Genomic DNA, 84250 nt, shown 5'->3' on the forward strand with positions numbered 1-84250 from the left:
CATGTGCTGTAAAAACTTGGGATGGTTCTAATTGGAATCCAGCTGGTAATCCTACCGCTACTGATCATGTTGTCATTTCAGACGACTATGATACTGCTACCGACGGCGGAAGTATCACTGCCTGTGAAGTCACCGTTGATGCCTCGACAACGTTAACCATCAGTGCTGATGATTTTTTAAGCGTGGCAAACAATATAACCGTAGATGGAACACTGAATGTTGCGCATACCGCAAATGTGGTACAAATTGATGATGCAGCAACTGTAACCAATAACGGAACAATTAATGTTTATGTAGATACTCCTGCTTTAGATGGAAGAGATTTTATGTTAATGGGGAGTCCTATGACTACCGAAACAAGAGCTGGTGTTTTTGATGGAGCAATGCGAATTCGCAATCATCTTACTGAAAACTTTAGTCCAAACACCGAAGTAATGGAAGCATCAAATGGTGCAGGGGTTTGGGTAGATGAAGAAGGAGACGATTGGCTAGTGTATGAAGCAGGTATTAATCCAGGAGAAGGATATATGGTGATGCGCGATATTGTAGGTCCTGCAACGGCATTAAATCTTAATTTTACGCAAGGAACATTAAATAATGGAGTAATTACGTATGCTGCTGAATATAATGGCACTCAAAACGCGAGTCCAAATATTATTGCTAATCCGTACGCGTCGGCAATCTCGGCAACCGACTTTATCAACGCAAATGATAATGTTGATGCAGTTTATTTCTGGGAACATATAACAGCTCCTAACAGTGGAACTCCTGGCCCTTACGGATTGGATTATACAATGGAAGATATTTCAATATTCAATTTAACTGGAGGCACCAGTGCTGCTGGATCGGATGCTGGGACTTTACCAAATGGAATTATTTCTACCGGACAAGGATTTGGAGTTAAAGCATCGAATGCAGAACCTATTACCTTCAACAATTCAATGCGACTAACATCTGGAAACACAACTCTTCGCAAAAGAGATATTGACCGTATTTGGCTAAATGTTCAAAGTAATGGATACGAATTAAACAGTACTGCTTTAATCGGTTTTATTCAAGAAGCAACAGATGGAATTGACATAGGTTATGACGCAAAGCGTTTGGCTACAAATGTCGCATTGTATTCACACCTAGATGACGGATCGAATCAATTAGGAATTCAGTCTAGAGGAGTGTTCAGCGAAAACATGAAAATTCCAATGGGATTTGCAACTCTTATTGATGAACAAATAAATTATACAATTTCTATTGAAAATATAGAAGGGCTAAATTTAGAATCTGCTACTGTTTATTTAATAGACAATCAAGAAGAAACTATTACCAATTTAAGTAATGAAGACTATACTTTTGGAAGTGAAAAGGGAATCTTTGACAACAGATTTACAATTCAATTTGTACCTGAAGTTATTCTTGGAACAGATGCTAGTGTTTTAGAAAATATTGCCATCTACCCTAACCCTACTCAAAGCATACTTTCAATAGTATCGCCAAAATTTATGGTTACAAATGTTACTGTTTATGATATAATAGGTAGAGTAGTCATGAGCCAGAATTTCGAGAATAGCAAAAAGGTAGCAATAGACCTTTCAGAATTAAATAGTGCAATTTACTTTGCTGAAATTAATACGGAAGCTGGTAAAATGACTAAGCGTATTATAAAGGAATAACTAACTAACCAAATTTTATGAAGCCGTTTTCAGTTTATAACTGAAAACGGCTTTTTTTTGAAGAATAATTTGTGAAACAATTAGACATTTTTCTTTTTACTACAGTTCGTATTTGTCGGATCACTTTCCGAAGAAAACACATCGAACGCGAAAAAAACTATGTCTATTTAAAACAAAGAAGCGTCTGTACTAATAGTAAAAACAGCGAAACTAAGCTTTTAATGATTCCCAATTAAAGACAATATTCTTTTCAATATCGGGATGTAAACTATGATGTACTGGACAGGTATTTGCCGTATTTTCAAGAATCTGCTTTGTCTTTGCATCAAACCCTGAAGGCAACTCCATAATAACGTCTATTTTTGAAATTCGGCGTGGATTGGCAGCCATTGTCTTAGTAACCAACGCGGTGCTACCATCCAAACTCACTTTCATATCACGCGCTTTTATTCCCATCATTGTTAGCATACAATTGGCTAAGCCTGTTGCCACCGTATCGGTAGGAGAAAACGCTGCACCTTGCCCATTGTTATCGACGGGAGCGTCTGTGACGTATGAATTTCCTGAAGCTAAATGCTCACAATTTGTTCGTAAATCACCAAGGTAAGTTACTTTTGATGTACTCATTCTACTACTTCAAATTCTAGGTTATTCATATACTTAATAATATAAGTAGCTCTATTTTGATAACCACTAGTACTATTTTTAGCATACAAGAACTTGTTTTCCACATATTCGGTTTCAAATTCTTCTTGTGTAGCATCGTATAAACTTTCGTTAGAACTCAATCGCAGTAACACATCGTATGCAACATCAAATCCGCGAACTGCATAGCGATTAGGGTACACACCGTATTTGTTTTTGTAGCTAATTAAAAATGGATCTTTGTCTTTATAACTATAACTTTTATTTACTGAAGGAAAAGTAAAATTAAGTTTTGCCAAATGCATGTTTGAAATGTCGTGGTAATCGTATGCATCATTTTTATCTAATGTAAACAAACGCACTTTATAAGTTTCTGGCATTCCGTTTAACAAGCCTAATACATTACTAATAATTCCAGGATCGTCTGATTCTAAGATCACCCAGTTTTCTTTATTCTGAACCATTTTAGCGTTCAAATCGGTCACGTACAAAAATCCTTTTTCGCGAGGCGATAATGTTTTTGCTGAAGGCAACTCACTCAATATTGCTGCTTTTTCAGTTTTTTTATTAGCGTCGGAAATTAAAAGAATATTTTTATTGGCACTATTTGCTTTTAAGAAAGACAACATAGATCTACGCAACATCGCGTCGGTAGGAAGTGTCTGAAAAAAGTTTGAATGCGAATTCATGGTTCGGTTACTCAACGGAGAAAATACAGGGATTTTTGAACGTTGCAATAATACTGCTGCTTTCTCTACATTTTTTTGACGTAACGGCCCTATAACCGCATCTACATTATCAAAATTTTCTTGTGCGATAATTGTACTTGTTTTAGTTTCACTTCCTTCGGTATCGTACACATCTATATTTACCGAAATCCCCAAGTCTTTCGCAAACTCGGCAGCCATTAATACTCCGCTATAAAAATCGAGCGTAAGGCGCAATAACCCTCCTTTTTTAAGAACTTCGCTATTTGAAGCGGAAGAGCCATCGGTTATTTTATCGAGCCCAAACGGCAACATAACCACAAGGTTCTTCTTTTCTTTGTTATAAACTCTATTTTCAAGTTTTACTGTAACTGCCTTTCCAGAAGATATTAAGTCGATGTTTTCCTTCGGAATTTTAAGAATCATTCCTTCTTTAAGACCTTCCTTCGCAAAAGGATTTAAGGAAACAATCTCTTCTTCTGAAAGTCCTAATTTAACTTTTAATCTAAAAAAGCCTTCTTTAGGTTGTACTTCATAGTAATCATACCCTTCTTCAATAGTAGCAGAAGCCACAGAATCAGTATTGGGAACATTAATAATTGCACCTATCTGAAGCGAATCTCCCATTGTTGGATTTAACGCTTCTAATTCAGGGATCGTTATATCATACTTTCTAGCAATACCATATTTTGTTTCTTTGGCTAAGACTGTATGCTTTTTCGACGTTACTTCTACAACTTCCGAAGTGCTTAAACCACTTCCTATTTTTAACGTAATAGGAATTTGTATTTTCTCTCCTTTTTTAAGCTGTCTAGAATACAATTCCTTATTGTATTTCTTAATGTCATCTACACTTACATTGTACTTTTTAGAAATGCTAAATAACGTCTCTTTGCGCTTTACTTTGTGCTTTTTAAACTCAATATCTGCTGTAGTAACTCCTGTCCCTGCTTCTGGAATAATTAATATGGAATTTTCTCTAACACCACTTTTAACGTCTGGATTTAAACGATAGATGGCTTCAGTAGAAACACCATAATCTTTGGCGATACTATAAATTGTTTCTCCTTTTTTAACATAATGACTTTTATATTGCTGCTGCTGTTGCGCTATAGAGCCACAGCTCACATTCACAATAAAAAGTAAACTTATATACAGTACTAATCTCATCGATTATTATTTTTTATAACATCTAAAATTTAAAAACAGTAGTAAAGTTTATGCTTTACTAAAACTATTCCCATTCGATAGTAGCAGGTGGTTTCGAACTAATATCGTACACTACTCTATTAACGCCTTTTACTCGGTTTATTATATTGTTTGACGTTTCTTGTAAAAACTCATACGGTAAATTCACCCAGTCTGCGGTCATTCCGTCGGTTGACTCCACAGCGCGTAACGCCACTACTTTTTCGTAAGTACGCTCGTCACCCATTACTCCTACACTATTTACTGGTAGTAAAATAGCGCCTGCTTGCCATACTTTATCGTACAATCCCCATTTTCGAAGTCCGTCAATAAAAATAGCATCTACCTCTTGTAAGATACGAACTTTTTCAGCCGTAATATCTCCCAAAATTCGAATCGCCAATCCAGGACCTGGAAAAGGGTGTCTTCCTAACAGCTCAGGATCAATTCCCATTTCTTTTCCTACGCGACGTACTTCATCTTTAAATAACATACGCAATGGCTCTACCACTTTTAACTTCATGAAGTCTGGCAATCCACCCACATTGTGGTGCGATTTAATTGTTACGGAAGGTCCGTTTACCGAAACACTTTCAATAACATCTGGATAAATAGTTCCTTGTGCTAACCAATGTACATCTTCAACCAAGTGTGCTTCATCGTCAAATACTTCAATAAAAGCATTTCCAATCGCCTTACGTTTTTCTTCAGGATCTGTTTTTAATTCTAATGCTTTCAAAAAACGTTCCGAAGCATCCACTCCTTTTACGTTTAAGCCCATGTGCTTGTATTGATCTAAAACACTGTCAAACTCATTTTTCCGAAGCAATCCATTGTTTACAAAAATGCAAAACAGATTTTTACCTATTGCCTTGTGCAATAAGATTGCGGCAACCGTAGAATCTACTCCTCCACTTAATCCTAAAACAACTTTATCGTTGCCTAATTTATCTTTTAATTCTTGAACTGTCGTATCGACAAAAGCAGCTGGCGTCCATTCTTGGGCAACACCTGCAATATGTACCAAGAAGTTTTCTAGCAATTGTTTTCCATCGGTAGTATGATATACTTCTGGATGAAACTGAATCGCATAGGTTTGTTCTCCTTCAATACGATACGCTGCATTTTTCACATCGTCTGTACTTGCCAAACACACTCCATTTTCGGGAAGTTTAGCAATGGTATCACTATGACTCATCCAAACTTGTGTTCCTTCTGTTATAGAAGCAAACAAATCGGTATGATTATGAATGGTAGTTAATTTAGCACGTCCGTATTCGCGAGTGCTCGAAGGCTCAACGCTCCCACCCATGAAATGAGCTAAATACTGCGCGCCATAGCATACTGCCAACAAAGGTTTTTTCCCTTTAATTTTAGTAAGGTCTGGATGCGCGGCATCTTCATTACGAACCGATAATGGGCTCCCTGAAAGGATGACGGCTTTAAAATTATCTAAATTTTCTGGAATTTTGTGGTACGGATGAATCTCGCAGTAAATATTGAGTTCTCTTACACGTCTTGCTATCAGCTGTGTATACTGCGATCCGAAATCTAAAATGAGGACGTTATTTTGCATAGGCAAAAGTAAGGTAAAAATTCATTTTGGCTAAATTGGTTTTAGAAAATTTTATAGTTTTTTTCGCTTTTTTCATTGTTGTAAATCTATCTACAACCCGAAGAAAAACTAAGGACTTCTTGACGGTAATTATGTAAGAGTATCTCTACAAAGAAAGAATTGTAAAATTGGGATCTAACGGGCGAAGTTCTTTTTTCAATTCTTGTAACAATACATCTCCATATTCCAAATAGTATTCAGAGAAATTAACGGTTCGCTCCTGCAAGCTTTGCTTCGGAAACAATTCGTCTTGAATGGCTGTTAATCGATCTAATGCAGCTGCCAAGTTACGCTTTTGTGCTTTCAATAATCTTTTTTCAAGATTTGACAAGCCATTTATTTGCTTTTTCTCTTGAGCCTCAACTGCACCGATAAACGAAGCATCTGTTTTTTTTGCCAATTCGTGCAGGGCTTCAAATTGCTTTTTTAAAAATTCTTTCTGCTCTGAAAAATCAATTTTTATTCCTGAAAGTTGGCGGGTGTATTTTGTTCTTAAATCAGGTTGTTTCAAAAACAAATCGTCAATCGACACTTCTAATTTTTCTAGCTTTTCTGAAAGTAACGTAGGTAACAGCAACACCGAATTCCGAAGTAACAATATCGGAAATGGAACTTCAACCGCTTCAAAATAATCTTTCAACTGAAACCAATACGCCAATTCACCACCACCTCCTGTATAACACAGATTGGGTAAAATTACTTCTTGATACAAGGGACGCAACAATGCGTTGGGCGAAAAGCACTCCGGATTTGCATCTAATTTCGATAAAATTTCAGCTTCCGTAAAAGATAGATCCGTATCGTTTACATAATACATTCCGTCTTTTTTAATAATTCGCTCTCGAATTCCTTCCGCGAGATAAAACAAATTAATCTCTCGAGGATGCACTTGTTCTGGATACCCTAAAGCTGTTAATCGTGTTGTAGTTTCTGTAATTATGCGATGCGACAGCTGCTCCAAAAGTTCTTTTTTCGCAAACGGAACGAATGCTTTTTTAAGTAACGCATCATTCCCATCAACAATCACCAAGCCGTATTCTGAGAATAATTGATTTCCTAAATACCGCGTTGCTTCCGTTAAATTTGTATGTTTTGTGTAGGCTTCTGAAAAAAGAGCCGTCATTTTTTTAGCATTATTACTTGCTCCCAAAGCTGCTTCAAACTGCTTCAAGACTTCCGATAATCCTTCCGTAGAAAGTTCCCCCACTGCACCCCCACTTTCGCGATTCCAAGCGATTTTCTTTCCGAAGAGATTAAAATAATTAATTTCATCAAAATCATGATCTTCCGTAGCCATCCAATACACCGGCACAAAATGCGATTCAGGATGCTTTTCTTTTAGTTCTTCTGAAAGATTTATTACCGAGAAAATCTTGTATAAAAAATACAATGGCCCCGTAAATAAATTAAGTTGATGCCCGGTAGTGACAGTAAATGTATTTGAATTTGAAAGTGATTCTATGTTGGCAAGCGTTGCTTCTGAAGCGTCTGTAGTAGCGTATTGTTTATGTAAGGCTTGCACCAAAACAGCTCTAGATTGAGCCGAAAACGAGTTTTTCTTTTCTGTAATTTGCTTCTGAAAGTTCTCCAACATAGGGAAGTTACCATAAAACGACGCTAACGTATCTTTTTCAGCAAGATAATCACACATTAATTTTGAGAAATATCCAGTATCGGAACACGAAATCGTAGTTTTTGGCATAGCGTTTTTTAGAAATTAAAACAAAAATACGGTTTAATTCAGAAATCAAAATTCTGATTCTCTATTTTGGTAAAACTTTAGGAAATAAAAAGAAACTCAAATTGGAATTTGATGTTTAGAAATTCAATTACCTTTAGCTTTTATAATTAATTACTCGACTACATATGACGCGTTATTTTACTATTGTTCTTCTCTTTTTAATTACAAGCCTTCACGCACAATTACAATCGCCTGCCGAATTTTTAGGCTACGAAATCGGAACTCAGTTCACCAGACATTCAGAGGTGGTTCGCTATTTTGAACACGTTGCAGCCAACAGCGATCTCGTAAACTACACTTCTTACGGAAAAACGAACGAGCGCAGACCCCTAACCTATGCTGTTATATCGAGTCCACAGAACATCAAAAACATTGAAACAATTCGTCACGACAATTTAAAAAGCATCGGAATTGAAAGTGGTGCTGCAAATCCAAAAATTGCCATTACGTGGTTAAGCTACAACGTACACGGAAATGAAGCTTCCAGCACCGAAGCTGCAATGGCAACGCTTTACACATTAATTACCGAAAAACAAGACTGGCTGCAAAATACAGTTATTGTGATGGATCCCTGTGTAAATCCTGACGGTCGCGATCGATATGTAAATTGGTACAATCAGGTAAAATCGACGCCTTACAACTTAGCGCAAGCGGCTACAGAGCACAACGAACCTTGGCCTGGCGGACGACCAAACCACTACTTATTCGATTTAAATAGAGATTGGGCGTGGGCAACGCAAGTAGAAAGTGAACAGCGCCTAAAAGTTTATAACCAATGGATGCCGCATATTCACGTAGATTTTCATGAGCAAGGAATTAATGATCCGTATTATTTTGCACCCGCTGCAAAACCGTTTCATGAAATCATCACTCCTTTTCAGCGCGATTTTCAAACAGAAATAGGAAAAAATCACGCCAAGTATTTCGATAAAGAAGGATGGTTGTTTTTTACACGCGAAAGTTTCGATTTGTTGTATCCAAGTTATGGAGACACCTACCCTATTTTTATGGGAGCCATTGGAATGACGTATGAGCAAGCGGGTCACGGACGCGCAGGATTAGGAATCAACACGGACGAAGGCTACGATTTAACCTTGGTAGACCGTGTGGCGCATCACACCACTACAGGAATCTCTACCATTGAAATGGCTTCAAAAAACGCAGCCCGATTGGCGACAGAGTTTAAATCATTTTTCACGAATCCCAATACAAAATATAAAAACTTTGTGCTTAAAGGGAATCCTGACAAACTGAAAGCAGTTACAAAATTACTCGATAAGCATGAAATCAAGTATGGTTTTGCCACAAACGGAACGGTAAGCGGATATCATTATTCTGATGTAAAATCAGGGTCTATGAATGCCAAAGGAGCTTTGGTTGTGAGCACGCAACAACCCAAAGGGAAAATGGTTTCCGTATTGTTTGAACCTGAAGCAAAACTTGAAGACCCGTTAACATACGACATTACAGCGTGGAGTCTTCCGTATGCATACGGACTGGAAACCATCGCTACAACAGCTACTGTAGCTACAACAAACAACGCTCCATATGAGAACTTCACGAATACACCCTTGCCTTCAGGAGCGGGTTACATTTCGAAATGGGATGATATTAGTGATGCTTCTTTTTTAGCTGAATTGCTTCAGAACGACATTAACGTGCGTTTTTCAGAAAAGGAATTACAATTTTCTGGAAATACCTTCGGAAGAGGGAGTCTTGTGATTACTAAAAGTGACAATAGAACGAACAATCAGTTTGACCAATTAGTTACTTCTATTGCGAACAAACACCAACGGAAATTATACGCAACACCTACAAGTTTTAGCGACAACGGAACCGATTTTGGGTCGCAATACATTAAAAGCATTACGGCACCTAGCATCGCAATGTTACGAGGTGACGCAGTGTCATCATTAAGTTTTGGCGCAACATGGCACTTTTTTGAAACACAATTAAAATATCCTGTTACCAATATTGAAACAGATGATTTATCGGACTTAGATCTTTCAAAGTTTACGATTCTTATTTTTCCAGAAGGTTGGTATAGCTCGCTTCTGAATGAAAGCACGATCTCAAAATTGAAAGAATGGATTTCTAATGGTGGAAAAATTATTGCCACAGGAAATGCCTTAAGTGCTTTTGAAGGTATGGAAGGATTTGACTTGGTTGAAAATACTTCCGAAGAAAAAGAAGATGAAGAAACAGAAAAAACACCCAACCTAACTCCTTACGACCAAAGAGAACGCGAAAGTGTAAAAGATTTTATCACAGGGAGCATATATAAAGTACAAATAGATGCGTCGCACCCGATGGCTTTTGGGTATGGAGACACTTATTTTAGTTTAAAACAAGGAGGTGATTCGTACGCCTTTTTAGAAGATGGTTACAATGTTGGCTATTTAAAAGATGATGCTATCAGCGTTTCTGGATTTTCTGGTGTAGACGCCAAAGCAGGTTTGAAAAACTCAGTTGTTTTTGGAGAAGCAAGAATGGGCAAAGGAAGCATTGTGTATTTAGTAGACGATGTATTATTCCGTTCTTTTTGGGAAAATGGTAAACTGTTTTTCGCCAACGCATTGTTTTTTGTAAACAATAACAAAGCAGGGCTTTAAGAAACAAACAGGCATACAAATTAGGGCAGCTTGATTATCAAAATAGCAAGTTGCCCTTTTGAGTTTTAGTTAGAAAAGCTAATGTCAGGATTTAACTATCTGAGTCGATTGCCCACTCTATTGTTTCTTCTAATCCGCCAGTTAAATTTCGTCCATATCTATCGACTTGAAAACTAAGTTCTTCTAGATCAATCTCATCATCCTCTCCAATTTTTCCGTTCTGTCTTGACCCTGCACTTAAGGCGATGGTTCCTTTTTTCCAAATGTGAATGTGCGGATAGTTAGTAGCCGGAAAATTACCTATAAAATATTCCTTCCCTTTTTTTTCAATTTCACATCCATTTTCTTTCGCTTTGGCTATAAAATCTTCTAGTGAAACTTTTCCCATTTTTTAAAGTATTAAATTAGTTTTCTTACTCGTATGGCTTTTCAGAATATCGCCCCGTTTTTAATGGTTTCTGGACTCCACAAATTTGTGTAGGTTGTTTTTTGACGTGTTGTCGTAAACTAATTGGGGCATACTAACGTGTTGCATCTGGTTCTGGATACAACGCAAAAGGAATGTGGTATTATGAGATTGTCTTTTTAGCTACAAAAGTTATAGCATTGAGGAAGTGCTCACAGACAAATCTACCTGTAATTTGAAGTTACTAAGGTAGTTAAAAAAAATTAATAGTCACATAACAACTTAACTTTTAAGGATTTAAGCTGTAACGTATTGTAGACAATCCTATTAAGATTGCGAGTATTGGTATAAGAAATAAAAGAAGAGAACAACCAATACAATTTGAAAAAGGTTTCCAATAATTGCATTTTTCTTCAACTCCCTTTGATTGTAAAAACTATTGAAACTTTTCTTTCCGAAACTGGCAAAATACCTAAGCAAAGCTCCAAACCATTCCGAAGTATTAAGCTGATTTTCACCTTCACTTGCCCAATCCATATCGGTATCCGATTTTAAATTGAAGTGTTTAAAATGAGCTTCATACACATTGTAAGAGAATTTGTTGCCAATATGTTTTCTCCCCGTATTATCTGTAAGAATGGCGGTGCATTTAAGGTGCGGATCTTCTTGAAACACTTTAATGTGAAATACTGCTTCTTGTATACATTCGGAAGGAAGTTTTTCTTTTTCTAAAGTAGCATCTATTATATTCTTTAACCTTGGTAAGTACGCTAAAACAGCTTCAATCTCTACTTCTTCAGGAAGCACCTTTTTGTTAAGAATATCTATTTTCAATTCATCTATGGCATTTTCAGCAGCGATATTCCATATCCAAGTCGACATAGCCCCCTTCTTATAAAAAAATGAATCACTAAAATAGGTTGTCGTGAGATCATCGGGTAATGCGTCAAGGATTTTTCTATTTTCCACTAGAGGCTACAATTGATAGTAAGATGTAAACTACAAAAAAAAAGATACGGTATTGAAATTTGGTGTCTTCAACCACATACAGCGCTACACTTCTTATTTTTTTTCATTTTTCAAAAGCGCATTCTTCTTTTGTTTTTCTTGCCATCTTTTTACGGCATATTCTTGCATATCGTCTACTTTGTCTTTCTCATCTACAATTTCAAAACCGAGTAGTGTTTCAATAATATCTTCAAGGGTTGTAATTCCAGCCATACCTCCGTATTGATCAACAACTAAGGAAATGTGTATTTTTTTCTGAAGTAATTCTTCCCAAGCATCAAACAAAGTAATATCTCTTGAAAACACAATAATATCGCGCTTCACATCTTTTAGTTTTAAATCAAATTGATCTTCCGCTAATTTTTCAAAGACTAATTCTCTTAAAACATAACCTGTAATGTTGTCTTTGTTGTCTTTATAGATTGGAATTCTTGAAAAATGCAATAATTCTTTATTCTCCAAAAACTCTTTCAGCGTCATTTCTTGATTTGCAGCAACCACTACAATTCGAGGAGTCATTACACTATTAATCTTTAAACTTTTTAGTTTGATTAAGTTCTGAATAATTTTGTTCTCTTTTGATGCAAAAACACCTTCTTGTGTTCCTATACTTGCCAATACCGAAATCTCTTCTCTACTGGTTGTAAACTCAGATTTATCTCTTGAAAGTAATTTAGTAAGCTTAGACGACAACCATACCAACGGATATACAATAAAAATTGATGCTTTGATCATTTTTGAAGTAATACCTATTAATTCTCTGCTGTAGTTTGCACCTAATGTTTTCGGGATAATTTCAGTAACAATTAAAATTAAAATGGTTAATACGGCTGAAACGATTCCAAAATAAGCCTCTCCGAATACTACCGTAGCTTGCGCCCCTACTCCAGCAGCTCCAACTGTATGCGCCACTGTATTCAACGATAAAATTGCCGATAAAGGTTTATCAATATCGTCTTTGAGCGTTATCATAGTCTCTGCATTTTTGTCGCCCATTTTAGATTTTGATCTTAAAAATGAAATTGGGACAGACAACAATACGGCTTCCATTATTGAACATAAAAATGAAATAACAAGAGCTATAAAAAGATATAAAAGTAATAATGCCATAGTCTATTTAATATAAGTTTAGTCGTTACTTTTTAAGTACATCACTGTTAATACCAACGTTTTTTATTCTTTTTTGAAGCCGCAGATTTACGTCCCGACTTATGCTTGCTTCCTCCTTTTTTCTTATGAACTTGAGGCTTCGCTTTAGGATCTAACGGATGCGGATGATCTTCTACCACCTGTATCGATTTCTGAATTAATTTCTGAATATTTTTCACATACGCCTTTTCGTCTGCTGCACAAAAAGAATACGAAGTTCCTGTATTTCCTGCGCGTCCCGTACGTCCAATTCGGTGTACATAGGTTTCTGGAATGTTCGGAAGGTCAAAATTAATCACCACATCTAACTCGTCAATATCAATTCCACGAGATGCGACATCGGTTGCGATTAAAATATTGACTTCGCCATTTTTAAATTTATTGAGAGCGGTTTGTCGCGCACTTTGCGTTTTATCGCCGTGCAAGCTTTCTACCTTAAAATCATTTTTTAATAGCGTATTTTCTAATTTGTCTACGCCGTTTTTTGTTCTTCGGAAAATTAAGATGTTCCCTTGTATTTCATTCCGAAGTAAATGTAAACACAACTCGATTTTACTCGATTTTGGAACATAGTATAACAACTGAAGCACATTTTTCGCACTTGTACCTGAAGGTGATACTTCAACACGTTCTGGATTTTTCAAAATAGAAGCTGCCAAATGAATCACTTTAGCAGGCATCGTAGCCGAGAATAGCAAGGTTTGCTTTTCTTCAGGGCACATGCGTTCAATTTTACGAACATCGTCTATAAATCCCATGTCTAACATTAAATCGGCTTCATCTAACACCAAAACTTCTACTGAGTCTAAATGAAGTGCTTCCTGTTTCCGTAGATCTAACAAACGCCCTGGAGTAGCGATTAATATATCGACTCCTTTTCTCAAAACATCTTTTTGCGAGTCTATCGACGTTCCGCCGAACACACAAGCCGTTCGCAAATTCGTGTATTTACTATAATCTTTAAACTCTGCTTCAATTTGAACAGCTAACTCCCGTGTCGGACTCACCACTAGCGCTCTAATCTTCTTTGCGTTTTTAGAAGCATCCTGCTGATGAAATAATAACTGAAGAATAGGCAATGCAAAAGCGGCTGTTTTTCCAGTTCCCGTTTGCGCAGAAGCAATCAAATCTTTCCGTTCTAAAATTAACGGAATCGCCAACTCCTGAACCTGTGTAGGCTCGTCATAGTTCTTTTCGTAAATGGCTTTTAAAATTGGCTTGTTTAGAGCTAGTTCTGTAAAGTGCATAGGTTTGTTTTGCAAATATTTCTGCAAAGATACTACAAACTAAATCACTAGTCCATTTTTTAAGGATTCGTATTTAGATGTAGCTATACACTATCGAAGCTTTTGTGAGCGTTGTCGCAATCCTTCATAGACTACTGCGGTTACTGCATTTGCTAAATTGATGCTACGAATGTGGGTACTGTGAATCGGAATTTTATAGGTTTCATCCCTGTGAGATTCTAAAAGATTCTCTGACAATCCAACCGATTCCTTTCCGAAGATAAAAAAATGATCTTCTTGAAAATCGACCTCCCAGTATTCTTTTGTTCCATGACTTGAGAAAAAAGCCATTGGTTTTCCCTTATGAGTTTCGAAAAAAGCCTCCTGACTCTCATAAATCTTAAGATCTAAATGTTGCCAATAGTCCAAACCAGCACGTTTTACACGTTTATCATTTAATTCAAAACCAAAAGGTTTCACCAAATGCAAAGTGCTTCCTGTCGCTAAACTAAGTCTTCCAATATTCCCAGTGTTATTCGGGATTTCAGGCTCGATAAGGACGATGTGTTGCGGCATAGTATTTTTTGAAAAGATTAGCATACTCGTCATAAAACCAAAAATGGAATACAACAAGATGTGGTATTGAAACAAAAGTACTTAATTATTTACCGAATGTGCTCTATTTCTTCTTCGGAAAAATCCGAGGAAAGCAACCTACAGTTGATGTATTTATCATCATTTAGCTGAAAAACAACTACCCTTTTTAAATGAATATGAATTCATTAAACTTCTGAAGCATGCGTGAGTAAAATACTATTCCCTGTGGCATCGTTTACATAAAAACCTTCCTCCTTTTCTTCGTATTTCGACACATTAGCTAAAGCTTTATTTAAGTTCTCCTTGGTGTTAAAAACAATTTGGAAATAGTTTAATCCAGCATGTTCACTTGGTGCTAAAGATCTGTTTTTTCCATGCCATGAATTTAAAGCAATACGATGTTGATAGGCCCCTCCCGCACTTAGATCGGCATACATAAATTGTGGCAAATAGTTGAACGGAATAAATCCAATTTTTTCATAGAACGCTTTTGAACTTTCTACCAAGTTGGCGTACAAATGCAAATGACCAATGTAGGTGTTATTAGATATAAAATTACTCGTATTTTCAAGATCTAAGTCTTTCAATACTTCTCCTACATCAAGATAATCTGAAGCACTTCGAATGACACCTTCTGAGTCTTCAATTTTGAGGCCTCCATCGGTATGCATTCTTTTAAATCTTTTGGGGGTTTCTAATGTAAATTCAATATTAATCCCATCTGGATCGTCTAAATAAATAGATTTTGACATGGTATGATCTACAGAAGAAAAAGGATAGTTATGCACCACCAATCGGTTTAACATACTTGCAAAGGCTTTTTTATGGGGTGCATGAATCGCAAAATGATAGAGTCCGCTGTATCCTTTTACAAACCTTTTTTTAGCAGCTTGATGAACAACCACTAAGGTCTGAGTTTCAGTTCCAAATTCTGCGGTAGAACCTGATACTTTTCGAGGGTACAACCCCACTATTTCTGTCCAAAAAAGTGTAGCCTTTTCAAGGTTTGTATTATTTAGATGAATCGCCCCAAAGGAGGCAAATTCATTTAAACTGTTCGTTTTTTGATGTGTATTTGTCATTGTCGAAAAATGTGTTGATTCCGAAATTTACAAATGCACCAAAAATAATTTTTCAAAAATTTTCAGTGCTTTGCATTCATCTATCGGGGAGTTAATAGATTGTTTTTTATTCTAATTGATAGCCGCGTTAACGATTGAAGCGGCATCCTTTTTGGTTTTTCGCCAAAAAGATAGAGCTGAAAGCGTGTTAAAACGCCCAAACAACTCGTGAAATCTATTTGTTTAATGTAATGGATTGCTGTTTTGCCTGTATCGGTGCTTTTTTGCTTCTACCCCATGCGATGAATAGAGCGATAGCCATGATCACCACATTCATTCCTATGACTGAAAACTCCCCTCGTGACGCGTGAAAAATAACTGCAAATACCATTACCATAGCAAGACCCAAGGCTGCCCAAACGGTTAAAAAAGGCTTCCAACGAAGTAACGATGGCAGCAATAAACCGATTCCTCCTGCTAATTCGCTGATACCTATAAATCGTACTAAACTCGCTGGAGTTCCTGTAACCCACGGTAAGGATTCTGCCAATGCTTCAATAGGCTGTGAGGATTTCATTAATCCAGCCATTAAAAACATTATTCCTAGTAAACCCTGTGCAATCCAAAGTGTTATGTGTATTGCCTTGCTGTTTTTTGTGTTAGTATTCTCTGTCATTTCTTTTACTGTTTTAATTAGATTGATGCAAAGTTGCAACTATACGGTCTAATTAAAATTAAGGTATCTTAAGAAATGAAATGAAGTTTACTTTTTTGCTATTTTACGTCTAATATCGCTTAGATATTCAGGAGTAACTCCTATGTACGATGCGATTAATTTTAGCGGAAGTCGCTGTATAAGTGTGGGATAAGTATCTGTAAAAGCAAGGTAACGTTGCTCGGCTGTAGCACTCAACAACCCAATAATACGTTTGTTTGCTGCTATTAAATTGTTTCTATATTTATTTGCTATTTCTACAACGGCTTCTTTTTCCAATTCATTCACAGCTCCAAAATCTGACTTACTAAGAGGTATGTATTCGGAATTTTCTATCGCTTCAATAAAAACCAATGAAGGAACCCTATTTGTAAAACTATCTAAGTCGGAAATCATCCAATTTTCTGGAGCAAATTGTACAATGTGTTCTTTTCCTGCAGCATCTATGGTATAACTTTTAAGGCAGCCTTTTTTCACTAAATATCCATAGTTCGCAATTTCTCCTTGACTCAGAAGCATTTCGCCTTTTGAGATCGTTTTTAACGGAGACAGTTTAACACTTTTCATGGTTTGCTAACTTAAATTGTTGCTGTGGTTTTAAAAAAAACGTCTAGGTAACGAAGGTATAAAATTAATCCTCGAAATTGATTTTCAATATATCGATAATTTACTAATAGAACCGTGCCATACAAACGGAAAACGTTCTCACACAATCGTAAAATAGTAAAAAAAATAAAACCCATTATAAAAATAATGGGTTTTACTTAAATCCCCTAATGTTTCCACAGTAGCATAATGGAATACTAAGGTATAACAACATTACTATTGTTATTTATTATATTAACTTCACAATTCAAATTTAGCACTCTCATTACCAGCAACCTATACGTAAAACTACGTAATTATCTACCTTGTTCTAAAAATGTATATTCTGAATTATAAATACCAAAAGTAAGTTTCAAGCATTGTATTGTCAAGAAATTAATATTTAATTAACTAAAAATCAGTTAATTACACTTTATTTCTCGATTAAATACACGACCATTTTTAGTCGTTTGAAGGCAATTTATAGTCAGGACGTACCTCTGAAGATTCTGAAAAACAAACACCGCTAAATCCTTCTTTATTTTCTTTGCCGTTTTTAGCTTCAATCCATTTACTCATGTATTTGGTACTTCGCATGGACTGGTGTTGAAGTATTTGCCCTATAAAATTAGCATTTCGATGTGCTAAAAGTTCGTTTTCCAATTGCTTAATGGTTGTTATAAATGCTTCGGAAAAAGCCGTTTTTTGAAACCTACTTGCTACCAATGCATCGCCATTTCGTTGTGCCGTGAGCCAGCTTTCTTTTTGTGAATACAACTCGACGGAAGCTGCCACAAATTCTGGAATCGTGTCGCTAATTATTCCTGAAAAAGGGAGCGTTCCAAACATTCCTTCGGCGCCAATGTGGGTGGTGACAGAAGGTGTCCCGTAAAACATTGCGTCTAAGAGTTTTCCTTTTAGTCCCGCACCAAAACGCAACGGAGTTAAGCAGACTTTGGCATTTTGAAAAGCTTCTTTTTTATTTTTTACCCACCCCTGAATTAAAAAACCTTCTTTTTCATTATGCAACTCAGATATTTGTTGCGGTGCATAAGCCCCGTACACATGAAGTTTTGCTTTAGGGAATTGCTTCCGAAGTAAGGGCCAAATTTCTTTTTTTAGTTGCAAAACAGCATCTACATTGGGTGCGTGAAATAAGTTCCCAATCGTCATGAAATCGGTTCTCTCTTCAAACGAAGGACGTCTCTTTAGTTCTTCTTCGGAAGGATTTTCTACCAAGAAAGGCAAATAATACAATAACTCTGAAGGCATCTTGAAAATAGCTTTCACTAATTGCATTTCTACTTCAGAAATAATAAGAGACAAATCACAACGAAGCATACTTGCCAATTCGCGTTTTGCGATATCGGTATATAAATTTGCTTCTTGTACAGGAACATTTTGTTTTACAGCTGTTTCTCGTGCTTTTCGTAAAAAATGAAGGTCTTCTGTGTCTAAAATACGTACCGCATTCGGACATTGATCGGCAACGCGCCACCCAAATTGTTCTTCCGTAATATAACGGTCAAAAACAATAATCGTAGGTTTCAGTTGTGCGATAAACACATCAAAACTGGTATTATTTAGTTCAATATGCTCCGTAGCAATTCCCAAATTTTGAAGCGACTCGGATCGTTCCGAAGTACTGGCTGTACTCGCAAAAGTGAGTTGGTAATTAGCTTCAGAAAAAAGAGCCATTAATTGCATCATCCGAACACCAGCAGCCGTTGTTGTAGGTTCTGGAAAGGTGTGACCAATAATTAATACAGTTGGTTTCAAAGGTTGAATTTAGACCTAGTAAAGGTACTTAAAATTACAAAGTATTTAGAGGCTGAGTTGCTATTTTAACGGTAGAAGCATCGTCCGTAATCGCTGTCCAAACTACAAAGGCAGTATCTTGAATCACTTCCAATTGAGGAAATCCACTAGCACGTTCGGCACTCGTTTTCGAAATAATTTTAGGGGCTCCAACAACTCCATTATGTGTCACTTTCACTAGTTTTATAAGCGTAGTATCGTCTACGGTTTCCATCCAACTTACCAAAGCGGCAGTGTTAGAAATCATAGCCACATCGACACGCCCCAAGGCAAAACCGTTGTTAATCTGAATCGGCATTCCGAAGGATTCACCATTGTTTTCAGAAAATACCACTTGCACTTTTGGCACGTCATTAACTGCGGTAAACCATGCTATTGCTAGATTATTATTCAAAGACGAAACGGAAGGTCCATTCACAGGACAGCCTGAAATTTCCCAAACATCGTTTCCTATGGTTTGCGGCTGTGTCCAAGTCCCATCCACAAATCGAACGATGGAAACATCTCTGATTTCAGTCTCACTTCGATCGCGATACACAACCACCGGACCGTTTTCAGTTTGCGCTGCCGACGTCTGACAACAATCGCAAATTCGAGCGTCTAATTCGGTGCGCTCTGTGATTGTTCCCTTTGCATCCACAATGGCACTACGAAGCGTCATGGCACCACTTCCGTGTTCTGAATGCGCATCGTGACCTCCACCATTCATTGTATTTCGTCCGTCAAGCCAAGTAACAAAAAAGGAAGTATCTCCAGAAGGGAGCATTGACACAAAACCGTGTTCACTTTTGGTCCCGTCGTTATGAAGTAAAAGATTTTTGTTCCACTTTTTTTCTTCGGAAGGATATACGTTCAATTTTATATCGTAGGTATAGGTTCCTTTTGCGGATTTCTGAAGAAAACTCGTTAAGAGGGTTCCGTTATTTTCAGCAATGGCAGGAAAATCGGCCCAGTTTACAAACCAATCAGTTCCTGAAATAATGGCTTCGGAAGGAGTCCACGTTCCATTTTTATAGGTTGAATAGAATAAGGTAGTAGTCGTATCCTTTTTTTCAGTCCAAGAAAGAAATAGGTTGTCATGACTTCTGAAAAGCTTCGGAAGAGAACTATTTCCAGTGACTGGATTTTCTATTACTTCTGAAGCTTCAGTTACATCTGAAGTTTGAATCGTTTCCTTTTTGGTTTCAGACTTACAAGAAACAACAAGCATTGAAACAATATACAGGATGCTAACGAATCTCATTCCGAAGTACTTAAAATTATTTTACAACTTCTGCGTATAAATCGAAATCTTCTGCTGCGGTTACTTTTACATTAAAAAATTCACCGGTACGCAAATACCCTTCGTCATTAATAAGCACTTCGTTATCTACATCAGGACTATCAAATTCGGTACGTCCTACAAAGTATCCACCTTCTTTACGATCGATGACCACTTTAAATTCTTTCCCGATTTTTTGTTGATTCAGTTCCCAAGAAATCTGCGATTGAATTTCCATAATCTGATTCGCGCGATCCATTTTTACGTCTTCAGGAACATCATCCTCTAAGTTATACGCGTGCGTATTTTCCTCGTGAGAATATGTAAAACACCCCAAACGTTCAAAACGCATTTCTTCCACCCAACTTTTAAGCGTTTGGAAATCCTCTTCCGTTTCACCTGGATACCCCACAATTAAAGTGGTACGAATGGTCATATCTGGAACGGCTGCACGAAAGTCTTGCAACAATTTTGTAGTCTTAGCTTTTGTTGTTCCACGACGCATCGATTTTAAGATGGGATCTGCAATGTGTTGTAATGGAATGTCAATATAATTACAAATCTTCGGCTCATTACGCATAATTTCCAAGACATCCATCGGGAATCCTGTAGGGAATGCATAATGTAGACGAATCCATTCGATACCTTCAACCTTTACCAAATTTTGAAGCAATTCGCCAAGGTTTCTCTTTTTGTAAATATCTAATCCGTAATAGGTAAGGTCTTGCGCAATAAGAATTAATTCTTTCACGCCATTTGCTGCTAATTTTTCAGCTTCCGTTACCAAATCTTCGATGGGTGTACTTTTATGTTTTCCACGCATAATTGGAATGGCACAGAACGAACACGGACGGTCACAACCTTCAGCAATTTTAAGATAGGCGTAATTTTTAGGAGTTGTTGTTAAACGTTCTCCTATTAATTCGTGTTTGTAATCGGCTCCTAGTGCTTTCAACAAGCCTGGCAATTCGGTCGTACCAAAATACTGATCGACACTTGGAATTTCTTTTTGAAGATCTGGCTTGTATCTTTCAGAAAGACAACCCGTAACAAATACTTTATCTACAATACCTTCTTCTTTTTTCTGAACGTACTCTAAAATAGTGTTTACACTTTCCTCCTTTGCATTGGCAATAAAACCGCAAGTATTAATCACCACGATATTACCTTCCTCTTCGTGAACCACTTCCTTATTGTTGGCGCGTAGCTGCCCCATCAACACTTCACTATCGTATACATTCTTGGAACAACCAAGTGTAACTACATTAATCTTATTCTTTTTTAGTGTCTTTGTACGCATATTTTTTTAAGTAGTAAGGAGTAAGTATTTAAGAGACAGAGTAACAACTCTGAATTCTCGCTCGTTTATCGATTCATTTAGATAAAAAAGAAAGCGTGCAAAGATACTGCTTATTACTAAGAATACAAGGTGTTTCTACAGCTTCATTTCCGCATGTATTTACATCTAACCAGAAACGTATGAACGCATTGTCTTGGTATTGATTTCTTGTTTTGGCTTTTTAAATAGTTTGGGTTTGTATAACTTTACTTTCTTAAAAAAAACAATGATGAAAACACACATTTTATTATTTCTAACCTTTATATGTGCTCCTTTTATGCAAGCTCAAAATGTTATGACTCCCGAACTTTTATGGCAAGTTAAAAAAGTGAGTCCGCTCGGGATTTCTAACGATGGACAAAGCCTAATTTATAAAGTTTCTACTCCGAACATGGAAACCAATGGTTTTGACTCTACTTTTTACAAAATGCCTGTCGGCGGTGGTGAAGCTACATTATTAGAAAGTGCTGAAGGAATGGTTCCAGACAAAAACCTATCTCCAAATTACGGATACCAACTTCTACACAAACCTGTCGCTGTTTCTAAGATTACAGGAAAAGACATGTACTCTGATCTTCCTGAATCTGACGCCTATGTTTTTACTTCATTAGATTATAGACATTGGGATACCTGGAATAACGGATCATACAATCACGTGTTCTACAAAAACATGAAAACAGGTGAAGACACCGACATCATGCCCAACGAACCTTTTTATTCGCCTCAAGCTCCTTTTGGTGGTGATGAAGATTATATCTGGTCGCCAGATGGCACTGAAATCTACTATGTAAGTAAAAAAGTTGCGGGTACCGAATATGCTGTTAGTACCAATACCGACATTTATAAATACAACTTACAAGACAAAACTACGGTTAACATTACTCCTGACAACAAAGGATACGACACACAACCTGCTTTTTCTAAAGACGGAACATTGGCTTGGTTGCAAATGAAAACACCCGGCTACGAAGCTGATAAAAACGACATTATTGTTTTAAATAATGGCGTTCAAATGAACCTCACTGCACGATGGAATGGAACTGTAAACGGTTTTACATGGGCTAAGAACAGCAAAGACATTTACTTTACCGCACCTGTTGACGGAACGATTCAGTTATTTAGTGTGGATTATCCTGGAAGAACTAGAAAAATGCCTGTAGTGCAACAACTTTCAGAAGGACAATTTAATGTAACTGGAATAGTAGCTGAACTTGATAAATCGCTTATTGTGACTAGAACCGATATGAATCATGCTACGGAATTATTTTCGTTCGATTTAAAGTCTAAAAAGTTCACACAACTTACACATGTGAATGATGCTTTTTACAGCAAACTTGACCTTCCGAAGGTGGAGAAAAGATACGTAACTACGAAAGACAATCAGAAAATGTTGGTATGGGTGATACTTCCTCCAAATTTTGATGCTACAAAAAAATACCCAACATTGTTATATGCACAAGGAGGTCCACAATCTGCCTTGACACAATTTTATTCGTTCCGATGGAATTTTCAGCTAATGGCTTCACAAGGCTACATTATTGTAGCGCCCAATAGAAGAGGAATGCCTGGACACGGTGTTGAATGGAATGCTGCCATTAGTGGTGATTGGGGAGGAAAAGCCATGCAAGATTACCTAGACGCCATTGACGACGTTGCTAAAGAATCGTATGTAGACAATGATCGTATTGGTGCAGTTGGTGCTAGTTTTGGTGGTTATTCAGTATTCTATCTTGCAGGACACCACAATGGTCGTTTTAAAAGTTTTATTGCACACGACGGTATTTTCGATATGCGTAGTATGTACGGAACTACCGAAGAAGTATTTTTTGTAAACCATGATATGGGCGGTGCGTATTGGGACAAAAACAATGCAACGGCTCAAAAAGCGTACAATGAATTTAATCCAATTAACTATGTAGATAAATGGGACACTCCTATTTTAATTGTACAAGGTGGAAAAGATTATCGCGTACCTATTGAACAAGGTTTGGAAGCATTTCAAGCGGCACAATTACGCGGAATTAAAAGCAAACTATTGTATTTCCCAGAAGAAAACCATTGGGTCCTTAAACCACAAAATGCATTGGTTTGGCAACGTCAGTTTTACGATTGGTTGAAAGAGACGCTATAAGTCAATAGTTATTGCTACAAACAAAAAAGCCGCAATAAAATCTAAAACAACTAGATTTTATTGCGGCTTTTTTTTATGAAACTTAAGCTTCTCAAAAGAGAAGCGTATCATTCTAATATTACTTAAAGAAACTATCTACAAACTCAAACTTGTTGAATACTTGTAAATCTTCTATTCCCTCTCCTACTCCGATGTATTTCACAGGAATTTGAAACTGATCACTAATTCCAATTACCACTCCACCTTTGGCTGTACCGTCTAGCTTTGTAACGGCTAATGAAGTTACTTCGGTCGCCGCTGTAAATTGTTTTGCTTGTTCAAATGCATTTTGTCCTGTAGAGCCATCTAATACAAGAAGTACTTCGTGAGGTGCGTTTGGTATAACTTTTTGCATGACGCGTTTTACTTTCGTAAGCTCATTCATTAAGTTTATCTTATTGTGTAAACGTCCTGCAGTGTCGATAATTACAACATCGGCATTTTGTTTCACAGCACTTTCTAAGGTGTCGAAGGCGACACTGGCGGGATCACTCCCCATATTTTGGCGCACAATAGGAACCCCTGTTCGATCTGCCCAAATTTGAAGCTGATCGATTGCGGCAGCACGGAAGGTATCTCCTGCCCCTAGAATTACATTTTTACCGGCACTTTTAAATTGATGTGCCAGCTTCCCTATAGTTGTTGTTTTTCCTACTCCATTTACTCCAACCACCATAATTACATACGGGTCGTCTTGCTTTGGAATTTCAAACTCGGTCGCATTTCCTGAATTAGTTTCACTAAGAAGACCTGCTATTTCTTCACGTAAAATTTTATTAAGCTCATCGGTTCCTAAATACTTGTCTTTAGAAACGCGCTCTTCGATACGGGTAATAATTTTAAGAGTCGTTGTTACCCCAACATCACTAGAAACTAATACTTCTTCAAGGTTGTCAAGAACAGCATCATCAACCTTACTTTTCCCTGCAACGGCTTTCCCTAGTTTGTCTAGAAAAGAACTTTTAGATTTCTCTAATCCTTTGTCTAAGGTTTCTTTTTTTTCTTTTGAAAATATCTTTTTAAAAAAACTCATGTTCTGGTTATAGGTTTGTTGTTATCGTTTGCGTGAGGGATTGCGTACGCTACCGTGTAGCGACAAAAGCCCGACTCTCCGGAGCGTTAGCGAAGGAGAGGCACGCCCACAGAAATATTATTTCTGCAGATTTCCAACAAAGATACAAATAGAAAAAGCCACTTTTAAAAAAAAGTGGCTTTACTTATATGGTATTGTGTTGATTATTTTTTACTTAACCAATCACTAACTAATTCTGGAGACATAATAGACTCCGTAAATGTGTATGCTCCTGTCTTAGGCGATTTAACCATTTTTATAGCTTTGGTTAAACGCTTAGATCCTGTTTGTAACGATGCTACCGATTTCTTTGCCATGACTCAAATTATTTAATTTCTTTATGAACAGTCATTTTCTTAAGAATAGAGTTGAATTTCTTCAATTCCATTCTGTCTGGAGTGTTCTTTTTGTTTTTAGTAGTAATGTAACGAGATGTTCCAGGTTTCCCTGAATCTTTGTGCTCTGTACATTCTAATATTACCTGTACTCTGTTTCCTTTTCTAGCCATTGTAATAGACTTTATGAATTATTGCTGTTATTTAGTAAGAAAGCCGTTTGCACGCGCTTCTTTAATAACGGCAGAAATACCTTTTTTGTTAATTGTTTTTAATACTGAAGTTGACACACGTAGTGTAATCCACTTATCCTCTTCTGGGATGTAAAAACGTTTTTTAGCAAGATTTACATTAAACTTGCGTTTAGTTTTATTCATGGCATGAGAAACATTATTCCCTACCATTGCTCTTTTGCCCGTAAGCTCACAAACTCTCGACATTCGTTAAAATATTTTATTGTTATTTTAAAACAGGGTGCAAATTTAAGTAATTTAATCGTTTCGCGCAACAAAAGGAATCTAGTTTTTTAAAATTTCTTTTAAAAGCATCTCTAAAGCCTTGTTAACCGCCTTCGTTATGACTCTTTCGCGAGCTGTCCCAAAGCTAAATTTTTCTGAAATTATTCCTTTTGGAGTTGCAATTGCGATACAAACTGTCCCCACCTCATCAATTCCATCACCTTTTGTGGGCCCTGCAATTCCGGTTGTAGCTATCGCATAATCGGAATTAAAAATTTTAGTAGCCTGTAATGCCATTGCTTCGGAAACAGGAATACTCACCACATTGTGTTTTTTTATAAGTTCGGCATCTACACCTAGTATGGTTGTTTTTAACACGGTATGGTACGGAATAACTCCTCCGTTAAAATAGGCTGAAGCTCCCGCATGCTCTGTAAACAAGCTTGCAATAGCACCTCCTGTACAACTTTCGGCCACACCAAGGGTTTTCCCCTTTTCTACCAATAAAGTTCCTATACGTTGTTCAATGCTTGTTTCATCTTCATACCCAATTGCAATATCTTCCAATAAGGCGTGTACAAGATCCATTTGCTTATTTACACTTTGCAGCAATACTTTTTCATTCGTTCCTTTGGAAGACAAACGCAAACGAACTTTTCCAAAAGAAGGCAAATAGGCAAGTTTAATTTCGGGAGGCAATGCATTTTCCCACGCCTCTATTCGCTTCGCGACCTCACTCTCACCCATTCCATAAGTGAGGAGTGTTTTATGATAAATGAACGGACGTTCAAATTTTTTAAGTACCCTCGGAAACACTTCATCGATGAGCAATTGTTTCATTTCGTAAGGCACACCAGGCATTGACACAAAAACAGTGTTTTCTTTTTCTAGCCAAATACCAGGAGCTGTTCCTTGTTGGTTTGGAAGTACAATTGCTTTTGAAGGTACTAAGGCCTGCAATAAATTTGCAGGCAATGGCTCTCTTCCCAAGCGGTCTATAAAAAGGGATTTTACATGCGCTAGCACGTTTGCGTTTTCAACTAAAGTATCGTCAAAAAATTCACACAAAGTATGTTTAGTGATGTCGTCTTTTGTAGGACCTAATCCGCCCGTTATCAATACCAAATCGGCATTCTCTTGCGCATTTTGAAGCGCTTTTAAGATATGCTCTCTATCGTCTTGTACGGACGTAATTTGATACACTTGAACTCCAATTTTATTGAGTTCTTTAGACATGAAAGCCGAATTTGTATCAACAATCTGACCGATCAATATTTCATCACCAATCGTGATTATTTCTGCAAGCATCTATAAATTAAAATCTGATTTAAGCTCAGCGAAAACGTGGTGTAATGTTGTGCTAATTGTTTCGATATGCTCTGCAATAACAGCTTTACTCTTAGAGGTTCTTGTCCAAGATTCTACTGTAGTAATTTCCTTTTGCAAATCAATTCCAAACATCTCAAGGTTGGGTTTCATTTTATGCGCAAATTGATACGCTAATTCTTTATTATCGTTCCCAACAGCTTCTTCCATAGCGCTTAAGTCTGGCGGAATCTCCTCTAAAAACGTTTGGGCTACTACAACCATAAAATCTGCTTCGCCACCAGCAATTTCACGTAGGCTATCTATAGAATAATGTTTACTCATTTATTTAACTTTTATGGAAAATATTTCTTTGTCTTCAATATATCCCGTTAAGGTATCATTGGGGTTTACTTTTGCAACTCCTGCTGGAGTGCCTGTAAATATAATATCTCCAATCTTTAAAGTAAAATATTTTGAAATATATTCGATTAACGAATCAATCTTCCACAGCATTAATGCTGTATTTCCTTTTTGCACGACTTCTCCGTTCTTTTTTAAACTAAAATCAATACTGTCTACACTAGCAAACGTTTCTTTTGGCAAAAAAGTACCTACAACTGCTGCACCATCAAATCCTTTGGCTTTTTCCCAAGGCAATCCCTTTTCTTTTAATTCCTTTTGAAGGTCACGCGCCGTAAAATCTATACCAAGTCCGATTTCATCATAATACTTGTGTGCAAACTTACGATCGATGTGTTTTCCTATCTTTTTAATCTTAACCAAAATTTCTACCTCGTGATGCACATCATTAGAAAAATCAGGAATAAAAAAAGGTTGCTTTTTTAGGACTACCGAGGTATCTGGCTTCAAAAAAAGGATTGGATGCTCTGGCCTTTCATTCTCTAGCTCCTCGATATGAGCTGTGTAATTACGTCCTACACAAATTATTTTCATAGTTTATAATATTTAGAAGCAACAAGACTTTTAAAATTTTGTATTCAATTTTCGAAGTTTAATAGAAGTAAGCACTTTCTTTGTATATAGCGGAAAATCTGCATTTTGCAACCACCCAAAGTATCCTGGTTCTTTTTCCATCACTTCTTCTACTAAAGCACCACGATGCTTTCCGAAGCTAAAAATCTCTTCACCATTTTTATTATATCCGATATACCCCGCAAAGTCTGCGAAGTTTTTATGCGAACTAAATGCCGCCAAATAGTTTACATCGTTTTCTAAGTCGTCGTAATGCTCTAATTGCGCCTTTAATACTTCATAGGTCGCATTGGTATCTGCTTCTGCACTGTGCGCATCTGTTAAGTCTTGATCGCAATAAAATTTATACGCTGCTTCAAGCGTGCGCTTCTCTTTTTTGTGAAATATGGTTTGCACATCTACAGAAAGAGCTTTTTTCATATCGAAATCAATTTCGGCACGCAGCATTTCTTCTGCCAATAAAGGAATGTCAAAACGATTGGAATTAAACCCTCCTAAATCACTGTCTTTAATTAATGCATATACTTTGGGCGCCAACTCTTTAAAAGTAGGCTCATTCGCCACCATTTCGTCTGTAATACCGTGAATTTCTGTCGTTGCTTTAGGAATACTCATTTCTGGATTTACCCGCCACGTAAAGCTCTCTTTATTTCCGTTTGGAAACACTTTAAGGATAGAAATTTCGACAATTCGATCTTTAGCTATATTGATTCCTGTTGTTTCCAGATCGAAGAAACAAATAGGTTTTTTTAGATTTAACTCCATTTGGATTAATTATTGTTATAACAAAGTTACTATTTAATACTTTTGTAAAAAGTTATGACTCATAAAATTCTACTATTCCTTACGTTATTAATTTCTGGAACGCTTTTGTCTCAAGAAAAACGAATTCTTATTTCTGAAAAAAAACAGGGAAAAAGAACGATTCTCTTTGCTGAAAATACAACGAAAGATACCTTAAATGTATTTTTTATGGTTCTTTCTGAAGGGTATCGTAGAAGCGCAAACCGCCCAACGATTAAGGACATTCCGCCACACAGTAAAACACCTATGATTACATTGATTGAAATCTCTGGAACAGCTGCCTCTTATGAGTATACCCTTGTTGTAAATGAAGAAGAGAACAATCTTAATTTCACACCCGAAAAGAAGGAAAAGGACATTGAAAAAGTAATTACAAATAAATTGGTTGTATTTACCATGAACGATTGTGAAAAATGCACCGAACTATCTGCTTCTTTAGAAAACAAAGGAATTTCACATCGTGCGTTTAACATACATGAAGACGATATGCTGTACAATCAGTTTATTGCTTTCATAGAAAAGAAATCGCCTGATACATTAAAAATCCAGTTCCCTGTAATCTGGAATAAAACGCATCATATTTTTGGATACGACACTTTAGAGGATATCCACAAAATACTGTTAGACTAACGCGTACCTTTCCGAAGAAAACAAAAAAAAGCACTTCCGAAGAAATGCTTTTTAAATTAGTATAAACTCTCTTGTAGAATTATATCTCTCTATTGCTATCCCAAGCTTCTAGATAATCTGCTACGCGCTTTACAAATTGCCCTCCTAAAGCACCATTTACAACTCTATGGTCGTAACTGTGTGATAAGAACATTTTATAACGAATACCGATAAAATCTCCTTCTGGAGTTTCAATAACAGCAGGTACTTTACGTATCGCTCCTAAGGCTAAAATTCCCACTTGAGGTTGGTTGATAATAGGTGTTCCCATAATACTTCCAAAAGTACCAACATTAGTAACTGTATAGGTTCCTCCTTGAATATCGTCTGGTTTTAACTTATTATCACGTGCTCTTGAAGCTAGGTCGTTTACCGCTTTACTCATGCCAACAAGGTTTAACTGATCTGCATTTTTAATTACAGGGACAATTAAATTACCGTCTGCTAAAGCTGCCGCCATCCCAAGATTGATGTTTTTACGTTTGATAATGGTATCACCATCTAACGAAATATTCATCATCGGGAAGTCTTTTAATGCTTTTGCAACCGCTTCCATAAATATAGGCGTAAACGTAAGGTTCTCCCCTTCACGTTTCATAAATGCATCTTTCACTTTTTTACGCCAGTTCCAAATTTTGGTAACATCGGCTTCAATAAAAGATTGTACGTGTGCCGAACGCTGAACACTTTCGACCATATGGTGTGCTATCAGCTTACCCATTCTGGTCATTTCTATAATTTCATCACCTCCATTTACTGAAACAGGTGCTTTTGCAGGAGCTGCAGTAGAAGTTGGAGCTGTTTTTTGTGGTGTTGCTTCGGAAGAAGTCGCTGGTTTTGAAGAACGGTTTTCTACATAACTTAAAATGTCATTTTTAGTTACTCTACCATCTTTCCCTGTACCAGAAATTGCATCAAGTTCTGCCTGTGAAATTCCTTCCGCACTAGCTATATTTTTTACCAATGGAGAATAAAAACGATCTCCTGAGTTTTCAATAACAGGTTGTGTTGCTTCTGAAGCTGCTGCGATAGGTTCTGAAACCTTTGCAATTACTTCCGGAGTTGGTTCAGTTTTAGTTGCGGGTGCATCCGTTTCTACATCGCCTTCAGTTTCAATAATTGCGATGGTTTGCCCTACTTGAATAACATCATCTACTTCAAACAATCGTTCTACTAAAACTCCATCCACCTCACTAGGGACTTCGCTGTCTACCTTGTCGGTTGCTATTTCTAGCACAGCTTCGTCGGCTTCAATAGTATCGCCTACATTTTTCAGCCAATTGGTTAATGTAGCTTCTGCTACACTTTCGCCCATTTTAGGAAGTTTCAATTCAAATTTTGCCATAACTTATTTTTCGATTTAACGACTTTGACATTCATAACGTTTCAGAAAAAACGTTTTTCCTAGTTATCGAACATCGGTTTTAGGTACTTATTTTAAAACGGTGCAAAATTAGTCAAAAATTGCTCGATTCCCTTTCAAATTACTTAAAAAACAATTACGCTTCCATTCTCATCACTTTTATCGCTCCCTAAAATAAAATTACATCGTGGCGGACAGATACGAAATTGGTTGTTTTTATTGCTGTGTTTGCGCATTACGGAAAAAATTTGAGCATAAGGCATATACGTAACATCGATAATAAACAGGCAGTTTTTAAGGTCGGTATGTTCAAATAATGACTTAGACGCTGTTTTCAATTCTACGTCTAGTTTTTCTGAAAGTTTTCGGTACAACGTAAGGTTTTCTGTAAACACAAATGCCTTTCTAGGTCGATTATTTCGTGGTGTTTTTTTACTATTTGAAATTTTATGAAACTTTTTTGCAGCGAAAACCCCTAAAAAAACAGCTGTTTTTAAAAATATGTTTTGCTTAAAATGTTTTTTATAAAAAATCTGCATTGCTCCATAGAACCGATTGTAATACGCAGCATCGCGTTGGGTACTCTCTCCTTTGTAATGAAGCGTGTATGCCGATCCTAAGTATTTATTGGTATAGCCTGCTTTGGTTATTTTATATGAAAAATCAATATCCTCTCCATACATAAAATAATCTTCATCAAAGCCGCCAACTTCATTGTAAATACTGCGTTTTAAAAACATGAAGGCCCCTACCAAAACAGCTACATCCCCTTTTTCATCTTCGGAAAGATGATTGGCATAATAGCTATTTCCAACTCCAATAATTTTTAACAACGAAACTTTGGGAGTTGGTAGATTTCGTTTGCTTTCAGGAAGAAAATTACCTGTACCATCTAGCAAATAAGTTCCAATGGCTCCGATGTTGTCATCTGTTTCAGCAAAATCAATACATTTTGAAAAAGTATCTTCAGAAACAGCCGTATCGGGATTTAGAATACATACATACTCTCCTTTTGCAACTTTTACCGCTTGGTTATTAGCCTTACTGAAGCCTACATTTACTTTATTTTCGATGAGTGTAACTTCAGGAAAACGGTTTTTCACCATGCTACAACTATCGTCTGAAGAGTTGTTGTCTATTACAATAATTTCTGCTTCAAGATTTCTAAGCGATCGTTGAACACTCACAATGCATTGCTCCAAAAAATACCGAACATTATAATTAAGAATTACGACAGATAGTTTCAATAGTTAAGAGCTTTTTAGGGAATTTTCGAAAGGGATTCTGTTTAAAATACTTCTTCCCAAGGTAACCTCATCTGCATATTCTAGTTCGTCTCCTACAGAGATACCACGAGCAATTGTAGTGGTTACTACTTTATAGGCTTCAATTTGTTTAAAGATATAGAAGTTTGTGGTATCGCCCTCCATTGTAGAGCTTAATGCGAAGATAATTTCTTCAACAACGCCCGATTTCACTTTCTCAACAAGAGTGGTAATATTCAATTCGCTTGGACCAACACCATCCATAGGCGATATTTTGCCTCCTAAAACGTGATAATGGCCTCTATACTGACTTGTATTCTCAATCGCCATAACGTCTCTAATATCTTCTACCACACAAACGATATGACTCAATCGATTAGGATTCGCACATATTTCGCAAAGTTTGGTGTCGCTAATATTATGGCAATTTTCGCAAAAATTCACTTCATCTCTCATGTTCTGAAGACTTAGCGAAAGTTTATGAGTTTGCTCTTTGGGTTGTTTTAACAAATGAAGCACTAAACGCAGCGCGGTTCTTTTTCCAATACCAGGTAGTTGTGACATTTCGTTCACAGCATTTTCAAGTAATTTTGAAGAAAAATCCATAGGTTTTTAGTTAGCTGCAAGATAAAAAAAATGCTTCAGAAAAAATTAAATTTCGCTGAAGCATTATCGTATTAAAATTAAAGGTTTCTAGTTTTTGATAAACTTTTTAGTAACCGTTCCTTTTTCAGAATTAATTCGAACAAAATAAACTCCTGAAGCTAAAGATTCTAAGTTTATAGTATGATTGTTGTCTAAAAATACGTTGGCTTCATAAATTTTAACTTTCCCTAACACATCAAATACTCTTACATCAGCTTCAATTGTTTCAGCTAATGAAATTGTAAGTTCATTTGTTGCAGGATTAGGGTGTACTTGAATGCTTTCTCCTGAAAGTTTATCAGCAACACCTAAGTTATCTTCTACCAATGGAGAAACCCACAAACCTCTACCGTAAGTAGCAGCATATAACATGTTTGTTTCGTTATTGATGTCTAATTCATTGATAATTACATTTGGTAAGTTATTGCTGTATGGCTGCCACTCTGTAAATGTATTATCGATATAGTAAACTCCGTAGTCCATTCCAAGATATAATCCATCTTGACCGTTATCATCCCAAACTAAGGCTAGCGAGCTAAAGTTAGGCAAGTTTTTCTTATAGTTGATCCAAGTAGCTCCACCATCGTTTGATACATACACTTTATTCGTTGTAGAACTTGCTACCGCTACTTTATTTGGGTTTGTTGGGTGAATTGCTACCGATCTAATAATACCTCCTGGGTTTGCAGTGGTTACCCAATTGGTTGCTCCTCCATCATCGGTTCTGTATAAAGTTCCCGAATTGGCTGCGTACATGATCAAGTTATTAGAAGGTGCTATTTTCAAATGATCTAAGTTTCCATTTAAAACTTGAGATATTGGTTCCCATGAAAATCCTCTATTTGTTGATTTATATACGATATTATACCCTACATAAATAGTATTTACAAGAACTGGATCTTGTTCAAAAGGAGTAACCCACTCACCAGAAGCTTGTCCTGGCTCTACTATATTTGTAATCGTTGTACCTGCATTTGAAGTTCGGTACATTCCTCCATTTTGGATCATTCCATACATTGTGTTCGAATTTGTTTTATCTACAAATCCTTCCATACCATCGGCTCCTAACCAATCTTTCCATCCTCCTGCTTCAGTGTAAAAAGAAGTTCCGTTATCTTGAGCTCCTCCTGTAACAACTACATCTTCTGTTTGCGAAACACCAATTTTATAAAACTGACGAATTCCCATTCCTTCTGTAATATCTTCAAAGTAATTTGCACTTACTGTATTTGTATTTTCAGCTTTGAATATTCCTCCATCTGTACCTACATATAAAGTTGTCCCCTCAAACTCTAAAATATCAACATCAGCATGGCAATACCCTACATTAGCATTTGCGGCATCATTAGGAATCCAGTCAGATGTATTATTAAAAGAAACTCCTCCGTCTGTTGAACGCCATGTTAATACTCCTGCAATATGAACCTCATCTACGTCATTTGGTTTTACAGCAATGTCCATATCTCTTGGAGCTTGTCCTCCCGAATCGAAACCATTGGTATCATATCCAAAATAATTACGTCCTGAATGGTCTAGTTCAGAAAAACTACTACCACTATTTACTGATTTGTAAAGTCCTCCAAACGAACCTCCATTAGCCTCTAATACATATACAACATTTGCATCGTCTGCTGAAACACCTATCATTTTAGGACCATTTGAAAATCCTGAAATAGTGGTAAATGTTTGTCCGCCATCTACCGATTTATGAACACCGCTTCCTGAAGCATATACTACAGATAAATCTCCTGGTTTAAATTCAACATCATATCCACTACTATCACTAACAGGTTGTGTCCAAGTAGTACCACCATCGAAAGTAGCATAAACACCAGATCCTGTAACAAACATAATGTCGCTATTGGTAGGATGGATTAAAATTTTATTGATATTAGAATTATTTATATCTCCTATTTGGTCCCAAGTAGCTCCCGAATCGGTCGATTTAAATATCATTCCGCTATTAGATCCAAAATAATAAGTACTAGAATTAGAAGGGTCTATAGCAACCGAATACACAGCTAAATTTGAAAAATCATCATTTAAAGGAGTCCAATTTTGACCCGCATCTGTTGTTCTCCACACACCTCCTGTATTTGCTCCAACAATAATGTGATCATTATCAGTTTTATCCACAGAGATTGCTGTAATCCTACCAACTCCAGGATTCCAACTTGTAGTCGCGTTCCAGCTTACAGGCCCTAACTCTTGCCAGTTATCTAATAGTGCAGGTCTGCTCTGAGCTGTTTCGTTTAAGTAAGCATTATAACTTTCCCATTCAGCAATGTTTTCAGAAACACTTCTAAGGTATCCGTCTTCATTCATCAATCTAGTTGCATTGTATTCCCAACGTTTAAATTGTTTATACCCTGTTCCTCTTCCTTTATCACGATTTGCGAAATAAGCCTCGGCATTAGCAACAATTTCTTGAACACTATGTGTTCCTTCTTCAATCATTTTAAGATACTCTTGTGATTGCATTGTGGTGATGCCTGCAAAAAAGGCAACAAATAGTAGTGCTTTTAAATGTTTCTTCATTTTTAAAAATATTGATTAGTAGTTTTTCATAGTCCTCCAAAAGTATCAAAAAAAATAAGTCTAAGCTTTCATAATCTTTGTATTTTTGACAAAACCTTCTCAATACGTCACAAAATATATGCAACCCTTACATATTTTACTTTTAATTGCTGGTTATTTCGGAATTTTAGTATTTATATCTTACCTCACTAACAAAGGAGGTAGCAATTCCGATTTCTTTAAAGCTGGTAAACAATCGCCTTGGTATCTAGTTGCCTTCGGAATGATTGGAGCTTCGTTAAGTGGCGTTACCTTTATTTCGGTTCCAGGCTGGGTTGAAGCATCAAAATTCAGTTATTTTCAGGTCGTTTTAGGATATACTGTAGGCTACGCCGTGATAGGTTTGGTACTACTTCCATTGTACTACCGATTAAACCTTACATCTATTTATTCTTATTTAGAAGGACGCTTCGGAAAGTATTCATATAAAACAGGAGCTTCTTTTTTTCTATTGTCACGGATTATAGGAGCTAGTTTTAGATTGTATTTAGTTGCTGTTGTGCTTCAAAGTTTAATTTTTGATGCAATGGGCGTTCCGTTTTGGGTTACTGTTACCATAACTATTTTACTTATTTGGTTGTATACCTTTAAAAGCGGAATTAAAACCATTGTATGGACAGACACCCTTCAAACTCTTTTTATGCTTATAGCTGTAGGCGTGGCTGTACATTATGTAGCTACCGACTTAGGACTTTCGGGTTCGGCAGTATTTAGTTTTGTGGCAGATAGTGACCTTTCACAAATTTTCTTTTTTGACGATTGGAAATCTGGAGATCATTTCGTGAAACAATTTTTAAGCGGAGCCTTTATTGCTATTGTTATGACCGGGCTTGATCAAGACATGATGCAAAAAAATCTGACGTGTCGTACCTTAAAAGATGCTCAAAAGAATATGTTTTGGTTTACGGTAGTACTCACTTTTGTAAACCTTATCTTTTTAGCCTTAGGAGTCTTATTAACAGTGTACGCGCAACAAAATGGAATTGATGCACATAAAGATCAGTTGTTTTCAACTATTGCCGTACAATCGGATATGGGTATCGGAATCGCAATTTTCTTTTTATTAGGTTTAATTGCCGCAGCTTATTCGAGTGCAGATAGTGCTTTAACAGCGCTTACTACCTCATTCAGTATTGACATATTAGATATTGAGAAGAAATTTGACGCGCAAAAGCAAATTCGTATTCGAAAAAGAATTCACATTTTAATGTCGATTGTATTAGTCGTTGTTATTATCCTTTTTAAATATGTAATCGCAGATGCAACAGTAATTGCCAAACTATTTACATTTGCGGGATACACCTACGGACCGTTACTTGGTCTATATGCTTTCGGAATGATGACCAAATGGAGCATAAAAGACAAATGGGTTCCTCTAATCGCCATTGCCACTCCTTTTTTAGGATTTGCAATTAGCTCCCTGAGTGAACAATATTTTAATTTCGAATTTGGCTTTTTTATTCTTATTCTGAATGGCGCCCTAACCTTTTTAGGATTAGTATTGATTCGTACCCAACAAAACTAATGTACACGCTACTTCATAAGCAATGTTATTTTTCTGAAGCAATTCGTAAAAGTCTGGATTTTCCGTCCCAGGATTAAAAATGACACGCCTAGGCTTCAGTGATAAAATATACTCATAAAAAGCTTCTTGTCGCGTCGGATTTAAATACAAGGTAACTGTATCTATATTTTCAAAGGGTTTATTTTCAGTAGATATTTGAACCCCCGCAATTGCCCCCTCTTTTAACCCAATGGCCTCCACCTCTTGTTTGTGAGCCACCAACTTATGAATGGCTAAATTAGAATATCTCGAAGGGTTTAAACTTGCTCCAACAACCAATGTTTTCATCATCTTTTTTTTATGCAAAATACTCCGTCATTTTTTTTTAACTCATAAAACTACGTTAAAAGTAGAATTGCAATGTAACATATCAGATTTCTAGCCGTCTATATAATAGAAATATTTCTGCTTTACTGTGAAAATTTTTACGTTGATGGTTAGTGTTAATAATAGCAGTAAAGTTACAAGCCCAAGATTCTAGATTTTGGGCTTGTTTTTTTTAAAAACAAATCCTTCAGAGTGTTAAAATTTACTTAAAGTGCAACATTTTGAATTTTTGAGCGTCTCTTATAGTATACTACCTAATCGACAATTTATAATTTATTTGAATTAGCCTTTAAAAAATTTTAAATTAATAGGTACTAAAAAGCCTTCCGAAGTAGTACTAAGGAAGGCTTTTGCTATTTATATAAATATCACCTATTGAGGGTATTTCCTGTTACAATTAGAAGTTTTAAACTTGCACATTATAAAGCTGAAATTGGGGAGTTTCAGTATTGAACCTGTGAGGATGTTACATCTAAGCAGGTTTCTTTTTTATTACCACTCTATAATTACACTTCCCCACGTAAATCCACTACCAAAAGCAGCTAGAACGACTAAATCTCCTTCATTAATTTTTCCTTTTTCCCAAGCTTCGGTTAAAGCAATAGGAATAGATGCTGCGGTTGTATTTCCATATTTTTGGATGTTATTATAAACCTTATCGTCTGGCAATTTCATTTTTTGCTGAATAAATTGAGAGATTCTCAAATTTGCTTGGTGTGGAATTAGCATGTCAATATCGGCTACATTCAATCCATTTGCAGCCAATCCTTCTTGAATGACTTCAGCAAAACGAACAATCGCGTGTTTAAATACAAATGTTCCATTCATATGTGGGTAGTACGGAATATCTTCTTGTGGGTTTTCAGCAATAATCTCTGGCACCCAATGTTGTGTACTAGGTCCTTCTAAAGCCAATTCGTCTTTATGCGCCCCTTCACTATGCAAATGTGTTGATAAGATTCCACCTTTTCCAGTTTCATTCCTAGAAACAACAGCAGCTCCAGCTCCATCTCCAAATATTACAGAGACACCTCTTCCGCGGGTTGTCATATCCAGACCTCCACTGTGATTTTCACTTCCTATCACCAAAACATGCTTGTACATTCCTGTTTTTACAAATTGATCTGCTACCGACATTGAATATACAAATCCGCTGCATTGATTACGCACATCCAAAGCTGGAATGGTTCGCATTCCCATAAGCTCTTGAACCTGCACACCTCCTCCCGGAAAGTACATATCTGGACTTAAAGTAGCAAAAACAATCATATCGATATCGTCTGGTTTTAACCCTGCACGATCTAAGGCAATTGTAGCTGCCTTCACTCCCATGATAGACGTTGAATTTCCATCACCTTTCTTTATATGCCTTCGCTCCTTAATACCTGTACGTTCTTGTATCCAAGCATCGTTGGTATCCATTAATTTTGAAAGGTCATCGTTGGTAACCACATTCTCAGGAACGTAGCTCCCTAAACCCGTAATTTTTGATGTATACATTATTTAATATTTAAACTAGCATAGCAATATAAGTATTCGGAAGAACAGCAGGAAACTTTTATTGGAAATCTATTATGCTTGCATAGTTAATGAATTGTGAGTAATTCTAATATTAAGTATCTTTTCAAAAAAAAACCTATGAAAAACCTTTCCAGCATTTTTTGTTTCTTACTTTTTTCTATTCCTTTTTTTGCACAAGACAAATTAACCTACCAACAACCTCCTGAAGAAATTTTATCCCTTGTGGATGCTCCATTGGCTCCATCGGTTTTTATAGACAGTAAAGGGGAAAATGTTGTGTTGCTGTATCGCGATGCGTATAAATCTATTTCAGAATTGTCTGAAACTGAACTGCGCCTTGCTGGATTACGAATCAATCCCAAAACCAACATTGGTAGCAGAACAAATTATTATAACAATCTCAAGGTAAAAAAAGCCAGCGACAAAGACGCAAAAAGCATTTCTGGGTTACCTAACAACGCTAGACTCTCGAGTTTTGATCTATCTCCTAACGAAAAGATGTTTGCTTTTTTAAACACTACTGCTTCAGGAGTGGAAGTTTGGGTGTTAGATATTGAAAAAGCTTCCGCCAAAAAGCTTACTCCAGCTCAAGTAAACGCGAATATGCGAAATGCAATCACTTGGTTCGAAGACAGCAAGAACTTACTTGTAAAAATGCTTCCGAAGAACAGAAAAGAATTAATAAACACCAGTGAAGCGGTTCCTGAAGGCCCTACTGTATCTGTAAGCGAAGGTGAAAAAGCGCAAAATAGAACGTATCAAGATTTATTAAAAAACCCGAACGACGAACAAAATTTTGAACAGTTAGCCTATTCAGAAATTAAAAAGGTAAGCATCGATGGTACGATTACCGATTTCTTACCACGCAATATGTATAACGATATTAGTTTCTCTCCCAATGGGAAATTTGTAATGATTAGTCATATTAAAAGACCTTTTTCATACCTAGTACCATATTACAGATTCCCTTTTGAAAGTAATATTTATGACACTTCAGGAAAGTTGTTACAACAAGTAAATGACGTGGCATTAAGTGAAGTTCGCCCTAAAGGATTCATGGCTACACGAACAGGCAAAAGAGACATGGATTGGCGAGATGACAAACCTGCTACTTTATATTGGGCAGAAGCTTTGGATAGTGGTGACCCAGAAATTAAAGTGGAATATCGCGATGCGATTTATGAGGTTGCTGCTCCGTTTATAGGCAAACCAAACCTCTTATTAAAAACTAAAAATCGATTTTCTGATATCGATTGGGGTACCGATAACATTGCTATGGCGTACGATTATTGGTGGAACGATCGCAATGCGAAAACCTATCAATTTAACCCTTCTAATGCTTCGGAAACACCTATCATCGTTCATGACCGCAATTATCAAGATCGGTATAGTCATCCTGGAACTTTCGTGAAAAAGAAAAATCAATATAATCGTTCGGTATTAGAGATTATTGATGGTTCCTTATTTGCTATGGGTGATGGTTTTTCTGAAAAAGGACAATTCCCTTTTGTTGATAAATTCAATCTTAAAACTCAAAAAGCAGAACGCATTTACGAATCTAAATTTACCGATAAGCTGGAAGATTTACGTACTGCCATCGATATGAAGAAAGGAAAAATATTGGTGCGTATCGAATCTCAAAATGAATACCCTAATTACTTCTTTAGAAACATCTATAAAGAAAACGATCTTACACCGGTTACCTCTTTCGACAACCCATACAAAAGCTTATCGAGCGTGCATAAAGAAGTGATTTCTTATAAACGTGACGACGGACTCGACTTACAAGGAACCTTGTATTTACCTGTGGGATACGATATGGCTAAAAAAGAAAAAATGCCGATGATTTTATGGGCGTATCCAAGAGAATTTAAGGATAAAAACAGTGCTTCTCAAAACACCACGAATCCGAACGAATTTATCTATCCGTATTATGGCTCTCCTATTTATTGGGTAACTCGTGGTTATGTGGTATTAGATGACGCGGCTTTTCCTATTGTTGGTGAAGGCGACGAACAACCTAACGATACGTTTCGGTCACAGTTGGTTGGAAATGCAAAAGCAGCTATTGATGCCGTAGATGCCTTGGGATATATTGACCGTAATCGCGTAGGTGTTGGTGGTCATTCGTATGGTGCTTTTATGGTCGCAAACCTTTTGAGTCATAGTAATTTGTTCGCTGCCGGAATAGCACGCAGTGGTGCTTACAATAGAACACTTACTCCTTTCGGATTTCAAAGTGAAGAGCGTAGTTATTGGGATTCACCCGAAACGTATTACACAATGTCACCTTTTATGCATGCCGATAAAATGAAAACACCATTGCTTTTAGTACACGGAGAAGCCGATAATAATTCGGGTACGTATCCGCTACAAAGCGAACGTTATTTTAATGCATTAAAAGGACTTGGAGCAACCGCTCGATTGGTGATGTTACCGAAAGAAAGTCACGGATATCGTGCAAAAGAAAGTATACTTCATCTTTTATGGGAACAGGACACTTGGTTAGAAAAGTATGTGAAAAATAGAGAAGCAAACCGTATTTCACCTTCTTCAGAATTAAAAAAGTAAAAAAACATCATTGTCTAAAATGAAAAAAGGGCGCATATAATGCGCCCTTTTAAACAACCTAACCAATAAAATAATAGATTTAATTTTACTTTTTCATAGCAATTTTCTCTATTATCCCACTTTATACAGCAAATATAGTGAAGCTGGCTAGGTTAAAATGTTAATAGGATAACCAAAGTTTTGTTAAAGTTTACCTAACGTAATTTTTATAATTATCAATAACAACCTCAGCTCCAATATCGTGTAACAAATTATACAAACCAAAGAAGGTTCGGTTGATATACAAGAAATGTTCTGAACCACGATTTCCATTCATTTTTCGCAACTCTGTGTCTTTAGAATACTTATCACTCAAGTCTGCAATTTTTCCGAAGAAATTTTTATCTGAAAAATCAAAGGTTTCTGCATGAAATGGTTTTGTAAACAGACTTAGCATTTCATGAAAAAGAGCAGAGAAAAATTTAATTTCGTCTGGAGAATCATCTTCGTTTAAAATTTCCAATGCAAACATTTTTTCTGAAAATATTTCTGGATTGTTAATATTCTCAGGCTTCGCTAATTCAAAATAAGGATTGTAAAATGAATCTGGGACTACTTTAATACATCCAAAATCAATCGCAATTAAATTTGCTTCCGAATCCACTAAAAAGTTTCCTGGATGCGGATCGGCATGAATGCGTTTTAATACATGCATTTGATACATGTAGAAATCCCAAAGGGTCTGCCCTACTAAGTTTGCTTTTTCTTTGTCATTATTAATGGCTGTAAATTCTGAAAGATGCAAGCCCTCCATCCAATCCATCGTTATAATACGTGCTCCTGAAAGTTCTTTATAATAGGTAGGAAATCTCAAATTTGGAATAACAGAACACGAATTGGTAATTTCAATGCTTTGTGCTACTTCCAGAACGTAATCGGTTTCTTCGAGTAGCTTCCCTTCCATTTCCTGAAAATATTTATCGCTGTCTTTTCCTTTAATATTAAACATTTTCATGGCAATAGGCTTTACCATCGCCAAATCGCTGCTGATGCTTTTCGCAACGCCTGGGTATTGAATTTTTACCGCAAGCTTTTTACCGTCCTTTGTAGCCTTGTGTACTTGTCCGATGCTAGCTGCTGCTGTTGCTTCTGCTTCAAAAGTATCGTATAAATCTTCTGGCGAGGCTCCAAAATACTGACGGAAGGTTTTTCGCACCAATGGCGCAGAAAGTGGTGGTACTTGAAATTGTGACAATGAAAATTTTTCTACATACGCCTTAGGCATAATATTCTTTTCCATGCTAAGCATTTGCGCCACTTTTAAGGCACTTCCTTTTAAGCTTTTTAGTCCGTCGTAAATATCTTCCGCATTACTTTCATTCAATTCCTCTTTGGAAAGATCTGAATTCACCAGTTTTTTACTGTAATACTTTATGTAATTTCCTCCAACTTTCACCCCTGTACTTACTAATTTAGAGGCTCTTTGAATTTTATTAGTGGGGATTGAATCTATTGTTTTCATATACTGTTTTTAGAAAATTAATTACGCCATTTTCTCTTTCCACAAAAATTTTCCGAAGTCAAGAAGGCTTTCCAAGGGCTGTGTTTCAAACACATCGAAAATAGCTCGTACCGATTTTTCAATGGCTACGTCTGTATTTTCAAAAGCAGGAGAATCATCGTCCATCCAGAACTTTAATAAAAATAGGGTTTGTATCCAGGCACCTTCAGAAAATACAGTTTCAGATTGTTTTAAAAATGAAAGTGATTTTTCTTCGTTCGCCTCCGCAATTAATTCAGAAGCAAATCCTTTTACATACTTTCGAAGTCCTTTCAGTTGCACTAAATTTTTCATTATTTCCTTATGCTCTTTCAGTACAAACAATACGTAGCTTCTATTGGCTGTTAAGATTTCAAAAAACGTATAGAAAAAAGTGAGCATCTTCTCTTTATTGGTTAACGAGTCGTAGCCCTTACTTTTTTGAACCAATTGCATTGAATTGGTAAAAAAACTGTTCCAAATTTCTTTTTGAATTCCGTCAAATGAAGCAAATGAATCGTAGAATTCTTTTTCTGAAAAATTATGTTCTTTACAAAATTTATAGATGCTTTTCGGAAACATTTCACTTTCCATAACCTGTTTCATATAGGCATCTATAATGGTATCGGATGTGTTTTTTTGGGTTTTCTTGGTAACTTGTTTTGCAGCCATGGTAATTGTATTTAAAGTATCTCGTTTAGAATCATTTAGAGACTCAAAGATACGAATTGTTTAACGTTTGTTTTTATTAGTGAAACAGAATGTTTTGTTAAACTTTACAAGACAAAAAACGCTGAATTGTGACATGATGTCAGAGCTACATGAATTGGTACTTTATTTGTCTATACCTTTTCAGAAAAATTATTAAAACAATATATATTATGAGCCAAGGAACTATTAACGTAGCGGTAGAGAATATTTTTCCGTTAATTAAAAAGTTTTTATACAGTGACCACGAAATATTTCTTCGTGAATTAATTTCGAATGCAACTGATGCAACTCTTAAATTGAAGCATCTTACCAGCATAGGAGAAGCGAATGTGACCTATGGTAATCCGCAAATTGAAATTAAAATTGACAAGGAGAACAAACAACTTCACATCATAGACCAAGGTCTAGGGATGACGCAAGAAGAAGTTGGAAAATACATTAATGAAATTGCTTTTTCTGGCGCTGAAGAGTTTATAGAGAAGTACAAAGATCAAAACGGAAAAGATGCCGGAATTATTGGGCATTTCGGTTTAGGTTTTTACTCTGCCTTTATGGTAGCTGAAAAAGTAGAAATCATTACTAAAAGCTACAAGGATGAACCGGCTGCACATTGGACGTGTGATGGATCGCCTAATTATACGCTTGAAACTTCAGACAAAACCGACAGAGGGACTGAAATTATTCTTCACATTGCTGAAGATTCGTTAGAATTTTTAGAGGAAGCTCGTATCAATGAGTTGTTGGTGAAGTACAACAAGTTTATGCCGATTCCGATTAAATTTGGAATGCGTACTGAAACCTTACCAAAACCTGAAGATGCGAAAGAAGAAGACAAAGCGCCAACAGTAGAGGTTGATAACATTATTAACAACCCTTCACCAGCTTGGACAAAGCAACCTTCAGAATTAGAAGATAAAGACTATAAGAGTTTTTACCGTGAATTGTACCCGATGCAATTTGAGGAGCCTCTTTTTCATATTCACTTAAATGTTGACTATCCTTTCAATCTTACGGGAATTCTTTACTTTCCGAAGATGACAAACGATATGAACATGCAGAAGGACAAAATCCAACTGTACCAAAATCAAGTGTTTGTTACCGATAATGTAGAAGGAATTGTTCCAGAATTTTTAACAATGCTTCGCGGTGTGATCGACTCACCAGACATTCCGTTAAATGTTTCTAGAAGTTACTTACAAGCAGACGGTGCTGTAAAAAAGATTTCAAGCTACATTACACGTAAAGTTGCCGATAAACTGAAGAGTTTGTTTAATGAAAGCCGTGAAGATTTCGAAAAGAAATGGAACGACATTAAGATTGTTATTGAATACGGAATGCTTTCAGAAGAAAAATTCTTTGAAAAAGCACAAAGTTTTGCATTATACCCAACCGTTGACGATACGTACTTCACTTTTGAAGAATTAAAAGAGAAGATTAAAGCGGCGCAAACAGACAAGGATGACAAGTTAGTTGTACTTTATGCTTCAAACAAAGAAGAACAACACTCGTACATTGAAGCTGCTAAAGAAAAAGGATACGAAGTATTACTTTTAGATTCTCCAATTGTATCTCACTTAATTCAGAAGTTAGAAACAACCAATGAGAATGTATCTTTTGTACGTGTTGATGGAGATCATGTTGACAATCTTATCAAGAAAGAAGATACTACAATTTCTAAGCTTTCCGAAGAAGAAAAAGAAACACTTAAAACATACCTAACGGAAGTGATTCCTGCGGCAAAGTTTTCAGTGCAATTAGAAGCGATGGACAGTTCGGCAAACCCATTTATGATTACCGAACCTGAGTTTATGCGTCGTATGAAAGAGATGCAACAAACAGGTGGTGGCGGTATGTTTGGTATGGGTAATATGCCAGATATGTACAACCTTGTGGTGAATACTAATAGCGAATTGGTTTCAGAAATTCTAAATACTAAAACGCAAAAGAAAAAAGAGCGTTTGGTGAATCAAGCGTTAGATTTAGCGAAACTAAGTAAAGGCCTTTTAAAAGGTGAAGAGCTTACTGCATTTATAAAACGTAGTTACGAGATTATTAAGTAGTCTTATTTAAGATAATTACACTCTTAAAACCTCCTTCATACTATGTGAAGGAGGTTTTTTTATGCTCAAAAATGAACCTATCTATTTGTCCTACAAATAAATACGTGATTATACGTATGGCAATTACTTAAAAACATAATTACCTTAGCTCTTGATTACTAACCAATTAAATCAAAAATATTATGGAATCATTTATTGGACAAATTATGTTATTTGGAGGAAACTTTGCTCCAAGAGACTGGGCTTTTTGCGAAGGGCAGTTACTAGCGATAGCATCAAACCAAGCATTATTTTCAATTTTAGGAACTACTTATGGTGGGGATGGAAGAACAACTTTCGCTTTACCCGATTTACGAGGAAGAGTTGCTATACACGAAGGGACTGGACCAGGGCAACCTACTTACAGATTAGGCCAAAGTGGTGGAAATACTACAAGAACATTAAAGTATGAAAACTTACCACAAATCCCTGTGAAAGTAAGTTCTGCTAATGCCACACAAACTGCTGCAACAGCTGGCGCATCTATTGCTACACCTGGGACTACAGAAGGTCGTACATTTACAGCTACAGAAGGTTTTAATACAGCAGCACCAGATGTACAACTAAATCCTGCTACTTCTGGAGGCAATAGTACTCCCATCAATAATATGCAACCTTATTTAGCACTTAGCTACATTATTTGTCTTCAGGGATTATTTCCTTCAAGAAACTAACTCTAAAAAAACTTAAATATTATGAATGCATTTACAGGAGAAATATTATTATTTGGAGGGAATTTCGCTCCAAGAGGATGGGCATTGTGTAATGGACAATTAATGAGCATTGCTGATAACTCGGCTCTTTTTTCATTATTAGGTACCATGTATGGCGGAGATGGACGCACTACATTTGCATTACCTGATTTACGAGGAAGAGCTCCTATACACTTTGGAACTGGACCGGGACAACCAACTTACAAACAAGGTAATAGCAGTGGTAACGCAGCAACACATATTACTACCGCAAATTTACCGCAAATCCCAGTGAAAGTAAGTTCGGCAAATGCCACACAAACTGCGGCGACACCTGGAGCTACCATTGCGACACCCGGAACAACAGAGGGCAGAACCTTTACTGCAATACAAGGTTTTAATACTGCAGCACCAGACATTACATTAAATTCAGCAAGTTCTGGAGGAAATGGGACTCAAGTAGATAACATGCAACCTTACCTTGCTGTTAATTACATTATTTGCCTTTTTGGAATTTATCCTTCAAGAAATTAACAAGGGAATTTAGATTTTAAAAGCCAATCTGTAACGGATTGGCTTTTTTTTTTACATTTTTGGCCGACAGATAAGTCCAGGATTTTCTCCACACACATACTGTGTCTCCATACTACTTATTGTTTCTAGCATAGGATTCAATTCTAGTAATGGAAGTAATACCGTTAATCCGCTCTCGTCGATTTCAAGCACCTCATCATCAAAGATTTTTATAACTGTTTCTATATTCAATTGATCATACCCTCGTTGTATATCATTAGGAATTTCTAAAGTGTTTTCTGGAAATTGATACTTCGGAAACGCTTCGATAAACGCATCTTGATGTGCTCTAACCGTGCTTTTAGACACTGTAAAAACGGAAGCTAAAGTTGTATAATAAGGAATTCGTGTGTCTATACTTTGCTTATTTAAAGAGCGCTGTTTTTTATTGACAGCAATAATGTTTAAGGTAATTTCTTCCGGAATTAAGAGTGTAGTATCTGGCACTTGACGCATTAAATTATACGTAATTGCAACTTGGGGTTCTGTTTTTAATCCTGCCATCATGGTTTCAGAAATAATGATATCCACTTCTTCTGGCGTTTTTAGTTTATAGCGAGCAGCATCACATTGTTCCAAAACAGAAACATAAGCTTCGGCACTAAAATAAGAAATCACTTTTTTAAGGTTTTCAAAACTATCCGAATTAATTTCTAACAATGTGAATGTAATTTCTGAAGCTGTAAACTTTGAAAGTAACGGAATAGTCAATGTTGCAAAAGGACCTGTCCCTGCATATACGATATGTACTTTTCCGTTTTTGGTCTCTTGTACCTTCTTAACTGCTTTGTACAAACCATGACTAAACTTTTTTGTACGTATAATATCATCGATACACATACCTGCCCATTTAAAGGAAATTGCTTTTCCTGAACTAGTATAAGCTGCAGTATCTTCATCTAAGGAAGAGAAACTAGGAGCTGTGATTCCATTTAAAAGCAAACTTAAATTTTTACATGCTTCTAAAAGTTTTCCATAATGCATCGTGTCTGCATATAGTACAGAAGCGATGTCATCTATCTTTTTTAGTTGTGCATTCATTAAATCCCCCTTGCTACATTGATTTCTTTGATCTAAAAATTAAAGATATGTAAATAAAACTAAGAGACTGAAAATCAACAACTACAAACCTTTTCTGGGCAACTTATGCTCGCAAGCTTTACCTTCGCTTCAAGGTACTAACTCATAAAAAGTCCACGAGGGAATTGCTTTAGTGGTATACTGTAAACTGTAAGAAGTCTCTTTTAAATTATAAAGCGAGGCAACACAAACTGGATTACTAATTTGTGTTTTACCCTTTGGAAGTTGTATGGGTTTAAAAACGATAATTACAGCATAGACACAAATATCGGGAGTGTCATTAAAATGTACCGGTACTTGTATAGCGTTGCTCGTAAACTCAAATGCTTTTTGCTTCTGAATGTGTTTATCAATACTAAAAAGCAATTGTCTACCTACCGTTTTAATTGGAGGAGGCAACTCCAAAACATTTTTATAGATATCAAAATAAGGTTCTTTCGAGTAAAAAGAATGCTCTGTATAAAGGTCTATTGATTCCGGAATTAAAAGTCCGTTTTCTACCAATTGTGGGGCTAAATTTTGAATAATTCGAACTTGAGGTTCTTTTGTCAATCCTTTATCCATGGTTTCTGAAACAAGGATGTGTAACGGAATACCTTCAGGAAATTTATACAGAATAGCATCTGCTAATACAATGTCTCGAATGTAATTTTCTAGTTTCAACTGAAGGATTATTTCTGAAACTGAAGCAATGGAACTTTCAGTTATATCGAGTAACGTCACTGAAACTTGTTCCGAAGAAAACATAGATAGCAACGGAATCACAATCGGAGCTCCAGGGCCACAACCTGCGTACAGAAGTTCAATTTTCTGGTTAGGAAATCGGGAAATAGCGGCTAAAATGGCATGGTATGTTCCTTTTATAAATCGAACGGTTCGCAAAGGATCTTGCATACAATCGAGCGCTTGTTGCGACGATAAAGCAATGCCGCCTTCTAAGGCTGAAGCTTCTGTATTTTCATAAGATGCATCAGAAACAGAAGCTTTTAACAAGGTTTCGTAATAGGTTGCTAAAGAGTGTGCAGCACGAACCTCATCCGCTTCCGAAGTTGTTTTTAGAAGCGCTACAGTAATTACTTTTAATAACCTAAAATCTACTGACAATCAATTACTTATTTTTTAAATATACGTAAAACTACGTATACAAATGACTAACCATATTAAGTACTTTTGAAAAGTCAAACCTTTCAAAAAAAATAACCCAAATTAAAACCTAAACGTTATGAAAAACAAATACAATATACTCTTTTATATAGTAATTACGCTCTTCTCTTTTTCGGAAGTGAGTGCGCAATACACAGAAAACTTTGAAACAGCAGGAGAAAACGCTACTACATTCACCAATAACGGCTATACATTTACTACCTCGGGAAATCCTGTTTTTGATGTCCAATTTTTTGGCTCTGCAGGAGCAGGCGGTTCCGATTATTTTTTAGACAATTTTGACAATCCAGGAGTTGGACAAACAAATACGATTACATTAACGGGCGGTAGTGCTTCGTTATTTACTCTTAAATCAATGGAAGTATATGTTTCGTCTGTAGCAACTGGAGATTTTCCTACCGATGATGGAACCGTAACATTTACGGGGAAGTCTGGTGCCACAACAGTTTTCAGCTACACCAAAACTTCAGGGTTCCCTACTAGCAATGCGGGAACAGCCAATGGTTTTTTCTTTTTAAACCTCGCTACAGATCCATCGTCAGATTATACATCACTTAATATAGATCGAATTGAAATCACACTTGGTGGAGCATTTCAATACGTATCGATAGATAATTTTGTGTTTGGCGACCAATCGCTAGAAGCAGACCCTCCTATCGTACAATCTATCGCACTTGTAGGAACACCTAATAGTACAGCAACTTCTGTAGATTTTACCGTAAATTTTAATGAAGACGCAATCAATGTTTCTACAGACGATTTCACCGTGGATGGTGTTGGTACCACAGGAACAATTTCTAATATTTCAGGAAGTGGAACTTCATACACCGTAACTGTAAGTAGTATTTCTGGAGAAGGAACGATTAGTATTGATTTACTCTCTGGAACAAATATTACAGACACCCTTGGAAACGGACCTCCCTTTCCTTTTACGGCAGGACAAACACACACGGTATCACGTTGTTTTCAAGAAACTTTCGAATCGTTTACAGCTGGAGACATTACATTTAGCAGTAACGGCGTAACCTACACCACAGGCTCTGCGAATTTTGACATAGAAAACTTCCCTGGAGGCGGTGCTGGCGGTTCCGCTAAATTTTTATCAAATTTAAGCGATCAAGGAACTGGAAAAATTTATAACATCACTCCAACAGGAACTGATTTATTTAATATTGAAGCACTAGACATGTATCTTTCTTCGGAAGTAGATGGAGCAAATCCAACAAATGACGGATCTGTTACTTTCCGCGGAAAACTAGGAGGAGCTACACTTTATACGATTACTAAATCTACAGGATTTCCTACAGATTTTAGTGTAAACAATGGTTTTTATATAGTTGATTTTGCAACTGAAGGAGCGGCAGATTATAGCTTAACCAATATTGACGAATTAGAAATACAAATAGGCGGGAGCTTTCGATATGTAGGAGTAGACAATTTTGAACATTGTGAAGAAATTACAACTGCAGCCCCTCCTATCGTTCAAAGCATTAAACTTATAGGAAACCCCGCTGCTAATGCTACAAATATTAGCTACGAAGTTATTTTCAACGAAAACGCTTTCAACGTTTCTTCTGATGATTTTTCAGTACACCTTACTGGAAGTGCTGCTGGAGCTGTTTCGGGAATTACAGGATCTGGCAACACCTATACGGTAACCGTTAATTCAATTTTTGGAGAAGGAAGCATTCGTTTAGATTTAAATCCAGGAACCAATATTCAAGATGCCGATGGAAATACACCTCCAGACCCATTTACTTCAGGAGAACTACATATCGTTACTGCTTGTGATCTTGAAACTTTTGAAGCTTTAGCAAACAATACTTTTACATGGACTACAGGAATAGTACCTCTTACAACCTCAACTACTAATTTTAGTGTTACAGAGTTTATAGACGCAGGTGCTGGTGGATCTGACCGTTACTTAGATAATTTATCTGACCAAGGAACTGGAAAAACTTATTCTATTTCTGTTACAGACGCATCTACAATTTTAATGGGTAACATGGAAGTTTTTGTATCTTCCATAGTAGATGGCCCTGTCCCTACAAACGATGGTACTTTAACCGTTAGAGGAAAACTCAACGGAAGTGTAGTGTTCTCAGTTACAAAATCAACTGGATTCCCTACTAGTACTGTATCGAATCAAGGATTCTATAATTGGAACTTTGCCACCGAAGGAGGCGCTAATAATAGCATCACAGATGTTGATGAAATTGAAGTTGAATTGGGTGGTTCTTTCCAATACATTGCAATCGATAATTTTAAATTCTGTGAGGACAATACCCCTCCTACTGCAATATGCCAATCGACCACGCTATTTTTAGATTCTGATGGAAACGCAACAATTACTCCTTCTGTTGTAAATAATGGTTCAACAGATGATAGCGGAACTGTATTTTTAGGTTTTGAAACAACCGTTTTTTCTGGCGAAACAACACTTTCTAGCCCTACTGATGAGCTTATATTTGGAGCACCTTTTCCTTATGAAGCCTCTGTATTTACAGTACCAACCTCTGGTGACTATACTTTTAATGCTACCGGTACCATGTCTGGCGGGGGATTATTCCTTCTAATCTGGGATGACACGCCGATTCCGAACAGTGGGGAGTATAATACTAGAACTGAATTTGTAAGTTTTTCAACATTCAATAATAATGGAAATAATCCATTAGAAAATGTAGTTTCTTTAGTGGCTGATAAGACGTATTATATGTCCGTTTGTGACTATGATACCGGTATAGGTACTTATGAAATTACTGTAGATATGCCGATTAGAACCACGGCAGCAAATACAACCTACACCTGTACAGAAGTTGGTGATTATCCGGTTACTTTATACGCTTTTGACAAGAATGGAAACAGTGACTCATGTAGTAGTGTAATTAGTGTTGCACCATTCACTACAGAATACAGTTCACTAGGCTGGAGTGGCGGAATTCCTAATTTAGGAACTCACGCTGTTTTTTCATCTGATTATAACTCGGCAGTAGTGGGTTTGAATATTGACACCTGTACTTGTGAAATTGAAAACACTAGTACTGTTACAATTACCGATGGTATGTATTTAAAAGCTACAGACGATATTACTGTTAATATTGGTACTTCTTTACGAGTAACAAATGAAGGTAGTATTGTCCAATCAAACGATAATGCTAGTGTTACCAACAATGGAGAGATAAGTGTTGTTAAAACAACACCTGTATTAGCTGAAAAAACATTTATGATTATGGGGAGCCCTATGACTTCGGAAACTAGAGAAGGGGTATATGCGAATGCGTATATTGTTAGGAACCATAATACAAATAACTTTATCCCAAATCCTGCGGTTGCCGCTGCTTTTCCTTCTGCTGAAAATTTCGCAGATGATAATGGTGACAACTGGTTAACACAAACGGGGGCACTCAACCCTGCTGAAGGGTATATGGTATTCCCACAACCCAATACTACAGGAAGTGGAAGTTTTATACATGATTACATACAAGGAACCTTGAATAATGGAGTTATAACAAAACCATTACTATATAACACCGATCAAAATTCAAGTCCGAATATCATTTCCAATCCATATGCTTCAGCAATTAATGCCGATGCGTTTTACGCTGATCCTGCCAATACTGCGATCGATGTATTGTATTTCTGGGAGCACATTACGCCTTTATCTTTAACCTATCCTGGTTATAATGCTGCGAATTTCAGCATGGGAGACATCTCGATGTATAGTGAATCTATGGGGGGAATCCCCGCTGCAAATGGAGGCGCAACTCCTACAAACATAATATCTTCCGGACAAGGTTTTGGAGTGAAAGCAGCTTCCGCAGGAATTATAGCGACCTTTAACAATGCTATGCGTGTTACAGGACCCAATGACACCTATAGAAGGCCAATGGCTTCGGAAAGAGACCGTTTGTGGATTAATGTGTACAACGATGCTTACGGACTGGGAAGCACCACGTTAATCGGTTTTTCTGAAAACACAACAGCTACTTTTGAAGCACACGCAGATATTAAACGCATAGCGACACCAGTATCTTTATATTCCGAATTGGCAACAGGAGAAGAACTTGCTATAAACGCATTAGGTGCTTTTGAAATGGAGGCTTCAGTAGGTCTTAGCTTCTCAACGCAAGTGAAAGAATTACAAGACTATCGTATTTCACTTCAAAACGTAGAAGGAATAAATATTGAAAATGCTACCGTGTATGTAGTAGACCGTCAACTTGGAATTGTGACCAACTTAAACGAAGGCGATTACACCTTCCAAAGTGGAGAAGCAACTTATAGTAAACGTTTTAAAATAGTATTCCAAAATCAAATATTAGGAACAAACGATGTCGCTTTAGATTCCGTTTCAGTATATCCGAATCCGACACAGAATAGCTTGTACATTGTTTCGCCTAATGCAGCAATTACACAGACAACTGTGTACGATTTACAAGGAAGAATCGTGCTAAGCACTAAAATTGAAGGAACAGCAAATGCTCAAATAAATCTTTCAACATTGAATAGCGCCTTATTTTTTGTTGAAATCACAACAGAAGCAGGAACGATTACCAAAAGAGTACTTAAAGACTAAATCCTAAGTCTAATTAGTAAAGTCCGTTCCCTATTTTAAAATAAGGAACGGACTTTTTTTATGGAGGCGTTCAAACTAATTTGATCCTGAAAATTTGCGGCATTAATTTTCCAGTATTCAGAAATAGATAAAATAAACTTGAACAACCTATTTATAACACTGAAAATCAATTATTTATTTAAAATATAAGTGATTCTACGTATATAATTTTAGATATATAATCCCTATGTTTGAAGACACTACTGTTTAAAAAACAGAACGAACCTAATTAAAAACGATCCATCATGAAAAAAAACTACACTGTACTGTTTTTTCTAGTAATTGCGCTCTTCTCTTTTTCGAAAATGACTGCCCAATACACAGAAAACTTTGAAGCTGCAGGGAATGGCGCCACTACGTTTACAAATAATGGCTATACATTTACTGCAACAGGAAATCCACTTTTTGATGTCGAGTTTTTTAATGATGCGGGAGCGGGAGATTCGGATTATTTCCTAGACAATTTTGACAATCTAGGCACAGGGCAAACAAATACTATTGCTTTAACAGGCGGTGCAAGTTTGTTCACCCTTCGATCTATGGAGATTTATGTGTCATCTTTGGCATCTGCAAGTTCACCAACAAACGATGGAACCATGACTTTTACAGGAAAAGCCGGAGGAACAACCGTTTTCACCTATACTAAAACTACAGGTTTTTTAACCACTATCGGACCTGTGGACAACGGTTTCTTCTTATTAGATCTAGCTTCAGACCCACCTTCAGATTATACAACACTTAATATAGACCGAATTGAAATAACACTTGGTGGGGCATTCCAATATGTCGCGATAGACAACTTTGTGTTTGATGACGAATCGTTAGAAGCTGATCCACCAGTTGTACAATCAATTTCGTTGGTGGGCAGTCCTACAACAACTGCAGCATCGGTAGATTTTACAGTAAGTTTTAATGAAAATGCACTCAATGTTTCTACAGACGATTTTACAATTGATGGCGCTGGAACTTCAGGAACAATTTCTAATATTTCTGGAAGTGGAACTACGTATACAGTGACTGTAAGTAGCATCACTGGAGAAGGAACTATTAGTATAGACCTGCTAGCTGGAACAAATATTACTGACGCTTTAGGAAATGGACCTCCCCTTCCTTTTACGGCAGGACAAACCCATACCGTATCACGTTGCTTTCAAGAAACTTTCGAATCGTTTACCGCTGGAGATTTCACTTTCAGCAGTAATGGCGTAACATATACCACAGGCTCTGCAAATTTAGATGTAGAGAACTTCCCTGGTGCAGGTGCTGGTGGTTCAGCTCAATTCTTATCAAATTTTAGTGACCAAGGAACTGGAAAAGTATACACTATTAGTCCTACTGGAACTGAATTATTCAATATTGAATCCTTAGACATTTATCTTTCTTCAGAGGTAAACGGAACAAATCCAACAGATGACGGCTCTGTAGTTTTCCGCGGAAAACTAGCTGGAGCTACTCTTTTCACCATCACTAAAAACTCTGGTTTTCCAACAGTTTTTACAGTTAATAATGGTTTTTATGTATTTAATTTTGGAACAGAAGGCGCAGCAGATTACAGCTTAACGAACATTGACGAGTTAGAAATAGAACTAGGTGGTGCTTTTCAATATGTAGGAATAGATAATTTTGAACATTGTGAAGAAATCACAACTTCCCTTCCTCCTATCGTACAAAGCATTAAACTTATAGGAAATCCTATTGCGGCTGCTTCAACTGTAGATTATGAAGTGATTTTTAATGAAAACGCATTAAATGTTTCTACAGATGACTTTTCAGTAAATCTTACAGGAAGTGCTACAGGAGCCGTTTCAGCAATAACAGGATCGGGAAATACCTATACAGTAACCGTTAATACCATTTCTGGAGAAGGTAGTATTCGTTTAGATTTAAATCCAGGCACAGATATTGAAGATGCCGACGGAAATACACCTCCAGACCCATTTACCGGAGGGGAAACACATATAGTTACAAGCTGTGATGTTGAAACATTTGAAGCTTTAGCAGACAATACATTTACATGGACTACAGACACAACGCCTTTTACGACCACAACTGCCAACTTTAGTGTTTCAGAATATATTGATGCAGGTGCAGGCGGATCAGACCGTTTCTTAGACAATCTATCCGATCAAGGAACTGGGAAAATCTATTCTATTGCAGTTACAGACGTATCTACCATTTTAATGGGGGCCATGGAAGTATTTATTTCATCTGAAGTAAACGGAACCAACCCTACTGACGATGGTACTCTAACCGTTCGAGGTAAATTAGACGGAACAACAGTATATACAATTACAAAATCGACAGGCTTCCCTACAATTATTGGAACAAACCAAGGATTCTATACCTGGGACTTTTCTACGGAAGGCGGTGTAGATAATAGCGCTACTGAAGTTGATGAAATTGAAATTGAATTAGGCGGTGCCTTTCAATACATTGCTGTCGACAACTATAAATTCTGCGGAGACGCCACCCCTCCTACTGCCGTGTGCGTAGGAACTTTCACAGTACAACTAGATGCCACCGGAAATGCGAGTATTACAGCAGCCGATATAGATAATGGGTCTAGCGATGACTCTGGAACAGTAACCTTAAGTGTTTCACCAAGTACCTTTACTTGTGCAGATATAGTAGCTCCGGTTCCTGTAACATTAACTGTTACCGACCCTTCAGGAAATACTGCAACATGTGTTACAAATGTGACAGTTGAAGATAATATACCTGCAGTAATTAATTGTGCAGCTCCTTTTACAGTACAATTAGATGCAGCCGGTATGGCAAGTATCACAGTTGCCGATATAGATAATGGCTCGACCGATAACTGCGGAATTGCAAGTTCATCTATCGATATTACCAATTTCACATGCGCCGATATAGGTGTAAATACTGTTACTTTAACAATAACAGAGGTTAATGGAAATATTTTAACATGTACTACCGATGTAACGGTTGAAGAAAACGTAGCGCCAATAGCAAATTGTGCGGCTCCTTTTACAGTACAATTAGACGCAACTGGAAACGCGAGCATTACAGCGGCTGATATTGAAAATGGTTCAACCGATGCCTGCGGAATTGCAAGTACTTCTATTGATATTACAAATTTCACATGTGCCGATGTAGGTGTAAATGTAGTTACATTAACAGTAACCGATGTAAATGGAAACATTTCAACATGTACAACAAATGTAACAGTAGAAGACAATATAGCACCTACAGCTCTTTGTATGCTGCCTTTTACAGTTCAATTAGATGGAACTGGAAACGCGAGCATTACACCAGCCGATCTTGACAATGGATCGTCAAGTAATTGTGGACCGGTAACTTTAGCCATTGGTGCATATGTATTTAACGGACAAACCACAACAGCTAGTCCAACAGATATGTATTTCCCGCCAGATAGCTGGTATTTCGAAGAAACAAGTTTTACAGTACCGGTAGACGGTAATTATGAAATTAGCAATCGTGGAACGAGTAGTGATGGAGATGGTTTAGTATCTATTATTTTTGACGCACCGCCTATAGCGAATAGTGGTTCATTAACTTCAAGACCCGAATTTGTTGGTTTTACAGTATTTTCAGATGAAGGTGTTCTCTTAGCTGGAGATACTAGTTATGCTTTGAACGCTGGGCAAACCTATTACATTCACAATATTGCCGGAAGAAATTTAGCTACAGCAACTTTTAGTGGCTCCATTAAGCTAATAGGTAATGCCAATTTCACATGTACAGATGTAGGAGTTAAAAACTTAAATTTAATCGTGACTGATAGTAACGGAAATGTATCAACATGTGCTACAGATGTTACAATTGAAGACAGTATAGCTCCAGTAGCTTCTTGTCAAAATATAACAGTCGCTCTAGATGCTACTGGTAACGCATCTATTACTGCTTCTGATATAAATAATGGCTCAACTGATAACTGCGGAATTGCTTCTTTAAGTGTTTCACCTTCAGTATTTACCTGCTCAGAACTAGGGAATAATACTGTTACCCTTACTGTAACTGATACTAATGGAGTCTCTTCAACATGTACTTCAGTAGTAACCATCACAGACCCGTTAAGTGCTTGTAACCAAGCTCCTATTGCTGTTTGTCAACCTGTAATTGTAAATGCAGATGGAAGTTGTCAAGGAAATGCTGTTGCCTCCGATTTTGATGGCGGTTCAAGCGACCCAGACGGTGATCCTTTTACACTATCAATAAGCCCTGTTGGACCTTATCCTGTTGGAGTTACTAATGTTACACTAACAGTAAGCGATGGATCACTAACCGATACATGTACTACTACAATTACAGTTATAGATAACAGTCCACCAACAGCAAATTGTGCAGCACCTTTTACAGTACAACTAGATGCAGCCGGAATGGCGAGTATCACAGTTGCCGATATTGAAAATGGTTCGACAGACAACTGCGGAATTGCAAGTACCTCTATCGACATCACCGATTTCACATGTGCCGATATAGGTGTAAATACAGTTACCTTAACAGTAACCGATGTAAACGGAAACATTTCAACATGTACTACCGATGTAACGGTTGAAGACAATGTAGCACCAATAGCAAATTGTGCAGCTCCTTTTACAATACAATTAGATGCAGCTGGAATGGCGAGTATCACAGTAGCAGATATTGAAAATGGTTCGACAGATAACTGCGGAATTGCTAGTACTTCTATCGACATCACCGATTTCACTTGTGCTGATGTTGGTGTAAATACAGTTACCTTAACAGTAACCGATGTAAACGGAAATATATCAACTTGTACTACCGATGTAACGGTTGAAGACAACGTAGCGCCAGTAGCAAATTGTGCAGTTCCTTTTACAGTACAACTTGATGCAGCCGGAATGGCGAGCATCACAGTTGCCGATATTGAAAATGGTTCGACAGATGCCTGCGGAATTGCAAGTACCTCTATCGACATCACCAATTTCACATGTGCTGATGTTGGTGTAAATACAGTAACACTAACAGTAACCGATGTAAACGGAAATATGTCAACATGTACAACAGACGTAACGGTTGAAGACAACGTAGCGCCAGTAGCAAATTGTGCTGCTCCTTTTACAGTACAACTTGATGCAGCCGGAATGGCAAGTATCACAGTTGCCGATATTGAAAATGGTTCGACAGATGCCTGCGGAATTGCAAGTACCTCTATCGACATCACCAATTTCACATGTGCTGATGTTGGTGTAAATACAGTAACACTAACAGTAACCGATGTAAACGGAAATATGTCAACATGTACAACAGACGTAACGGTTGAAGACAACGTAGCGCCAATAATTGCTTGTCCCGCAGATGTTGTAGCGAATACAGACCCTGCAATTTGTGGAACTGTAGTTATATTTTCAGATGCTATTGCATTCGATAATTGTGGTGTGGCAAGTGTGGTTCAAACCGCAGGGCTTCCTTCTGGGAGTTTATTCCCTGTAGGCGTAAGCACTATTGAATATACTGCGACCGATGTGAATGGAAACACAACAACGTGTGACTTTACCATTACAGTAACGGATAACGAAGCGCCTATCACAGTATGTCAGGATATCACCATTCAATTAGATGCAACAGGAAATGTAACAATTGTTGCCGCTGATGTTGATGGAGGTTCTACAGATAACTGCGGAATCGCAAGTACAACAATTGATATGAACACCTTCGATTGTAGCAATGTAGGTCCAAATAACGTGACTTTAACAGTTACCGATGTAAATGGGAATGTATCAACTTGTATCGCAGTAGTTACTGTGGAAGACGTAACTGAACCAGTGGTAGCTTGTATGGATATAACCGTACAATTAGACGCAACAGGAACGGTAACAATTGCCGGAATCGATGTTGATGGTGGAAGTACAGATGCCTGCGGAATTGCAAGCTACGATTTAGATATCGACACTTTCGATTGTTCGAATGTTGGACCTAACACGGTGACCTTAACGGTAACAGATGTTAACGGAAATACAGCAACATGTACGGCAGTAGTAACTGTTGAAGACATCACCTCTCCAGATCTTGTTTGTTTGGACATCACTCTTGAATTAGAAGCAGATGGTACCGCAACAATTACTGCAGATGATGTGATTGCCAGCAATACTGATGCCTGTGGTATCGCAACAACAGCGGTTGATATTACTGACTTTGATTGTAGTGATATAGGTACGCCTGTAACTGTACAAGTATTCAGTCAGGATGCAAACGGAAACTTAGCGACCTGTTTCGCTACTGTAACTGTGGTTGATATGCTCGCTCCAGAAATTACATGTCCGGCAGATCAAACACAAGATCCAGGAACAGGAAACTTATTCTATGAAGTACCAGATTATTTCGCAACGGGAGAAGCTACTGTAACTGACAACTGTACAGATCCAGTAACAATCACAACCCAAGATCCTGCGCCAGGTACTTTACTACCTGATGGAACATACACTGTTACCCTTACAGCAACCGACGAATACGGTAATGTAGGTACATGTACTTTCGAATTAATTGTTGAAAGTGAATTAGGTGTAGACGAAATCGAACTGGAAATTGCAAGTGTGAGCCTGTACCCTAACCCTTCTAGTGACTATGTTTACATAAGCAATCCTCAAGCTATTGCATTGGAGCAAGCAGATATCTATGATATTAGAGGACGATTTATAGAAAGCATCGACCTTAGAAATATGGGAACTGAAAAACAAATTGATATTTCTACTCTTGCAAGTGCTACCTACACCGTGATCATTAAATACGATCAAGGACAAACAAGTAGAAGACTCTTAAAAGAATAATTAATTATTAAATTAGGCTTAAGCCCTTCTGGAAGAAATTCTAGAAGGGCTTTTTTTAGTTAAAACAAGTTCATTTTAAAAGTAACTTTTTATTCAAAAAAAATAAAAAAACAGGATTAAAAATAGTCGAAAAAAGCAAGCCGAAACTCTATTAAACAAAGGAAGATTAAACTTCCGAAAAATCACAAAAACATCGATTAAAGTTAAAATAAACAGCCAAAACACCTGTTTTAAGCAAAATATACGTATTTACACGTAGTCAAGTTTCAGAAAATTAATATATATTCGCCAACTCTAACCTCATACATTTGATTTTAACTATTCTGTTTTATATGAATTCATATAAAACGAATTTGATGAGCCCAAACATTAAAATAAATGATATGATGCTTTACACCTATTTTTTATCACTTAATACTTTCTTTTAAGTAAAATCCTATTGATTATACTTACTAAGAGAGCAACCATAATGCGTAAAATTTTAACTAAACATAATTATTAACAACCCCTAATCTAACTAACCAAAATTTAAGTTTTATGAAAAAAATTACATTAACCCTCATAATAATGCTATTCACGGCATTAGGGTTTTCACAAACAACATTTAATTACACCGGATCGGTCCAGACCTACACAGTCCCCGCAGGAGTAACAGAAATTAACATCGAAGCGTATGGAGCTCAAGGAGAAGACAATGCAACAGCTAGTGGAGGACTTGGTGGTTTTATAAGTGGTGATTTAAGTGTAACACCTGGAGAAGTACTATCAATTTATGTCGGAGGCCAAGATGGTTTTAATGGAGGAGGAACTGAAGGAACAGGTAGTGCTATGCCTGGTTATAATGGTGTAAATGGCGGTGGAGCATCAGATGTTCGCCAAAATGGTACCTCATTAACAGATCGAATAATCGTTGCTGGTGGTGGTGGTGGTGCCGGTAGAGGTGATTGTTCAAATAATAACGGCGGCGGTGGCGGTTATCCTGGTGGACTAGGAGGAAATTCATCAAACGAACCAACAAATACTGGGGGAACTGGTACCAGTACTGCAGGTGGAGATAGCGGTGCTGGATCCTGTACAGGTGATTGCGCTTGCTCACCTGGCGGCGGCGGCGGCGGCGGCGGCGACGGCGGTGGAGCTGGTGGAGGTTATGGTATTTCAGGAGGTACAATAGCATTAGGAGGCACCAGTGGTGCATGTGGTGGCAATGGAGATGATACTGTTGGCGGACTGGGTAGTGGTGGCTTCGGCGGTTGTTTTGGTAATGGAGGTGATGGAGGAAACACTACAAACGGCGGTGGTGCTGGCGGCGGTGGCGGCTGGTATGGCGGCGGAGCTGGAGGTGGAAACTGGGCCTCTGGTGGCGGTGGTGGATCATCCTATATCCTACCTAGTGCTTCAAACTTGGCTTCAACTAATAATTCTAATCCGGGTAATGGAGTAATTACAATCACTCCTTTATGTACAGGTTTAACAATAACAACAACTCCTAGCGAGAACGTTTGTCCAGGGACACAAGTAACTATTACGGGAGTTTCTTCTAATGGAGGAATAGTAACCTGGGATAACGGTATTACCAATGGCGTTGCTTTTACGGCAACAACTACGACTACCTATACGTCTTCTAGTACAGCACCTAACGATTGTGTAGCAACGGTTACAATTACAGTAGAGGATACTGAAGACCCAATTATTACTTGTGTTGCTGATGATACTCGCGATACTGATGCAGGCGTATGTGAATACACTGTCGTTGGAACTGAATTTGATGCAACTTTCACAGACAATTGTACAAACGGAAGCATTACAAACGACTTAAACGGAACGGCTACTATTGCTGGTGAAATTCTACCAAAAGGAATCACAACTGTACTTTGGACAGTTAATGATGGAAACGGCCAATCGGCTACGTGTACTACGGTTATTACTGTGGAAGACAACGAAGCTCCAATTGTTACTTGTATCGCTGATGATACTCGTGATACAGATCCAAGCGTTTGTCAATATACTGTTATTGGAACTGAATTTGACGCAACCTTTACAGACAACTGTTCTAGCGGAAGCATTACAAACAACTTGAATGGAACAGCAACCATTGCTGGTGAAATCTTACCAAAAGGAATCACTTCAGTACTTTGGACAGTTAACGATGGAAACGGGCAATCAGACACCTGTACAACAGTGATTACTGTAGAAGACAACGAAGACCCGATTATAACATGTCCTGCACCAATAACAGTAACTAACGATCCTGGAGTTTGTGGTGCTGTCGTAAATTATACAGCGCCAGTTGTTACAGATAATTGTGCTAGCGGAACACTAGGTCTTGAAACATTTTCATTCACAGGAAGTGAACAACAATTTATTGTACCTCCCGGTATTACTGAAATTCATGCTCAAGTTTATGGTGCTCAAGGAGGTGCTAACTGGGTTAACAATGTTAATTTTGGAGGTTTGGTAGAAGCCGACATTCCTGTAACACCAGGTCAAATATTATACATCTATGTTGGTGAACAGCCTAGTACACATATAGGTGGCTTCAATGGTGGTGGAGCTGGAGAAGGCGGTGGTATTGGAGGCGGTGGCGCGTCTGATATTCGTATTGGTGGCAATTCAATCACAGATCGAGTTATCGTTGGTGGTGGTGCTGGTGGTGCTGGATACTGGAGCGGTCAACACATCGTTGGTGGTTTAGGAGGAGATCTAGTTGGAGGTCCAGGATATAGAGATACACCTACAAATCCTGGAGGTGATCCTGGAACACAAACAGAAAGTGGAAATGGTACTTGTACATCTTTTGACAATCCTATTGTATCAGGTGGTTTAGGATTTGGAGGCTCATCTATTGGCTGTGGTTGCGAAGGCTATGGTGGCGGTGGCGGTTATTATGGTGGTGCTGGAAGTGGTAACTGTCGAGGTGGCGGTGGCGGTAGTAGCTATACAGCTCCTACAGCAACAAATGTGACGCACACACAAGGAGTACGAAGCGGACATGGAGAAGTTATTATCTCTTATGGCGCAACTGTTCTACCTATACAAACAGCAGGTTTACCTTCAGGCTCAGTATTCCCTATAGGAACTACAACGAATACGTTTGAAGTAACTGATCCGTCAGGAAATACAGCATCCTGTAGTTTTGATGTAACCGTAGAAGACAACGAAGCGCCAGTAATTTCCTGCGTGGCTGACGATACACGTGATACCGATGCAGGTGTATGTGAATACACAGTTGTTGGAACTGAATTTGACGCTACTTTTACAGATAATTGTACAAGCGGAACTATTACAAACGACTTAAACGGAACAGCTACTGTTGCTGGAGAAGCACTTCCAATTGGTATAAACACCATTATTTGGACGGTTAACGACGGAAATGGTCAATCGGCTACGTGTACTACCGTTATTACTGTGGAAGATAACGAAGCTCCGATCATTACTTGTATTGCGGATACTACTCGTAACACAGATACAGGAGTTTGTCAATACACGGTTGTTGGAACTGAATTCGATGCAACCTTTACAGACAATTGTACCAGCGGAAGCATTACAAACGACTTAAACGGAACAGCTACTGTTGCTGGTGAAGTTCTTCCTATTGGAATTACAACTGTTGTTTGGACAGTTAATGATGGTAACGGTCAATCGGCTACATGTACTACGGTTATTACTGTGGAAGATAACGAAGCTCCGATCATTACTTGTATTGCGGATACTACTCGTAACACAGATACAGGAGTTTGTCAATACACTGTCGTTGGAACTGAATTTGACGCTACTTTTACAGATAATTGTACTAGCGGAAGCATTACAAACGACTTGAACGGAACAGCAACCATTGCTGGAGAAGTATTACCAAAAGGTGTTACTACGGTTCTTTGGACTGTAAATGATGGAAACGGACAATCGGCTACGTGTACTACCCTGATTACTGTGGAAGACAACGAAGCTCCTATTATCTCTTGTGTTGCTAACGATACACGTGATACAGATGCGGGTGAATGTCAATACACTGTCGTTGGAACTGAATTCGATGCTACTTTTACAGACAATTGTACAAGCGGAACTATTACAAACGACTTGAACGGAACAGCAACTATTGCAGGAGAAATTCTTGCAACGGGAGTTACCACGGTAGTTTGGACAGTAAACGACGGAAACGGTCAATCGGCTACCTGTACTACCCTAATTACTGTAGAAGATAATGAAGCTCCTTTAATTGCTTGTTCAGCAGATCTTTCTGCCAATACAGATTTAGGAATGTGTTCTGCTGTAGTTATATTCGCAGACGCTATTGCACTTGATAATTGTGGAATTGCTTCCATCGTTCAAACAGGTGGTGACCCAAGTGGAACTGCTTTCCCTGTGGGCGTAAGTACGATTGAATATACAGCAACTGATATCCATGGAAATGTTTCAGTATGTAGTTTCAATATTACAGTAACGGATAACGAAGCGCCTATCACAGTATGTCAGGATATCACAATTCAATTAGACGCAACAGGAACTGCAACGATTGTTGCTTCAGACGTGGATGGTGGAAGTACTGATAACTGCGGAATCGCAAGTACTACAATTGATATGGACACCTTCGATTGTAGCAATGTAGGTCCAAATAATGTGACCTTAACTGTTACTGATGTAAATGGAAATGTTTCAAATTGTATCGCTATTGTAACTGTTGAAGATATAACTACTCCTGTAGTAGTTTGTCAAGACATTACCGTACAATTAGATCCAACAGGAACGGTAACAATTACTGGAACTGATATTGATGACGGAAGTACTGATGCCTGCGGAATTGCAAGCTACGACTTAGACATCGATACTTTCGATTGTTCGAATGTAGGCCCTAACACAGTAGTTTTAACAGTAACTGATGTTAACGGAAACTCTGAAACCTGTACGGCAACAGTAACTGTTGAAGACAATACATTACCAGAACTTGTGTGTATGGATATCACGCTTGAATTAGGAGCAGATGGTACTGTTACCATTACACCAAGTGATGTAATCGCCAGCAATACTGATGCCTGCGGAATCGCAACAACTGCTGTTGATATCACAGACTTTGATTGTAGTGATATTGGAACCCCTGTAACGGTACAGGTATTCAGTGAGGATGCAAACGGAAACTTAGCAACTTGTTTTGCTACGGTAACAGTTGTTGATGCATTCGCACCAGAAATTACATGTCCAGCAGATCAAACAGTAGATCCAGGAGCAGGAAACTTATTTTACGAAGTGCCTGATTACTTTGCTACAGGTGAAGCGACTGTAACTGACAATTGTACAGATCCAGTAACAATCACAACCCAAGATCCTGCGCCAGGTACATTACTACCCGATGGAACATACACTATTACACTAACAGCAACCGATGAATATGGAAACATTGGTACCTGTTCATTCGAATTAACTGTTGAAAGTGTATTAGGTGTAAACGACATCGAATTAGAAATTGCTAATGTGAGCCTATACCCTAACCCAGCGAAGGAATATGTAATTCTAAGCAACCCTCAAGCTATTGCGTTGGAGCAAGCAGATATCTATGATATGAGAGGACGCTTCATAGCAAGCATCGACCTTAGAACTATGGGAACTGAAAAGCAAATTGATATTTCTACCCTTGCAAGTGCTACCTACACCGTGATTATTAAATACGATCAAGGACAAACAAGTAGAAGGCTCTTAAAAGAATAGTCTTAAAATTAGTTAAAATTAAAACCCCTTCGTCTGAAATCTCAGATTTGAAGGGGTTTTTCATTTAAATGATTTACTTTTGAAACTTATAAAATTGCACAAACTCAAACATTATTTGATGAAGAAAATTATTCTATTATTAGTACTTATAGTAGCTGCTACAGCTTGTAACGAAACAAAGAAAAACACCGAAGAAAAAGCAATTCCCGTAGAAAAAGACAACGGAATTGGTGACGGAGCAGTATCACTTTCAGATGCTTTTGCACAAGGCATTGAAAAGGCTCACAACAAAGAAGGTTATACTTCAAAAAAGGCTATCTCTTACGACCTATTATTACACTTTAACGGAAAACTTAGATTGGATGTAAAAGTGACTTCATTAACAAACTCTTCTAAGATAAGATATGATTTTAAAGACGGAAGCAGTATCATTTACGACGGAAGTGAAGTATACCTCTCTCCTGCTAATAAAGAACTTAAAAGCGCTCGTTTCGATATTTTCACTTGGTCTTATTTTATGTCAATGCCATTTAAACTAACCGACCCTGGAACTCAGTGGAGTGGTTTTGAGCAAAAAATGATCAACGAAGAAGAAGTTTCAAGAGCAAAATTATCGTTCAAAAGTGATGTTGGAGATACTTCAGACGATTGGTATATGGTATATACAGATCCTGAAACAAACTTACTTAACTATGCAGCTTATATCGTAACCTTCGGAAAAACAGTTGAAAAAGCAGAAGCAGCACCGCACGCCATCGCATACACAAACTACACCGTTGTAGATGGAGTTGCAATCGCAGATATGTGGGATTTCTACAACTGGAGCGACGAAAAAGAATTGTACGGTGATAGCATCGGAAATGCAACCCTTACAAACATCACCTTTTTAGATGATGCAGACTTTACGGTTCCTGCAGATTCAAAAATAGTAGAAGCTCCTAAACAAGACTAATTAACATGAATTTTCCCTGGCATCAATATCTTATCGGCCTACTATTTGTAATTGCCGGCGCAAACCATTTTAGGAAACCTAAATTATACGAACGCATTATGCCGCCGTATATTCCTGCAAAAGGAACCATGGTGATGCTTAGCGGAATTGCAGAAATGATTTTAGGATTTATGATTCTAAGTCCAGGAACCCAAAGTTTAGCCGCTTGGGGAATTATAGCAATCCTCATTGTATTTATTCCTGTTCATGTCTATATGCTACAAAATGAAGAAGCTGCAATGAAACTGCCAAAATGGGTTTTAATCGCTAGAATTCCATTGCAGTTTGTATTAATGTTTTGGGCGTATCAATATGTTTAAACATGAATTTATTTGCTTCTGAAGAACATAAAACACCTTTACAATTACCTATCAAAGACGGAACTGTGTTATACATTCCGTCTTTTTTTTCTTCGGAAAAAGCTTCAGAATATTTTACGCGTCTAACAACTGAAACTCCTTGGCAACAAGACAGTATTACACTCTTCGGAAAAACACACCCGCAACCCAGACTCACCGCCTTATACGGAAACAACAGTAAGCCCTACTCCTATTCTGGCATCACCATGCTTCCGAAGCAATTCACACCTACGCTAAAAGAAATAAAGTGCGACGTTGAAAAATTTTCCGAAGTAAACTTCACGACAGTTTTGCTTAACTTATACAGAAATGGAAGTGATAGCAATGGTTGGCACAGCGATAATGAAAAAGAATTGGGCACAAACCCAGTGATTGCATCGGTTAGTTTTGGAGCGCCTAGAATGTTCCATTTAAAACACAAAACAGACAAAGCACTAAAACATAAAATCATTCTAGAGCACGGAAGTTTACTACTTATGAAAGGTGCAACACAAGAAAACTGGTTGCATCAAATTCCGAAGACAACGAAAAGAGTTGCCCCTAGAATTAACCTAACGTTCCGAATTGTATATTAAAATAGCGGAGATTATCCGAAAATATCGTTGAGCAATACTGCCAAACGAATTCCTCCTTTTTGAAGTTGCGAACGAAAAACAGACGTATAATCGTACATATAACGGTAGCCTAACTTATCGCCTATTTCAGCATTTGCATAAATTTCTTTGCACAACGTTCTACTCTCATTCATCCAATCGATAACCGTTCCTTTTTCAACCTCAGCCAATTGATACGAAGAAAGTGGATCGGCAGAAGCAGCAAGTTCGGTATACGACATTCCGTAATCTTCAATCATTTTAGTATCCCAAACCGAATGTAAATTGGTGCCGTCGTTAAACCAACGAACTTGAAAATCGTTTCCTCCTTTATCATCAGCAATTCCAACATGCAAAGGCTGGTGTAAATCTCCCACAAAGTGAACCAACATTTTTAAATGAAATATTTTATCTTCTTTCGAAGCTTTTTCATCTTTAAGAACGGCAACACAAGTTGCAATTCCAGTAATTAAATCGCCTTTTTCACTTTTAGGATGCGCCTCGTACGAGCTGTCAAAAGGGTAATTTACATAATGCCACGGACTGTAACTTCTATACGCCTGATCACTTTTTATATCGTCTCCGTGATTAGAAACAAAGGCCAACGTATGCCCGTTTAGTAGCGCATTAATTTTACGTTCTGCTTTTTTGGAAAGATGTTTTTGTGCGATTTCGCCTGTGGTTCTATGCCCTTTTTTACCCCAATCATTTGATGCTGAAACAGATTGTACTCCTAAAAAAAGGACGAATACTAAAAGCTGAAATTTTCTCATAACAAAAACATTTTTCACAAAGATAACAATCTAAAAGTACAGAGATTGAAAATTTTATTCGGAATTTCAAAAAAATAAACGATATTTGTTTAATATCATTTTAATATCATTTTAAATCATACATATATGTCAAACGAAAAATCAATCCTTCCAGCAAACGGCTATGTGATGCTGGTTCTATTAATGGTACTACTTATCGGAAGTGTTTTCGGACTCATTACCACCAAAAACAATTGGTTTATAGCTTCTTTCTTTCTAACCATAATTATAATGATACCCGGTTTTGTATTGGTAAACCCTAATGGTTCTCGTGTTTTATTGCTCTTCGGAAAGTACATCGGAACCATTAAAAGCAATGGTTTATATTGGGTGAATCCGTTGTTTGTAAAGAAAAAAATATCATTACGTGCGAGAAACTTTGACAGCGAACGACTGAAGGTAAACGACAAATTAGGAAACCCAATCATTATTAGTACCATCTTAGTGTGGAGAGTAAGAGACACTCATAAAGCCGCTTTTGATGTAGATGATTACGAAAATTTTGTGCGTATACAGACTGATGCAGCGGTTAGAGAGTTGGCTAGCAAGTATCCGTATGACAATTTTGCCGATGAAGGTTTAGACGAAGACATCACTCTGCGCTCGAGCATGACCGAAGTAAATGAAGCCTTAGAAAAAGAATTGGAAGACCGTCTTGCCATCGCAGGTATCGAAGTACTCGAATCTAGAATTGGGTATTTAGCGTATTCAAACGAAATTGCTAGTGCTATGCTAAAAAGACAACAAGCAACTGCTATTGTAGCGGCACGACACAAAATTGTAGAAGGTGCTGTTAGCATGGTAGAGATGGCCTTAAACCAATTGAGTAAAAAGAATATTGTAGATTTGGACGAAGATAAAAAAGCGGCTATGGTTAGCAACTTAATGGTTATATTATGTAGCGACAAAGATGCGACACCCGTAGTAAATGCTGGAACTTTAAACACTTAAAGCTCGAAATGCAATATTGGCATTTAAATTGTGTTTAATGGAAGTATTGTTTCAGAAAAAACAAAGAAACAAACCACAAACACATAAATTTTAGACCTATGAAATTACATTGGATTTATATTTTCTTGTTATGCTTCGGAAGTAGTTTTGCACAAAGTAAAAAGTACAATGCTATCGACATTAGCGTTTCTCCGCTTATTGATGGAACATTACTAAGACCAACCTCTTCTGAAAAAATGCCGTTGGCTATTTTAATTGGAGGCTCAGGTCCTGTGGACAGAAATGGAAATCAGCAAATGATTGAAAACAATGCCATTCGATTTTTAGCTGAAGGGTTATATGAAGCAGGAATCGCTTCGTATCGATACGACAAACGCATTGTGAAGCAAATGAAAAACAAAACGATTAATGAGAAAGAAATACGTTTTGACGATTTTATTAAAGATGCTTCAAAAATTATCGCTTATTTTAAAAAAGGGAATGAATTTTCAAAAATATACATCATAGGTCATAGTCAAGGCTCTCTTGCAGGTATGGTCGCAGCGCAAGATGGCGTAAATGGATTTGTATCCATCGCAGGTGCGGGACAACCTATAGACGATGTTATTGTTACACAATTATCACAACAAGCTCCAGGGCTTCAAGAAAGCGCCCGATTGGCTTTTGATGATTTGCGAGTTAATGGAGTTGCTGTTAATTACAGTCCTGGACTGTCGTCTATTTTCAGAAAAGACATACAGCCGTTTATAAGAAGTTGGATGCTATATGACCCTATGACTGAAATTTCAAAATTGGAAATGCCTATATTAATCATAAATGGCGACAAAGACCTACAGGTTAGTGTCTCGGAAGCAGAAAAATTACACAAAGCAAAACCGGGAGCAGAATACCTGATCATCCCTCAAATGAACCACATCTTCAAAAAGATTGAAGGTAATGATATGGAAAATGGTAAATCGTACAATCAATATAACATTCCTGTAATGCCCGAATTAATTGATGCGATAAGCACGTTTATTAAGAAGTAATTCTATGAGTAAGAAAAAAGCATTCGCACTTCGTGTAAATGAAGATATGATGAAAGCCATTGAAAAATGGGCTGCCGATGAGTTTCGCAGCACCAATGGCCAAATTGAATGGATGCTTAATGAAGTATTAAAAAAGGAAGGAAGACTGCCTAAAAAGAAATAAATTGTATTTTGCAGAAAAACCATCGCTATGCAAGATACCGCTTCAGAAATAATTAAAGATACGACGCCTCTATTTACCAATGACACTATTGTTTTTGGGGTTTTAATGGTTGCTTTAGGACTTATATTTTTTACATCTTCAAAAAAAGAAGGTTTCTGGAGTAAGTTCTACGCTATTGTACCTGCTTTATTTATCGCGTATTTTATTCCTGCAGTACTTACTACATTTGGAATTATTGCGCCAGATTGGACCACTGTTTCTGAAACTGGAGAAGCTACAAAACACAGTTCGAGCTTATACTATATGTCGAGTCGGTATTTATTACCCGCCGCGCTTGTATTAATGACACTCAGCATCGATTTAAAAGCAGTATTTAATCTAGGTCCGAAAGCACTTATCATGTTTCTAACGGGTACTGCTGGTATCATCATTGGTGGTCCCGTCGCTGTATTACTAATTGGAACCTTTTCACCAGAAACTATTGGTGGTGAAGGAGCCGATGCTGTATGGAGAGGACTCTCAACACTAGCAGGAAGCTGGATTGGTGGTGGTGCCAACCAAACTGCCATGTTGGAAATTTATGGATACAACCAAAAACTATATGGCGGAATGGTATTCGTAGATATCGTTGTCGCGAATATTTGGATGGCTATTATTTTAATTGGAATTGGAAAGTCGGCAAAAATAGATAAATGGTTAGGTGCCGACACAAGTGCTATTGAAGCCTTGAAAGAAAAAGTATCGACCTATTCTAAAAAAGTAGATCGTAATCCGACCTTGGCCGATTTAATGATTTTAGCTGCAATTGCATTTGGTACTGTGAGTTTTGCACATTTTGGCGCAGGTTATTTAAGTCAAGTATTCGAATCATTTGTAGAAGGTCTTTCACCTGGTATTACTCGCAACATGTTTACGTTTTTAACGTCTAGTTTTTTCTGGATGATTTCGTTAACAACTATTGTTGGAATTATCCTATCCTACACCAAAGCTAGAAGCTATGAAGGCGCTGGTGCTAGTAAATTTGGAAGCGTTTTTATTTACATTCTCGTTGCCAGTATTGGAATGAAAATGGATCTAACTTTAATTTTCGAAAACAAAGGATTAATTGTCGTTGGATTAGTTTGGATGCTTATTCACGCTGTATTATTAATTGTGGTTGCAAAAATTATTAAAGCACCGTATTTCTTTTTAGCTGTAGGAAGTCAGGCCAATGTTGGTGGCGCTGCCTCTGCCCCTATTGTAGCTTCTGCTTTTCATCCATCTTTAGCCACAGTAGGCGTATTGCTTGCTGTTTTTGGATATGCCGTTGGAACTTTGGGAGCTGTTGCTTGTACTGCTTTAATGCAATTGGCTGCAGTAGCTCATTAAATTTGTAAAATTCAATAGTCAATTTCTTAAAAAAATAGCATCTTTGCTCGCTTAAAATAAGACTCCAAAATGAAATACCTTTTTTCCTTACTTACTATTTTTTTCTTAGTTGTTAGCTGCTCGAAAAGCGATAAAGAAATGCACCTTACAGGACATGTAAAAGGATTAAAAAAAGGAACACTGTTGCTTCAGAAATTTGAAGACACCATATTAACGACCGTAGATTCAGTTCAAGTTAACGGTGACTCTAGCTTTGAATTTTCCGAAGAAATAAACAGCCCAGAGATTTACTACCTATACCTTAGATTGAAAGACGGTACTTTAATTGATGATCGTATTACTTTTTTTGCTGAACCCAGCGAAATTACAATCAACACGACATTGAAGAGTTTTGAACTTGACGCAAAAATTACAGGTTCAAAAAATGAAGACGCTTTAAATGACTATAAAAAGTTAATGAAAAGGTATTCAGACAAAAACTTAGACCATATTGAAAGCGGACTTAAAGCATTACAAGAAGGAAATGATTCGTTAGTAAGTGCTATAGAAGGACAAAGAAGCAGCTTAAAAGCAAGTAAATACTTTATGACAGTGAACTTTGCCATAAACCACAAAGAATACGAATTAGCGCCTTATTTAGCGCTTACAGAAATTTACGATGCAAATCCTAAATATCTGGATACCGTGTATAACACACTTACTCCAAAAATAAAAGACTCTAAATACGGTACCGCATTAGAGTCTTATATTAAAGAGGTAAAGAAAGAAAAGAATTAACTTAATCCGTTAATTTTTTCGATCAATTTTCTACCTTTTTCTTCTAGATCAGCATTGATAGCTTTAAAATGTTGTTTTTTGTTTTCAACATTTTTATCGTTTACTTTAGCGATAAGCTCATCAAAAGTTGTAATTGCTTCGTCAATGATTGCTTCAGCTTTTTTATTGTCTTTACTTGGATTTGTTAACTCCCAGATATACACCGCTTCGATAATATCTCCTAATACGTAATTAATATCTTTTTTTAAGTCGCGTACGTTTGCCATAATAATTTAAATTTTGTGCAAAAATACTACTTTCGAGTGTATTAAGGGATATAAACTTCTAAAATAGTTGCGGATGACGTTTTAATGGTAATTTCTGAGGTAGATGCAGGGATGAGCAGTGTTTCCCCTTTTTTAATTTCTTCGGAAGTGTTTTTAGTTACGACAGTTGCAGCACCTTCTACACACATATATACTACAAATGAGTCTAGTGCGACAACATTTCTAGTGAAGTTTTTTGTTAGCGTTAGCTTATTCGTTTTAAAAAAAGGTGTGGTACACAATGGAAGGGGTTCGTTTTCGACTTCCGTATAGGTTAATTTCGCATTAGTTTCTTCAAAGGTAATTGCATCTATTGCCAATTCGTTATGAAGCTCACGTAATTCGCCATTAATGTCTGGACGGTTCCAATCGTAAATACGATACGTAATATCTGAAGTTTGTTGAATTTCGGCTATCACAACCCCCGCTCCAATAGCGTGTACGACTCCTGGAGTTATAAAAAAGGAATCTCCTTTTTGTACTTTTTCAGAATGCAGTATCTCTGTGATTTTATTTTCTGAAAGATGCCTCAAATACGTTTCTGCGTCCATCTTTTCTGAAAATCCTAAGATAATACGAGCATCATCATCAGCATCTAGAACATACCACATTTCTGTCTTTCCGAAGGAATTATGACGTTTTTTAGCCAAAGCATCGTTTGGATGCAACTGTACTGAAAGGTCTTGATCTGCATCTATAAACTTAAACAAAAGTGGAAATGTAGCGCCGAAGGTTTTGTAAACCTTTTTTCCAACCAATGCTTCTTTATACGTTTCTAAAAGAGAAACTAACGATACCCCTTTAAAAGTTCCATTAACAACTACCGAAATATCGCCTTCTACCCCTGAAACTTCCCAACTCTCGCCCGTATTTTCAGCAAGTTCTTTTCCAAACAAACGAGACAATTTGGTTCCACCCCATACCTTTTCTTTCAGGATGGGAATAAATTTTAAGGGATATAATTCGGGTTTCTTTTTCAATAGTATTTTTTAAACGAAAATTTCAGTGCTACTTTTCAGAGTTATTAACCTGTATATACTACAAAATTACGCGGTGTTTCGTATAGTTTTACTGAAATTTGATATTTTGATTGCAAACGAGTATTCAGTTTATTCCAAATCACGATTGCAATATTCTCCACGGTTGGATTTAGATCTTTAAATTCTAAAACTTCAACATTTAAGTTTTTATGATCGAAAGGAGTTAATATTTCCTCCTCAATAATAGTTTTCAATATTTTTAAATCGATAAGAAAACCTGTTTCAGGATCCATTGTTCCAGTAAGTCCTACTTCTAAATCGTAGTTATGTCCGTGGTAATGAGGATTGCTACATTTGCCAAAAACTTCAAAATTTTTAGCATCACTCCATTCTTTTTTATACAAACGGTGTGCAGCATTAAAATGTGCTTTGCGATAAATAGTTAAGCTCATACAGATAAGTGTTTTTGAAATTTGTCGAAAATAATCTTAAACCAAGCTGTATAAATCTCAGGTTGTGCTTCGATATCTTTTTTTACCTCTTCTAATGGCATCCACTTCCAAGCGGCAACCTCCTCTTCATTGATGAGCGGTGCTTCATTATAATTTCCAAGTAAAATGTGATCAAATTCGTGCTCCGTTAAGCCATTGTCAAAAGGAGCTTTGTAAATAAAAGAGATACTTTGTTTGAGCGGAGTTTCAAACCCCATCTCTTCAAACAAACGACGTTTACCGGCTTCTAATGAGGTTTCTCCATCTCGTTGATGACTACAACAAGTATTGGTCCAAAGTCCTGGAGAATGGTATTTATGCAACGCTCTTTGCTGAAGCATTAACTCATTCTTCTCATTAAAAACAAACACGGAAAAAGCACGATGTAAAAGCCCTTTTTCATGCGCTTCTAACTTAGGCATTAGCCCAATTTGAACGTCGTTTTCATTAACAAGAATTACTTGTTCTTCAGCCATAGTACAATTTTATTTTTCAAAAATACAAAATAGGATCTTGTAAATAAAAAACAAAAGTGTTTCTTCCGAAGTAAAAGTATTAATTATTTGTAACCGTCGAATTAAGGTCCTGAATAATAAACATAGATCGTCTATTTAATTGGTGTTCTTCTTCAGTGCATTCTACGTCATTTCCGCAATGATTCACCAATTGTGTCTCACCATATCCTTTGGCACTTAGTCTAGCTCTTGAAATTCCTTTATCTACCAACCAATTTAATGTAGATTGAGCTCTTCGATCGGAAAGCTTTAAGTTATAACTATCTCTACCTCTTGAATCGGTATGTGACTCAATGCTAATAACCAATTCAGAATACTTGCGCAATGCTGCTAAAATTTTTGCTAACTCAACAGCTGCATCTGGACGTATTTCTGAACGATCATAATCGAAATAAATAGGCTGTAAACTAAGTCGGCACCCTAAGTCGTTAGGAGGACAAATTTCTTTGTGTTTTAATTCTAATGTTACATCTACTACACCACCTTCATCTGGAGTTACTAAGGTTTTCTCATTTGGAAAATAATCCTTTTTAGTTCCTAGTAAAGTATATTTTGTATCACATTCTTTCGTGAAAGTTACGGTTGCATCTTCTCCAACGGTTACTTTCTGAATTACTTGATAATTTTCATCTAAAATTGAAACTTCAGCACCAGGTAATAATTCTTGTGTATCGATATCTCGCACTACGACATTGATTGTCATGACACATTCTTCTACGAATCTAAAAATTTCATCATCGATACTACCTCTTCCTCCATCTACATTTGAAGTATAAAAACCAGTCCCTTCACTTTCCTTGGTAATAAATCCAAAATCATCAAAATTACTATTAATTGGTTCTCCAAAGTTGGTTATTTTACCAAGTTCTCCTTCTTCATCAATAGGAATAATAAATATATCTAAACCTCCAAAACCTCCGTGACCATCACTTGAGAAGTACAGGTTGTTTTTCTCACTAACAAAAGGAAACGTTTCACGAGCTTTCGTATTTACTTTTTCTCCTAAATTCACAGGAGGGCCATACATATTATTTCCTAAAATTTCAACATACCATAAATCAGAACGGCCAAACGTACCAGGCATATCTGAAGCAAAGTAAAGACGTTTTTCGTCCAGACTTAATGCCGGATGGGCTACACTATATTCTTCATCATTAAAAGGTAGCTCTAATACATTAACCCAGTCTCCAGTTTCACTAATGGTCGCTTTATATAACTTAAGGCGCATTGTTCGTTGTCGGTCACTCTTCTTTTTACCATTTGTATAATTATTTCGAGTGAAGTAAACTGTTTTTCCGTTTTTAGAAAAAGAGGTAGATGATTCGTGATAAATGGTATTTACATCTCCTTTTAAAGGAACCGGATCTGATAAATTTCCATACTTATCGATGCTAGCTTCGTACAAATCTAAATAAGGAAGATTGTTCCAGTTGTGCGTTTTAAAGTTTGAAAGATCCTTTGTAGAAGAAGCAAAAACAATTTTATCTTTATAATAAGAAGGTCCAAAATCTGAAAACTTACTATTAACTGATATTTTATTAATTACATATTTAAACGGCTCTACTCCTAAACTTTTAAGGTATTCAGGGTCATTTTCAAAAACTTGCACTACCCGTTCTTCTCCACCTAATGCAACGTATTTTTCCATTAACACATCAGAATCGGCATAATTGCTAATACTTTTTAGGGCTTGTGCTGCTCTATAATAATATTCTGTATCTACATCGTTTGGGTAGGTATCTAATAATCGAGTATACCATTTTGATGCATTGGTATAATCACTATTATAATAGTAGGTATCTCCTAATTTTTTAAAAATTTCTGCGGAATGATAGCCGTCTTCGACAACCATAAGATAGATATCTCGAGCATCTATAAAGTCATATTTATCATATTCTTTATTGGCTTTTCGAACGTCACCATTTTGAGCATTCAAAAGCTGAATACAGAAAAGAAATATTCCAAAAAAAATAGTTTTTCTACCGAAACTCTTTATAGTAATCATACTTTACTTTTTAATTATAACTAATTCTTTTCAGAATTAAAAAACATTAGATAGTCTGTTCATATTAAGAAACATACCGTAATCAATGTAGATTCTTAAATTAAACTATACGTAAAAAATTTGTGGGGAAGAGTTGCATTCAAACAAGGTGTTATGCCTGTTAAAGATAAAACCGAAGTAAAGATACACAAGTATTTTAGTATCTAAATCGACTAAAGTAGGAATTAGATTAAAACCCTAAATATTCGATAAAACACCTTTTTCAACGTTAAAATTTAAAAAAAAGCGCCCAGTTGAAAAATTGAGCGCTTTTTATTTATTGGTTAGCGTACTATCAGTTTTGTATAATAAACATAGAACGTCTATTCATTTGATGTTCTTTTTCAGAACATTTTACTCCATCACTACACGTAGGATTATTTCTTTGTTCTTCCGTACAGTCGTAAGTTCCAATTTTCTTTCCACATTCATCAAACACTAAACAACGATCTAAAAGTTGACTTTCACCATATCCTTTAGCTGTTAATCGCGATGGACTAATTCCTTTATTTACAAGCCAGTTTAAAGTAGCTTGAGCACGTTTTTCAGACAATCTATTGTTGTATGAATTTGTCGCTCTAGAATCTGTATGAGATTCTATATGAATATTCAATTGTGGATAATCTCTTAACGCAACATATATTTTTGCTAGTTCAATTTCGGCATCTGGGCGAATGTTGTATCTATCAAAATCAAAGAATATTGGTTGTAAGCATAAACGACATCCTAAATCATTAGGAGGACAAGGTCCTCTTAAAGGAAGAGGTACTTCAATGTTTCCAGTTTTATCAGGTGTTTCTACTAACTTTTCATTAGGCGAATAGGTTTCTTTTGTAGCACGGACTGAATATTGTGAGCTACATTCTGCATCAAAATGATAGGCTCCATTTTGGTCAGCTTCCATTGTTGAAATGACCTTATTATTAGCATCTAATAATGTAACTACTGCTCCAGGTAATAATTCTCTAGTATCAACATCGAAAACAATTCCTGAGATTGTAATAACACATTTCTCATAAATTCTATAGATATCATCATCTATACTACCTCTTTCTCCATCTCTATTGGAAGATAAATATCCTAATCCTTTTTCCTCATCTAAAATAAAACCAAAATCATCTTGTGAACTATTTACAGGTTCTCCAAGATTCACAAGCTCACCAGCTTGTCCATTGGCATCTAGTTTTGTGACAAATACATCATAGCCACCAAGTCCTGCTAAACCATCAGTAGCAAAGTATAAGTTTCCTTCTTTACTAATGTATGGAAAAGACTCTCTTGCTTCGGTATTTATTTGATCTCCTAGATTTACAGGAGCACCATAGGTATCGTTTCCTAATACTTCTACATACCAAAGATCTGACATTCCCATAGTACCCGGCATGTCTGATGAAAAGTATAATTTCTTTTCGTCAGGACTTAACGCAGGATGAGCTACAGAATATTCTTTACTATTAAAAGGCAATTCAACTATATTTCCCCAATTACCATCACCATTGTGGGTTGCTTTGTATAGTTTAAGACGAATTGTTTTATTTTCATCTCTTCCTTTTTTACCGTTTATAAAATTATTACGTGTAAAGAAAACGGTTCTTCCATCTTTAGTAAATGATGTGGAAGATTCGTGAAAAGTTGTATTAATTTCTCCACTTAGTGGCTCTGGTTTAGAAAGACGTCCTTCTTCATCCATTGTAGCCATAAATAAATCTAAGAAAGGCTGTTGATTCCATTCATAGATTTTTCCTCCTTCAGTTTTATTTGAAGATGTAGCGTAAACTAATTTATTTCCGTAGAATGAAGGACCGAAGTCTGAATAGTTTGTATTAATAGTGACTTTATCAAGTTCATATCCTTTAGATGCTAGCCCAATGCTTTCAAGGTAATTTGAATCTTTTTTGAAATCTTTAAGCAACAATCCATTCCCTCCTTTGGCGACAAAGCCATCCATCATCTTTTTAGCTTCTTCGTATTTCTTAAGACTTTTTAAAGATTGTGAAGCTCTAAAATAATATTCAGCTTTTGTTTCATCTGGAAACTCCTCAACTAGTCTAGAATACCATTTAGCAGCATTATCATAATCACTGTTCCAGTAATACGTGTCTCCTAGTCTTTGATAAATTTCGGCAGATTTATATCCGTCCTCTATTACTTTAAGATAAATTTCCCTCGCATCAATATATGAGTATCGATCAAACTCTTTATTTGCTTTCGCAATTTGTTTTTTCTGGGGAAAAGCAACACTGGTAATGAAAAGAACCAATGTTAACATTAATATTTTTTGTGAGATTTTATTCATAGTATGCGTTTTTAGAAGAACCTAGGTGTTAATACACGTTCTGGCTTTTTGAACAGTTCAAATCGTAACATAAGCTCATAAGAACCATCACTATATTCCTCAATATCTGTAGATTGATAATCGTAACCAAATCCAATAAAAATTTGTTCAGAAGCTTGGAACCCCAACATTGCACTTAATGCTGCACTCCATCTATACGCTGCTCCTACCGTAAACTTGTCATTTATTAAAAAGTTTGCTGAAGCATCCCATTGAATTGGAGCACCACTTACAGCTTTCACTAAAGTAGCAGGCTTAAACTTTAAATTATCGCTAATATCAAATACATATCCTGCAATTAAGAAATAGTGTAATCTTTCAGCAGCAACTGATGCATTATTTACATTCCCTAAACTACTTTCATCAAAATGTTTTGTAGTTAAAAAGTTAGGGACAGAAAGTCCTGCATAAAACTTATCAGTATTGAAATAAACACCTGCTCCAATTTGAGGTTGCAGTTTATTATCTACATTACTCTGAAATCTAGGATCTGTCTGATCAAAAATATTAAGCTTTGTATAGTCAACATTTAATATATCTAACCCCGCTTTTAAACCAAAAGATAACTCAGATTTATCTGATGTATTGATGGAGTAAGAATAATCTACATTAATATTAGACTCTGTAGCCGGTCCTATTTGATCGTGAACAATTGCCAAACCTAATCCCATATTATCCAAAGCACCAATAGGCGAGCTCATAGTAAACGTCCCCGTTTGAGGCGCTCCTTCAAGGCTAATCCATTGTGTCCGTAATAACAATCCGAAGCTCATAGCATCTCTCGAACCTGCATACGCAGGGTTTACCACTTCGGTGTTATACATATACTGTGTGTATTGGGGATCTTGCTGTGCATTACTTGAAAATGTCCCTAGCAAAATCAAAAGTATAATTGTAAAATAACTGTGTTTCATAGTTACATATTTTAAACCCGGGAGGAAATTTCCTCCCGGAGATTTTTTGATTTTCTATCTATTAATGTATAAGTATCCTGCGTAACTTTCTTTACCAGCTTCTGGATAACTACCTAGCTCACCTGGATTTTGTCCTGTAAACTTAAGTACGTAGTAATACGTTCCTGTTGGTAATAAATCGTCTTCTGCGATTGTTACACGTCCTTCTGAAATTCCTGTAAATACATTCTCTTCATCATTAGATCCTCCATAATTAGTAGTCTCATATACCAATACTCCCCATCTGTTGAATATCTCCATAGTATTATCTGAGTATTTACTAATTTCTTTGATATAGAAGAAATCATTCTTACCGTCACCATCCGGTGTGATACCATTGAATATTTCAAAGTCACCAGGAAGTACGTTTGGTAAGATAGTAATAGTAACATCATCAGGGTCACCATCATTATCTGGATCAACATTCGTAGGATCGTTAGGATCATCAGATTCATCACTAACGTCATTTCCATTAGGATCTTGACCTGTAGCTATAGCTTGATTCAACACCTCCTGTGCATCTATATCATCTTGTGTGACAGTATAAATCGCAGTAAATGTAGTATCATCTGTTTCTCCTGGAGCTAACTCTACTATTGGTCCACCACTAATCACAATTCCTGGTAATGGATCTTCTAATGTAATGTTGTACAATGTAACATTTCCTGTATTTGTAACGCTAAAGATATAAGATATCGTTTCACCTACTTGGGTCGCTCCATCATTATTCTCATCGTTAAACACTCCAGTTTTAGTTACAGACATGTCAGCATTCGAACCACAAGAAACTGTTACTGTAGGATCATCTTCAAAGTTGCTATTATCATCAGATTGATCTATCACAACTGAACCAGATGGCGCAGTTCCGCTAACAGTAGCTTGATTCGTTACACTTCCTGTATCAATATCATCTTGTGTTATTGTGTACACTGCTGTAAATGTAGTTCCATCAGAATCACCCGCTGCAAGAACTATTGGACCACCAACTACAGTTACTAACGGATCAGTAATTGTAATATTAGTTAATGGAACATTACTTAAGTTCGTTACTAAGAAGCTATAAACAATTGTTTCTCCAACATCAAAACAATCATTTCCATTATCATCAGAAAGAGTTCCTGTTTTAATTAAAGCAATTGATATAATTTGACAAACAGGCGTTACTGTTGGATCGTCTTCTAATATACTGTTATCATCAGATAAATCTGAAACTACAACACCATTAGGGTCTGTTCCTTCAACCGTTGCTTGGTTTGTTACACTTCCTGTATCAATATCATCCTGTGTTATTGTGTAAATACCCACAAATGAAGTTGCATCGTTAGTTCCTGGAGCAAGGGTAATTGGCCCTCCTGCAATACTAATTCCTGGAAGATCATCTGTAATATCAATATCAGTTAAGGTTACATTTCCTAAGTTATACACATCAAATGTATATCTTATTGTTTCACCTACATCTGCACAACCATCACCGTTAGTGTCAATTACAGTTCCTACTTTAATCAATGCTATCTCTGCTTCTTGACAAAGATCCGTTACCGTAGGATCATCCTCAAGGATACTATCGTCATCTGAAAGATCAGATACAATTGTTCCACTTGGTTCAGTTCCTTCAACCGTTGCTTGGTTTGTAACACTTCCTGCATCAATATCAGTTTGTGTAATTGGATACGTTCCAACAAATGTAGTTGCATCAGTCTCACCTGGCGCAAGAGTTATTGGACCTCCAACTAATACTAATCCTACCAAGTTATCAGTAATCATAACATCTGTTAAAGTAACGTTTCCTGTATTTACAACTGTAAAGGCATATGTTATAGTCTCATCTACATCTGCACAAGCATCTCCGTTCAAGTCATTGAAAGTACCTTCTTTAATAATTGCGATACTTCCTTCTTGACAAAGATCAGTTACTGTAGGATCATCCTCAAGGATACTATCGTCATCTGAAAGGTCAGATACAATTGTTCCGTTTGGCTCTGCTCCTTCAACCGTTGCTTGGTTTGTTACACTTCCTGCGTCTATATCAGTTTGTGTAATTGGATACGTTCCAACAAATGTAGTTGTATCTGTCTCACCTGGCGCAAGAGTTATTGGTCCTCCAACTAATACTAATCCTACCAAGTTATCAGTAATCATAACATCTGTTAAAGTAACATTTCCTGTATTTACAATTGTAAAGGCATATGTTATTGTCTCATCTACATCTGCACAACCATCTCCGTTCAAGTCATTGAAAGTACCTTCTTTAATGATTGCGATACTTCCTTCTTGACAAAGATCAGTTACTGTGGGATCATCTTCTAACACACTGTTATCATCAGATAAATCTGAAACTACTGTTCCGTCATCATCAGTTCCTTCAACAGTTGCTTGATTCGTTACATTACCCGTATCGATATCAGCCTGTGTTATTGTGTAATCTGCAGTATAAATCCAAGTTTCAGTTTCATCTAAAAGAAGGTTTGCATTGTCATCTCCAGATACAAATACAATAGGTACTACTGGATTTGGTGCTTCTAATAATGGATCTGTTACTATTATTGAACCTAAAGGAACATTTCCTTCATTTGTAACACTGAAAGTGTACGTAATAGTTTCATCTACATCTGCACAACCATCTCCGTTAATATCATTGAAAGCACCTGTTTTAACTAACGCTATACTTGGCGCTGGTGTTTCATTAATTAAGATATAAACTGTAGCTACATCTGTTGCTATTGGACTTCCACTATCAAAAATTTGATATACAAATTGATCAGTTCCTACGAAACCAGGGTTTGGTGTATAGATAAAGTCACCATTAGCTAAAATTACAACTGTACCGCTACTTGGTCCACTAACTGGGCTAATAGTCGTATCTACTTGTTGTGTATGACCTTCTGGATCTGAATCATTTTCTAATATGTTCCCAGTAATATCTGTATCAACTTCACCATAATATGCATCATCATTAGCAACTGTAATGTTTCCATCATCTGGAATCACTTGAATCGTTACTGTTGTTGTATCACATAAAGCTGGTGTTCCATCATCACAAATGGTATACTCAAAAGTATCCTCACCTTGGAATCCAGGGTTTGGTGTGTAAGTATACTCTCCTGTTGTCGGATTGATAACCACTGTACCATTACTTGGATCTGTATTAACAGTTATTATGATTGGATCTCCATCTGGATCAAAATCATTTGATAACACATTTCCGCTTATTGGCACTCCTACCTCTGTAATATTGGTATCTGCATTCGCAACTGGCGGATCGTTACCTATTATAGGATCTCCAACAACTTCGATATACACAATTGCAGTATCACATGCGATTGGGTTTCCACCGTCACATACTTGATATTCAAAAGTATCTTCTCCTACATAATCAAGATTTGGTGTGTATGTATATGTTCCATCTGTGTTAAATACTAACGTACCCTCACTTGGACCATTTACTAATGTGAATACTTCTGTTCCTACTGGACCATCAACATTTAAGTCATTTGTACTTACATCACCATCAACTGGAATATTTACAAACGTATCATTGATATCATCAACAGCTAGAATCTCATTTCCACCTGAATTTGGGTCAATACTAATGTAAACTGTTGCTTCATCACATGCTTGTGGTACTCCATCATCACATACACTGTATACAAACTGATCCGTTCCGCTGTAACCAGCATCTG

62 protein-coding genes are annotated in these 84250 nt (G+C 36.9%); 20 read left to right on the plus strand and 42 right to left on the minus strand.

Annotated elements, in window-relative coordinates:
• A partial coding sequence (locus BLQ00_RS15430; RefSeq protein WP_139149435.1) for a T9SS type A sorting domain-containing protein occupies positions 1-1667 on the plus strand: 1667 nt, incomplete at its 5' end.
• 210 nt (positions 1668-1877) lie between these two features.
• Here BLQ00_RS15430 and BLQ00_RS15435 read toward each other — a convergent pair.
• The 4 genes from BLQ00_RS15435 to bshC form a co-directional block, all read right to left on the minus strand.
• Positions 1878-2294 carry an OsmC family protein gene (locus tag BLQ00_RS15435; RefSeq protein WP_093145220.1) on the minus strand — a complete coding sequence of 139 codons (417 nt, stop codon included), beginning with the start codon at positions 2292-2294 and terminating at the stop codon, positions 1878-1880.
• Positions 2291-4189 carry a LysM peptidoglycan-binding domain-containing protein gene (locus BLQ00_RS15440; RefSeq protein WP_093145221.1) on the minus strand — a complete coding sequence of 633 codons (1899 nt, stop codon included), beginning with the start codon at positions 4187-4189 and terminating at the stop codon, positions 2291-2293. Before BLQ00_RS15440 ends, BLQ00_RS15435 begins: the two co-directional genes overlap by 4 nt.
• 64 nt (positions 4190-4253) lie before the next feature.
• Positions 4254-5783: a glutamine-hydrolyzing GMP synthase gene (guaA, locus tag BLQ00_RS15445; protein ID WP_093145222.1), complete on the minus strand. Its 1530-nt coding sequence runs from the start codon at positions 5781-5783 to the stop codon at positions 4254-4256.
• Positions 5784-5928: 145 nt separating this feature from the next.
• Positions 5929-7524, minus strand: a complete 1596-nt coding sequence (gene bshC / locus BLQ00_RS15450) for a bacillithiol biosynthesis cysteine-adding enzyme BshC (RefSeq protein WP_093145223.1) — start codon at positions 7522-7524, stop codon at positions 5929-5931.
• Between the two features lie 164 nt (positions 7525-7688).
• Here bshC and BLQ00_RS15455 point away from each other — a divergent pair, with 164 nt between their 5' ends.
• Positions 7689-10175 (plus strand): M14 metallopeptidase family protein, encoded by a 2487-nt coding sequence (locus BLQ00_RS15455; protein WP_093145224.1) that lies wholly within the window; start codon positions 7689-7691, stop codon positions 10173-10175.
• Between the two features lie 91 nt (positions 10176-10266).
• On the opposite strand, the gene BLQ00_RS15460 is transcribed toward BLQ00_RS15455, so the two are convergent.
• The 11 genes from BLQ00_RS15460 to rimO all read right to left on the minus strand — a co-directional run bounded on the left by BLQ00_RS15460 (position 10267) and on the right by rimO (position 21301).
• Positions 10267-10563 carry a hypothetical protein gene (locus BLQ00_RS15460; RefSeq protein WP_093145225.1) on the minus strand — a complete coding sequence of 99 codons (297 nt, stop codon included), beginning with the start codon at positions 10561-10563 and terminating at the stop codon, positions 10267-10269.
• Between the two features lie 345 nt (positions 10564-10908).
• Positions 10909-11463: a hypothetical protein gene (locus BLQ00_RS15465; protein WP_139149436.1), complete on the minus strand. Its 555-nt coding sequence runs from the start codon at positions 11461-11463 to the stop codon at positions 10909-10911.
• A 180-nt stretch (positions 11464-11643) separates the two neighbouring features.
• Positions 11644-12699 (minus strand): CNNM domain-containing protein, encoded by a 1056-nt coding sequence (locus BLQ00_RS15470; RefSeq protein WP_093145227.1) that lies wholly within the window; start codon positions 12697-12699, stop codon positions 11644-11646.
• A gap of 47 nt (positions 12700-12746) precedes the next feature.
• A complete protein-coding gene (locus BLQ00_RS15475; protein WP_093145228.1) occupies positions 12747-13985 on the minus strand; it encodes a DEAD/DEAH box helicase in 1239 nt (412 codons plus the stop codon).
• A gap of 90 nt (positions 13986-14075) precedes the next feature.
• Positions 14076-14540: a tRNA (cytidine(34)-2'-O)-methyltransferase gene (locus BLQ00_RS15480; RefSeq protein WP_093145279.1), complete on the minus strand. Its 465-nt coding sequence runs from the start codon at positions 14538-14540 to the stop codon at positions 14076-14078.
• Positions 14541-14746: 206 nt separating this feature from the next.
• On the minus strand, positions 14747-15643 hold the full coding sequence (locus tag BLQ00_RS15485) for a VOC family protein (RefSeq protein ID WP_093145229.1): 897 nt from the start codon (positions 15641-15643) through the stop codon (positions 14747-14749).
• A gap of 214 nt (positions 15644-15857) precedes the next feature.
• Positions 15858-16298: a DoxX family protein gene (locus BLQ00_RS15490; protein WP_093145230.1), complete on the minus strand. Its 441-nt coding sequence runs from the start codon at positions 16296-16298 to the stop codon at positions 15858-15860.
• 87 nt (positions 16299-16385) lie between these two features.
• Entirely contained in the window at positions 16386-16904 is a 519-nt protein-coding gene (locus BLQ00_RS15495) for a Crp/Fnr family transcriptional regulator (RefSeq protein ID WP_093145231.1), read from the minus strand.
• A 480-nt stretch (positions 16905-17384) separates the two neighbouring features.
• On the minus strand, positions 17385-18701 hold the full coding sequence (locus tag BLQ00_RS15500) for a glycosyltransferase family 4 protein (protein ID WP_229792659.1): 1317 nt from the start codon (positions 18699-18701) through the stop codon (positions 17385-17387).
• Between the two features lie 34 nt (positions 18702-18735).
• Positions 18736-19983, minus strand: coding sequence for a hypothetical protein (locus BLQ00_RS15505; protein ID WP_093145232.1), 1248 nt, complete (start codon positions 19981-19983; stop codon positions 18736-18738).
• Positions 19984-19999: 16 nt separating this feature from the next.
• Positions 20000-21301, minus strand: a complete 1302-nt coding sequence (rimO, locus tag BLQ00_RS15510; protein WP_093145233.1) for a 30S ribosomal protein S12 methylthiotransferase RimO — start codon at positions 21299-21301, stop codon at positions 20000-20002.
• 268 nt (positions 21302-21569) lie between these two features.
• On the opposite strand from rimO, the gene BLQ00_RS15515 reads away from it, so the two are divergent.
• The gene (locus tag BLQ00_RS15515; RefSeq protein ID WP_093145234.1) at positions 21570-23471 is read left to right on the plus strand and encodes a S9 family peptidase; all 1902 of its coding nucleotides are present in this window, start codon (positions 21570-21572) and stop codon (positions 23469-23471) included.
• Between the two features lie 118 nt (positions 23472-23589).
• Here the strand turns inward: BLQ00_RS15515 and ftsY are convergent, their stop codons facing one another.
• From ftsY to BLQ00_RS15555, 8 genes are all read right to left on the minus strand, one after another.
• Positions 23590-24543, minus strand: coding sequence for a signal recognition particle-docking protein FtsY (gene ftsY / locus BLQ00_RS15520; RefSeq protein WP_093145235.1), 954 nt, complete (start codon positions 24541-24543; stop codon positions 23590-23592).
• A gap of 203 nt (positions 24544-24746) precedes the next feature.
• Positions 24747-24899, minus strand: coding sequence for a DUF4295 domain-containing protein (locus BLQ00_RS15525; RefSeq protein ID WP_093145236.1), 153 nt, complete (start codon positions 24897-24899; stop codon positions 24747-24749).
• Positions 24900-24907: 8 nt separating this feature from the next.
• Complete coding sequence (gene rpmG, locus BLQ00_RS15530) at positions 24908-25090, minus strand: 50S ribosomal protein L33 (RefSeq protein ID WP_093145237.1); 183 nt, start codon at positions 25088-25090, stop codon at positions 24908-24910.
• Positions 25091-25117: 27 nt separating this feature from the next.
• Positions 25118-25357 (minus strand): 50S ribosomal protein L28, encoded by a 240-nt coding sequence (rpmB, locus tag BLQ00_RS15535; protein WP_093145238.1) that lies wholly within the window; start codon positions 25355-25357, stop codon positions 25118-25120.
• 78 nt (positions 25358-25435) lie between these two features.
• Complete coding sequence (locus tag BLQ00_RS15540) at positions 25436-26683, minus strand: competence/damage-inducible protein A (protein ID WP_093145239.1); 1248 nt, start codon at positions 26681-26683, stop codon at positions 25436-25438.
• The gene (locus BLQ00_RS15545) at positions 26684-27025 is read right to left on the minus strand and encodes an Hpt domain-containing protein (protein WP_093145240.1); all 342 of its coding nucleotides are present in this window, start codon (positions 27023-27025) and stop codon (positions 26684-26686) included.
• The gene (locus BLQ00_RS15550) at positions 27026-27637 is read right to left on the minus strand and encodes a fumarylacetoacetate hydrolase family protein (RefSeq protein ID WP_093145241.1); all 612 of its coding nucleotides are present in this window, start codon (positions 27635-27637) and stop codon (positions 27026-27028) included. It lies immediately after the preceding gene.
• A gap of 30 nt (positions 27638-27667) precedes the next feature.
• The gene (locus BLQ00_RS15555; protein ID WP_093145242.1) at positions 27668-28441 is read right to left on the minus strand and encodes a 3'-5' exonuclease; all 774 of its coding nucleotides are present in this window, start codon (positions 28439-28441) and stop codon (positions 27668-27670) included.
• A gap of 54 nt (positions 28442-28495) precedes the next feature.
• Between BLQ00_RS15555 and BLQ00_RS15560 the strand changes: the two genes are divergently transcribed.
• Positions 28496-29110 (plus strand): thioredoxin domain-containing protein, encoded by a 615-nt coding sequence (locus BLQ00_RS15560; RefSeq protein ID WP_093145243.1) that lies wholly within the window; start codon positions 28496-28498, stop codon positions 29108-29110.
• A gap of 79 nt (positions 29111-29189) precedes the next feature.
• Here BLQ00_RS15560 and BLQ00_RS15565 read toward each other — a convergent pair whose 3' ends face one another.
• From BLQ00_RS15565 to BLQ00_RS15580, 4 genes are all read right to left on the minus strand, one after another.
• Positions 29190-30494 (minus strand): dihydrolipoamide acetyltransferase family protein, encoded by a 1305-nt coding sequence (locus BLQ00_RS15565; RefSeq protein WP_093145244.1) that lies wholly within the window; start codon positions 30492-30494, stop codon positions 29190-29192.
• A 143-nt stretch (positions 30495-30637) separates the two neighbouring features.
• The gene (locus BLQ00_RS15570; protein ID WP_093145245.1) at positions 30638-31759 is read right to left on the minus strand and encodes a glycosyltransferase family 2 protein; all 1122 of its coding nucleotides are present in this window, start codon (positions 31757-31759) and stop codon (positions 30638-30640) included.
• 3 nt (positions 31760-31762) lie between these two features.
• Positions 31763-32383 carry a recombination mediator RecR gene (gene recR, locus BLQ00_RS15575; RefSeq protein ID WP_093145246.1) on the minus strand — a complete coding sequence of 207 codons (621 nt, stop codon included), beginning with the start codon at positions 32381-32383 and terminating at the stop codon, positions 31763-31765.
• 87 nt (positions 32384-32470) lie between these two features.
• A complete protein-coding gene (locus tag BLQ00_RS15580) occupies positions 32471-34960 on the minus strand; it encodes a T9SS type A sorting domain-containing protein (protein ID WP_093145247.1) in 2490 nt (829 codons plus the stop codon).
• Between the two features lie 118 nt (positions 34961-35078).
• Between BLQ00_RS15580 and BLQ00_RS15585 the strand changes: the two genes are divergently transcribed.
• Positions 35079-36524, plus strand: coding sequence for a sodium:solute symporter (locus BLQ00_RS15585; protein WP_093145248.1), 1446 nt, complete (start codon positions 35079-35081; stop codon positions 36522-36524).
• Here BLQ00_RS15585 and BLQ00_RS15590 read toward each other — a convergent pair.
• Positions 36495-36854, minus strand: a complete 360-nt coding sequence (locus BLQ00_RS15590; RefSeq protein ID WP_093145249.1) for a CoA-binding protein — start codon at positions 36852-36854, stop codon at positions 36495-36497. The two genes, BLQ00_RS15585 and BLQ00_RS15590, sit on opposite strands and share 30 nt — an antisense overlap.
• Before the next feature lie 528 nt (positions 36855-37382).
• The gene (locus BLQ00_RS15595; RefSeq protein WP_093145250.1) at positions 37383-38390 is read right to left on the minus strand and encodes a 3-oxoacyl-ACP synthase III family protein; all 1008 of its coding nucleotides are present in this window, start codon (positions 38388-38390) and stop codon (positions 37383-37385) included.
• A 138-nt stretch (positions 38391-38528) separates the two neighbouring features.
• Between BLQ00_RS15595 and BLQ00_RS15600 the strand changes: the two genes are divergently transcribed.
• The gene (locus tag BLQ00_RS15600; RefSeq protein WP_093145251.1) at positions 38529-40982 is read left to right on the plus strand and encodes an alpha/beta hydrolase family protein; all 2454 of its coding nucleotides are present in this window, start codon (positions 38529-38531) and stop codon (positions 40980-40982) included.
• Between the two features lie 190 nt (positions 40983-41172).
• Here the strand turns inward: BLQ00_RS15600 and BLQ00_RS15605 are convergent, their stop codons facing one another.
• Both BLQ00_RS15605 and BLQ00_RS15610 read right to left on the minus strand, forming a co-directional pair.
• Entirely contained in the window at positions 41173-42483 is a 1311-nt protein-coding gene (locus BLQ00_RS15605; RefSeq protein ID WP_093145252.1) for an ABC1 kinase family protein, read from the minus strand.
• 21 nt (positions 42484-42504) lie between these two features.
• Positions 42505-43173, minus strand: a complete 669-nt coding sequence (locus BLQ00_RS15610; protein WP_093145253.1) for a TetR family transcriptional regulator C-terminal domain-containing protein — start codon at positions 43171-43173, stop codon at positions 42505-42507.
• Positions 43174-43382: 209 nt separating this feature from the next.
• Here BLQ00_RS15610 and htpG point away from each other — a divergent pair, with 209 nt between their 5' ends.
• The 3 genes from htpG (at position 43383) to BLQ00_RS15625 (ending at position 46537) form a co-directional block, all read left to right on the plus strand.
• Positions 43383-45272 carry a molecular chaperone HtpG gene (gene htpG, locus BLQ00_RS15615; RefSeq protein WP_093145254.1) on the plus strand — a complete coding sequence of 630 codons (1890 nt, stop codon included), beginning with the start codon at positions 43383-43385 and terminating at the stop codon, positions 45270-45272.
• A 182-nt stretch (positions 45273-45454) separates the two neighbouring features.
• Positions 45455-45985, plus strand: coding sequence for a phage tail protein (locus BLQ00_RS15620; RefSeq protein WP_175445476.1), 531 nt, complete (start codon positions 45455-45457; stop codon positions 45983-45985).
• A 21-nt stretch (positions 45986-46006) separates the two neighbouring features.
• Positions 46007-46537, plus strand: a complete 531-nt coding sequence (locus BLQ00_RS15625; protein ID WP_093145256.1) for a phage tail protein — start codon at positions 46007-46009, stop codon at positions 46535-46537.
• A gap of 51 nt (positions 46538-46588) precedes the next feature.
• Here BLQ00_RS15625 and BLQ00_RS15630 read toward each other — a convergent pair whose 3' ends face one another.
• On the minus strand, positions 46589-47617 hold the full coding sequence (locus tag BLQ00_RS15630) for an SAM-dependent methyltransferase (RefSeq protein ID WP_093145257.1): 1029 nt from the start codon (positions 47615-47617) through the stop codon (positions 46589-46591).
• A 129-nt stretch (positions 47618-47746) separates the two neighbouring features.
• The gene (locus tag BLQ00_RS15635; RefSeq protein ID WP_093145258.1) at positions 47747-48760 is read right to left on the minus strand and encodes an SAM-dependent methyltransferase; all 1014 of its coding nucleotides are present in this window, start codon (positions 48758-48760) and stop codon (positions 47747-47749) included.
• 118 nt (positions 48761-48878) lie between these two features.
• Between BLQ00_RS15635 and BLQ00_RS15640 the strand changes: the two genes are divergently transcribed.
• The 6 genes from BLQ00_RS15640 to BLQ00_RS15665 all read left to right on the plus strand — a co-directional run bounded on the left by BLQ00_RS15640 (position 48879) and on the right by BLQ00_RS15665 (position 67830).
• On the plus strand, positions 48879-53396 hold the full coding sequence (locus BLQ00_RS15640) for a T9SS type A sorting domain-containing protein (RefSeq protein ID WP_093145259.1): 4518 nt from the start codon (positions 48879-48881) through the stop codon (positions 53394-53396).
• A 284-nt stretch (positions 53397-53680) separates the two neighbouring features.
• Positions 53681-60208 carry a T9SS type A sorting domain-containing protein gene (locus BLQ00_RS15645; protein ID WP_093145260.1) on the plus strand — a complete coding sequence of 2176 codons (6528 nt, stop codon included), beginning with the start codon at positions 53681-53683 and terminating at the stop codon, positions 60206-60208.
• Between the two features lie 537 nt (positions 60209-60745).
• Positions 60746-65905 (plus strand): HYR domain-containing protein, encoded by a 5160-nt coding sequence (locus BLQ00_RS15650; RefSeq protein ID WP_093145261.1) that lies wholly within the window; start codon positions 60746-60748, stop codon positions 65903-65905.
• Between the two features lie 118 nt (positions 65906-66023).
• Positions 66024-66857 (plus strand): DUF6503 family protein, encoded by an 834-nt coding sequence (locus BLQ00_RS15655; protein ID WP_093145262.1) that lies wholly within the window; start codon positions 66024-66026, stop codon positions 66855-66857.
• Positions 66858-66862: 5 nt separating this feature from the next.
• Positions 66863-67216, plus strand: coding sequence for a DoxX family protein (locus BLQ00_RS15660; RefSeq protein ID WP_093145263.1), 354 nt, complete (start codon positions 66863-66865; stop codon positions 67214-67216).
• A gap of 2 nt (positions 67217-67218) precedes the next feature.
• A complete protein-coding gene (locus BLQ00_RS15665) occupies positions 67219-67830 on the plus strand; it encodes an alpha-ketoglutarate-dependent dioxygenase AlkB family protein (protein ID WP_093145264.1) in 612 nt (203 codons plus the stop codon).
• Positions 67831-67841: 11 nt separating this feature from the next.
• Here the strand turns inward: BLQ00_RS15665 and BLQ00_RS15670 are convergent, their stop codons facing one another.
• Positions 67842-68621 carry a S1/P1 nuclease gene (locus tag BLQ00_RS15670; protein WP_093145265.1) on the minus strand — a complete coding sequence of 260 codons (780 nt, stop codon included), beginning with the start codon at positions 68619-68621 and terminating at the stop codon, positions 67842-67844.
• A 126-nt stretch (positions 68622-68747) separates the two neighbouring features.
• Between BLQ00_RS15670 and BLQ00_RS15675 the strand changes: the two genes are divergently transcribed.
• From BLQ00_RS15675 to BLQ00_RS15695, 5 genes are all read left to right on the plus strand, one after another.
• Positions 68748-69611, plus strand: coding sequence for an SPFH domain-containing protein (locus BLQ00_RS15675; protein ID WP_093145266.1), 864 nt, complete (start codon positions 68748-68750; stop codon positions 69609-69611).
• Between the two features lie 98 nt (positions 69612-69709).
• On the plus strand, positions 69710-70639 hold the full coding sequence (locus tag BLQ00_RS15680) for an alpha/beta hydrolase family protein (RefSeq protein WP_093145267.1): 930 nt from the start codon (positions 69710-69712) through the stop codon (positions 70637-70639).
• A gap of 4 nt (positions 70640-70643) precedes the next feature.
• The gene (locus BLQ00_RS15685; RefSeq protein ID WP_093145268.1) at positions 70644-70802 is read left to right on the plus strand and encodes a type II toxin-antitoxin system antitoxin; all 159 of its coding nucleotides are present in this window, start codon (positions 70644-70646) and stop codon (positions 70800-70802) included.
• A gap of 27 nt (positions 70803-70829) precedes the next feature.
• Entirely contained in the window at positions 70830-72170 is a 1341-nt protein-coding gene (locus tag BLQ00_RS15690; RefSeq protein ID WP_175445477.1) for a DUF819 family protein, read from the plus strand.
• Positions 72171-72239: 69 nt separating this feature from the next.
• Entirely contained in the window at positions 72240-72947 is a 708-nt protein-coding gene (locus tag BLQ00_RS15695) for a DUF4369 domain-containing protein (protein WP_093145270.1), read from the plus strand.
• On the opposite strand, the gene BLQ00_RS15700 is transcribed toward BLQ00_RS15695, so the two are convergent.
• From BLQ00_RS15700 to BLQ00_RS15735, 8 genes are all read right to left on the minus strand, one after another.
• Positions 72944-73213 (minus strand): hypothetical protein, encoded by a 270-nt coding sequence (locus BLQ00_RS15700; protein ID WP_093145271.1) that lies wholly within the window; start codon positions 73211-73213, stop codon positions 72944-72946. The genes BLQ00_RS15695 and BLQ00_RS15700 overlap by 4 nt on opposite strands.
• A gap of 41 nt (positions 73214-73254) precedes the next feature.
• The gene (locus BLQ00_RS15705; RefSeq protein WP_093145272.1) at positions 73255-74232 is read right to left on the minus strand and encodes a type I phosphomannose isomerase catalytic subunit; all 978 of its coding nucleotides are present in this window, start codon (positions 74230-74232) and stop codon (positions 73255-73257) included.
• A 44-nt stretch (positions 74233-74276) separates the two neighbouring features.
• Positions 74277-74684, minus strand: coding sequence for a 6-pyruvoyl trahydropterin synthase family protein (locus tag BLQ00_RS15710; protein WP_093145273.1), 408 nt, complete (start codon positions 74682-74684; stop codon positions 74277-74279).
• Entirely contained in the window at positions 74681-75199 is a 519-nt protein-coding gene (gene idi, locus BLQ00_RS15715; protein ID WP_093145274.1) for an isopentenyl-diphosphate Delta-isomerase, read from the minus strand. Before idi ends, BLQ00_RS15710 begins: the two co-directional genes overlap by 4 nt.
• A gap of 79 nt (positions 75200-75278) precedes the next feature.
• Positions 75279-77243 (minus strand): OmpA family protein, encoded by a 1965-nt coding sequence (locus BLQ00_RS15720; protein ID WP_093145275.1) that lies wholly within the window; start codon positions 77241-77243, stop codon positions 75279-75281.
• A 334-nt stretch (positions 77244-77577) separates the two neighbouring features.
• On the minus strand, positions 77578-79578 hold the full coding sequence (locus BLQ00_RS15725) for an OmpA family protein (protein WP_093145276.1): 2001 nt from the start codon (positions 79576-79578) through the stop codon (positions 77578-77580).
• Between the two features lie 11 nt (positions 79579-79589).
• Positions 79590-80531: a PorP/SprF family type IX secretion system membrane protein gene (locus BLQ00_RS15730; RefSeq protein ID WP_093145277.1), complete on the minus strand. Its 942-nt coding sequence runs from the start codon at positions 80529-80531 to the stop codon at positions 79590-79592.
• Positions 80532-80585: 54 nt separating this feature from the next.
• The coding region (locus tag BLQ00_RS15735) for a DUF7507 domain-containing protein (protein WP_093145278.1) at positions 80586-84250 on the minus strand (3665 nt) is incomplete at its 5' end.

The organism is Ulvibacter litoralis, from assembly GCF_900102055.1.
Taxonomy (GTDB): Bacteria; Bacteroidota; Bacteroidia; order Flavobacteriales; family Flavobacteriaceae; genus Ulvibacter; species Ulvibacter litoralis.

Coding starts and splice junctions, on each gene's coding strand:
- BLQ00_RS15700 (WP_093145271.1), bottom strand. CDS start 73,213: ATGGCAAACGTACGCGACTTAAAAAAAGATATTAATTACGTATTAGGA.
- BLQ00_RS15725 (WP_093145276.1), bottom strand. CDS start 79,578: ATGAATAAAATCTCACAAAAAATATTAATGTTAACATTGGTTCTTTTC.
- BLQ00_RS15540 (WP_093145239.1), bottom strand. CDS start 26,683: ATGCTTGCAGAAATAATCACGATTGGTGATGAAATATTGATCGGTCAG.
- BLQ00_RS15665 (WP_093145264.1), top strand. CDS start 67,219: ATGAATTTATTTGCTTCTGAAGAACATAAAACACCTTTACAATTACCT.
- rimO (WP_093145233.1), bottom strand. CDS start 21,301: ATGCGTACAAAGACACTAAAAAAGAATAAGATTAATGTAGTTACACTT.
- BLQ00_RS15595 (WP_093145250.1), bottom strand. CDS start 38,390: ATGTATACATCAAAAATTACGGGTTTAGGGAGCTACGTTCCTGAGAAT.
- BLQ00_RS15605 (WP_093145252.1), bottom strand. CDS start 42,483: ATGAAAACAATAGATTCAATCCCCACTAATAAAATTCAAAGAGCCTCT.
- BLQ00_RS15480 (WP_093145279.1), bottom strand. CDS start 14,540: ATGCCGCAACACATCGTCCTTATCGAGCCTGAAATCCCGAATAACACT.
- BLQ00_RS15580 (WP_093145247.1), bottom strand. CDS start 34,960: ATGAAGAAACATTTAAAAGCACTACTATTTGTTGCCTTTTTTGCAGGC.
- BLQ00_RS15685 (WP_093145268.1), top strand. CDS start 70,644: ATGAGTAAGAAAAAAGCATTCGCACTTCGTGTAAATGAAGATATGATG.
- recR (WP_093145246.1), bottom strand. CDS start 32,383: ATGGATTTTTCTTCAAAATTACTTGAAAATGCTGTGAACGAAATGTCA.
- BLQ00_RS15730 (WP_093145277.1), bottom strand. CDS start 80,531: ATGAAACACAGTTATTTTACAATTATACTTTTGATTTTGCTAGGGACA.
- BLQ00_RS15630 (WP_093145257.1), bottom strand. CDS start 47,617: ATGAATGCACAACTAAAAAAGATAGATGACATCGCTTCTGTACTATAT.
- BLQ00_RS15675 (WP_093145266.1), top strand. CDS start 68,748: ATGTCAAACGAAAAATCAATCCTTCCAGCAAACGGCTATGTGATGCTG.
- ftsY (WP_093145235.1), bottom strand. CDS start 24,543: ATGAGTTTTTTTAAAAAGATATTTTCAAAAGAAAAAAAAGAAACCTTA.
- BLQ00_RS15625 (WP_093145256.1), top strand. CDS start 46,007: ATGAATGCATTTACAGGAGAAATATTATTATTTGGAGGGAATTTCGCT.
- BLQ00_RS15585 (WP_093145248.1), top strand. CDS start 35,079: ATGCAACCCTTACATATTTTACTTTTAATTGCTGGTTATTTCGGAATT.
- BLQ00_RS15435 (WP_093145220.1), bottom strand. CDS start 2,294: ATGAGTACATCAAAAGTAACTTACCTTGGTGATTTACGAACAAATTGT.
- BLQ00_RS15720 (WP_093145275.1), bottom strand. CDS start 77,243: ATGATTACTATAAAGAGTTTCGGTAGAAAAACTATTTTTTTTGGAATA.
- BLQ00_RS15565 (WP_093145244.1), bottom strand. CDS start 30,494: ATGGCAAAATTTGAATTGAAACTTCCTAAAATGGGCGAAAGTGTAGCA.
- BLQ00_RS15475 (WP_093145228.1), bottom strand. CDS start 13,985: ATGCACTTTACAGAACTAGCTCTAAACAAGCCAATTTTAAAAGCCATT.
- BLQ00_RS15525 (WP_093145236.1), bottom strand. CDS start 24,899: ATGGCAAAGAAATCGGTAGCATCGTTACAAACAGGATCTAAGCGTTTA.
- BLQ00_RS15495 (WP_093145231.1), bottom strand. CDS start 16,904: ATGAAAAGTGTTAAACTGTCTCCGTTAAAAACGATCTCAAAAGGCGAA.
- BLQ00_RS15440 (WP_093145221.1), bottom strand. CDS start 4,189: ATGAGATTAGTACTGTATATAAGTTTACTTTTTATTGTGAATGTGAGC.
- BLQ00_RS15490 (WP_093145230.1), bottom strand. CDS start 16,298: ATGACAGAGAATACTAACACAAAAAACAGCAAGGCAATACACATAACA.
- rpmB (WP_093145238.1), bottom strand. CDS start 25,357: ATGTCGAGAGTTTGTGAGCTTACGGGCAAAAGAGCAATGGTAGGGAAT.
- BLQ00_RS15610 (WP_093145253.1), bottom strand. CDS start 43,173: ATGGCTGCAAAACAAGTTACCAAGAAAACCCAAAAAAACACATCCGAT.
- BLQ00_RS15590 (WP_093145249.1), bottom strand. CDS start 36,854: ATGATGAAAACATTGGTTGTTGGAGCAAGTTTAAACCCTTCGAGATAT.
- BLQ00_RS15460 (WP_093145225.1), bottom strand. CDS start 10,563: ATGGGAAAAGTTTCACTAGAAGATTTTATAGCCAAAGCGAAAGAAAAT.
- BLQ00_RS15600 (WP_093145251.1), top strand. CDS start 38,529: ATGAAAAACCTTTCCAGCATTTTTTGTTTCTTACTTTTTTCTATTCCT.
- BLQ00_RS15560 (WP_093145243.1), top strand. CDS start 28,496: ATGACTCATAAAATTCTACTATTCCTTACGTTATTAATTTCTGGAACG.
- BLQ00_RS15660 (WP_093145263.1), top strand. CDS start 66,863: ATGAATTTTCCCTGGCATCAATATCTTATCGGCCTACTATTTGTAATT.
- BLQ00_RS15645 (WP_093145260.1), top strand. CDS start 53,681: ATGAAAAAAAACTACACTGTACTGTTTTTTCTAGTAATTGCGCTCTTC.
- BLQ00_RS15545 (WP_093145240.1), bottom strand. CDS start 27,025: ATGAGTAAACATTATTCTATAGATAGCCTACGTGAAATTGCTGGTGGC.
- BLQ00_RS15455 (WP_093145224.1), top strand. CDS start 7,689: ATGACGCGTTATTTTACTATTGTTCTTCTCTTTTTAATTACAAGCCTT.
- BLQ00_RS15550 (WP_093145241.1), bottom strand. CDS start 27,637: ATGAAAATAATTTGTGTAGGACGTAATTACACAGCTCATATCGAGGAG.
- idi (WP_093145274.1), bottom strand. CDS start 75,199: ATGGCTGAAGAACAAGTAATTCTTGTTAATGAAAACGACGTTCAAATT.
- BLQ00_RS15515 (WP_093145234.1), top strand. CDS start 21,570: ATGAAAACACACATTTTATTATTTCTAACCTTTATATGTGCTCCTTTT.
- rpmG (WP_093145237.1), bottom strand. CDS start 25,090: ATGGCTAGAAAAGGAAACAGAGTACAGGTAATATTAGAATGTACAGAG.
- BLQ00_RS15470 (WP_093145227.1), bottom strand. CDS start 12,699: ATGGCATTATTACTTTTATATCTTTTTATAGCTCTTGTTATTTCATTT.
- BLQ00_RS15695 (WP_093145270.1), top strand. CDS start 72,240: ATGAAATACCTTTTTTCCTTACTTACTATTTTTTTCTTAGTTGTTAGC.
- BLQ00_RS15505 (WP_093145232.1), bottom strand. CDS start 19,983: ATGAGATTCGTTAGCATCCTGTATATTGTTTCAATGCTTGTTGTTTCT.
- BLQ00_RS15680 (WP_093145267.1), top strand. CDS start 69,710: ATGAAATTACATTGGATTTATATTTTCTTGTTATGCTTCGGAAGTAGT.
- bshC (WP_093145223.1), bottom strand. CDS start 7,524: ATGCCAAAAACTACGATTTCGTGTTCCGATACTGGATATTTCTCAAAA.
- BLQ00_RS15465 (WP_139149436.1), bottom strand. CDS start 11,463: ATGTCGACTTGGATATGGAATATCGCTGCTGAAAATGCCATAGATGAA.
- BLQ00_RS15620 (WP_175445476.1), top strand. CDS start 45,455: ATGGAATCATTTATTGGACAAATTATGTTATTTGGAGGAAACTTTGCT.
- htpG (WP_093145254.1), top strand. CDS start 43,383: ATGAGCCAAGGAACTATTAACGTAGCGGTAGAGAATATTTTTCCGTTA.
- BLQ00_RS15710 (WP_093145273.1), bottom strand. CDS start 74,684: ATGAGCTTAACTATTTATCGCAAAGCACATTTTAATGCTGCACACCGT.
- BLQ00_RS15650 (WP_093145261.1), top strand. CDS start 60,746: ATGAAAAAAATTACATTAACCCTCATAATAATGCTATTCACGGCATTA.
- BLQ00_RS15485 (WP_093145229.1), bottom strand. CDS start 15,643: ATGACAAATACACATCAAAAAACGAACAGTTTAAATGAATTTGCCTCC.
- BLQ00_RS15640 (WP_093145259.1), top strand. CDS start 48,879: ATGAAAAACAAATACAATATACTCTTTTATATAGTAATTACGCTCTTC.
- BLQ00_RS15655 (WP_093145262.1), top strand. CDS start 66,024: ATGAAGAAAATTATTCTATTATTAGTACTTATAGTAGCTGCTACAGCT.
- BLQ00_RS15670 (WP_093145265.1), bottom strand. CDS start 68,621: ATGAGAAAATTTCAGCTTTTAGTATTCGTCCTTTTTTTAGGAGTACAA.
- BLQ00_RS15690 (WP_175445477.1), top strand. CDS start 70,830: ATGCAAGATACCGCTTCAGAAATAATTAAAGATACGACGCCTCTATTT.
- guaA (WP_093145222.1), bottom strand. CDS start 5,783: ATGCAAAATAACGTCCTCATTTTAGATTTCGGATCGCAGTATACACAG.
- BLQ00_RS15555 (WP_093145242.1), bottom strand. CDS start 28,441: ATGGAGTTAAATCTAAAAAAACCTATTTGTTTCTTCGATCTGGAAACA.